The sequence below is a fragment of the Stenotrophomonas sp. GD03777 genome, from assembly GCF_029842485.1.
In the GTDB taxonomy this organism is placed as follows: Bacteria; Pseudomonadota; Gammaproteobacteria; order Xanthomonadales; family Xanthomonadaceae; genus Stenotrophomonas; species Stenotrophomonas sepilia.
In genome coordinates this window covers 1-92821 of sequence record NZ_JAOCGL010000005.1, presented here as the reverse complement: position 1 = coordinate 92821, position 92821 = coordinate 1, and the positions used below count along the sequence as shown (strand labels likewise).

The window sequence follows — 92821 nt, the reverse complement described above, 5'->3', positions numbered from 1 at the left end:
CCGGCTCGGATCGCGTTCCGGACTGGGCCGCTTGGCCAGCTTGCGCTGCAGTGAGCGCCGGTGCATGCCGAGCAGGCGCGCGGCGGCCGAGACATTGCCGCCGGTTTCGTGCATCGCCTGCTGGATGTGTTCCCACTGCAGGCGGCTGATCGGCGTCATCGCATCGGGCACTTCCATTTCGCCATCGTCGGCCGGGCCGTCGTCCTCTTCACCGAGGGCGCGCAGGATCATCGGCACCGTGGCCGGCTTCGGCAGGTAATCATCCGCGCCCAGCTTGATCGCCTCCACTGCGGTGGCGATGCTGGCATAGCCGGTCACCAGCAGGATGCGCATGTCCGCGCGCAGTGCGCGCAGCGGCTGGATCAGCGCCAGGCCGGAATCGCTGCCCAGCTTCAGGTCGATCAGCGCGAACGCCGGCGGATGCTGGCGGGCCAGTGCCAGGGCACTGGCGGCATCCTGTGCGGTCTGTGTTTCCAGGCCCTTGCGGGCCAGGCTGCGCTGCAGGGTGCGCAGGTACAGCTCGTCGTCGTCGACCAGCAGACCAAGGGTTGAGGCGCTCATGGGGTTTCCTCGCGTGGGGCCAGCGGCAGGCGGAAGCCGACGCGGCTGCCGGCCCCCTGGGCCGGGCGCATCCACATCTCGCCGTCGAGGCGTTCGATGGTGGCATGGGACAGGGCCAGGCCGACGCCCATGCCCTCGCTCTTGCTGCTGCCGAACAGCTTGCCCGGCAGCACGGCGGCACGGGCGTCGAAACCATGGCCGTAGTCGCGTACTTCGCCGATCAGGTCGTCGCCCTCGATGCGCAGGTCCAGGTCCACGCGCGGCCGGCCGGCCTTCTCGCCGGCATCGGCGGCATTGTTGAGCAGGACCATCAACAGATGGCCTACGCCCGGGTCGAGCGGCAGCCGCAGCGGCGCATCGTCATTGCGGTGCAGGTCGATGGTCGGCCGCACCAGGCGCCATTGTTCAAGTACCTGCTGGGCGCTGGAATGGCTGCGGCCCGGCGCGTCGGCCGAGGCTGGTGCGGCCAGCGCCAGCACACGTTCCCGGCACTGCACCAGCAGCTCGCGCAGGGTTTCCATGTCTTCGCGCACTTCAGGCTCTTCGCTGCGCTCGGCGACATCGTCGGCGAGCAGGGTCATGGTCGCCAGCGGTGTGTTCAGCTCATGCGCGACCGAGGCGGCATGGGTGGCCAGGGCGACGATGCCCTCGTTGCGGGCGAAGCGCTCACGCAGCGCCGACAGTTCCAGTTCGCGCTCCCGCAGGGCCAGTGCCAGGCGGGTGGAGAAGGCCAGCACCACTGTGGCGGAAATCAGGAAGTTGGCGACCACGCCCCAGCGATTGAGGTCCTGAGAGCGGAAGTAGCCGTCCGGCAGCGCCTGCCCGAAAATGCCGCTGGCGGCGTAGCCGAGCAGGCAGGCCAGCGCGACCGCCAGTGCCCAGCGCAGGGGCAGGGCGAAGGCGGCCAGCGCGATCAGGATCAGGAACAGTGAGCTGAACGGGTTGGCCATGCCGCCGCTCCAGCCCACCATCCAGGTCAGGATGATCACGTCCACCAGGATATGGCCGAATGCGGTCAGCGGCGCAGTGTCGGCCGCTTCCGGGCGCAGCTGGGTATAGACGTTGAACAGGGCCAGCACCGCCACGCCGGCCCACAACGGCAGCTGCGGCAACGGCAGGCCCAGCACCCAGGTCGCGACCAGGATGGTGGCGGCCTGGCCGCCTACGGCAAGCCAGCGCAGGCTGCACAGGGTACGGAGAAACGGGGCGTCGGGACCGGTCATTCACGCTCATCGTATGCGTTCATGCGTGTACATGCCTGCGACAATCGGCCGCAGCCGTGCCGCAGGCTGAATGCGAGTCACCCCGAATGCGGGAGTGGGCGGTAGAATGCGCCCATGCACGACGCCGTCACCCGCCCGACTCCCCCCTCCGATGCCACCGCCTGGCCCCGTCGCCAGACCCATGCCGTCCAGATCGGCGGGGTCACCGTAGGCGGAGGCAAGCCGGTGGTGGTGCAGTCGATGACCAACACCGATACCTCCGACGTGGCCTCCAGCGTGAAGCAGGTGGCCGAGTTGTGGCGTGCAGGTTCGGAGATGGTGCGGTTGACCGTCAACACCGTGGAAGCCGCTGCGGCCATTCCGCGCATCGTCGACAAGCTGGCGATGATGGGTATCGATGTACCGCTGATCGGTGACTTCCACTACAACGGCCATCAGCTGCTCACTGCCGAACCGGCATGTGCGGAAGCGTTGGCCAAGTACCGCATCAACCCGGGCAATGTCGGCTTCGGCAAGAAGAAGGACCTGCAGTTCGCCCAGTTGATCGAGTTCGCGATCCGCTACAACAAGCCGGTGCGCATCGGTGCCAACTGGGGCTCGCTGGACCAGGCCCTGGCGGCCAGGCTGATGGACGAGAACAACCTGCGCGAGCAGCCCTGGGACGCCGGCCGCGTGCTGCGTGAGGCGCTGATCCGTTCGGCGCTGGATTCGGCCGAGCAGGCCGTGGAACTGGGCCTGCCGCGCGATCGGATCGTGCTGTCGGCCAAGGTCAGTGGCGTGCAGGAACTGATCGCGGTGTACCGCGACCTGGCGCAGCGCTCGGACTTCGCCCTGCACCTGGGCCTGACCGAAGCCGGTATCGGCAGCAAGGGCATCGTCGCCTCGTCGGCAGCGCTGAGCGTGCTGCTGCAGGAAGGCATCGGTGACACTATCCGCATCTCGCTGACCCCGGAACCGGGCCAGTCGCGCACGCAGGAAGTGATCGTCGCCCAGGAACTGCTGCAGACCACCGGCCAGCGCGCCTTCACGCCGCTGGTCACGGCCTGCCCGGGCTGCGGCCGCACCACCTCCGAGTTCTTCCAGGAACTGGCCAAAGTGGTGCAGAACCATGTGCGCGAGAAGATGCCGCTGTGGAAGATCCACCACCCGGGTGCGGAGAACATGACCCTGGCGGTGATGGGCTGCATCGTCAATGGGCCGGGTGAGTCGCGCCATGCCAACATCGGCATCTCCCTGCCGGGCACGGGCGAGACGCCGGCAGCACCGGTATTCGTCGATGGCGAGAAGAAGGTGACCCTGCGTGGCGACAACATCGCCCAGGAGTTCGTCGCCCTGATCGACGATTACGTCGAACACAAATATGTCCGAAGCGCCGGATAAGCCTGCGATCCTCGCCGCTCCGGAGTCGGCCTCCGGTTTCCGCCACTGGATGGCGCGCAACGCCTGGCGCCTGGTCCTGCTGTTCGGTGGCGTACTGCTGCCGTTGGCGGGCTTCGTCGCCCTGGCTGACGAAGTGCACGAATTTGAATCGTTCCATTTCGATGCGCCGCTGCTGTGGCAGATGCATGGCCTGCATTCGCCATGGCTGGACCGCTTCTTCGTGCTCATCTCGAAACTGGGCTACGAGTGGTTCCTGATCCCTGCTGACGTGCTGATCATCGGTGCGCTGCTGGGCTACCGGCGCTGGCGCGAGGCGAGCTTTGTCGCGGTCAGTTTCGTGGGATCGGCGTTGCTGAACATGGGCAGCAAGCACTTCTTCCAGCGCCAGCGCCCCAGCCTGTGGGAGTCGATTGCGCCGGAATCGACGTTCAGCTTCCCCAGCGGGCACGCCATGGGCTCGATGACCCTTGCCGCGACCCTGGTGCTGCTGGCCTGGAATACCCGCTGGCGCTGGCCGGTACTGCTGCTGGCGCCCCCGTTCAGCCTGCTGGTGAGCGTCTCACGGGTCTATCTGGGCGTGCATTATCCCTCGGACATCCTGGCCGGATGGTGTGCCGCGCTGGTTTGGGTGGTAGGGTGCTATCTGGTCATGTTCAGTCGCCGGCATCCTTGGCGACATCGGGATTCGCCGCCAGCGACGGCCAGCGAAGCATCATCACAGGGGGGGGACGTGGATGACCCTTCCGGGGCGTCTACGTAATAGATCAGTTGTTTCGTTGCAGCAGGTTCTGCAAGACAGGGGGCAAGCACAACGCGCGTTACTGTGATGCGCAAGGCAGAACGCCTGGATCGCGTCCCGGACGCGCTTGCAGGGGTATCGGCGCCCTGCCTAGCTTGACCTGCAATGGCCGCATTCGAAGAGGTACGTGAATGACGATTCGAGTCTACCTGGTGGATGACCATGCGCTGGTCCGCACCGGGATGAAGATGATCCTGTCGGGGGAGACCGACATCGAGGTGGTGGGCGAAGCCGAGACGGGTGAAGACGCACTGCGCGACGTCCGCCAGCTGTTGCCGGACGTGGTGCTGTGCGACCTGCACCTGCCCGGTGTGAGTGGCATGGAAGTGACCGAGCGCATCGTCCGCAGCCACCGCAACACCCGCGTGGTGATCGTATCGGTGCTGGAAGACGGGCCGCTGCCGAAGCGCTTGCTGGAGGCGGGGGCCGCGGGCTACATCGGCAAGGGCTGCGATGCACAGGAGCTGCTGCGCGCGGTGCGCGATGTGGCCATGGGCCGTCGCTACCTGGGCACCAGCATCGCGCAGAACCTGGCCCTGTCGACGGTGGAGGGCAATGGATCGCCGTTCGACAGCCTGTCGCCGCGCGAACTGGAAGTAGCCTTGCTGCTGACCCAAGGCCTGCGCCAGGAAGACATCGCGCGGCGCCTGAGCCTGAGTGCGAAGACGGTGAACACGCACAAGGCGCGGTTGTTCGAGAAGATGGGGATCCACGACAACATCGCGCTGGCGCGCATGGCCAGCCAGTACGGGCTGGTGGATCCGGCGCGGCCGTTGTAAGGGTTTCGGCCAACGGCTGAGCCCCTCGCGGTGGTGCGGTTGGATTTCTGGGGTTGGCCCTGCGGAGGGACCGCGCAGGGGACGCCGTGAATCCATCCCTGAAGGCTCGGGCGCGCCATCCATGGCGCTTACGCCCCTGCGCAATCCCTCCGCAGGGCCACCGACAGTTTCCGTGCGCCGCCACCGCGGAATGAAGATTGAAGAGCAGGAGCGGGTCGCGCGCTGTGCGCGCTCGCAACCTGGGGTCGGATCCCTTTCCCGGCGGGAAAGGGCTCTGACCCCGATCTTCATGTCAGTGGCCGCGCACGCGCTTGATGATCTTCGCGGCGTCGGCGGCGCTGGCGCGCACCTTGCCCCATTCGCCGTCGGCAATCCAGTTGCCCGGCACCATCCACGAACCACCGATGCAGACCACGTTCTTCTGCTCGAGGTACTCGGCGGCGGTGTTCTCGGTGATGCCGCCGGTCGGGCACAGCTTGAGGTCGGCAACCGGGCCGGCCAGTCCCTTGATCATCGCCAGCCCGCCCACGGCTGTGGCCGGGAACAGCTTGCACACGCGGAAACCGCGGGCGTAGAGCGACAGCAGCTCGGTCGGCGTCGCCGCACCCGGCACCACCGGCAGCGGCGCAGCGGCAAGTGCATCAGCCAGCGCCGGCGGCGTCCCCGGGGTCACCAGGAAGTCAGCACCCGCATCGATCGACTGCTGCATCTGCTCCACGGTCAGCACCGTACCGGCGCCCACCACCACGTCCGGCAGCTCGCGCTTGAGCATTGCCAGCGCTTCCATCGCCACCGGCGTGCGCAGCGTCAGCTCGATCGCCGGCAGACCACCTTCCAGCAGCGCCGCACTGACCGCTCGCGCCTGGTCCAGCGTATGAATCGTCACCACCGGCAGGATGCCCGCCGCATGCAACAGCTCCGCCGCCTTCACCTGATGTTGTTCGATACCCATGCTTTTGCCCTTGCCTTTGCTCTTCTTGATTCAGTGGCCGCAGCGCAAATGACGCGCCGGGAATTGTCCAAGGGCAGTAGAGCGCCCTGGCCGGGACTGTGAGCGGCATGGATGCCGCGATCGAGCCCCCATGAATGGGTTTACGGCGTGTCCCGGCCAGGGCGCTCTACTGCCCAAGCCGGGAAGCCTGCCGCGGCTTTTCGCGTCAGGCGTCTTTCGCCTCATGCGGCGCCGCCGCCGCTGCGGCATCGTGCCCCAGCTCATACTCCGCGTCGTACTCCCACGGCCCGCCATCGGCCGCCGCCGGCCCGCACGAAATCGAAATCGCGCCCTGGTCGGCCGGGCCCACCACGCGACGGTTGATCGCGAACAGGTTGCGGCCCAGGTCATGCGCGGCCGGCGCGGTGTTCGGCGCCAGCGGACGTGCTGCCCATTCCGCCGCGTCCACCAGCACTTCCAGCGTGCCGGCCTCGCCGTCGAGGCGGATCATGTCGCCCTCGCGGACCTTGGCCAGCGGGCCACCACGCGCCGCTTCCGGCGTCACATGGATGGCCGCCGGGATCTTGCCCGACGCACCGGACAGGCGGCCGTCGGTGACCAGCGCCACGCGCCGGCCCTGGTTCTGCAGCAGGCCCAGCAGCGGTGCCAGCGAATGCAGTTCGGGCATGCCGTTGGCACGCGGGCCCTGGTAGCGCACCACCGCCACGAAGTCCTGCGGCAGCAGGCCACCGGCGTGCAGCTTGTTCAATACCTGCGGTGCATCGACCACCACCGCAGGTGCTTCGATCGTCCGGTACTGCGGTTTCACCGCCGACAGCTTGATCAGCGACTTGCCGAGGTTGCCACGCAGCAGGCGCAGGCCACCCTGGTGCTCGAACGGATTGTCGACGCCACGAACCACTTCGTCATCGGCGCTGTGTTCCAGGCCCGGCAGGTAGACCAGCCGGCCGTCACGCAGTTGCGGCTCGCGCGCATAGTCGGACATGCCGCCACGCGCGACGCTGACCAGATCGCCGTGCATCAGGCCCGCCTTGATCAGCTCGCCGAACACGAAGGCCGGGCCGCCAGCGGCCGCGAAACGGTTCACGTCGGCCTCGCCGTTCGGGTAGACACGGGCCAGCAGCGGAATCAGCTGCGACAGTTCGTCGAAGTCGTCCCAGGTCAGCACGATGCCGGCCGCACGCGCTACCGCGATCCAGTGGATGGTGTGGTTGGTCGAACCGCCAGTGGCCATCAGCGCGATGACCGCGTTGATGATCGCGCGCTCGTCGATGATCCGGCCCAGCGGGCGGAAATCGTCGCCCAGTGCGGTGATGTCCAGCGCGCGTTCGGTTGCCTCGCGGGTCAGGGCGTCGCGCAGCGGCGTGCCCGGATTGACGAACGATGCGCCCGGCAACTGCACGCCCATGGCTTCCAGCAACACCTGGTTGGAGTTGGCCGTGCCGTAGAAGGTGCAGGTGCCCGCACCGTGGTACGACGCGGACTCGGCTTCCAGCAGCTCTTCGCGGGTGGCCTCACCGGCGGCGTAGCGCTCGCGCACTTCGGCCTTCTGCTTGTTCGGGATGCCCGGGGTCATCGGGCCGGCCGGTACGAACACCGCCGGCAGATGGCCGAAGGCCAGCGCACCGATCAGCAGGCCCGGCACGATCTTGTCGCACACGCCGAGGTAGACGGTGGTATCGAACATGTCATGGCTGAGGCCGATGGCCGTGGCCTGGGCAATGACATCGCGCGAGAACAGCGACAGCTCCATGCCACCACGGCCCTGGGTGACACCGTCGCACATCGCAGGGACGCCGCCGGCGACCTGCGCGGTGGCGCCCAGCTCGCGGGCGATGTCGCGGATCTGTTCGGGATAGGTCTCGAACGGCTGGTGGGCCGACAGCATGTCGTTGTAGGCGGTGATGATGCCCAGGTTCGGCGTCACGCCGCCGCGCAGGCGGCTCTTGTCGGTGCCGCCGCAGGCGGCGAACCCGTGGGCGAGGTTGCCGCAACTCAGGCGGCTGCGGAACGGGCCCTCACGCAGGGAGGCATCGATCGCGGCCAGATAGGCGGCGCGCGAGGCGGCGCTGCGGCGGATGACGCGCTCAGTGATGGCTTGCAGTTGAGGATGGAGGCTCATTGGCTACCGGCGTTCATGGTGGCGAGAGGCAAGCGGCGGCACGGCGCCGCCGCCGACATCAATCAGCCCAGTGGACGCGCAGGCGCGCGCCTTCCAGGTTGATCGCATTGAGGATCGGGTACTGCTGGGCGTCGTTGCTGTCCAGCGCCTGGCGCAGTACCTGCAGCTTCTGCTTGCCACGCAGCAGCAGCAGGCGCTGGCGGCACTGGCGCAGGCCGTGCGGGGTCAGCGTGATGCGCAGCGGCCACTGGTTCGCGCCTGGGCAGCCGGTGGCATCCAGCGCGGCATAGGGCAGGGTGCTTTCCAGTGCGCGTGCGAGGTCTTTCGAGCCCGGGAACAGCGAGGCGGTGTGCCCGTCGTTGCCCATGCCCAGCGCTACCAGGCTCGGCGGCTGGCTGTGCTGCGCCTGCAGGTTGGCGGTGTACACGCATTCGGGCAGTGGCTTGCCGATCCGTACCAGCGGATCGAAGTGGGCGCCCTCAGTGCGCTTGAGCAGGTGCTCGCGCACCAGCCAGGCGTTGCTGTCGCGATCCTGCGGCGACAGCCAGCGCTCGTCGGCCAGGCTCACTTCAACCCGGTCCCAGTGCACGTCCAGCTCGGCCAGTGCCTGGTAGACCGGGGCCGGCGTGGTGCCGCCGGACAACAGGATGCGGGCGCGGCCCACGTCATTGATGTCGTGGTTGAGGGTGCGTGCCATCTCAGCGGCCACCGCTTCGATCCAGCCGTCGGCGTCGCCGTGCTGGATGAACTCGATGCGGTCGTCGTGGAAGCTGGGGTTCATGCGGCAACTCCTGGTGCGTCACGTTCGGCGTCGGTGGCATAGGCGGCGGCGCCAAGCAGTCCGGCGTGGGGATGCATCACCGCCAACGAGGGCACGCGCGCCATGATCGAGGAGAAGCGGCCCTTGTGTTCGAAGCGCTGGCGGAAACCGGAGTGCTGCAGCGAATCGAGCATCTTCGGGGTCAGGCCTCCGGTCAGGAACACGCCATCCCAGGCGCCCTGGGTGAGCACCAGGTCACCGGCGATGGCGCCGAACACGGCGCAGAACACGTCCACGGTGCGCATTGCCTGCGGATCACCGTGCAGGGCGCGGGCGGTCACGTCCACCGGCTGCAGTTGGCCCGGGTCGATACCGGCCATCTCGCACACGGCGCGGTGGATGTTGACCAGGCCGGGGCCACAGATCAGGCGCTCGTTGGAGACGCGGCCGAACTGTTCGGACAGGATCTCGAGGATGCGGATCTCTTCCGGAGTTCCCGGCGGGAAACTGACATGGCCGCCTTCGGTTTCCAGCGGATAGCAGCGGCCGTGGCGCATGATCAGGCCGCCCACGCCGAGGCCGGTACCCGGCCCGATCACTGCGTAGTTGCGCGGCTGGCCCGGCTTGCCCGGAACCCAGGCGGCACCGCCGACCTGGACCACGTCCTCGGGCTGCAGCAATGAGATCGCCATCGCCTGTGCGGCAAAGTCGTTGATCAGGTGCAGTTCGTCGAAACCGAGCATCGCTGCGGTGCGGTTGCGCGAGATCACCCACGGATGGTTGGTGATGCGCGCTTCATCGCCATCAACGCGACCGGCCACTGCGAACACGCCGCGGCTTGCGCTGGCGCCGATCTGTTCCAGGTGGTGGCGCGCCGCATCACCCAGCGAAGGGAACTCCGCCACCGCGTATTCGCGGATGCTGTCCTTCCGCAGCGGCGCGTCCTGCGAGGTATCGGCCAGGGCGAAGCGGGCGTTGGTGCCGCCGATGTCGGCCACCAGCACCGGCTGCGAGCTGGCGCTCATGCCGACGCTCCGCTGTCCGGTGCGTCCACGCCCTGCGGCAGGAACTCGCCGGCATTGCTCGGGCCCCATTGGCCGGCGGGGTAGGGCTCCAGCGGCAGCTTGGCGTCCTTCCACGCGTCGGCGACGCTGTCGATCCAGGCCCACGCTGCACGCACTTCGTCGTCGCGCACGAACAGCGTGTGATTGCCATTGAAGGCATCCAGGAACAGGCGCTCGTACGCGATGCGGCGATGCAGGCCGGTTGGCACTGACAGTTCCAGTTCCAGCGGATGCAGTTCCAGCGCGCCCCATTCCGGGCCGGCCAGGCTGCTCATCAGGCCCAGTTCGATGTTTTCCTGCGGCTGCAGCTGGAACACCAGGCGGTTCGGTGCGGCCTGCGCGCGCTGCGGGCGCTCGAACAGCCAATGGGTGACCGGCTTCAGCGTGACCACCACGCGGGTGGTGCGCTCGGGCAGGCGCTTGCCGGTGACCAGATGGAACGGCACGCCGCTCCAGCGCCAGTTGTCGATATGCGCGGTGACACCGGCGAAGGTTTCCACGTCGCTGCCTTCCGGCGGCTGGTAAGCCTGCGCCGGCTGGCCGTTGATGGTGCCAGCGGTGTAGCGGCCGCGGATGCTGTCACGCGCGGCGTGCTTCGCGTCGAGCGGGCGAAGGGCGCGCAGCACCTTGACCTTCTCGTCACGGATGCGGTCGGCTTCCAGCGACGCCGGCGGCTCCATCGCCACCATGCACAGCAGCTGCAGGATGTGGCTCTGCACCATGTCGCGCAGCGCGCCGGAGCGGGCGTAGTAGGCGTCACGGCCGTCCACGCCTTCGCTCTCGGCCACCAGGATGTGCACCGATTCGATGTAGTTGCGGTTCCACACCGCTTCCAGCAGCGTATTGCCGAAGCGCAGCGCGATCAGGTTCTGCACTGCCGCCTTGCCCAGGTAGTGGTCGAGGCGGAACACGCGGTCCTCGTCGATCCACTGGCCGATGGTGCTGATGATTTCCTCGGCGCTCTCGCTGTCGCTGCCGATCGGCTTCTCCAGCATCAGGCGTGCCGGCGCGGCGAGGGCGCCGCCCTTGGCCAGGCCTTCGCAGGTGGAAATGTACAGGCCCGGCGGAATGGCGAGGTAGCTGACGCACTTGCGGTGCACCAGGTCGGAGACCGCAGCGGCAACCGAGTCGACGTCGCGCAGGTCCACCGAACGGTAGTCGATGCGGCGCAGCAGGGCAGCGATGTCGTCCTGCGTGGCCATCGGCATGGCCTGCTGCAGGCGCGGCCGCAGGATGTCATGGAAGGCTTCGGTGTCATGCCCGGACAGGGCCAGTGCGCGGATGCGGAAGTCCTCCGGCAGCAGGCCGTCGCCAAGCAGGCGAAGCAGCGAAGGGAACAGGTAGCGCTGGGCCAGATCACCTGTGGCACCGAACAGGAAGAGGGTGTCGTGCATCGCTCGAGTTTCAGATCCGGGTGACATCGTTGTCAATCGCTTCATGGCTGGGTTCGGGGGACATCCGCGCAACTGCCTGTCCGAGGTTCGTCAGGGGCGATCTCCGGGGTTGCGGAAGACCGTTCCATTCGAAACCACTACCTCGGCGGAACCTTCGTTCAACCGCCGACGCAGATCGGTGCGCACCGATGATCGGATAGTGCCACGTGAAAACGTTTACATGGCAGAATGGGCAACTGTATTCGATTGCAGTGCTCGCCGTCATGCGGCAGGCGCGCAATCATCACTGCCATCGGGAGGGCCGAGGCAGTCCCAAAAGACAGCCCGGCTTCGGGCGGACCGGATAGGTGATATGGCAAAAGTGCAGTTGCAGGGTGTGCGCAAGGTCTATGACAACGGCCAGGTCGCGGTGAAGGACGCCACCTTCGAGGTCGCCGATGGCGAGCTGATGGTGCTGGTCGGTCCGTCCGGCTGTGGCAAGTCGACCCTGTTGCGGATGGTGGCGGGCCTGGAAGAGATCAGCGGTGGCACGCTGACCATTGGTGATCGCGTGGTCAACGACGTGGCGCCGAAGGATCGCGACATCGCCATGGTGTTCCAGAGCTACGCGTTGTATCCGCACATGACCGTGGCCGAGAACCTGGCCTTCGGCCTGAAGCTGCGCGGGCATGACAAGGCAACCATCGACAAGCGCATCGCCGAAGCCGCGCAGACGCTGGGCCTGACCGAGATGATGGACAAGCTGCCCAAGGCGATGTCCGGTGGCCAGCGTCAGCGCGTGGCACTGGGCCGGGCGCTGGTGCGCGAGCCGGCGGTGTTCCTGCTCGACGAGCCGCTGTCCAACCTCGACGCCAAGCTGCGCCACAGCGTGCGCACCGAGATCGCGCAGCTGCACCGCAAGCTGGGCACCACCATGATCTACGTGACGCACGACCAGGTTGAAGCGATGACCCTGGGCCAGCGCATCGTGGTGCTGAAGGACGGCATCATCCAGCAGATCGATACGCCGATGGCGCTCTACGACCGCCCGGCCAACCTGTTCGTGGCCGGTTTCCTCGGCAGCCCGGCGATGAACGTGCTGCGTGGCACGCTGCAGGGCGATGCCGGCGGCGTGAGCGTGGTCGACGGCGAATGGCGTGCACCGCTGGGCCAGGCGACGATCGATCCGGCGTGGCTGCAGAAGCCGATCGCGGTGGGCGTGCGCCCGGAGCACCTGCAGCCGGCGGCTGCCGATGATGCGCATGCATTCACCGCGCGCATCGAAGGCATCGAACCGGTCGGCAACGAGATCTTCGTCAACATGAGCAGTGGCCAGCACGCGCTGACCATGCGCGTGGCACCACAGTCGCTGCCAGCAGTGGGCGAGCAGATCCGCGTGGCGATTCACCCGCAGGGCCTGCACTTCTTCAACGCAGAGAGCGGCGAGCGCCTGTAGCCGGTAGTGCTGGCCGCTGGCCGGCAACCTCGACCCTGCATGGTTGCCGGCCAACGGCCGGCACTACCATTCCTGCACCCACCCGTGCAGGTCCCCGCCCGCTTCAGCGGGCCAGGCCATCCAGCAGCGGCACGCGCTGCGCAATGGCATCACCCACCTGCAGCTCGGCGTCGCCAGCCTCCAGCGGCAGCACCGCCAGCGCCAGGTCACCGGCTACGCTGGCGATCGTGCCCAGCGTCGCGCCGTCCTGCAGCACGCCATCGCCGGCCTGTGCCGGTGCCGCAGTATGCAGCAGCTGCACCGCGCGCTTGGCCTTGCCGAGGAAGTGGGTGCGGGCGACGATTTCCTGGCCCGGGTAGCAGCCTTTCTTCACGCTGTAGCCATTCAGGCGGTCCAGGCCCAGCTGCTGCGGGGTCCACACTTCGCGCTGGCTTTCGTCCAAGCGCGGCAATCCGTAGCGCAGGTCGGCCTGGCGCCAGGCGAGGGCGAAGGCGGCCTCATCGGTTTCGCTGCCGGATGCAACGGCAGCCGCCGCCCCGATGCGCAGGGTGCGCGGCAGGGCGTCGCTGCCCAGGTCCAGCTCCCAGCCGTCACCTGCAGCAAGCGCGATCGCGGCGCCGCTGGCAGCCTCGGGCGCAGTGAACGCACCGGCCACGGCCAGATCGCTGCGCACCTGTACCTGCACCTTGCGACGGAACACGAAGCGCTGCAGTTGCGACGCAATCTCATCGGCATCGCCGTCGGCCAGCACCAGCATCACGTGATCGTCGGCCAGCCGGAGCAGCTGGAACACTGCCAGGGTGCGGCCCTTGGCAGTCAGCCAGGCGCTCCACTGCCAGTGCAGCAGGGGCAGGGCGGTGACATCGCTGCTGAATTGGGCGTGGGCGAAGGCGGCCGCATCCGGGCCCTGCAGGCTCAGCAGCTGGTGGCCGGGCAGGCGCGGATATCCGACGAAAGCAGGGGGCAGGTTGTCAGGCACGTGAACGAGGTCTAAAATTTGTGCGTTGCGAGACCGAACATGATAGGCCAAACAACCCCCACTCCCGACGACGAATCTGAAGCCCCGCTGGTCCCTGCGGCACCCGTGCCCGTGGAACAGGAAAAAGCAGAGGAATTCGGCGGCCGCGGCGGACTTGATCCGGTGCGGTATGGCGATTGGGAGAAAAACGGACGCTGCATCGATTTCTGATCAGCATTGAGCCAACGCGGCCGCGTGCCGCCCAGCCGAGACAACGAGCCCAGCGAATGGCGACCAGACAACGCCCACTTTCCCCGCACCTTCAGGTGTATCGCTGGCAGATTCAGATGGCCACCTCGATCCTGCATCGAGCCACTGGCATCTTTCTGTCTGTTGGTGCCCTCATCATCGCTGCCGGCCTGCTGGCCCTGATGATGGGGCCCGAGTCCTGGAACTGCTTCACCGGCCATGCCGGGGCCTGGTATGGCCGCGTGTTCCTGTTCGCGTGGACATGGTCGTTCGCCTATCACCTGTGCAATGGCATCCGTCATGTAGTGCAGGACTTCGCCATCGGCTTCAGCATCCCTGCCTTCATCCGCAGCAGCTGGCTGTCGGTCATCGGCAGCCTGGTGATCACCCTGCTGGTGTGGGCCTATGTGATGTTCGGAGGTGCCGCGTGAGCAAGTTCCGTACCCCGCTGAAGAACGTGCGCGGCCTGGGCTCGGCCAAGACCGGCACCGAGCATTTCGTGCACCAGCGCCTGACCGCCGCCGCGCTGGTGGTGCTGGGCATCTGGTTCCTGGTCTTCGTACTGGGCCTGCTGGGCTCGGATTACGCGACCGCCGCCGCCGCCGTGGCCAAGCCGTGGAATGCAGTGCCGCTGATCGGCCTGCTGATCGCCATGTTCTGGCACGCGCAGCTCGGCATGCAGGTCGTGCTGGAAGACTACATCCACGAATCGCTGCTGGCCCTGGTGCTGCAGACCGCGGTGAAGTTCGTCGCCGTGCTCGGCATGATCGTCAGTGTGTTTGCGGTGGGCCGCATCGCCCTCGGCGTTGCCTGAGCCCAGGCACCTACACAGGAATCCAGATTAGATGTCCGCTTACAAGATCACCGAACACAAGTACGACATGGTCGTGGTCGGCGCCGGCGGTGCCGGCCTGCGCGCCACGTTCGGCCTGGCCGCCAAGGGCCTGCAGACCGTGTGCCTGACCAAGGTCTTCCCGACCCGTTCGCACACCGTCGCCGCCCAGGGCGGTATTTCGGCCGCACTCGGCAACATGGGCGAGGACGACTGGCGCTACCACTTCTTCGACACCATCAAGGGTTCGGACTGGCTGGGTGACCAGGACGCCATCGAGTACATGTGCCGTGAGGCCATCCCGGCCATCATCGAACTCGAACACTACGGTGTGCCGTTCTCGCGCACCGCCGAAGGCAAGATCTACCAGCGTCCGTTCGGTGGCATGACCACCAAGTACGGCGAAGGCCCGGCGGCGCAGCGTACCTGCGCGGCGGCCGACCGTACCGGCCACGCGATGCTGCACACCCTGTACCAGCAGTCGCTGAAGCACGATGCGCGCTTCATGATCGAGTACTTCGCGCTCGACCTGATCTTCGACGACGAAGGCGCCTGCCGCGGCGTGCTGGCCCTGGACATGTCCGATGGCACGCTGCACCTGTTCCGCGCCCAGGGCGTGGTGCTGGCCACCGGCGGCTACGGCCGTGCCTACTTCAGCGCTACCTCGGCGCACACCTGCACCGGCGACGGTGGCGGCCTGGCCATGCGTGCCGGCATCGCCATGCAGGACATGGAGTTCGTGCAGTTCCACCCGACCGGCATCTACGGCGCCGGCTGCCTGATCACCGAGGGTGTCCGCGGTGAAGGCGGCATCCTGCGCAACAGCAGCGGCGAGCGCTTCATGGAGCGCTATGCACCGCACTACAAGGACCTGGCCTCGCGCGACGTGGTCAGCCGTTCGATGACCATCGAGATCCGCGAAGGCCGCGGCGTCGGCGAGCACAAGGATCACATCCTGCTCGACCTGACCCACCTCGGCCCGGGCGTGATCGACGAGAAGCTGCCGGGCATCGCCGAGAGCGCCCGCATCTTCGCAGGCGTCGACGTGCACAAGCAGCCGATCCCGGTCATTCCGACCGTGCACTACAACATGGGCGGCATCCCGACCAACTACCACGGTGAAGTGGTGCAGAAGGTCGGCGACAACGACAACGCCGTGGTGCCGGGGCTGTACGCCATCGGCGAAGCGGCCTGCGTGTCCGTGCACGGCGCCAACCGCCTGGGCTCGAACTCGCTGCTCGACCTGGTGGTGTTCGGCCGTGCGGTGGCCAACCGCTGCGCCGAGACCATCAAGCCGGGCGCCGCGCACAAGCCGCTGCCGGCCGATGCCTGCGACAAGGCGCTGGGCCTGCTGGACAAGCTGCGCCACGCCAACGGCGATACCCCGACCTCGGTCATCCGCGACCGCATGCAGCGCACCATGCAGGCCGACGCGGCCGTCTTCCGCACCAGCCAGACGCTGAAGGAAGGCTGCGAGAAGATGGACAAGATCTTCGACTCGTTCCAGGACGTGAAGGTCTCCGACCGTTCGCTGGTCTGGAACTCGGACCTGATCGAGACCTACGAGCTGAACAACCTGCTGCTCAACGCGGTGGCGACGATCAACTCGGCCGAACAGCGCAAGGAAAGCCGTGGTGCGCATGCGCACGAGGACTATCCGGACCGCGACGACGTCAACTGGCAGAAGCACACCCTGGTCAGCGTCGACGAGAAGGGCAAGTGCAGCTTCGACTACCGTCCGGTGCACATGTACACGTTGACCGACGACGTGTCCGTGGTGCCGCCGAAGCCGCGCGTGTACTGATCCGACCCCGCCTACCATGCAATCCGCGCCCACGGGCGCGGGCCGCCTGAGCCAACGAGAGCAGCCATGGCCGAGTTTTCACTCCCCAAGAATTCCAAGATCACGAAGGGCAAGCACTTCCCCGTCAAGAACGGCGGCAAGAATGTGCGCACCTTCAAGATCTACCGCTGGAGTCCGGACGACGACAGCAACCCGCGCACCGATACCTATGAAGTCGATCTGGACGCCTGTGGCCCGATGGTCCTGGACGCCCTGATCAAGATCAAGAACGAGATCGACCCGACCCTGACCTTCCGCCGCTCCTGCCGCGAAGGCATCTGTGGTTCGTGCGCGATGAACATCGACGGCACCAACACCCTGGCCTGCACCCGAGCCATCTCGGACTGCGGCAAGAAGGAAGTGCCGATCTACCCGCTGCCGCACATGAACGTGGTCAAGGATCTGGTTCCGGACCTGACCCACTTCTACGCGCAGTACGCCTCGATCAAGCCGTGGATCCGCACCCAGACCCCGGCACCGCCGGACCGTGAGCGCCTGCAGTCGCCGGAAGACCGCAAGAAGCTCGACGGCCTGTATGAGTGCATCCTGTGCGCCTGCTGCTCGACCAGCTGCCCGAGCTACTGGTGGAACGGCGAGCGTTACCTGGGCCCGGCGATCCTGCTGCAGGCCTATCGCTGGATCATCGACTCGCGCGATGAGGACACCGGCGCGCGCCTGGACGATCTGGAAGATCCGTTCAAGCTGTACCGCTGCCACACCATCATGAACTGTGCCCGGACCTGCCCGAAGGGCCTGAACCCGGCGCTGGCAATCGCCGAGATCAAGAAGCTGATGATGGAGCGCCGCGCCTGATACAGGCCTGGCAGTACCCGGTGGAGCCACGCCACGCGAGGCTGCACCACCCAGTAGAGCCACGCCATGCGTGGCTTTGCTGTATCTGGAGAAGCACGATGGAAGACGATGTCCTGCTGAAGAAGCTGCGCTGGCGCTGCCGCCGCGGCATGCGAGAACTGGACCAGCTGTTTGGCCGCTACCTGGACCACGAATGGCGCACTGCGCCGACCGAAGAGCGCGAGGTTTTCCTGTTCCTGCTCGACTGCGAGGACGATAAGTTGTGGCGCTGGTTCATGGGCTATGAGGCCTGCCCGCATGCGCACGCGATCCCCCTCATGCAGAAGATCCTCGCCCTCAAGCCTTGAGTGGCGCCCCTCGCGGCTGCAGGCCGCCGCCCAGGTCGTGGTGCTGCTGGCCGCCCCCTGGTTGCTGCGTGCCTCCGATCTGCCTGCGCGGCTGCTGATGCCCGCGCTGCTGCTGGCCTGGGGCGTCGGGTTGGCCGAACTGGCCTGGCGCCAGCGCCGGCCGCGCGTGCAGGTGCTTCTGCCTCCGCTTCCCGGGCCACTGCAGGTGGCGGGGCGGGACGTCGATACGCCAAGGCTGGTGGTGCGTGGCCCATGGCTGTTGTTGCTGTGGTGTGAGGATCGGCGCCGCCGGCGCCTGCTGTTCTGGCCGGATGTGCTCGATTCCGGGCAGCGACGTGAACTGCGACTGGCCGTGGCCGCACGCAGCGTTTCCCGTCGGCCCCGGTCGATGGCACCATAAGCTGAATTGACCGGCGTGCCTGCATGTTCAAACCCATTCCCGTGGCCATTGGCCTGCGCTACCTGCGCGCCAAGCGCCGCAACGGCTTCATCTCCTTCATCTCGATGGCATCGATCCTGGGCATCGCGCTTGGCGTTACGGTGCTGATCACCACTCTGGCGGTGATGAGCGGTTTCCAGAAGGAAATCCGCAGTCGCCTGCTGCAGATGACCGCACACACCACCATCAGCCGTGACGGTGAACCGATGCCGGACTGGATGCGCGTGGTCGATGTCGCCCGCAAGGATCCGCGCGTGGCGGGTGCCGCGCCGTACATCGAGATCCAGTCGATGATCAGCGGCCCGCGCGTGCAGGGTGCGATCATCCAGGGCATCGATCCGGCCCTGGAGCCGAACGTCTCGGTGATCGACAGGAAGGTCACCAAGGGCAGCTATGACAGCCTCAAGCCGGGCAGCTTCAACCTGCTGCTGGGCAAGGAGCTGGCGATCTGGCTGGGCGTGGACGTTGGCGACCAGGTGCTGGTGACTTTTGCCGAAGTGCAGGGTACGCCTGCCGGTGCAGTGCCACGGATGAAGCGCTTCACCGTCAGCGGCATCTTCGAGGCCGGGTACAACGAGGTCGATCGCGGCGTCGGCTTCGCCAACATGCAGGACCTGGAGCGTGTTCTGCGTAGCGACGGCGCCACCGGCGTGCGGCTGAAGCTGCACGACATGGACCGTTCGCTGGAAGTGGGCGTGGACCTGGCGCAGAGCCTCGGTGGCGCCTATCGCGTGAGTGACTGGACGCAGCAGAACGCCAATCTCTACCACTCGCTGCGCATGGAGAAGGTGGTGATGGGCATCCTGCTGTCGCTGATCATCGCCATGGGGGCCTTCAACCTGGTGTCCTCGCAGGTGATGCTGGTGACCGACAAGCAGGCCGACATTGCCATCCTGCGCACCCTGGGCCTGACCCCGGGCGGGGTGATGCAGGTGTTCATGGTGCAGGGCTCGTTGATCGGCATCTTCGGCACGCTGGCCGGCCTGATCGGTGGCATCACCCTGACCCTCAACCTGGAACGCATCCTCGGCGCCATCGAGAGCGTGTTCAACGTCAAGCTGCTGCCGGAGGATGTGTACTACATCACCGGCCTGCCGACCGACATGCAGACCGGCGACGTGGTGGCGATCACAGTGGTCGCGCTGCTGATGAGCTTCCTGGCCACCCTGTATCCCGCCTGGCGGGCAGCACGCACCCAGCCGGCGGAGGCCCTGCGTTATGAATAAGGTCGTCAACCGCGGCGATGAAGTGATCCGCGCCGAAGCGCTGGGCAAGACCTATGCCGAAGGGCGCATGCAGACGCCGGTGTTCGATGGGCTGGACCTGACCGTGACTGCTGGCGAGACGGTGGCGATCATCGGTGCCTCCGGTGCCGGCAAGAGCACGCTGCTGCACCTGCTGGGCGGCCTGGACATTCCGACTGCCGGCGAAGTGTATGTGACCGGCCAGCGCATGTCGGCGCTGTCGGATACCGCGCGCGGTCTGCTGCGCAACCAGGCGCTGGGCTTCGTCTACCAGTTTCATCACCTGCTGCCGGAATTCACCGCGCTGGAAAACGTGATGATGCCGGTGCTGCTGGCCGGCACCGCCGTGGCCGAGGCGAGCAGCCGGGCGACCACGCTGCTGGAAGCGGTCGGCCTCGGCCATCGCCTGGACCACAAGCCGGGCGAGCTGTCCGGCGGCGAACGCCAACGTGCCGCAGTGGCGCGTGCGCTGGTCAACCATCCCGCCTGCGTGCTCGGCGACGAGCCGACCGGCAACCTGGATGACCGCACCGCCGGCACCGTGTTCGAGCTGATGCTGGAACTCAACCGCGCGCGCCATACCAGCCTGGTGCTGGTGACCCACGACCGCAGCCTGGCGCGGCGCCTGGACCGGGTGCTGGAGCTGCGCGAAGGGCGCCTGCACGCGCTGGCCCACGCCGACGTCTGAGCGCTGGGACCGCTTTGGTAGAGGCCGGCCTTGGTCGGCTGCTCCTGCAGGGCAAGCGCCAACCAAGGTTGGCGTCTACCGTGGTCCGGCCAGTAGCCGCCGACCGGCGGCTGAATGGGGCACGAGCCGTCGCGCCGGCGTTGCCAGCCCAGGCGCATGATGGCGACAGTTCCCCGAGGAGATCGCCATGAAGACCCCGATCCTGATGGCCGGAATCTGCCTGGCACTGGCCGCCTGTGCGACGACCGGCCGGCTCAGCAGTACCGAAAGACTGGATCTGTACCGTGCCCACGCCGGCGCGCCGCAGAACGACATGCAGTTCTTTGGCAGCCTCAATGGCTGGACCGAGCTGGGCGACAGTGCGCTGGCGGTGTGGACCCGTCCCAGCGAAGCCTATCTGCTGGAGTTGAATGGTCCCTGCCAGGACCTGCCGTATGCGACCGCCATCGGTCTGACCAGCAGCATGGGCCGTGTGTCGTCGCGCTTTGACAAAGTGCTGGTGCGCGACCCCACCGGCGGCCCGCGCCTGCCGTGCTTCATCAACAGCATCCGCAAGCTGGATGTGAAGGCGCTGCGCGCGTCCGAGCAGAAGCTGCGCCAGGCGCAGGTGCAGGAGCGCGAGGAAAACGCGAAATAGCGCGGTAGTGCCGGCCGCTGGCCGGCATCGCGCAGATGCCAGATTGCCGGCCATCGGCCTGCACGACCTGCCTGTCAGGCTTCCGGGGTGAAGCCGGCCGGCTTTTCCGCGTCCTTCTCGAACAGGAACTTGACCAGTTCGCCTTCAAGGAACGCACGATGTTCCGGCGTGCGCGGCGACAGCCGGTTCTCGTTGATCAGCATGGTCTGGTGGGCCAGCCACGCGGCCCAGGCCTGCTTGCCGATGTTGTTGAAGATGCGCTGGCCCAGCTCGCCGGGGTAGGGCACGAAGTCCAGGCCCTCGGCATCGCGTTGTTCGTACTGGCAGAAGACGGTTCGGGGCATGGCATTCACTCGTGGTTACGGGGTTTGCTGGAATTTCGTTTCGGCGTCTTGATCGTGGCGCCGTCGAGCAGTTTGCGGATCGGTGCCGGCAGGCCCAATGCGGGTAGCTCGTCGTTGGCGACCCAGCGCAGCGTGGGTTCTTCCACCCGCAGGCCGCGCACCTTCCGTGACAATACCTGCAGGTGCAGCCTGTAGTGGCTGAAGGTGTGCTGCAGCACCGGCAGTTCCTCTGCATCTTCCAGCGAGCCGTCGACATGTGCGTCGAACCAGTCCTGCAGGTCGCTGCCGGCCTCGGCCTGCGGCAGCGTCCACAGCTGCGCCCAGATGCCGGTGTCCGGCCGCTTCTGCAGCAGCACGCGTTGCTGGGCGTCGCGCAGCAGCAGGGCGACCGCTTCGCGTTCGGGCAGGGTCTTGCTGGGCTTGGGCGTGGGCAGTTCAGCGGTGCGGCCTTCGCGCCGCGCCACGCACGCGTCCTGCAGCGGGCAGATCACGCAGGCCGGCTTGGCCCGGCTGCATACCGTCGCGCCCAGATCCATCTGCGCCTGGGTGTAATCGGCCATGCGCCCGGCCGGCACCTGCGCGACGTGCGCCTGGGCAATCGCCCACAGTTGTTTCTCGATGGCCGGCAGGCCGGGAAAGCCGTCGATGCCGTGGTAGCGGCTGAGCACGCGCTTGACGTTGCCGTCGAGAATCGCGAACCGATCGTTCCATGTCTGGCTGAGGATCGCACCGGCGGTGCTGCGGCCGATGCCGGGCAGGGCATGCAATGCATCGAAATCGCGCGGCAGGTCGCCGTCGTGCAGTTCCACGCAGCGCTTTGCGGCGGCATGCAGGTTGCGTGCGCGGGCGTAGTAGCCGAGCCCGGCCCACTGCGCCATCACCGCGTCATTGCTGGCGGCGGCGAGCTCGGGCAGGGTTGGGAAGTGCTGCAGGAACCGCTGGAAGTACGGGATGACCGTGGCCACCTGGGTCTGCTGCAGCATGATCTCCGACAACCAGACCCGATAGGGGCTGCGCGGGTGCTGCCAGGGCAGGTCATGGCGACCGTGGTCGTCGAACCAGTGCAGCAGGCGGGCGACGAAGTCGTCTTCCTTGGCAGTGTCGGCGCTGGCGTGCGGCTGGCGGGGCATGAGTGTTCCGGAAGGAGGCAGCCACCCATGGGGTGGCTCTACCAGATCGCAGTAGAGCCACGCCATGCGTGGCTGCACGGTGTATCAGGCGCCCAATGCTTCGGGCAGCAGGGCGTCGACGAAGGCTTCCGGGTCGAATACACGCAGGTCTTCCGGGCGCTCGCCAATGCCGGCGAAGCGGATCGGAATGCCGAACTCGCGGGCCAGTGCGAACACCACGCCGCCCTTGGCGGTGCCGTCCAGCTTGGTCACCACCAGGCCGGTCACGTTCACTGCGGCATTGAACTGGCGCAGCTGCGACAGCGCGTTCTGGCCGGTGGTGCCGTCGATCACCATCAGCACTTCGTGCGGGGCGGTGGGGTCGATCTTGCCGAGCACGCGGCGGATCTTGCCCAGCTCGTTCATCAGCCCGGACTGGGTGTGCAGGCGGCCGGCGGTATCGGCGATCAGCACCGAGGTGCCGCGGGCCTTGCCGGCCTGCAGCGCGTCGAATGCCACCGAAGCGGCATCGGCGTTCTGCCCCTGCGCAACCACGGCCACGCCGTTGCGCTCGCCCCAGGCCTGCAGCTGGGCCACGGCGGCGGCGCGGAAGGTATCGCCGGCAGCCAGCATCAGGCTGTGGCCGTCATCCTTGAAGCGCTTGGCCAGCTTGCCGATGGTGGTGGTCTTGCCGACGCCGTTGACGCCGACGGTGAGCACTACGAAGGGCTTGGCATTGCGGTCGATCACCAGCGGCTTGGCCACCGGCTGCAGGATCGCGATCAGTTCGGCGCGCAGCGCGGCCAGCAGCGCATTGGCGTCGGCGAACTCGCGCGACTTCATGCGCTTGCGCAGGCCCTCGACCAGATCGGTGGTGGCGCCCACGCCGACGTCGGCGGTGATCAGGGCGGTTTCCAGCTCGTCCAGCAGATCGTCGTCGAGCTTGGGGTTGCGCGAGAACAGGCCGCCGAAGCTGCGCGCGATGACGCTGTTGCGCAGGCGCTCGCGCCAGCCGGGCTTGCCGGCGGGCGCCGGAGGGGCATCCACCAGCGCAGGCAGGTCGGTGGCCGGGGCGGTGGGTTCCTCGACCGGAATGACCGGAGCCAGAGGAGCCAGCACAGCGGCCGCAGCGAGCGCTTCAGCCTGGACGTCCTCGGGCGCGGTGGCCGGCTGCGCAGCTGGCACGGCAGGCACTTCGGCGACCGGGGCCGATTCCGGTGCAGGTGCGGGTGCATTGGCTTCGACCACCGCGGCGGTGGGTGCGTCTTCGGCCGGGGCGGCCGACGGGAACGCCGCCGCCAGCTCTTCAGCCGAGTAGTGCTGGGTCTTGGACGCCTCCGTGGTGGGGGCATCCTGGGGCTTCTTGCGGCGGAAAAAACTGAGCATTGGCAAAAGGCGCTGAAATCAGAGGGATATGCTACCACTCGGGCCTGTCGGGCCGATGTGGACTCAAGGTCGCGGCCGGCCGGCCGTTAACCGGTCCGGAGGGTTGCGCGGAGCGGCCCGGAGACCGCCATGAACAACGTGATGGGAATCGCCCTCGGCGGGATGCGTGCGGCCCAGCAGGGCGTGCAGGTGGCAGCGCACAACGTGGCCAATCTGGCCACCCCCGATGCGCAGCGCCTGCAGTTGCAGCGCGGTGCCACTGGACAGGGTGGGGTGCAGGCCTCGGTGACTGCCGCCGGCGCTGATGTCGGTGCACCGCTGGGAGATCTGCTGGCGGCGAAAGCCGAGGTGGTGGCCTTCGCCGCCAATGCCTCGGTGATCCGCCGCCAGGACCCGTTGCTGGGTTCGCTGCTGGATCGGGAAGCCTGAGCCCCCTCGGCAGGCGCGAACCGCCGCCCCTGGTGGGTGCCAACCCTGGTTGGCATGCTTACCCCCCCTGGCAGGTGCCAACCTTGGTTGGCACGCTTTTGGGGCGCCAACCAAGGTTGGCCTCTACCAAGGCACCGCTGGGCCATGCCCGGCGACCACCGCCTCGATCAGGCCGACAGCTCCAGCAGCAGCTTGTTCAGGCGCGCCACATAGGCACCCGGATCCTTCAGGCTGTCACCGGCGGCCAGCGCGGCCTGGTCGAACAGCACCCGACCGAGGTCGTCGAAGCGCGCGCCATCGGCTTCGGCGTCGAGCTTGGCGATCAGCGGATGGCCCGGGTTGATCTCCAGCACCGGCTTGCTGTCCGGCACCTTCTGCCCGCTGGCTTCCAGGATCTGGCGCATCTGCAGGCCCAGGTCCTGCTCGCCGATGGCCAGCACCGCCGGCGAATCGGTCAGGCGGTGCGACACGCGCACCTCGACCACTTCGTCACCCAGGACCGTCTTGAGCCGCTCGACCAGGCCCTGCTTGTCCTTTGCTGCCGCTTCCTGTGCCTGCTTGTCCGCATCGGTTTCCAGTGCGCCCAGGTCGAGATCGCCACGGGCGATGTCGACGAAGCCCTTGCCGTCGAAATCGGTCAGGTAGCCCATCAGCCACTCGTCGATGCGGTCGGTCAGCAGCAGCACTTCCACGCCCTTCTTGCGGAACACTTCCAGGTGCGGACTGTTGCGCACCTGGCTGTAGCTCTCGCCGGTGAGGTAGTAGATCTTGTCCTGGCCTTCGGTCATGCGGCCGATGTAATCGGCCAGCGACACGCTCTGCGCATCGCCGTCGCCACGGGTGGAGGCGAAGCGCAGCAGGCCGGCCACCTTCTCGCGGTTGTTGTAGTCCTCGGCCGGGCCTTCCTTCAGCACCTGGCCGAACTCCTTCCAGAACGTGGCGTACTGCTCGGGCTTGTCGGTGGCCAGCTTCTCCAGCATGTCCAGCGAACGCTTGGTCAGCGCCGATTTCATCGAATCGATGACCGGGCCGGACTGCAGGATCTCGCGCGAGACGTTCAGCGACAGGTCGTTGGAATCGACCACGCCCTTGATGAAGCGCAGGTACAGCGGCAGGAACTGCTCGGCCTGGTCCATCACGAACACGCGCTGCACGTACAGTTTCAGGCCCTTGGGCGCATCGCGGTGGTACAGGTCGAACGGCGCGCGGCCGGGCACGTACAGCAGCGAGGTGTACTCCAGCTTGCCCTCGACCTTGTTGTGGCTCCACGCCAGCGGGTCGCTATGGTCGTGCGCTACGTGCTTGTAGAACTCGGTGTACTCGGCGTCGCTGATCTCGGTGCGCGGGCGGGTCCACAGCGCGCTGGCGCGGTTGACGGTCTCCCACTCGACGGTGGCGCCTTCTTCGCCACCTTCCTTCGGCATCTGGATCGGCAAACCGATGTGGTCCGAGTACTTCTTGAGGATGCTGCGCAGGCGCCAGCCATCGGCGAAGTCGTGCTCGCCGTCCTTCAGGTGCAGCACGATGCGGGTACCGCGCTCGGCCTTGTCGACGGTGGCCACTTCGAAATCGCCTTCCCCACGCGAGCTCCAGCGCACGCCTTCGGCTGCAGCCAGGCCGGCGCGGCGCGAGGTCACTTCCACTTCGTCAGCGACGATGAAAGCGCTGTAGAAGCCGACGCCGAACTGGCCGATCAGCTGCGAATCCTTCTTCTGGTCGCCGGACAGCTGCCGCAGGAAGTCGCCGGTGCCGGACTTGGCGATGGTGCCGAGGTGGGCGATGGCTTCGGCGCGGCTCATGCCAATGCCGTTGTCTTCGATGGTGATGGTGTGGGCGGCGGCGTCGAAGCTGACGCGCACGCGCAGCTCGCTGTCGCCTTCCAGCAGCGCCGGTTGGGTCAGGGCCTCGAAGCGTAGCTTGTCGGCGGCGTCGGCAGCGTTGGAGACCAGCTCGCGCAGGAAGATTTCCTTGTTGGAGTACAGCGAGTGGATCATCAGCTGCAGCAGTTGCTTGACTTCGGTCTGGAAGCCAAGGGTTTCGGTCTGGGTGGTCTCGGTCATCGATAGGGCTCCATGTGCAATGCCGCGCCAGCGCGTGCGGCCTCGCCAAGGGGTAGGGGTGATTGTCCCGAAATCAAGGGGTTGTTCGGCCGGGCTGCGCCCGGCACCCGCAGAGGCCAGAGCAACAGCCGAAGCAACAGCGGGCTATCCGTGGGATGGCGGGGCGGTGTCGGATTGCGGGGACACCGCGCAATCCGACACCGCCACGCCTTCGATAGTTGGCCGGCGGCCAGTAGATCCACGCCATGCGTGGATGGAATCTCTCAGATATCGAAATCCAAACCAGGGTCAGATCCGTTTTCCGCAGGAAAACGGATCTGACCCCGCCTGTATGTCGAGCATCGGATCGCGTCTGGGGTAGAGCCCCCTGAGTCAGGGGGCGGCCGCGAAGCGGCGGGGGTATGGAAGCTGGTAAGTGGGGCCCGCGTTTCGCGCAGCGAAGCGTGGGAGCGACAGCGCGCATGCGTTGGCGCGTCCCCGGCCGCGGCCCGGCCGAACTACAATCCCACTCATGCTGAAATTCTTGAATACCTCCCGCCGGGGACGCCAATGAGCGGCCGTGGGGGCAACGACGGCCAGGTCCGCATCATCGGCGGTCGCTGGCGCAATACCCGCTTGCCGGTGCCGACCCTGCCGGGGCTTCGGCCCAGCAGCGACCGTGTGCGCGAGACCCTGTTCAACTGGCTGATGCCCAAGCTGGGCGGGGCCCGCGTCCTGGACCTGTTCGCAGGCAGCGGCGCATTGGGGCTGGAAGCCGTCTCGCGCGGTGCCGCCCACGCCACCCTGGTCGAGCGCGATGCGCAGCTGGGACGCAACCTGACCGCCGCCGTGGCCAAGCTGCAGGCCAGCGACCAGATCAGCGTCGTGCAGGCAGATGCCCTGCGCTGGCTGCAGGGTGCGCAGGCGCAGCAGGCCGATCTGGTGTTCATCGACCCGCCATTCGCCGATGGCCTGTGGCAGGACGTGCTGGCCCAGCTGCCGCGGCACCTGGCAGCCGATGCCTGGCTGTACCTGGAATCGCCGGCCGGCCACGTGCCGGTGCTGCCGCAGGGCTGGCTGCTGCACCGCGAGGGCGGCACCCGTGAGGTGCGTTTTGCCCTGTACCGCCGTGCCACTGCTACACTTTGACCTCATCTGAACATCTGCTACCGCCCATGACCGTGGCCAACCGCCGCATTGCCGTCTATCCCGGCACGTTCGACCCGATCACCAACGGTCACATCGACCTTGTGAGCCGGGCCGCGCCGCTGTTCGAAAAGGTCGTGGTCGGCGTGGCGCAGAGCCCGTCGAAGGGCCCGGCGCTGCCGCTGGAACAGCGCGTGCAGCTGGCGCGTGGCGCCCTGGCCCACCATGGCAATGTCGAAGTCATCGGCTTCGATACCCTGCTGGCCCATTTCGTACGTTCGGTCCAGGGCGGGGTGCTGCTGCGCGGCCTGCGCGCGGTGTCCGACTTCGAGTACGAGTTCCAGATGGCCAGCATGAACCGCCACCTGATCCCCGAGGTCGAGACCCTGTTCCTGACCCCGGCCGAGCAGCACAGCTTCATTTCGTCCTCGCTGGTCCGCGAGATCGCGCGCCTGGGCGGCGACGTGTCCGGTTTCGTGCCGGCCGCGGTGCTCGAAGCCCTGCGCAAGGTCCGCGAAGCGAAGGCGGCACAGTCGTAAGCCCGCCGTACCTGCACCCCATTACGTACAACACCACGCACCATTCCGGGAGGAAATCCATGAACACCACCATGCGCGCGATGCTGATCGCTTCGTTGGCCCTGGCCTTCACCGCCTGCAAGAAGGAAGAGGCCGCTCCGGTCGACGAGGCCAAGCAGGCCCTGGTCGCTCCGTCCAAGGACGACGATGCCGGCTGGAAGAAGTACCTGCAGGAAGTGGCGATCCAGAACATGGGCAACATCACCAACAGCCCGTTCCTGTATTACCTCTCCCCGGAATCGGACCCGGACTTCCAGGCCAAGTACGAGCGCCAGACCGAGAGCGCGACCCAGGCCGTGGCCCGTGGCGTGCAGCCGGGCAACATGCTGGCCTTTGGTTCGTCGGCCTCGGGCAAGATGGCTGACATGATCCAGGCCGTGTTCAAGGACGTGTCGCCGGATTCGATGAAGGGCGTGCGCGTCGTCTTCATCGGCCAGTCGGCCGACAACGCCCGCGTGCAGGCTGCGATCCAGCCGACCGGTGCCGAGTACATTTTCGTCGAAGCCAAGTAATACCGAGCCATGGCGGCCATGCTCCGGCATGGCCCGGGCGGCGTCCTGCCAGGGCGCCGCTGATGACCTGACCGGCCCGCGCGCCCGCGCTGGCCGGTCCTTTGTCCCAAGGCGCGGGCGAGGAGTATCGCCATGTCGCTGAAAATCAACGAGCTCTGCGTCAACTGCGACGTCTGCGAGCCGGCCTGCCCGAACCAGGCCATTGCGATGGGTGAAACCATCTACGTGATCGACCCTGCGCGCTGCACCGAATGCGTGGGTCATTTCGACGAGCCACAGTGCGTGGTCGTCTGCCCGGTCGAGTGCATCGACCCGGATCCGGAGATCGTGGAAACGGAAGACCAGCTGCTGGCCAAGCTGCGCCAGCTGCAGCACGATCACCCCGAACTCTATGCGGAGCCCCCATCCGAATGAAGACGCTGATCGTCCGCCCCCTGTTGCTGCTCGGCCTGCTGCTGAGCCCGATGGCCTGGGCCGACAGCCCGGCCCGTGCCGAGCGCCCCGACGGCGCAGCCATTGCCAGCGGCCACGCGCTGGCCACCCAGGCCGGTATCGATATCCTGGCGCAGGGCGGCAACGCCTTCGACGCTGCGGTGGCGGTCTCGTCCACGCTGGCGGTGGTCGAGCCGATCAGTTCCGGACTCGGCGGCGGCGGCTTCTTCCTTCTGCACGACGCGGCCACCGGCAAGGACGTGATGCTGGATGCACGCGAGACCGCACCGGCGGCGGCCACGCCGCAGGCCTTCCTCGACAAGCAGGGCAACCTGGACCGCGACCGCTCGGTCAACGGTGCGTGGTCGGCGGGTATTCCCGGCCTGCCTGCGGCGCTGGTCGAACTGTCGGCCAAGCACGGCAAGCTGCCGCTGTCTGCATCGCTGCAGCCGGCGATCCGCATCGCGCGCGAAGGCTTCCCGGTGTACGACCGCATGGCCAAGGGCTATGCGTCGCGCCGTGAAGTGATGGAGCGCTATCCCGGCACGCGTGAAGTCTATCTGCGCAACGGCAAGCCGATCGCCAGCGGTGACCTGTTCAGGCAGCCGGAGCTGGCGCAGACGCTGGAGCGCCTGGCCGCAGGTGGCTTCGATGGCTTCTACAAGGGCCAGACCGGAAAGCTGCTGCTGGCCGGCGTCAAGCAGGCCGGCGGCAAGTGGACCGCTGAAGAGCTGGCCGGCTACCGCGTGAAGCAGCGCGAGCCGATCGTGTTCAACTACAACGGCTGGAAGATCACCACCGCGCCGCCGCCGTCGTCGGGTGGCATCGCGCTGGCCAGCATGCTGCAGATCCTGGAAGGCTGGGACATCAGGAAGATGGACCCGGCGCACCGCACCCACCTGGTGGTGGAGTCGATGCGCCGTGCCTACCGCGACCGTACGTTCTTCCTCGGCGATCCGGACTTCGTGCAGATCCCGCAGAAGGTGCTGACCAGCAAGGACTACGCACAGGGCCTGCGCGCGACCATCCATCCGGAGAAGGCCACGCCCAGCGACCTGCTGTCGGGCAATCCGACGCCGCTGGAAGACGACGAGACCACGCACTTCTCGATCATCGACCGCGACGGCAACCGCGTCGGCGCCACCCAGACCGTCAACCTGCTGTACGGCTCGGGGCTCATTCCCAAGGGCACCGGCGTGCTGCTGAACAACGAGATGGACGATTTCGCGCTGAAGCCGGGTACGCCCAATGCCTTCGGCGTGATGGGCTACGAGGCCAATGCGCCGAAGCCGGGCAAGCGCATGCTCAGCTCGATGACGCCGACCTTCATGGAAAACAGCGACAAGGTGATCGTGCTGGGCACGCCGGGTGGCAGCCGCATCATCACCATGGTGCTGCTGGGCATCCTCGGCTACGACGCCGGCCTGGACGCGCAGCAGGTTGCCGCGCTGCCGCGCTACCACCACCAGTGGCTGCCGGATCTGATCGAAGCCGAGGACGATGCGTTCGACGCGGCGACGGTGAAGCAGCTGCAGGCGATGGGCCACAGGATCGACCTGCCGGGCAATGTCGCCGCCGGCGGTCGCGGTTCCAGCCACGTGTGGGGCAACCTGCAGACCGTGGAATGGGACCGCAAGGCGAACAAGCTGTTCGGCGGCAGCGACCCGCGCAATCCGGTGGGCAGTGCCCAGGTCGTGCCGGCCCACTGATGTGGCGGTGCCGGCCACTGGCCGGCAATCTGGCAGATCACCAGGACCCCGCCAACCGGCGGGGTTTCCTGTTTCCTTTCTAGCGATTATTTAACAGTCCGGCGCCGATAATCGACGCATGAAACTCTGGTCTATTCGTGGAAACTCGCAGCGCCTGGACGGTGGCGCGATGTTCGGCAACGCGCCGCGTGCGTTGTGGGAAAAATGGGCGGCTCCGGACGAGCTCAATCGCATCGAGCTGGCCTGCCGTGCGCTGCTTGCCAGTCCGCTGGAAGGCAAGACAGTACTGTTTGAAACCGGTATCGGTGCGTTCTTCGACCCGCGCATGCGCGAGCGTTATGGCGTGCAGGAAAGCCAGCACGTGCTGATCGATTCACTGCGCGAAGCGGGTTTCGAGCACGAGGACATCGACGTGGTGGTGCTCAGCCACCTGCACTTCGATCATGCCGGTGGCCTGCTTGCCGCATGGAGCGAAGGGCGTGAGCCCGAACTGCTGTTCCCCAACGCAACCTATGTGGTTGGTGCGCAGCATTGGCAGCGCGCCGTGCGGCCACACCCGCGCGATCGGGCCAGTTTCATTCCTGAGCTGCCCGGCCTGCTGCAGGCCAGTGGCCGCCTGGAAGTAGTGGAGGGGGAGTACTCGAAGGCGCTCGGCCGCAGCGTGCGCTTCAGCTACAGCGATGGGCATACGCCGGGGCTGATGCTGGCCGAGATCGTTGGCCACGCGCATGCCGGTGAAGATGCGCATGGTGGCGTGGTGTTCTGTGCCGACCTCATCCCAGGTCGTTCATGGGTGCACGTGCCGATCACCATGGGCTATGACCGCAATGCCGAATTGCTGATCGACGAGAAACGGCAGTTCCTTGAAGACAAGCTGGCGCGCAACGTGCGGCTGTTCTTCACCCACGACCCGCAGGTGGCGCTGGCGCAGCTGGGCCGTGATGACAAGGGACGTTTCGTGACCCTGCACGAACAGGGCGAGCTGAAGGCGCGCGCCCTAGGTTAATGGCAGAGCCGAGCGTGGGCTCGGCTCCACATCACTCGTCGTTACGACGCCTTCAGGCAGCTGCTCATGAAGGTCTTGCGCGCATCGCCGGCCAGCTTCTTCGCGCCTGCGTCAGCGTTGCATTTGCGCATGCGTTCCTGCTGCGTATTGACCGGCTTGGTTTCGGCGGCATGACCGCTGAGGCAGGAGCTCTGCGCGGTCTTGTAGGCATCCCCCTTCAAGCCCTTGTTCTTGGCCGAGCATTCGGCCATGCGCTGCTGCTGCGGGGTGGTGGCATTGGCAGTCAGGGGCAGGCCGACCAGCAGGACAGCGGCCAGCAGGAAAGAGGCTTTCATCGGGAGCTCCAAGCGGTGGCGGGTGCGCGGAGCATTCGCTTCCGACCGGTAAGGCCACGTGAAGAATCACGCGTCGGCCACACCCGCGTCCACGGGCGTTCACGTGACGCGGCGAAGCGGGCCGGCGAACGGTTGTCGGGTCAGAGCCCTCTCCTGCGGAGAGGGATCCGACCACGGTTCGCCGGATCAGCCGACGCGGGTGCCGAAGATGCGGTCACCCGCGTCGCCCAGTCCGGGCAGGATGTAGCCCTTGTCGTTGAGCTGGGCATCGATGGCCGCAGTGTAGATTTCCACGTCCGGATGCACGGCCTTCACTGCTTCGATGCCTTCGGGCGCGGCCACCAGGAAGATGCCCTTGATGCGACGGGCGCCGGCGCGCTTGAGCATGTCGATGGTGGCGATCAGCGTGCCGCCGGTGGCCAGCATCGGGTCGAGGATCAGTGCGTCGCGCTCTTCCAGGCGGCCGGTCAGGCGCTCGAAGTAGGGTACCGGCTGCAGGGTTTCTTCATCGCGCTGCAGGCCGACCACGCTGACACGGGCGGCCGGAATCAGCGACAGCACGCCGCTGAGCATGCCCAGGCCGGCACGCAGGATCGGCACCACGGTGATCTTGGCGCCGGCAATGCGCTGCACCGTCACCGGGCCGGCCCAGCCGGCCAAGGTGTGCGGCTCGGTATCCAGGTCGGCGGTGGCCTCGTAGGCCAGCAGCGTACCCAGCTCGTTGGCCAGTTCGCGGAAATCCTTGGTGCTGAGCGCAGCGTTGCGCATCAGGCCGATCTTGTGCTGCACCAGCGGGTGGCGCACTTCGACGATCTTCATGGTCGGGAAGGGGAATAGGGAGAGAGGCCGCCATTTTGCCGGATTGGCGGGGCGAAGCCCAAACCGGGCCCGGGGCCGCTGTACATGAAATGTGCAGAGGCATGTCACGGCCATGCAACCTTGCGGACATACCGTGCAGACCCATTCTTAACAGGAATGGGGATTCCAGTGCATATCAAGACTCCGTTGGCCGTTGCCATCACCCTGACCCTGGCGATGGGGGCTGCCGCCCCGCTGCAGGCCGCCGGGCAGCAGGCGGTAGCCGCCACCGGCGCCGTGGCGGCCGACGCGGTCGACCTGGACCGTATCGAGGTGCGCGCCCAGCTCGAATCGCAGGTCCGCGCGGTCGACCTCAAGCGCGGCAGCGACGCCATCGAAGACGCGGTGTCCTCCGATGCCCTGGGCCAGTACCCGGACAAGAACGTGGCCGAGTCGCTGCAGCGCCTGCCGGGCATCAGCGTGACCCGTGACCAGGGCGAGGGCCGTTTCGTGGTCATCCGTGGCCTGGACGCCAATCTCAACAGCGTCAGCGTGGATGGCATCGCCGTGGGCACGCCGGAGGATTCCAGCCGTGCCGCGCCGCTGGACGTGATCCCGTCCGATTCCACCGAACGCCTGCGCGTGGTGAAGTCGCCGACCCCGGACATGCCCGGTGATGCCATCGGCGGTGCCGTGCTGGTGGAATCGGCCTCGGCCTTCGACCGCGACGGTCGCAGCCTGCGTGGCAAGATCGAGGGCAGCCACCAGCAGCTGTCCGGCGAGACCAGCCCGAAGGCGGCCTTCAACTACAGCGAAGTGTTCAACGACACCTTCGGCGTGGCGCTGGGCGTGAACTACCAGAAGCGCCGGTTCGAGTCGGACAACACCGAAGTGGAGTACGACGGCGAGGACGATGCCGCCCCCGGTGACGTGACCGCGATCAACCTGCAGCACCGCAAGTACGAGATCGAGCGCAAGCGCATCGGCGCCAACCTCAACCTCGACTGGCGGCCGGACGAAGACAGCAGGTACTACCTGCGCACGCTGTACAGCCAGTTCGACGATGCGGAGACCCGCCAGCGCGTGATCTTCAACTTCGACGACGCGAAGATGGTCAAGACCGGCACCGACCAGTACCGCCTGGATGGCATGCCGAAGGACTCGATCGACAAGCGCATGCGCTACCGCACCAAGAAGGAAAACACCTTCGCGGCCAGCCTGGGCGGCGAGAACAAGTTGACCAACGCCGTGGTTGATTACCGGATCGGCTACACCCGTACCGAAGAGCGCGTGAACGACGAGATGGAGGCGCGTTTCAAGCTCAACGGCAGGGCGTTCAACGGCAGCCTGGACCAGAGCAGCCGGCTGCCCAGCTACAGCTTCGACAACCCGCAGTGGCTGGACAACAGCAACTACGCGTTCGACCGCTTCGTGCTATCGCCCAAGCAAGTGAGCGACAAGGAGCACAGCGCGCAGGTCAACGTGCGCTTCGACGGCGACAGCAGCAGCATCAAGTTCGGTCTGCTGGGCCGCTGGCGCGACCGCGACGTGAATGTGGATGAGCGCGAACTACGCGTCGGCCCGAAGGTGGCGCTGGCGGGCTGGACCACCTCCTCGCCCGAACATCGCCACGGCAACTTCGGCGACGGCATGGATTCGGCGGCGATGCGTGCCTTCTGGGCGGCCAATGGCAGCCAGTACAGCGCTCGCCCGCAGGACGTCGGCGGCAATGCGATGACGTCGCTGGAAGAGGATTACGTGGCCAGCGAAGACATCTTCGCCAGCTACGCCATGGGTACCTGGGACGTGGGCGCGCTGCGCCTCATCGGCGGCGTGCGCGTGGAGAACACCCGCTTCAAGGCGATTGGCAACCAGGTGGACGTGGCCGCCAACGGCCGCAGCTTCACCGTCACCCCGCGCGTGGCCAACAGCAGCTACACCAACGTGCTGCCGGGCCTGCACCTGCGCTATGACGCGGCTGATGACTGGGTGCTGCGCGCCTCGGCCAACAAGACCGTATCGCGCCCGTCCTTCGGCGACGTCTCGCCGCGCGCGGGTTACAGCCGTGGTGACGAGGAAGTGCGCCTGGGTAACCCGGAACTGGATCCGTACGAGTCGAAGAACATCGACCTGTCGGTGGAGAAGTACATCGGCAGCAGCGGCATCGTTTCGCTGGGCCTGTTCCACAAGTCGATCGATGGCTACATCGTCGAAACCGTGCGCACCAATGATCCGGCCTACGGTGGATTCGATGTGACGCAGCCGATCAATGGTCGCAAGGCCACCGTGCGTGGTGCGGAGTTCAACTGGCAGCAGCAGCTGGCCTTCCTGCCGGACGGCCTGGATGGCCTGCTGGTCGGCGCCAGTGGCACCTGGCTGGATACGAAGTTCGATGCCGGCATCAAGGACCGTGCGGGCGAGGACTTCACCCTGCCGCGCGCTTCCAAGCATGTCTACAGCGCACACATCGGCTATGAAAAGTACGGTGTAAGCACGCGCCTGGCGGCCGTGTACCGCAGCGAGTACCTGGACAGCATCGGCAAGGGGCGCGCATTCGACATCTACGTGGCACCCAACACCCAGCTCGATTTCTCGCTTGACTACAAGTTCACCCCGCGCGTGAGCGTGTACTTCGAGGCGCAGAACCTGCTGGACAAGCCGTTGGAGCTGTACCAGGGCACCCGTTCGCGCACCCTGCAGCTGGAAGAGTACGGCCGCACCTATGCGCTGGGCCTGAAGGTGGCGCTGTGATGGGGCGTGGCGTCACTGTCCTGGCCGCCGCGCTGGCGGCTACGCTGGTCGCCGGCTGCAAGCCGGCCACCGGCAACGATCCGGTTGCGGGAGCGGCCTCGCCGGCCGCCAGTGGCGAGCGCAAGGTAGCCACCATCGCCGAAGCGTTCCTGTCACCGATGACCCCGGCCGACAACATCGACTCGCCGGCGGCCTGGCGCGCGCCGGACGGCGTACTGTGGCTGATCGCCACTGCCAAGGCCACCGACAAGCTGGTGGTCTACGACGGCAGCACCGGCCAGCACCTGCGTGACGTCGGCAGCAGCGGCACCGCACCGGGGCAGTTCGACCGCCCAAACGGCATCGCGGTGACCGACGACCTGCTGTGGATCGTGGAGCGCGACAATCACCGCGTGCAGGTACTGCGCCTGCCGGACTTCGCGCCGCTGGCGACGTTCGCGGCGGACGACCTGCGCAAGCCTTACGGGCTGTGGGTCGACCGCCGTGCCGATGGCTACAGCGTCTACGTCACCGACTCCTGGGACAACGGCGAGGATGCACAGGGGCGCGACATCCTGCCGCCGCTGGCCGAGCTGGACAAGCGCGTGCGCCAGTATCACGTGACCCGCAATGGTGAGAAGGTCGACGCGAAGCTGGTGGCCAGCATCGGCGATACCACCGAGACTGGTGCGCTGCGCGTGGTCGAGTCGATCTGGGGCGATCCCGAGAACGACCGCCTGCTGATCGCCGAAGAGGACGAGAGCTACGCCAGCGAGTTCAAGGTCTACACCCTCGCGGGCCGCTTCACCGGCACCACCTTCGGCCGCGACGTGTTCAAGGCACAGGCCGAAGGCGTGGCCCTGCGCACCTGCGGCAAGGATGGCTGGTGGATCACCACCGAACAGGGCAAGCAGCGCAGCGTGTTCCATCTGTTCGACCGGCACACGCTGAAGCCGGTCGGCGCGTTCCAGGGCAATACCGTGGCCAACACCGATGGCATCTGGATGATGCAGCAAGCCAGCACGCGCTTCCCGCACGGTGCGCTTTATGCCGTGCATGACGACCAGGGCGTGGTAGCGTTCGACTGGGAGAGCATCGCCAAGCAACTGGCGTTGCCGCTGGAGTGTGGCGCATGAGCCGGCAGCGCGTGATGCGCACGTTGGCCCTGGGTCTGCTGCTGACGCTGCCGTCGCTGTCGTTCGCGGCGGCCGAACCGAATACCCAGGTGCCGGCAGGTAGCCGCCACTACGCAGCGACGACGGTGCCGGACCGCATCGTCGCCTCGCCGGTGGCCGATTCCAGCCATGGGTTCGCAGTGGCCTGGCGCACCGATGGCAGCGTGCAGGCGCCGCTGCTGGAGATCGCAATGGCCGCAGATTCGCCGGCCATCGAAGGCATCCGCCAGGTTCGTGCGACGACCCGCGCGCTGCAGACCGAGAACGGCCTGTCGCACCACCATCGTGCAGATATCGATGGCCTGCAGCCGGATACCCAGTACGTCTACCGTGTGCAGGGCAACGGCAGTTGGAGTGCATGGAACCAGCTGCGCACGCTGGCTGCCGCCGACCAGCCGCTGACCCTGCTGTACTTCGGCGATACCCAGAACAAGAACGTCAGCCATGTCAGCCGCGTGGTGCGTGCCGCGCAGAAGGCCGCACCGCAGGCACGCATGAGCCTGTTTGCCGGCGACCTGGTCAGCGGCGGCGACAACATGGATGACAGCGAGTGGGGCGAATGGTTTGCCGCCGTCGGCTGGCTGGCGCAGGAAATGCTGGTGGCGCCGGCCATAGGCAATCACGAGTACTTCGAGGAATTCGAGGACACCCCGCAGGAGCGCCGGGTGCTGGGCCGCCACTGGCCGGTCACGTTCGCGTTGCCGGGCAATGGTGCCAGCGCTGCGCAGCAGAGCAGCTACTGGTTCGATGCGCAGGGCGTGCGCGTGGCGGTGGTCGATGGCACTTCGGCACTCGACCTTGGCACCGCCAAGGCACAGGCGCAATGGCTGGACAAGGTGCTGACCGGCAATCCGCAGCCGTGGACCATCGTGTTGCTGCACCAGCCGTTCTACTCGCCGCGCGAAGGGCGCGAGAACGCCGCGCTGCGTGAGGTGCTGTTGCCGGTGGTACGCCGCCACAACGTCGATCTGGTGCTGCAGGGCCACGACCACACCTATGGCCGCCGTGGCGAGGGGCAGGCCGCAACGCCGCAGTACGTGGTAACCGTGGCGGGGCCGAAGCAGTACCGTCTCTCCGACGAGGCACGAAAGACGATGGATCCGGTGGCCGAAGACACCCAGTTGTTCCAGGTGTTGAACATCGACCCGCAGCGCCTGCGCTATGAAGCACGCACCGTGACCGGCCGTCTCTACGATGCCTTCGAACTGCGCCGCGATGCCAAGGGGGGGAAACAGCGCATGGAGCTGACCGAAGGCCGCATCGCACCGCGCGACTGCCCGCGTGCGCAGACCGCCAAGGGTCGCGCCGATCGCTGCTGGGAATGAGGAGATCCAGATGAAAACCGTACGCCGTCTTGTCCCCATGGCTGCCATCGGCGGGGCCCTGCTCCTGCTCGCGACAGCGGTGACCGCTGCCGATACCGTGCTGCATCCGTTCCTGGTGGCCCAACCAAGGGAAGCCCCGCGGGAGGTGAATCTGGCGGTGGAGATTCCCGCCGGCAGCGTGACCAAGTACGAGATCAAGGAAGACGGCCTGGTGCATGTGGACCGCTTCCAGTCGATGCCGGTCGCCTATCCGGCCAACTACGGTTCGATGCCGCGCACGTTGGCTGGCGACAACGATCCGCTGGACGCGCTGGTGCTGACCCGTGAACCCCTGCATCCGGGCGTGATCGTACGCTTCCGGCCGATCGGCTACCTGAAGATGATCGACGGCGGCGAGCACGACGAGAAGATCATCGGCGTGCCGACCGACAAGGTTGACCCGACCTACGCCAACATCCGCGACCTGGCCGATCTGCCGGAGATCGAAAGAGAGCGCATCGAAGCGTTCTTCCGGGTCTACAAGGACCTGCCGGCCGGGCGCAACCCGGTGCAGCTCAACGGTTGGGGCAACGCCGCCGAGGCGCGGGCGCTGATCAGCGAAGCGATGAAGCGCTTCGAAAGGTAGATCCGCGCCATGCGTGGATTCAGTCCAGCAACGTCTCGATGAACGATTCGGCCTGCAGGCGGTCGCCCAGTACCCGGGCCACCACCTGTACGGCTGCGTCCTGGTGTTCAGGGCGGATGCCGCCATCGTCATCGTCGTTGTAGAGGTCATCGCCGGCGTCGAGGTACACCGTGCCTGCTGCAGCCAGAGCTGCCATCAGGGTCGGCACGTCGGCAGTCATTTCGACGGCATCCAGCAGGCCGGCACCGTGATGGCTGAACAGCACACGGCCGTCGTCCAGATCGAGGATGAGCGGATCAGCGCTGCGATCGGCAATCACCAGCCAGTTCGAGGGCCAGTCGTTGATCCGTTCGCCGCTGATGCCATGCCATCGATAGCCGGCCTGATGGCTCCACAGGCGTTGCAGCGGCGGTATCCAGACATCAAGGCCGGGAACGGTGATGCCGGCGGTGCCTACCCGGGCATTGATCACTTCGCCCAGCGGCCCGACCTGCGCGTAGAAGCGTGCCAGTACCGGGGGCAGCGGGAACGGGCCCTGCCAGTCGCTCTCGTGCTGGGCATGCAGCAGCCCGAAGCGGGCGAATGAGGCGTGAAGATCATCCATGTCAGAGTCCATCGGGCAGCGGCCGTGCAGCCTAGCAGACGGCGTCTGCGCGCATCGCCTTCACCACCGCTGGCTATCATGTGCGCCTTCCACAACGAAGGCGGTGCATGTGTCGGTAGCGTTGGTATGGTTCCGCCGTGATCTGCGGCTGCAGGACAATCCGGCCCTGCAGGCCGCGCTGGACGCCTGTCACCATGTGGTGCCGGTGTACATCCACGCGCCGCACGAGGAAGGCGAATGGGCGCCCGGCGCGGCGTCCGATGCCTGGCGTCATCGCTCACTGGCCGCACTGGATGCCGACCTGCGCACGCGCGGCTCGTCGCTGGTGCTGCGCAGTGGTGACAGCCTGCCGGCCCTGCAGTTGCTGATCGAGCAGACCGGCGCCGAGGCGGTGTACTGGAACCGCAAGTACGAGCCGGCCACCCAGCCTCGCGACGCTACCATCAAGCGCACGCTGCGCGAGCAGGGCGTCGACGCGCAGAGCTGCAATGGCAGCCTGTTGTTCGAGCCCTGGGACATCGCCACCCAGCAGGGACAGCCGTACAAGGTGTTCACGCCGTACTGGCGCAACGTGCTCAGTCATTGGCGCCTGCCGGCACTGCAGGCCGCACCGGAGGCACTGACGCCGCACGCGGTCGGCAGCCTCGCACTTGATGATCTCCAGCTTGCACCGACGCTGGATTGGGATACCGGCTTCTGGGAGTACTGGCAGCCGGGTGAAGCCGGTGCGCTGGAGGCGCTGTCGGTGTTCGAGGACGGCGCCTTGCGCGGTTACCGCGAGCAGCGAGACCTGCCCGACCGCGTGGGCACCTCGCGGATGTCGCCGCACCTGCATTTCGGTGAGATCGCACCGTGGCGCATCGCGCATGCGCTGGAAAGACTGCGCAGTGCCGGCACCGATGCCGACATCGACGGCTATCTGCGGCAACTGGGCTGGCGTGATTTCGCCTACCACCTGTTGCATCACTTTCCGAAGACGCCCACGGACAACCTCAATCCGCGTTTCGACCGCTTCGCCTGGGCGGCACCGACTGCAGCGCAACTGCACGACTGGCAGCGCGGCAACACCGGCGTGCCGATCGTTGATGCCGGACTGCGCGAGCTGTGGCACACCGGCTACATGCATAACCGGGTGCGGATGATCGTGGCCAGCTACCTGTGCAAGCACCTTCGCGCGCACTGGCTGCATGGCGCGCGCTGGTTCTGGGACACCCTCGTCGATGCCGACCTGGCCAACAACACGATGGGCTGGCAATGGGTGGCCGGGACCGGCGCCGATGCCGCGCCGTACTTCCGGGTGTTCAACCCGGTCACCCAGGCCGAGAAGTTCGATCCGCAGGCCCGCTACATCAGCCGCTGGGTGCCCGAGCTGGCGGCACTGCCGGTGAAGGCGCGGTTTGCGCCGTGGCAGCATCCCCTGCTCCTGGCAGCACACGCGCCTGACTATCCACGCACGCCCATGGTGGACCTGGCTGAGGGCCGCGACGCTGCGCTGGCGGCATACCGCCAGTCGGGGGCGGGGTAAAGGGTGACCCGAGCGATCCGGTCAGTTAGCTGAACGCGGCCCTGTCGGCGCACCGGATCATCATCCCGACATCGCATTCGGCTGTTTATCCTCTCTGCGCCCGCAAGCCGCCGGCCGACCGGAAACCAAGGAGAACCTCATGATCCGCAACACCACCCGCAACGTCGCACTGGCCCTGATGAGTGCGGCCGTCCTGTCGGCCTGCGCCACCGGCGGCTCCTATGTGCAGAGTGACCAGTACGGCAACCCGACCGAACAGCAGAACCGGACCGGCCGCAACGCGCTGATCGGTACGGCCATCGGCGTGGCGGCCGGCCTGCTGACCGGCGACAGTGCTACCGAGCGGCGCCAGCACGCGCTGATCGGTGCCGGTATCGGCGCACTCAGCGGTGCCGCCGTCGGCCAGTACCAGGATCGCCAGGAACGTGCACTGCGCGAGCGCACCGCCAACACCGGCATCGATGTGCAGCGCCAGGGCGACAACATCATGCTGAACCTGCCGGACGGCATCACCTTCGACTTCGGCAAGGCGACCCTGAAGCCGCAGTTCTATGGCTCGCTCAACGGCGTGGCCGGTACGCTGCGTGAGTACAACCAGACCATGATCGAGGTGGTTGGCCACACCGACAGCATCGGCAGCGACGCAGTCAACAATCGCCTGTCGAAGGAACGCGCCGACTCGGTCGCGCAGTACCTGATCGGCCAGGGCGTGCAGAGCGTGCGTATCGAAACGCTGGGCGCCGGCAAGGCGTACCCGATTGCCGACAACAGCACCGATGCCGGCCGCGCCAAGAACCGCCGCGTCGAAATTCGCGTGATTCCGCTCAAGCAATAACGCGTAGCGTTACTGCTTGAGCCGGTCCGGCCATCGGCCGGAGCGAAAATGCCGCCCTTGCAGGCGGCATTTTTGTGGGTGCCGAGCGTTGCTCGGCACACCGACAGCGCATGTAGAGTCGAGCCGGGCTCGACTCCCTCTGTAAACCATGCCGACCAAGGTCGGCATCTACCAGGAGATGGGTAGGCGCTCTTGTTGCAGGTTACGCCGCCGAAGCGGCCACCTTCTCCAGGATCCGCTTGCCACTGCTTTCCAGCGCGGCATCTTCCTGTGCCTTCTGCTGCTGTGCCAGCTTCGCGCCGGGGCACTGCGCCAGCATGTAGTTGGCATCGAAGTTGAGCTTCTCGACCAGGAAGTCGACAAACGCACGCACCTTCGGCGAGACCAGGCGGCCGCCGGCGAACACGGCATTGAAGTCCACTTCCGGGCCGGTCCAGCCGGCCAGCACGCGGCGCACCATGCCCGATTCGACGAACGGCTTGGCCATCACATCACCGGTCAGCAGCAGGCCTTCGCCACAGACCAATGCACCATTCAACGCAGACATGTCGTTGGCGGTCATCAGCGGGGTGACCGGGAAATCGCGCAGCTCGCCGCCGTTCTCGCCCAGCTGCCAGGTGAAGCGCGGCGAATTGCCGGTGTGGTACGGCTTGCGCATCGCCAGGATGCGATGGAACTGCAGCTCTTCCGGATGCAGCGGTTCGCCATAGCGCTCAATGTAGGCCGGGCTGGCGAACACCTGCGTGCGCAGGCTGCCCAGCTTGCGCGCGACCAGATTGGAATCGGGCAGGGCACCCACGCGCAGCGCCAGGTCCGCTTCACCGGCGATCAGGTCCAGCTTCTCGTTGCCCATGTGCATGTCCAGGCGGATCTCTGGATACTGCGCATGGAACTGGCCCAGCAGTGGCGCAATCCAGGTGATGCCGATCGAGTAGGGCACAGTGAAGCGCAGCCAGCCGCGCGGGCCGGACTGCAGCTGGCTCACCGCGCTTTCGGCCTCTTCAAGCTCGCGTGCGATGCGCTGGCAATGTTCGTGGTAGATCGAACCGGCTTCGGTCAGGCCGAGGCGGCGCGTGGTCCGGTGCAGCAGGCGCGCGCCCAGGCGCGTTTCCAGCTCCTGCACTTTGCGGCTGACCGTGGTCTTGGGCAGGCCGAGCGATTTGGCAGCGGCAATGAAGCTGCCTTGCTCGACCACTTTGACGAAGATCAGCGTCTCGTTGAGATCGTGGGACATGGTCGGGGATCCTGGACGTCGGGGATGGGACAATCGTGACAGAACGATTGGACCGGGAGCGGGATGATTATTCCCCTTAATCAGGACTAATCAAGTAAAGGTTTGAGGTCTATCGTGGCGCCATTCGTTAATTGGAGCCCGTCCGCCATGAGCCTGCGCAACATTCTTGCCCGACTCCGGAACGCCGGCCAGAACACCCTGGACCTGGCGATGACCGTCGAAGCCCGTCCGAGTTCCTTGGTACACAAGGACTTTCGTGAGTTTACCGCGCCCATGCGTCAGCAGCGTGGCGGTGCCATCCGCCTGGTCCCGCACAAGGGCGACCGCCTGCGTCGAATTGGGACTATCCCGGATTTGGGAGGAAATGTCCCGTGAATGGGATACTGACGCCCGAAGTCCTGGTCCTTGGCGGTACCGGTGCCGTCGGCCAGGGCGTGGTCGGCGCGTTGCTGGAAGCCGGCAGCCCGGTGCTGGTGGTTGGCCGCGATCCGGGCCGGCTGGCCGCGCTGCACGAGCAGTTCGCGGATGAGCCCGGACTGGAGACGCTGCTGGGCTCGCTCAGCGACGACGGCTCGGCGCGCGCGTTGGCCGAGCGCATCGCGCAGCGCCCGCGTCCGCTGGCGGCGGTGATCGCGGCAATGGGTGGCCCCTACCGTCGCGGCCGGGTGATCGACCGCAACGGCGATGAGCTGCTGGGCGCGATGCAGGCCGACCTGATGCCGCACGTGCACGCCGTGCGCCACCTGCTGCCGCTGTTGCAGGACAACGTGCATGCGCGCCGCTACGTGATGATCGGCAGCCCGGCCAACGCCAAGCCCTGGGCGGGCTACGGCGAGACCTCGATCACCACCGCCGCACTGCGCATGTACGCGCAGGTGGTGCACCAGGAAGCGCAGGCGCTGGGCGTGCGCGCGCAGATGCTGGAAGTCTGCAGCCCGGTGTGTACCCCGGCCAACGCGGCCAATGCCTGCATCGAGTGGCCCAGCTCGCTGCTGGTCGGTCGTCGTGTGGTCTCCCTGCTTGATGGGTGCCGCGACAACCGCGCCATCGTCCGCTGCGACAGCAGCGATGCCGAATTGCCGCGTGGCCTGCTGCACCTGGAAGTTCCTCCGCTGTGGCGCGACACCGCAGGCATCGCTTGACCTCGACCATGGTTGAGGTCGCAGTATTCGCCGCCGATTTTTGCAACACGTTCCCATATCGCTGTACCACCCCTCCGTACGGATGCATGCCATGACTTCCCCCAATACCACCCCACATCGTTTCGGACATCGCATTGCGATGGCCGGCGTGTCGATCCTCGCCGCGGCCGTGCTTGCAGCCTGCAGCGGCGGCCATGCCGAAGAAGCCGGTGCACCGCCGCCGCCGCAGGTCAGCGCCGCGCCGGTACTGGTCAAGCAGGTCAGCCAGTGGGACGAGTTCAGTGGCCGCGTCGAAGCGGTGCAGAGCGTTGAACTGCGTCCGCGCGTGTCCGGTTACATCGACAAGGTCAACTACGTCGAAGGCCAGGAAGTGAAGAAGGGCGAAGTGCTCTTCACCATCGACGCGCGCAGTTACCAGGCCGAGTACGATCGGGCGGCCGCCGAACTGGCCCGCGCCCGTACCCAGGCCACGCTGGCCCGCAGCGAGTCCGAGCGCGCCAAGCGGCTGTCCGAGCAGCAGGCGATCTCCACCGAGACCGCCGAGCAGCGCCGTGCGGCTGCCGACCAGTCCGGCGCCGCCGTGCAGGCCGCGCAGGCAGCATTGGATGCAGCCCGCCTCAATCTTGAGTTCACCAAGGTACGGGCACCGATCGACGGCCGTGCCGGCCGCGCGATGGTCACCGCCGGCAACCTGGTCACCGCCGGCGACAGCGCCAGCGTGCTGACCACGCTGGTCTCGCTGGACACGGTGTTCGTCTACTTCGATGCTGACGAAAGCACCTTCCTGCGCTACGCCCAGATGGCACGCAAGGGCGAGCGCCCGAGCGAGCGTGACAGCGCGCTGCCGGTGAAGGTCGGCCTGTCCGGTGAAGAAGGCTACCCGCACACCGGCAAGGTCGACTTCCTCGACAACCAGGTGGCCCGCAGTACCGGGACCATCCGCGTCCGTGCGCTGCTGGACAACGCCGATCGCCAGTTCACGCCGGGCCTGTTCGCCCGCGTGCAGCTGCTTGGCAGCGGCCAGTTCCAGGCGCTGCTGATCGATGACAAGGCCGTGCTGACCGACCAGGACCGCAAGTATGTGTACGTTGTCGACAAGGATGGCAAGGCCCAGCGCCGCGACATCCAGCTTGGCCGCACCGCTGAAGGCCTGCGTATCGTCGAGCACGGCCTGGCGGCAGGAGACAAGGTGATCATCGACGGCGTGCAGAAGGTCTTCATGCCGGGCATGCCGGTGCAGGCCAAGGCCGTGGCAATGCAGCCGCAGGCCGTGCCGGCACCGGGCCGCGATGCCACCGCCGCACTGAACAACTGATCCGCCGTCTCCTGATCCGCGTCCCCGCTTAGCTGCCGGCGCCAGCGGCAGCCTTCCCTGCCTTCGTCGTATCGGCGAGGGGCAGGGTGGCTGTTGCCCGCCGAATGCCTTTCCCAGGAATTCCTCCATGGACTTTTCCCGTTTCTTCATCGACAGGCCGATCTTCGCGGCGGTGCTGTCGATCGTGATCTTCGCCGCAGGCCTGATCACGATTCCAATCCTGCCGATCAGCGAGTACCCCGAAGTGGTGCCGCCGTCGGTGGTCGTGCGCACGGTCTATCCGGGCGCCAACCCCAAGGTCATTGCCGAGACCGTCGCCACACCGCTCGAAGAGGCCATCAACGGCGTCGAAGGCATGATGTACCTGAAGTCGGTGGCCGGCTCGGACGGCGTGCTGCAGATGACCGTCACCTTCCGCCCGGGCACGGACCCGGACGCAGCGGCGGTGAAGGTGCAGAACCGCGTGGCGCAGGCGCAGGCGCGCCTGCCCGAGGACGTGCGCCGGCAGGGCGTGACCACCCAGAAGCAGTCGCCGACCTTCCTGATGGTGGTGCACCTGACCTCCCCGCAAGGCAAGTACGACACCCTGTACCTGCGCAACTACGCCCGCCTGCACGTCAAGGATGCACTGGCGCGCATTCCGGGCGTCGGTGATGCGCAGATCTTCGGTGGTGGCGACTACGCCATGCGCGCCTGGCTGGATCCGGACAAGGTGGCTTCGCGCGGCCTGACCGCCAGCGACGTGGTGCGCGCCATGCGCGAGCAGAACGTGCAGGTGTCAGCCGGCCAGCTCGGCGCCGAACCGCTGCCGGACAGCAAGTTCCTGACCCTGATCAATGCCCAGGGCCGACTGAAGACCGAAAAGGAATTTGGCGACATCGTGCTCAAGAGCGGCACCGATGGCGAGATCGTGCGCCTGTCCGACGTGGCCCGCCTGGAGCTGGGTGCGGGCGACTACACCCTGCGCTCGCAGCTGGACGGCAAGAACGCGGTCGGTATCGGCATCTTCCAGTCGCCAGGTGCGAACGCGCTGGAAATCCGTGACCAGGTCATCTCGACGATGGACGAGATGCAGAAGACCATGCCGGCCGACGTGAAGTACGAAGCCGTGTATGACACCACCATCTTCGTGCGTGACTCGATCAAGGCCGTGGTCTCCACGCTGCTGGAAGCGATCGCGCTGGTGGTGCTGGTGGTGATCCTGTTCCTGCAGACCTGGCGTGCCTCGATCATCCCGTTGATCGCGGTGCCGGTGTCGGTGGTGGGTACCTTCGCCGCGCTGTACCTGCTGGGCTTCTCGATCAATACGCTGAGCCTGTTCGGCCTGGTGCTGGCGATCGGCATCGTGGTCGACGACGCGATCGTGGTGGTGGAGAACGTCGAGCGCAACATCGAGGAAGGCCTGTCGCCCACCGCCGCGGCCCACCAGGCCATGCGCGAAGTGTCCGGCCCGATCGTGGCGATCGCGTTGGTGCTGTGTGCCGTGTTCGTGCCGATGGCGTTCCTGTCCGGTGTCACCGGCCAGTTCTACAAGCAGTTCGCGGTCACCATCGCCATCTCCACGGTGATCTCGGCGATCAACTCACTGACCCTGTCGCCGGCCCTGGCCGCGCGCCTGCTGAAGGCCCACGGCGCACCGAAGGATGGCCCGAGCCGCCTGATCGACCGCCTGTTCGGGTGGGTATTCCGCCCGTTCAACCGCTTCTTCAAGTCCAGCTCGGAGAAGTACGAGCGTGGCGTGGCCCGCATCCTCGGCCGACGTGGCGCGGTGTTCGTGGTCTACGCGATCCTGCTGGTCGGTACCGGCGTGATCTTCAAGCTGGTGCCGCCGGGCTTCATCCCGACCCAGGACAAGCTGTACCTGATCGCCGGCGTGAAGCTGCCGGAAGGTTCGTCGATCGCGCGTACCGATGAAATGCTGCGCAAGGTGGCCAAGATCGCCCAGGAAACCGATGGCGTGGCCCACACCATCTCGTTCCCGGGCCTGAACGCGCTGCAGTTCACCAATACGCCCAATACCGGTGTGGCGTTCATTCCGCTCAAGCCCTTCGCCGAGCGTCATGGCCGTACCGCTGCGCAGATCAATGCCGAGATCAACCAGAAGATCGCCGGCCTGCAGGAAGGCTTCGCCTTCGCGATGATGCCGCCGCCGATCCTCGGCCTGGGCAACGGCAACGGCTACCAGATGTTCATCGAGGACCGCGGCAACCTGGGCTACGGCGCGCTGCAGAATGCGGTGCAGGCGATGCAGGGCACCGTGGCGCAGACGCCGGGCATGGCCTTCCCGATTTCCAGCTACCAGGCCAACGTGCCGCAGCTGGATGCCGAGGTCGACCGCGTCAAGGCCAAGGCACAGGGCGTGCAGCTCACCGAACTGTTCGACACCCTGCAGACCTACCTGGGTTCGGCCTACGTCAACGACTTCAACCAGTTCGGTCGTACCTGGCAGGTGATCGCCCAGGCAGACGGTCCGTTCCGCGAGACGGTCGAGGACATCGGCAAGCTGCGTACCCGCAACGACCGCGGCGAGATGGTGCCGATCGGTTCGATGGTCACCATCAAGCAGACCTTCGGCCCGGACCCGGTGCTGCGCTTCAATGGCTACCCGGCAGCGGACCTGGCCGGTGAAGCCGACCCGCGCCTGCTGTCCTCGGCCGAGGCGATGACCAAGCTGACCGAGATCGCCGGCAAGGTGCTGCCGGTGGGCATGACCACCGAATGGACCGACCTGAGCTACCAGCAGGCGACCCAGGGCAAAGCCGCCTTCATCGTGTTCCCGGTGGCGATCATGCTGGCCTTCCTGGTGCTGGCCGCGCTGTACGAGAGCTGGTCGCTGCCGCTGGCGGTGATCCTGATCGTGCCGATGACCCTACTGTCCGCGCTGTTCGGCGTGTGGTTGACCGGTGGTGACAACAACGTGTTCGTGCAGGTCGGCCTGGTGGTGCTGATGGGCCTGGCGTGCAAGAACGCGATCCTGATCGTCGAATTCGCCAGAGAGCTGGAGATGGGCGGCAAGGGCATCGTTGAAGCGGCATTGGAAGCCTGCCGCCTGCGTCTGCGCCCGATCGTGATGACCTCCATCGCGTTCATCGCCGGCACCGTGCCGCTGGTGTTGTCGCACGGTGCAGGCGCCGAGGTGCGCTCGGTGACCGGTATCACCGTGTTCGCCGGCATGCTGGGCGTGACCCTGTTCGGCCTGTTCCTCACCCCGGTGTTCTACGTGGCCCTGCGCAAGTTCGTCACCCGCAACGGTGGTGGACAGCTGGTGCAGCACGGCGAGCCGACCATCCACCACTGATATGGAACCCCGTCGCCGCCGGTCATTGGCCGGTGGCGGCTTTCCCCTCACAAGGCATGCATCCATGAACACCCATCAGAACAAGATCGCGCTGGTCACCGGCGCCACCCGTGGCATCGGCCTGGAAACTGTGCGCCAGCTGGCCCAGGCTGGCGTGCACACGCTGCTGGCCGGTCGCAAGCGTGAGACCGCCGTGGAGCTGGCACTGAAGCTGCAGGCTGAAGGCCTGCCGGTCGAAGCCCTGCAACTGGACGTGACCGACGCGGCCAGCATCGCCGAAGCGGTCGAGCAGGTGCGCCAGCGCCATGGTCGTCTCGACATCCTGGTCAACAACGCCGGCATCATGATCGAGAACCCGGCGCAGGCACCGTCGGAACAGTCACTCGATACCTGGAAGCGCACTTTCGACACCAACGTGTATGCGCTGGTGGCGGTCACCCAGGCCTTCCTGCCGCTGGTCAAGCAGGCCAAGTCCGGGCGCATCGTCAACGTATCGAGCATGCTCGGCTCGCAGACCCTGCACGCCGACCCGGCGTCGGGCATCTACGATTTCAAGATCCCGGCCTACAATGCCTCCAAGGCGGCGGTGAACAGCTGGACCTTGAGTCTGGCCTACGAACTGCGCAATACCCCGATCAAGGTCAACACCGTGCATCCGGGTTACGTGAAGACCGACATGAACGGCGGCAACGGCGAAATCGAAATCAGCGAAGGCGCACGTTCCAGCGTGGAAATGGCGTTGATCGGTGAATCCGGCGCCAGCGGCAGCTTCACCTACCTGGGCGAGGTGCTGCCATGGTGATCCGCACGTTGGCGATGGCCGTCTCCAGCCTGGTGCTGGCAGGCTGTGTCAGCGTCGGCCCCAACTACAAGGCGCCGATGCAGGAGCCGGTGGTCCTCCAGAGCGCACAGCAGCCGGTGTTCAGTACCGCTTCGCCGGTCGCCAGCTGGTGGGCGCAGTTCGATGATCCGGTGCTGGAACAGCTGGTGCACGGCGCACTGTCGGACAACCTGGACCTTCGCGTGGCCGTGGCCCGCGTCAGCCAGGCCCGCGCGGTGTTCGTGGAAAGCCGCCTCGACCAGGCTCCGCACGTCACCGCTGGCGGCAGCTACGACCGCCGCAAGCAACCCGATCCGCAGCTGGGTGGGCAGCGGGTGTTCAGTGAAAGCTACCAGCTCGGCTTCGACGCCGGCTGGGAGCTGGATCTGTTCGGCCGCAAGCGCCGTGCTGCTGAAGCCGCACGCGCCGACCTCGGTGCCGAGCAGGCCAACCTGGCCGATGCGCAGGTCCTGATCGCCGCTGAAGTGGCACGCAACTACTTCGAGCTGCGTGGTACGCAGAAGCGCATCGCGGTGGCCCAGCACACGCTGGAAAACCTGCGCGATACGCAGAAGCTGACCGAGGCGCGCTGGCAGCTGGGCGCAGGCAGCGAGCTGGATGTGCAGAGCAGCCGTGCCCGCCTGAAGGCGATCGAGGCTGACATCCCGTTGCTGGAAGTGGCCGAGGCGCAGTCGCGCAACCGGCTGGCCGTGCTGCTCGGCCAGCGCCCGGAAGTGCTGACTGACATGCTCGCGCCGCACGACGTACCGGCCTTCGCCAAGGCACTGCCGCTGGGCGATACCCGCGAACTGCTGCGCCAGCGTGCCGACGTGCGCGTGGCCGAGCGTCGCCTGGCGGCTGCGACCGCACGCGTGGGCGTGGCCACGGCGGACCTGTTCCCGCGGTTGTCGCTGTCCGGCTTCGTCGGGTTCCTCGGTGGCGATGCCAGCGGCCTGGTCAATGGCAACAACAAGGCCTGGTCGCTGACCCCATCGCTGACCTGGGCGGCATTCGACTTCGGCACCGTGCGTGCACGCCTGCGCGCCAGCAAGGCTGAAGCCGAAGGCGTGGCCGCGCAGTATGAGCAGGCGGTACTGCTGGCCCTGGAAGACACCGAGAACGCGCTGACCCGCTATTCCAAGCAGCAGGCACGGTTGGCGATCGTGGTCGAGCAGGCGCAGGCGGCACGGCGTGCCGAATCGCTGGCGCAGATCCGTTATCGCGAGGGCTCGGAGGACTTCCTGACCCTGCTGGATGCGCAGCGCACGCAGCTGGCAGCCGATGATGCGTTGGCGGCGGCCGAGTCCGAGGTCAACGTCAGCGTGGTGGGCGTGTACAAGGCGCTGGGCGGCTGGGGGCAATCACCGCAGCAACCGAGCGTGGCGCAGGTGCCCTGACGCCGGGGGGACGGAGGCCGTGGCTTCCGTCCCCTTGCTCTTTCAGGGCCACTGATTGGCCGGCACCTCGCGCTCGCGCATGCGCACGATGCAGAAGCGATGGCCGGTCGGTGCTTCCATCACCCACCAGCGCTTGACGAAGCCTATCCGTCGCGCGCCGAGCTTCTCCAGGCGGTCGGCCTCGGCATCGATGTCGTCGCTCTCGATGTCCAGATGCACCCGTGACGGGTGATCGACCCGCTGGACTTCAACGTCCAGGCCCGCCGGTGCGCCCAGCAGGTCGGCATACTCGGCGCCCCCTTCGGCACGCGCCGCCTGTGCCTGCAGACCGAGCGCGGCGGCCCAGAAACGGGCGCCTTCGTCGGCGGGAAGGTCCTGGCAGTCGATGATGAATCCTGCCAGCCGGCTCTGGTGTGCCATGTGCTGCTCCGCAGTTCGAGGGGTACGCGGCAGGGTAGCGCGGTGCATTCCGCGTACGTCTTCACCTTCGTGACGTTTCTGACTCTGCCGGATTGCGGGCTCGCCGTGTAACTAGTGGGTCAGGCACTCGGGAGGACAGGCAATGGCGGACGGAAGGCGGGATACCCAACGGATGTTGTTCGGCGATCCGGGTCCACCGGGTGCGGGTCTGTCAGTGGCGGTCGTGGTGCTGCTGGTGCTGGCGACGATGGCCGCAGCGGTCGGTTTCCTGCGCCTGCAGGATTCGATGCTGGGGCTGGGCCTGATCGGCGTCGCCGTGTTCCTGGCGATAGGGGCCCGCATCTGCCAGGCGCGCGATCAGCATCAGGCCCTGTATCGCCTGCTGTCGCGGCAGCCGCCGCTGTAGCTGCGGCTGCCGTGCGGGGTCAGTGCTTCGGCCAGTCCAGTTCGACCACCAGCGGGAAATGATCCGATGGCAGCACGCCATCGATGCGGCGGTCATCGGTCAGGAAGCTGCGCGCGCGGAAACCGCGCACCAGCACCCAGTCCAGCTGCGCGGTGGCCTTGCCAGTGAAATCGTGGAAGGTCAGTCGCGGGCCCTGCGGTGTCTTCACCTGGGCACGGGTGTCGTGCAGTACGCGGGTGAATGCCTTGTAGGTGTCGCCGCCGGGTTCGCTGTTGAAGTCACCGGTCAGCACCACCGGCAGGTCGGCCGCCAGGCCGGCCACGCGCCTGCCGATCAGCTCGGCACCCTTCACCCGGCGTGGTTCGTCCTCGTCGCGGTAGGGCAGGTGGGTATCCATGAAATAGAAGCGGCGGCCGTCATCGATGCGGCGGAACAGCGCCCAGGTGACCATGCGTGGATACAGGTTGCCCCAGGTGATGCTGCCGGGCACATCGGGCGTATCAGACAGCCAGAAGTTGCCTGATTCCTCGATCGCCAGCACCTTGCTGTCGTAGAACACGCCCATGTGCTCGTCGCCGCTGCCGCCGCGGCGGCCCTCGCCGAACCAGCGGTATCCGGGCAGGTGCTGGGCAAGGTAATCGGCCTGCTCCTGCACCAGCTCCTGGGTACCGATCACCGCTGGGTGCGCGTCGAGGATGACCTTCACCATCGCATCGCGACGGTCGGGCCAGCGCTTGCCGGGTTCGGTATCGGCCGGGGTGCGCACATTGAACGACATCACCTTCAACGGCGCAGGGGCTGCGGCCCAGGCGCTGGTCAGAGGCAGGGCAAGCGCCAGCAGCGCAGACAGCGCGGGGCGACGGAAACGCGACAACATCGTGGAATCCCTCCATTCCATGAAAACGGTTTCACAGAGCATGCCACGAATGCGAGGGCAGCGTTATGCAGGGATGGGTGGCTCGCGGATGCCGGGCGGGCGATGAACGCCCCGCCCGGTGGACCGCGCACCGGCGATCACGGGTCGTAGCTCATCCCGTCGCCTGCCTTCTGCAATCGCGCAGATGCACAGGGCGTATGCCGCACGCTGATCAGGCAGCAGGAAGTGCCTCCATCCTGATCAATCTTCAATCTCGCCACGGCGGCCTGCCGCGCGCACTGCCTGCGCGGTGGTGGCCACGCCCAGTCGTTGCCGCGCTCGCCGCAGGTGGTTCTCAACCGTGCGCGCAGACAGCCCCAGCGTGGCCGCTATCTCTGCCTGGCGCCGTCCAGCGGCGACCCAGCGCAGCACCTCGCGTTCGCGTGCGCTCAGCGCGCCCGCGCGGGTGTCGACCGGTGCTTCGGCAAGCCGCCGCGCCGCACGGAAGGCGGAGGTGCCGACCATGTCCAGCAGCACACGCGCGCTGGCGGACGCATCAATCGAGGTGCCGGCGAAGCTGACCGCGCCTTCCAGACCGGTCGGGCCGAACACTGGAACCTGCAGCCCATGCAGGCCATCGCCGCGCGGCTGCTTCACCACCACATAGCGTTCGCCGCGCACGCCCTGGCGCTTGCTCCAGAAGAACGGCGCAGTGCTGTCCAGTACATGGCGGTTGACCGGGCAGGCGTGCAGGTAGCGGGCGAGCCCGGTGGCGCTGCCGTCGTCGAACCAGTCACCTTCGATCCAGTACACGCGCTGTGCGCCGCGCTCCAGCCCGGTTCCGGTGGCAAACACCAACAGGCGGTCGTAGCCCAAGGGTGAGGCGGCGGCGCGCAGCACGCCGCCCACCGCCGGCAATGACCGCGCCTGTTCCAGTTCCAGCAGCGCGGGCACCAGCGCAGGCATTGGCTCAGCGCCCCGCCAGCGCATCGAGCAGCGTACGCGCGGCCAGCTTGCCCAACGCGTTGCCGGCCAGCGGACTGTCGCCGGTCAGCAGCAGGCGATCCTGCAGCACGCTGCCATCGATGCCCTCATTGACGATCTGCACCCCCTGCTGGGCCAGCCGTTCACCGAAGAACCAACGCAGCTGCCCGGGCATGTAGCCGATCCCCGGTGTCTGCCGGTCCATTGCGTCGGGGAAGGCACAGATGCGGTAGCCACGGAACAGCGAGGCACCCTCGGCGTCGTCGACGCCCGCCGCCAGCAGCGCCGCCGGGCCATGGCAGAGGGTGATGATGTGGCGCTGCTCGGCCATGGCCCATTGCAGCGCGGCCTTCACCGCCGCGCTCTCCGGCAGGCCGATCAATGCGCCGTGCCCACCGGGAATGAAGACGGCGGCGTAGTCCGAATCGGCGCCCAGGCCGGCCACCACCTGATCCAGCTGCAACGGCTGGCGGAAGCGTTCCTGGTAGCGTTCGTACAGGGCGCCGATCTCGCTGTCCTCGTGTGGGAAGGCCCACCATTCGAACTTGACGGCGTTGCCGGACAGCGTCGCCACGTCGATGTCGAAGCCGGCCTTGTCCAGGTGGTACATCGGCAGCAGGGTTTCCACCGGATGGTTACCGGTGGAGAACAGGTGGCCATTGGCGGTCGGCAGATAGCGCTCGTCGGCGGCGATCATCAGCACCTTCCAGCGGCCATCGCGGCGCGCATCCGGATAGTCGGCGCCGGACAGGTCGCTCTTGGGCGAGGTGAACTGCGACAGCGAATACGGCGACGGGAAGAAGGCATCGCGCTCGGCCGGATCGGGGCTGGGCTGGCGGCTGGGCTCTTGCGTGTTCATGCAGACCTCCGTTGGGGGAAAGTGAGCCCAGCATAGGAGGCTGCGTGCGCAGGCGCGATGAGGGATTCCCCTCAATCGGCCGCAACCCGGATGCTGCAGCGCGCCACCCGGCCGGTTGGACAGTGGGATTATGTCGTGTTATCTAGCCAGTGCCGGGATAATCCCGGCATAACCACACAGCAAGCAAAGGAATGAAAATGAAAAGATTCGCCCGAGCATTGCGCGTCACTCTGAATATTCATCCGAACGAAAAGAGCAGCGTGTGGAATACCTGGCCGCTGTGGGTCGAATTCTGATCCTGCCAGCCAAACCCGCGATTGAGCGGTAGCAAGACGAAGGGACTCGTCTTTCGAGTCCCTTCCTGCCGGAGACGCACTGCATGCAAGGGATGTCGAATGAAGGCAGCGCCATTGCTGCCGAGCGCCTGGCTGCGCGCGTGGAGCGCGAAGGGCCTGTGCTGAAGCTGGAAACCGGTGGAATCGGGGTGTTCTGCCCGGAGCTTGCCGGCAAGGTCGACAAGGAAAATTCCGAGCAGCTGTACGTCGTCGAGTCGCTGGCCGACCTGTTCCGCCGTCACGAGCGCGTGCGCTGGACCGAAGTGCGCAGCCTGATCGCCACCCGTAGTGCTGAGCTCACCGGAGCACAGACCCTGGAGGCACTGCAGTCGCGCATGAGGCAAGCTCTGGATGGGGTGTGCGGCCATGCGCTGGATGCCACGCCGGCGGTGTGGAAAGTGATGGCCCATCCCTTGATCCCGCTGGTGATCGACGGGCTCGATGCCCGCGGCACCGCAGCCATCGAACGCGCCCTGCATCTGCGCTACACCACCCAGGTCGAGCAGGTCATCCATCGGCGCCACCTGCTGCGCAACTTCCTCATCGGCCGTGCCGAATCACGGGCGATTGCCGCGGAACTCAAGCACCGTGTCCGCAGCGGACGTTCGGCGCTGGATTACGCGCAGTCATTGCTGAGCCTGCGAGAGCGCATCGGCCTGGACAAGGTCACCTACCTGGTCACCGTGCAGCTGATCGCCATTTCCGGCGTGCCCGGCATGATGGCCGCCTGCCTGCTGCTGGCGATGCAGATGCATCCACACTGGCGCCAGCGCATCGAGGAGGAATTCGCGCCGCTCTCGGAGGCGGAGATCCACGCGCTGCCGATGGCCAGGATTCCCTGCACGATGCGCTTCCTGAAGGAAGTGATGCGGCTGTACTCCACGCCCTTCAACAACCGCCGGGTGGCTGCCTGCGATCTGCAGGTGGAAGGGCAGGCCATCGCCGAAGGTACGGTCTTCGAGCTGAGCTCGTTCATCCAGCACCGCTCGGCGAAGTACTGGGATGACCCGCTGCAGTTCGATCCCGATCGCTGGTTGCCCGAACGGCGCAAGCGTACCGCCGGCATCTATGTGCCTTATGGCTTCCCCACGCGTTCCTGCGTGGGATCGGCGGTCGGCAATGCACAGCTGGTATTGCTGTGCGCGCTGCTGGCACGCGAGTTCCGCTTCACCCCCAGCGCCGACTATCGGCCCGAGGTGCGCATGGAGGGCTTTGCGATTCCGGCGGCGCTGCATGGCACGTTCTCGCGGCGTACGGCCGGTGCCTGATCTGTCGGGACGGCGGCTTACTTTCCCATTCGCCCGTGTGCCTGCATGTCCTCATGCAGGATCCGCCGCAGCTCGACGATGGCCGGCGTAGCTTCCTGCACGCTGTGTCCGGACACGATCACCTTCTCCGAATCCGCGTGCGGCAGGTGCGAACTCCAGTAGGGCACCAGCCCGTCATCGGTCTTCTCAAGTGGGCCATCGGCCTTGGCGCGGGCGATGATCGAGTGGTAGTGCACCTTCGGTGACATCGGCAGGTCAGCCACGGCGCGGACGAACGGGTCGTCCTTGTCCAGGTTCTGGATGCTGTTCATCTGGTAGCCGTGCTTGCCGTCATTGCGGTCGATCTGGCCGTCGTTGGCGATGGTGGCGACGTCTTCCAGCACGGTCAGTGGCAACCGCACCAGTCGGCCGATCCACCGGCCGAGGCGGGTGCCCGCCACGTCGGTACCGCGATGCGGCGTGGCGATGAACACCACGCGGGACACTTCCGGTTCTGGCAGGAAGGTCAGCACCGGTGCGCCTTTGGTGCGCAGCAGTTCGCGCTGGGCGGGCGTCATCTGCGCGGTGGCCAGCAGGGTGTCGACCAGGTGGTCGCCGGAGGAGGAGATCATCAACCGTGCGATCACCCCGCCCATGCTGTGCCCCACCAGCACCATGTCATGCGAGGCCTGCGCCTTGCCGCTGGGGTCGAAGTGCTTGAACGCTTCAGCCAGCGTGTGGCGCATCGCATCGTGGCTCATCGCGATGGGCATGTTGGTCGGGTAATAGAACTGCCAGACCTGGAACTCCCGGCGGATCTCGTCGTCGCGCAGCAGTTCGTTGGCCACGTTGACCCAGGCTTCCGGACTGCTGGCCAGGCCATGGATCATCAGCAGCACGCGACGGTTCGGGTCGTAGGGCTGCATCATGTACAGGTGCGGCGTGTCGATGCCGCCCTTGCCACCGAACAGCGTGCGCAACGACTGTCGGCTGAAGTTGGAGCGGGCCAGCCACAGCGCATAGCCGGCAGTGAAGTTGGCCGCCAGTGGCACCTGCTGGCCGTGCAGGGTCACTTCCGAAACCTGGTAGGGATCGTGGATCTCCAGCTCCGGCTCGTCATCGTGCAGCACCTCCCACAGGTTGTTCCCCGAGAAGCGCAGCAGCACCGTCATCGATGGCGAGGGCATCTCGCTCCAGCTCTGCGTGGCCGAAGTGCTGGCCTGCGTTGCCTGCGCCGCTGCCCGAAGCGTGGTGGCCGTGCTGCCGGCCGGGTCATCCATCACCGCCACCAGCTCGGCACCGAAGCCATCGCGGCGATGCACGCTGCGCAGCGTACCGGTGAACGACAGCGAGGCGGCGGGTACCAGCTCGCTGGGGGTACGCTGGTCCAGCGCCGATGCTTGGTCTGAAGGGGCCAGCACGAAGGTCCAGCGGCCCAGCTGGAAATGGCTGGCCTGGCCGTGCACGCGCCCGGTGGCATACGCGTTGTACAGCTGCACCGAGGCTTCCTGCACCGCCAGGTTGTAGTAGTCGCGCACCTGGGTCTGGCGGTCTTCGAAACCACGCTGGTTGGCGGTGCGCTCGGTGAAGAACAGATAGGCATAGGCCTGGCGCGCGACCTGCATCCACGCATCGAGGCGTGGCTGGAAGTCGGCATCCAGCTCGGTGACTGCGGTCTTGGCGCGGCCGGATGCCGAGTACTCGCGCTTTGGCGCCGGCAGGGTCATCGCATACTGCAGCCACAACTCGGCCAGGCTGGAGCGCTTGTCTTCCTCGCGCACCACGATGCTGCTTTCCATGGCCTCGATGCAGGGCAGGCCGGGCTTGGCACAGACGCCCTCATCGAGCCCGGCCACGCGCAGGGTCTCAATGGTCGCCGCGCTGAGCTTGCCGGAGGTCAGGATGTCACCGCGCTTGAGCGCGATGTACTGGCCGGGCGTGACCGAGGCAACCTGCACCGACGGCCCGAACTGGCGCAGCGTCGCGCAGCCGCCCAGGGTGAGCAGCACGGTGATGATGAGGGTCGTGCGGCCGATGAAGCCCAAGCCCGTGGTAGCCATGCGATCCTCCTGCGCGGTGGCGCCACTCTAGCGGTGGGCCCGTCAAAGCGGAATAGACCGGACGGTCGGTTTGGGCCTGGCCGCCTTGGGTGATTCAGCCATTCCCGTGTGACACTGCGGCCAATGGAAAGGACACGGTGATCGCGATGGTCTGGCTGGAAACCCGTATTCCCCCGCCCGTGGTAATGCTGCTGTTCGCCGCTATGGGCTTTGCAGCACGCTGGCTGTGGCCGGGTTTGCACCTTCGGGTGCCGGTGCCGGTTCTGCTGGCAGGGGTGACGGTGACGCTGGGTGTCGTGCTCAACTTGCTGCCCAAGATCTCTTTCCGACGCGCCGGTACCACCGTCAATCCTCTGCGACCTTCGGCGTCGAGCGCGCTGGTTACCAGCGGAATCTATCGCCGCACCCGAAACCCGATGTATCTCGGCCAGGCGCTGGTCCTGTTTGGTGCCATGGTGTACCTGCAGAACCTGATCGCGCTGCTGGTGGTGCCGCTGTTCCTGGCGTACATCACTTGGCTGCAGATCCTGCCGGAGGAGCGGGCACTGATGGTCCGCTTTCCCGAGGCGTACGCGCAGTACCGTCATCGCGTGCCACGCTGGCTGTAGCGTCGGCTACGCCATCAGCGGCTGATCTGGCACTTCACCGCAGCCGAATAGCCCTCGTAGTCGTCACCCGCGATCACGTGCAGGGTGTGGCGCTTGTCGATGCGCTTCACGTAGGAAGGTTCCTCGGTATTGGCATGCTCGTTGACCTCGGTCACCGACCAGGCCCTGGCCAGGCGCTTGGGATCGACGCCGTTCAAGTACACGAAGAGGCCTTTCTCGCCTTCGGCCACATTCACATCGGCACTGCTGACCGTGCCGCCAAACAGCGCGACCGGCTTGTCCTCCGGCTCGAACGTGCCGCCCGGCTTCTTGGCCAGGCCGGCCGCCTGCAGCGCATCGATGGCGTCGGCCGCACTGAAATCCGAGCCTGCCTTGCAGGCCAGCAGCGCCTCCAGCGTGGCGATGCCGGGCGGCGCGATGGCCGGGGCTGCGGCGTGCGTGGCTGGGGCTGCGGCGAGCGCGGTGAGGAGCAGGGACATCGCGAGGGGGGCTTTCATGGCAGATCCTTCTGGCGGTCGCGGATGGAGGGACTGCTGTGTTGGAGGTGTCATCCCGATTATGCGCCACACCTCCTGCGCGACGTGCAGGCACAAAAAAGCCGGAACCCCAGTTGACGGGAGATCCGGCTTCTTGCGGCCTCGACAGGCCTTACAGATGGTGGAGGTGGGCGGAATTGAACCGCCGTCCGAAGGCACTCCATCCCCAGCACTACATGCTTAGCTCACCGTTGGATCTCGTCCCCGAACAGCACGGTGCGCAAAGCGCATCCGGGAACCAGCCTGTTGTGTTCTAGTGCCGGACTGACAGGCAGCCGTCCAGCGCGATTCCATGATAGTGACTCTACACCGCGAGCATGGACACAAGCGGTTTCGAGGCTTAGGCCTTAAGCGGCCAGAGCGTAGTTGTCGTCGTTGGCAACTAGAGTTTTGCAGCTGGATTTACGAGGAAAGCTACCCCCTCGGCATGCGCCAGGCGACTTCACAACCCCCGTCGAAACCAATGCACCCCCGGTTTCTTCAAGTTCTGCAAGGTACAAGGCCTGTTTCGTGTCGCCACGGTCAGTGCCTGCCCAACAGTGGCAATGCTACGGCAAAACAGCTGAACAGTCACCTTCGCAATCCACAACAAGTTGTAGAGCCTCCGTCATCGCGGATTGGTAACGTCATTGGCACGAATTTGCGACACACTGAAGACGACCATCCGAGCCAGGACAGACACGGAGACTGTGGGTGACCGAGGCAAGCCAACAACGCAGCCTGCGACAGCTGGTCGGACCCGTCGGGGCCGACTACCAGCGACGGGCATTGCCCCCTGGCTGGGTCTGGGCCGTGCTGGGCGCGCTGCTGGCGGCCACCTGCCTGACCGAACTGCCGGCCACAGCGGCCGCAGCACTGGTCGCCAGTGCGGTGGTGGTGCACTGGTCGCAGCGCGGTCGCATCCATTGGCTGGGCTGGCGCCTGCCGGGCCTGGCGGTGTTGGCGGCCCTGCTGTGGGGGCCGGAAGTGCTGTCGCAGTGGTTCGAGCACGGGCTGGCCGTGGTCCTGATGTCGCTGGCCAGCCTCAGCATCGGCGTGCATGTGTGGCAGTCGCGGCAGATGGCGCAGCAGCTCCAGGGCGCGGCCGATTCGATGGATGACGCCCAGTTGCTGGCCCTGCTGCCGGCCGACGCAGCCCAGCTGGCGCAGCGGTGGCGCGCCGGCGATGACCGGCATGCGCCCGAACTGGCGGTGGTGATGCATCTGGCCGTGATGCACGCCGCGCTGGCACCGCGCATGCGCGGGCAGGGCGTGCTGGCGGGGTGACCGGCAGGCAACTCCAGCGCCGACACGACTACGACCCCGACAACGTCTTGCGCAGGTAGATCCGCTCGTGACCGGGTGGGCAGTCGGGCAGTCGCCCATACACGGTGTAGCCCTGCCGCAGGTAGAAGGCTTCGGCCTGCCAGTCGAAGGTATCCAGCATCACGCTGCGGGCGCCATGGCGGTGCGCAACGGCTTCTGCTTCCGCCAGCAGGCGCTGGCCGATGCCTCGCCCGCGCAGTTCCGGGTCCACCCACAGCACATGCACCTGCAGCCAGCCGGCACAGACGTCGGCCAGCACGCCGCCGCGCAGCGTGCCGTGCTCGTCATGCCAGGCCAGGCGGACTGGGGTCTCATCGAACGCATCGCCGCCGTGGGCCTGGTTGAAGGCCAGCAGGCGCGCGCACAACGTGCGCGTTTCATCGGCGCTGGCAGTCGCCATGGCGCCCATGGGAGTGATCATGCGTCGCGGTTGCCGCGACGCATCACGCGCTGCTTCTCGATCGCCCAGTCGCGGTCCTTGGCGGCATCGCGCTTGTCGTGGGTCTGCTTGCCCTTGGCCAGCGCGACTTCGAGCTTGATCTTGTTCTTGCTCCAGTACATCGCAGTGGGCACGATCGTGTAGCCATCGCGCTCGACCTTGCCGATCAGCTTGTCGATCTCGTTCCGGTGCAGCAGCAGCTTGCGCTCGCGCCGGTCATTGGCCACCACGTGGGTGGAGGCCTGGATCAACGGGGTGATCTGTGCACCGATCAGGTAGATCTCGCCGCGCTTCACATAGGCGTAGGCATCGATGATGTTGCCACGGCCTGCGCGGATCGACTTGACCTCCCAGCCCTGCAGGGCGAGGCCGGCCTCGAAGCGCTCTTCGATGTGGTATTCGTGGCGGGCACGCTTGTTCAACGCGATGGTTTTGTTGGCCGTCGCGCTCTTTGCTTTATCCTTGCCGCTGTTCTTGCTCATTTCCGTATTGTCTCCGATTCGGGCCCGCCCGGTCGATTGCCGAAACGTCCTGTATTCATGCCTACTATCCGCCGCAGCGCCCTGGTCGAACATTCGGCCGCGCGCATGTTCGACCTGGTCAACGACGTCCAGGCCTATCCGCGCCGTTTCCGCTGGTGCTCTGCTGCCCAGATCGTTGAGGAGGGCGAGGACCGCCTGGTGGCGCGACTGGACCTGGGCCTGGGCTCGTTCAGCACATGGTTCCAGACCGAGAACACCCTGCAGCGCCCGCACAGCATTGATATGCAGCTGCGCGATGGCCCGTTCAAGCAGCTGCACGGCCGCTGGGAATTCCATGCGCTGGCCGAGGATGCCTGCAAGGTCACCCTGACCCTGGAGTTCGAACCCAGCTCGCGCCTGCTCGGTCCGGCGCTGGCGATCGGCTTCCAAGGGCTGGCCGATCGCATGGTCAACGATTTCGTCCGCGTCGCCGACGAGGGCTGAGCGATGATCGAGGTCGAGGTGGTGCTGGCCTGGCCGCAGCGGGTGCTGTCGCGCCGCTTGCAGCTGGAAGAAGGTGCGACCGTGGCCGACGCCATTGCCGCCGCCGCGCTGGAAGGCAGTGCCGATTGCCCCGCCGTCGCCGTTCATGGTGTGCTGGCTCGCCCGCAGCAGGCACTGCTGGAAGGTGATCGCATCGAGTTGCTGCGCCCGTTGCTGGCCGACCCCAAGGACAACCGCCGGCGTCGCGCACTCGGCGGTTGATTCCGGCAGCCGTACCTGCGGACGGGCAGGGGGCTCAGCGGCCCTTCTTCTTCTTGTCCTTCGGCAGGTTGCGGCCGAACTGGCGCACGGTCTGCTGGGCCAGGGCCTTGTCGTTGCCCGGGAAGTAATCGCCTTCCCAGCGGGTCACGGTGTCATTCTCGAAGAACACCACGAAGTTCTTCACTTCGGTACGACCCAGGCGGTTCACGCGCTGGCTGGAGGTGTAGTCCCAACGCTGGGCGTGGAACGGGTCGGGAATGGACGGGGTGCCCAGCAGCGCGGTGACCTGCTGCTTGCTCTGCCCGACCTGCAGCTTGGCCACGGCATCTTCCCGGATCAGGTTGCCCTGATAGATGGGTTGCTTGTAGATGATGCCGCACCCGGTGGTGGACAGGGCGACGGCGGCGACCAACAGGAGATTGCGCATCGGGACTGGCGGTTGGGGAAATCAAACCGATGATACACTCCCGGCGTGCCACCGCGACCCAATCCGAGGCAGCTGGCGCTAAATCGCCAATGAACGGAGACCTATGGAAACCCACGACCTGCGTAAAGTCGGCCTGAAGGTGACCCATCCGCGGATGCGGATCCTGGCGCTGCTCGAGCAGCGCAATGCCCAGCACCACATGACCGCCGAAGACATCTACCGCCAGCTGCTGGAGCACGGCGACGAGATCGGCCTGGCCACGGTGTACCGGGTGCTGACCCAGTTCGAGGCCGCCGGCCTCGTGCTCAAGCACAATTTCGAGGGCGGCCAGGCGGTCTACGAACTGGACCGTGGCGGCCACCACGACCACATGGTCGACGTGGACAGTGGCAAGATCATCGAGTTCGAAAGCCACGAGATCGAGGAACTGCAGCGCAAGATCGCCGCAGACCATGGCTACGAGCTGGAAGAGCACTCGCTGGTGCTGTACGTGCGCAAGAAGCGCAAGTAATCCGTTCCGGCCAGCTGGATGCGACGAAACCCCGGGCCTGCCCGGGGTTTTTCGTTGATGGGTCAGAGCCCTTTCCGTTCAGGTAAGGGATCCGACCCCTTGCGGCCCAGCAGGATCTCCAGGTCCACCGCCTCAGCCATGGCCCGGTTGCCGGCATCACCCGGGTGGAGGTGGTCGCCGGAGTCGTAGGCCACGGCCATCCGTGAGGGATCGGCCGGGTCGCGCAGCGCCGCGTCCAGGTCGATCACCGCGTCGAACGGGCTGTCCGTGCGCAGCCAGGCATTGAGCTGGCGGCGCAGGGTGTCCTTGTCCGGTTGGTAGTAGTCGTCCAGCGGCGTGCCGGGCAGGGCGCCAGCGAACGGTGGCAAGGTAGCGCCCACGATCCGCACACCTCGGCGGCGGGCCTGTTCTGCCAGCGCGCGATACCCCGCCTGCAGCTCGCTCAGCGTGGGTCGGGCCTGGTTGCGGGCGAATGCGGTACCTGGCCAGCTGATGTCATTGATGCCGATCAGCACGATCACACTGGATACCGCAGGCTGGTCCAGCGCGTCGCGCCGGAAGCGGACCAGGGCGGATTCACCCATGCCGTCGCGCAGCAGCCGCCCCCCGGAAATGCCGGCGTTCACCACGGCTATGCCCCGCGCTGCCAGGAGCGCGGCCAGATGATCGGTCCAGCGCTGGTCCTGGTCGAGGCTGGCGGTGGCACCGTCGGTGATCGAATCCCCGATCACCACCACGCTGCGCGCGTCGGTGTCGGCCTCGACGTCAATTCCGGTCAGCAGCAGGCGGGCGGTGGTGCTGCTGGCTGCGCTCAGGGCCTGGGCCCGGCTCTGGTCGCCAGGGGCGATCCAGCTGGTCTGGCGGCCTTCCCAATGGAACGTCTGAACGGTTGCCGGCCCCGGCACAAAGACGCTGACCTGCAATGCCTGGCGGTCATCCGTGGCCAGCGGGAGCGGATCGCTCAGCTGTTCCTGACCGGGCCCGATCAACACCCCGGGCTGGCCGCCGAAGCTGAGCGGTTGCGGGATGGCGCCCGCGCGTGCGGCCACGCTGGCCGCCCCGATCCGCAGCGGCCGGGTGCCGTAGGCATTGCTCAGCCGCACCCGCAGCCGCGGGCCGCCCAGGCTGACACGCACCGTCTGGCGGAAGGTCTGGTCCTGCAGCGTGGCCGGGACCAGGGTCGGGAACAGGAAATCCGCGTTCCAGACCGGCTGCGGGCTGGCCTGCCAGCTGGCGACCCAGTGCGGGGCGGATGCGGCACTGGCGGCGCCGGACACGGCGAGCAGGGCGGTGGTGGTGAGCTGGCTCAAGCGGTTCATCGGGCAGTCCCGAGTGGAGGGACCGCCATGGTGATTCCGTGCTTATCTGTGAACTAGACTGCGCACGGACAATCATCTGTGAACTGGATTCATCGCCATGGCGCGACCCGACATCAACCGATCCGGCGAACTGGAAGTGTTCGTGCGGGTGATCGAGACCGGTGGCTTTTCCGCTGCGGCCCGCACGCTGGACATGACGCCGTCGGCGGTCAGCAAGCTGGTGGCGCGGCTGGAGCAACGGCTGGGCACGCGCCTGCTGCAACGCTCCACCCGCCAGCTGCAGCTGACCCCGGAAGGCTGCGCGTTCTACGAGCGTGGCCTGCGCGTGCTGGCCGACCTGGACGAGGCCGAGCGTTGTGCCAGCGCCCATGCCGAGCCGCGCGGGCGGCTACGGGTCAACTCCAACGTGCCGTTTGGCCGCCATTTCCTGTTGCCGCTGCTGCCGGCGTTTCTTGAGCGTAACCCGCAGGTGGGCGTGGACCTGACCCTCAACGACGAGGTGATCGACCTGCTGGAGCAGCGCACCGATGTGGCAGTGCGGGCCGGGCCCCTGAAGAGCTCCAGTCTGGTGGCGCGACGGCTGGGCGCGACGCGGATGATGATCGTGGCTGCACCGGCCTACGCGCAGCGGCACGGGCTGCCACGCACTGCCGAGGAGCTGCAGTCGCACAACCGGCTGGACATAGGCCATGCCCGTGCGATGCAGGGGTGGCCGTTGCTGCAGGAGGGGCGCGAGCGGATGCTGCTGCCCAGTGGCAATGCCCGCGCCAGCAACGGCGATGCGCTGCGCCAGCTGGTGCTGGGCGGGCTGGGCATGGCGCGGCTGGCGGCATTCCAGGTGCAGGAGGACATTGCTGCCGGGCGCTTGCTGCCGGTGCTGGAAGAGGCCAATCCCGGTGACCTGGAAGAGGTGCACGCGGTGTTCCTCGGGCAGGGCGGTTACCTGCCGCTGCGGGTGCGCGCGTTCCTCGATTTCCTGGTGGAGAACGTGGATCTGGCGCGGCCGTTGGGGTGATACGGGTAGTGCCGGCCGCTGGCCGGCAACCTCACGATCATCGTCCACCGGTGTTGGGTTGCCGGCCAGCGGCCGGCACTACCGTGCGGGTGGGTTGTAGATCCACGCCATGCGTGGATAGCCGTGAACAGGCCTCAGGCCTGCAGCAGCTTGCGGGCGGCGGCGCGCGCTTCCTTGCTCACTTCCACGCCGCCGAGCATGCGCGCCAGCTCTTCTTCGCGCGCCTTGTTGTCCAGCTTTTCCACTGCGCTCTGGGTCATGCCTTCCACCGGGGCCTTGCTGACCCGGTAATGGGCGTGGCCCTTGGAGGCGACCTGCGGTAGGTGGGTCACGCACAGTACCTGGCGCTTCTCGCCGAGCGCGCGCAGCTTCTGGCCGACGATGTCAGCCACCGCGCCGCCGATGCCGGAGTCGACCTCGTCAAACACCATGGTCGGCACCGCATCCAGGTCCAGCGCGGCCACTTCGATGGCCAGCGAAATACGTGACAGTTCACCGCCCGAGGCCACCTTGCGCAGGGCGCGCGGCGGTTGACCGGCGTTGGCCGCCACCAGGAACTCGACGCGCTCGGCACCCTGCGGGTCGGGCTTGCCGCTGTCCTGTGGCTCCAGTTCGATCAGGAACTGGCCGCCGCCCATGCCGAGCTCGGCGATGATGCCGGTGGTGGTGGCCGACAGTTCGGCAGCAGCGCTGCGGCGGCTGGCGGTCAGCACTTCAGCCTGTACGCGCCAGGCGGCGGCGGCCTTGTCGATCTCGCCGGCCAGGCGCTGCAGGCGCTCGTCGGCGCCACGCAGCTGCTCCACTTCGGCATGCATGCGCTCGCGCTGCGCGCCCAGTTCGTCCATCGGCACGCGGTGCTTGCGGGCCAGGTCGTGCAGGCGGCCGAGGCGGCGCTCGTTCTCCTCGAACTGTTCCGGGTCGGCATCCAGATCGTCGTGCACGCGATCAAGCAGCGACAGGGCTTCGTGCAGCTGGATCGAGGCGTTCTCGATCAGGCCGTCCACTTCGCCCAGGCGCGGGTCGTGCTCGATCAGGCGCGACAGCTCGTGGCGCACCTGCTGCAGCAGGTCCAGCGCAGAGCTGCCGTCATCGCCGTTGAGCTGGTTGCTGGCTGCCTGGCAGGCGCTCAGCAGGGCGCTGGCGTGGGCCTGGCGACGGTGGCTGGCGCCAAGCGCGGCAATCGATTCCGGCTCAAGGTCCTCGCGGTCCAGTTCGCGCAGCTGGTGCTCCAGGAAGCCGATCCGGTCACTGACGTCGCCCTGTTGCGACAACGCCAGCGATTCATCGACCAGTGCCTGCCAGGCCGCGGCGGCGTGGCGCACCTGGCGGCGCTCGTTCTCGTTGCCGGCATAGGCATCCAGCAGGGCCAGCTGCGACGGGCGCGCCAGCAGCGCCTGTTGTTCATGCTGGCCGTGGATCTCCACCAGCAGCGAGGCCAGGTCGCCCAGCTGTGCCAGTGTCACCGGGCGGCCATTGATCCAGGCTCGCGAGCCGCCGTCGGCGCGGATCACGCGGCGCAGCTGGCATTGGTCCTCGTCGTCCAGCTCGTTGTCGGCCAGCCACTGGCGGGCGGCCTGCAGCTGCTCCAGCGCGAACTCGGCGGAAAGCTCGGCGCGTGCGGCACCATGGCGGACCACGCCGCTGTCAGCGCGCAGGCCGGACAGGAAGCCCAGTGCGTCGACCATCAGCGACTTGCCGGCGCCAGTCTCGCCTGAAACCACGGTCATGCCTGGCCCGAACTCCAGTTCGGTGGCGCGGACGACGGCGAAATCCTTGATCGAAAGATGTCTGAGCATGGGTAAGGGGGTGTCAGCAGCCGCGCAACGCTAGCACGCGGGCGCGGGAGGTCCAATGACTTGCCAAGGCGATGCGCCGCCATTATCTAGTGTCCGTGTCTCACAGGTTGATTCCATGCACGGTTCTCCCGACCAGCTTGCCCCGCGTGCGCGCCACCTGCTGCGCACGCTGATCGCGCGATACATTCAGGACGGCGAGCCGGTCGGCTCGCAGACGCTGGCGCGCGTGGCCGGCCTGGAGGTCAGCCCGGCCACCATCCGCAACATCCTGGGCGACCTCGAGGATCTGGGCCTGCTGGCCTCGCCACATACCTCGGCCGGCCGCGTCCCGACCGCGCATGGCTACCGGGTGTTCGTTGACAGCCTGCTGCAGATGCAGCCGCCGGGCGAGGGCGAGCTGGCCCGGTTGCGCCAGGAACTGGCCGGTGGCGGCAGCACCCAGGCCCTGCTCGGCAGCGCCTCGGAGCTGCTGTCGGCGATGAGCCACTTCGTCGGCGTGGTCAGCGCACCGCGGCGCGAGCAGTTCGCCTTCCGCCAGATCGATTTCGTGGCGCTGGATGGGCGCCGGGTGCTGGCGATCCTGGTATTTGCCGACAACGAGGTGCAGAACCGGGTGATCGAGACCCGGCAGGAGTTTGCGCCAGGCCAGCTGGAGCAGGTCGCCAACTACCTCAATGCGCATTTCGCCGGCCTGCCGATGGCCGAGATCCGTACCCGACTGCTGCTGGAGCTGCGCGACGCCCGGTCCGAACTGGAGCAGTTGCTGGCCCACAGCATCGAACTGGCCGAGCAGGCCCTGCAGCCGGCGGCCGACGACATGCTGGTGGCCGGGCAGACCCGCTTGATGGGCGTGCAGGACCTGTCCGACCTGGAGCGCCTGCGCGAACTGTTCGAGCTGTTCTCCAGCAAGCGCGAGATCCTGCAGCTGCTGGAGCGGACCATCCAGGCGCCGGGGGTGCGCATCTTCATCGGCGAAGAGACCGGAATGATGCCGCTGCAGGGCGTCTCGCTGGTCACTGCCCCGTACACCGCCAATGGCCAGGTGCTGGGCGTGCTGGGCGTGATCGGTCCCAAGCGGATGGCCTACGACCGGGTGATCCCGCTGGTCCAGGCCACCGCCGATGTGCTTGGCGCGGCCTTTTCACCGGCCGGACGCACGCCGGGAACATCCGACGCTTGAAACGCAGCATCCCGCCCACACTAGGGTGGGTGGAGGCGGAGAGTGACCGCCAGGGACCCAGACATGAACCACGAACATCCAGATATCGAATCCCAGCAGAGTGCCGCCGATGCGGCTGCCACCGCCGGCGTCAACGACGAAGTCGAGCGCCTGCGCGCCGAAGTCGAGCAGGTCAAGGCCGATGCGCTGCGTGAGCGCGCCGACCTGGAAAACCAGCGCAAGCGTGTTGCCCGTGACATCGAGCAGGCCCGCAAGTTCGCCAACGAGAAGCTGCTGGGCGAGCTGCTGCCGGTGTTCGACAGCCTGGATGCCGGCCTGAAGGCCGCCGGCGACGACCCGCACCCGCTGCGCGAAGGCTTGGAGCTGACCTACAAGCAGCTGCTGAAGGTCGCCGCCGACAACGGCCTGGCGCTGCTGGATCCGATCGGCCAGCCGTTCAACCCGGAACACCACCAGGCCATCAGCCAAGTGCCGACCCCGGGCGCTGCCCCGGGCAGCGTGGTGACCGTGTTCCAGAAGGGCTACCTGCTCAACGAGCGTCTGCTGCGGCCGGCGCTGGTGGTGGTGGCCGCCGACTGATCCGGCAGGGCCGGGCGGCGGACAGACCCGTCACCCGACCCGACGCTGAACGCGCCGGATCGTCGGAAACACAGCGTTCGGGAGGTGGCTTGAATGTTCCACGGGCCTCCCCCACATCGTATTCATCCACCGGCCGAACGGCCGGACTGACCCCAACAAGCATCCTCAGGAGTCTCCCCCATGGGCAAGATCATTGGTATCGACCTCGGCACCACCAACTCGTGCGTGGCGATCATGGACGGCGGCAAGGCCCGCGTCATCGAGAATTCGGAAGGCGATCGCACCACCCCGTCGATCGTCGCCTACACCAAGGACGGCGAAGTCCTGGTCGGTGCCTCGGCCAAGCGCCAGGCCGTGACCAACCCGAAGAACACCTTCTATGCGGTGAAGCGCCTGATCGGCCGCAAGTTCACCGATGGCGAGGTGCAGAAGGACATCGCCCACGTCCCGTACAGCATCCTGGCCCATGACAATGGCGATGCCTGGGTCGCCACCAGCGACGGCAAGAAGATGGCCCCGCAGGAAATCTCGGCCAAGGTGCTGGAGAAGATGAAGAAGACCGCCGAGGACTTCCTCGGTGAGAAGGTCACCGAAGCGGTCATTACCGTGCCGGCCTACTTCAACGACAGCCAGCGCCAGGCGACCAAGGACGCCGGGCGCATCGCCGGCCTGGACGTCAAGCGCATCATCAACGAGCCGACCGCGGCTGCGCTGGCCTACGGCCTGGACAAGGGCGACAACAAGGATCGCAAGATCGTGGTGTACGACCTGGGCGGCGGCACCTTCGACGTCTCGGTGATCGAGATCGCCAATGTCGACGGCGAGAAGCAGTTCGAAGTGCTGGCCACCAACGGCGACACCTTCCTGGGTGGCGAAGACTTCGACAACCGCGTCATCGAATACCTGGTTGAAGAATTCAACAAGGACCAGGGCATCGACCTGCGCAAGGATCCGCTGGCCCTGCAGCGCCTGAAGGATGCTGCCGAGCGCGCCAAGATCGAGCTGTCCAGCGCCCAGCAGACCGAAGTGAACCTGCCGTACGTCACCGCTGACGCGTCGGGTCCGAAGCACCTGAACATCAAGCTGACCCGCGCCAAGCTGGAAGCACTGGTGGACGACCTGATCAAGAAGTCGATCGAGCCGTGCCGCGTCGCCCTGAACGATGCCGGCCTGCGTTCGAGCGACATCAGCGAAGTGATCCTGGTCGGCGGCCAGACCCGCATGCCGAAGGTGCAGCAGGCGGTGACCGAGTTCTTCGGCAAGGAACCGCGCAAGGACGTCAACCCGGACGAAGCCGTGGCACTGGGTGCGGCGATCCAGGGCGGCGTGCTGGGCGGCGACGTCAAGGACGTGCTGCTGCTGGACGTGACCCCGCTGTCGCTGGGTATCGAAACCATGGGTGGCGTGTTCACCAAGATCATCGAGAAGAACACCACCATCCCGACCAAGGCCTCGCAGGTGTTCTCCACCGCCGAGGACAACCAGTCGGCCGTGACCGTGCACGTGCTGCAGGGTGAGCGCGAACAGGCCCGCTTCAACAAGTCGCTGGCCAAGTTCGACCTGTCCGGCATCGAGCCGGCCCCGCGCGGCCTGCCGCAGGTGGAAGTGTCCTTCGACATCGACGCCAACGGCATCCTGCACGTGTCGGCCAAGGACAAGAAGACCAACAAGGAACAGAAGGTCGAGATCAAGGCCGGTTCGGGCCTGTCCGAGGAGGAGATCGCGCGCATGGTCGCCGACGCGGAAGCCAACCGCGAAGAAGACAAGAAGTTCCAGGAACTGGTGCAGGCCCGCAACCAGGCCGACGCCCTGATCCACGGCACCCGCAGCGCCATCACCGAGCACGGCAGCAAGGTCGGCGGCGATGTCATCGGCAAGGTCGAGGCGGCGCTGGCTGACCTGGAAACCGCGATGAAGGGCGACGACAAGGCACAGATCGAAGCCAAGTCGAAGGCACTGGAAGAAGCTGGCCAGTCGCTGTTCGCCGCTGCTTCGGCCGACCAGGGCGGTGCCCCGGGTGCCGACGCCGGCAATGCCGGCAAGGCGCAGGACGACGTGGTCGACGCTGAGTTCACCGAAGTCAAGGACGACAAGAAGTCCTGATCCGGACCGACGCGGGACGCTGGCCACCAGCGTCCCGTTGTCGCATCAGGGTCCTGACCGCCTACCGGCGTGTCGGGGCGCCCGACGCAAGAGCGGACCTGGTTCCGCTCTTCCGCTTTGACGAATCCCGACGTTCCGGAACCCGATTCACGATATGAGCAAGCGCGATTACTACGAAGTGCTGGGCGTTGCCCGCACCGCCACCGACGAAGAGCTGAAGAAGGCCTACCGTCGCTGCGCGATGAAGTTCCACCCGGACCGCAACCCGGGCGATACGGCGGCCGAAGCCTCCTTCAAGGAGTGCAAGGAAGCCTACGAAGTACTGTCCGACGGCAACAAGCGCCGCATGTACGACAGCCACGGCCACGCCGCGTTCGAGCATGGCATGGGTGGTGGTGGTCCGGGCGGCCCGGACATGAACGATATCTTCGGCGATATCTTCGGCAACATTTTTGGCGGTGGCGGCGGTGGTCCGCGCCAGGCCCGTCGCGGCGCCGACATCGGCTACGTGATGGAACTGGACCTGGAAGAGGCCGTGCGCGGCGTCGAGCGCCGGATCGAGATCCCGACCCTGGCCGAATGCGGCGACTGCGATGGCAGTGGCTCCGAAGACGGCAAGGTCGAGACCTGCAACGTGTGCCATGGCCGTGGTCAGGTGCGCATCCAGCGCGGCATCTTCGCCATGCAGCAGGCCTGCCACAACTGCGGCGGCCGTGGCCAGATCATCGCCAAGCCCTGCAAGACCTGCCACGGCAACGGCCGTGTCGAGGAAGACAAGGTGCTGTCGGTGAAGGTGCCGGCCGGCGTCGACACCGGCGATCGCATCCGCCTGCAGGGCGAGGGCGAGGCCGGCCCGGCCGGCACGCCGCCGGGTGATCTGTACGTGGAAGTGCGCGTGCGCGAGCATGCCATCTTCCAGCGCGATGGCGATGATCTGCACTGCGAAGTGCCGATCCGCATCTCGCAGGCGGCGCTTGGCGACACCGTGCGCGTGGCCACCCTCGGCGGCGAAGCGGAGATCCGTATCCCGGCCGAGACCCAGACCGGCAAGCTGTTCCGCCTGCGCGGCAAGGGCGTGCGTTCGGTGCGCAGCCGCAGCGAAGGCGACCTGTACTGCCGCGTGGTGGTGGAGACGCCGGTGAACCTCACCAACGAGCAGCGCAAGCTGCTGGAACAGTTCGAAGCCACCTTCGTCGGCGAGGAAGCGCGCAAGCATTCGCCGAAATCGGCCACTTTCATCGACGGCGTGAAGGGCTTCTGGGACCGGATGACGTCCTGAGTTTTTCAACGGAAGCGTTGAGCGGAAGCGCCGGGCCATGCCCGGCGTTCTCGTTTGCGATCTGCGATGGTTTCCGCCGGGCATGCGCCGCGATGGTGGATCCACGCCATGCGTGGACGGCGTTACCGGAAAAACGCCGCAGGTGTCTGCCCCAGCTGGCGCTTGAACATGCTGGTGAACGCGCTGGGGCTGTCGTAGCCCGTCGCCAGCGCGACATCGATGACCTTGTCACCGACCGCCAGCCGTTCCATCGCGGCCAGCAGCCGTGCCTGCTGCCGCCACTGGCCGAAGGTCATGCCCAGCTCGGTGGCGAAGCGCCGCTGGATGGTTTTCACGTCCACCTCCAGCGCCTGTGCCCAGTCCTGCAGTGTGGCGTCGTCGCCGGGGTGCTTCTGCAGGTGTTGGCAGATCCGCAGCAGGCGCGGGTCGCTTGGCGCAGGCAGGTGCAGAGGCAGCACGTCCATGCGATGCAGTTCGTCCAGCAGAAGGCGCACCACGCGGCCATCGCGGCTGTCCTCGATGTGCTCGCCCTTGACCAGCGTGGCGGCCTGCAGCAGCTCGCGCAGCAGGGGCGACACCTGCACCGCGAACGGCTCGGTCGGCAGGTGCGGGGCAAACGGCGGGTCGATGTACAGGCTGCGCATGTGCACGGCGGCGATGCAGTCCACCGCGTGCACCATGCCGGCCGGCATCCAGATCGCGCGGTTCGATGGCACCACCCAGCGCCCGACTTCCGACCGCACCACCATCAGGCCGGAGATGGCGTAGACCAGCTGGTGGCGCTGATGCTTGTGACCAGGGATGTGGGTACCTACGGGGTACTGGGTGACCCGATAGGTGACCGGGCGATGCAGTGGAACCTCCCGCCAGGGCGCGGCCGGATCGACGTCACTGGCTATGTCCTTTTTGCGATAGGGCATGACCTGAACGCGGCAGAAGGGAGGGAAGGGCAACCGTAGCATGCGGGGCTCGCCCCCAACCTGACTGCGTCCATGTCCACCCTGGCTTCTCCCGCAACGACCTCACGCCCGGCGGCCCCCGGCGTGCTGGCCGCCATTTCCACCTCGCACGTCGTCAACGACATGATGCAGTCGCTGATCCTGGCCATCTATCCGGTGATCAAGGGTGGCTTCAATCTCAGCTTCACCCAGATCGGCCTGATCACGTTGACCTATCAGCTCACTGCGTCGATCTTCCAGCCGTTGATCGGTGTAGCCACCGACCGCCGCCCGGCACCGTATTCGCTACCGATCGGCATGGCCTCGACCTTGTGCGGCATGCTGCTGCTCGGCTTCGCGCCGAACTACGCGATGGTGCTGCTGGCAGCGGCAATGGTCGGCATCGGCTCGGCGATCTTCCATCCGGAGGCCTCGCGCATCGCGCGGCTCGCCTCGGGCGGCCGTCATGGCTTCGCACAGTCGGTGTTCCAGGTGGGGGGCAATTTCGGTACCGCGTTGGGCCCGCTGATTGCGGCGGCAGTGATCGTGCCGTACGGCCAGCATGCCGCGTCGTGGTTCGCAGGCGCGGCCCTGATCGGCATCGCATTGCTGACCTATGTTGGCCGCTGGTACGCGTTGCATCTGGGCACGCCGCGCCCGGCCAGTACCGCCTCGATGGCGCCGCGCCATCCACCACGCACGGTGGCCAAGGTGCTGGCGATCCTGCTGGTGCTGATCTTCAGCAAGTACTTCTACATGGCCAGCATCGGCAGCTACTTCACCTTCTACCTGATCCACCATTTCGGCATTCCGGTGGCGCAGGCGCAGCTGCACCTGTTCGCGTTCCTGGTGGCGTCCGCCGCTGGCGGCTTCCTCGGCGGCCCGTTGGGTGACCGGATCGGCCGCAAGCCGATCATCTGGACCTCGATCCTCGGCGTGGCGCCGTTCGCGCTGATGCTGCCGCATGCCGACCTGTTGTGGACGACGGTGCTGGCGGTGCTGATCGGCTTCGTGCTGTCTTCGGCGTTCTCGGCGATCGTGGTCTATGCGCAGGAGATGATGCCGCACCGCATCGGCATGGTGTCCGGCCTGTTCTTCGGTTTCGCGTTCGGTATGGGCGGGCTGGGTGCCGCCGTGCTCGGCCTGCTGGCGGACAGAACCAGCATCGAGTACGTCTACCAGCTGACCGCGTTCCTGCCGTTGCTGGGCATCGTGGCGGCGTGGCTGCCGCCGTCGCGGCCTGCTGCTCGCTGAGGGGGTTGGGTTGCAGGGCTTGCAGCCCTGCACCCGCAGAGGCAACGGCAACAGCCGAAGCGCGCTATCCGTGGATTGGCGGGGTGGGTCCGGTTGCGGGGGACGCCGTGAATACGTCCCTGCAGGCTCGGTCGCGCCATCCATGGCGCTCACGCCGCCGCAACCGGACCCATCCCGCCTTCGACAGTTTCCTGCGATTTGTCGGAACGGTGTACTGCTCTGGTAGGTGTCGACCTTGGTCGACACGGTAGACCCATGCCATGCGTGGATGAATTCATTCGATATCTGACAGATGTGTCGACCAAGGTCGACACCCACCAACAGCCGCAGTTACCAACAGCCGCGTGAACCTGTCGAAGGCGGGGCGGTGTCGGAGTGCGGGGTGTCAGCCGCATGGATGCGGCTGCCAAGCCTACACGGACGTACTCGCGGCGTCCCCGCATTCCGACACCGCCCCGCTACCCCACGGATAGCTCGCTTTTGCCGTTGCCGTTACTTGCAGCTTCGGCAGGTGCAGGGCTGCAAGCCCTGCCGAAAACCCCCTTGGGCGTAGAATGCGACCATGAGCGAATCCCTTGATAACCACCTGGTCCACGGCCGCCGCCAGCGGCCGGATGGCCCGTCGCCGATCGATGTCATCTCGGTCCAGTCGCAACTTGTCTACGGCCACGCCGGCAACAGTGCCGCCGTACCGCCGATGCGCGCGCTGGGCGTGCGCGTGGCGGATGTCCCGACCGTGCTGCTGAGCAATGCGCCTTTCTACGACACCACGCGTGGCCGCGTGCTGCCCGCTGACTGGTTCGCCGACCTGTTGCTGGGCACCCACGAGCGCGGCCTGCCGCAGCGGGCGAAAATGCTCGTCTCCGGCTATTTCGGCAGCACCGCCAACGGGGCCGCCTTCGCAGACTGGCTGGACGACATCCTGCCGGCCTGCCCGCAGCTGCGCTATTGCCTGGACCCGGTGATTGGCGACACGCACACCGGCCCCTACGTGGAACCCGGGCTGGAAGCGATCTTCGCCGAGCGCCTGTTGCCGCATGCCTGGCTGGTGACGCCGAACGCTTTCGAACTGAATCGCCTGACCGGCATGCCGGCGCTGGCCGAGGCCGATGCCATCGCCGCCGCGCGCACGCTGCTGGATCGCGGCCCGCATTGGGTGATCGCGCACAGCGTGGGCGGCAGCCCGGGTGAACTGGTGACCCTGGCCGTCGGCCGCGAGGAAACCTGGCGCTGGACCTCGCCGCTGCTGCCGGTGGACGTGGCGGGTACCGGTGATGTGCTGATGTCGCTGGTGGTGTCGTTCCTGCTGCGCGGCGAATCGATGCAGCAGGCGATTTCGCGTGCGATTGCCGGCACCCATGCGGCGCTGGAGGCGACCCTGGACAACGGCTTCGAGGAATTCGACGTGGTCGCCGCCGCGCCGGCGGCGCTGGCCGAAGGCACGCGCTTCCGCGCCGAACGCGTTGCATGAGCGGCCTGGACCCACGCACGCCGCGCACGGTCGGCATCGTCGGCAGCGCTGGCGCCTACGGGCGCTGGCTGACCCGCTTCTTCCAGCAGCACCTGCAGTTGCAGGTGATCGGCCACGATCCGGCCGACCCAGGTTCGCACACGCCGGAACACCTGCTGGCGCAGGCCGATGTGCTGGTGTTCTCGGCACCGATCCGGCACACCCCGGCGTTGATCGCCGAGTACGTGCGGCAATCGGCGGGCCGCGAGCAGGGCAGGCTGTGGCTGGATGTGACCTCGGTAAAGGAGGCGCCGGTGCAGGCGATGCTGGCGTCGCGGGCCGAAGTGGTCGGCCTGCACCCGATGACCGCGCCGCCGAAGGCGCCGACCCTGAAGGGCAGAGTGATGGTGGTCTGCGAAGCGCGGCTGCAGCTTTGGCAGGCGTGGGTCGATACGCTGTGCGCCGCGCTGCAGGCCGAGTGCGTGCGGGCCACGCCGCAGCACCACGACCAGATGATGGCGCTGGTGCAGGCGATGGTGCATGCCACCCATCTGGCCCAGGCCGGCGTGTTGCGCCAGTACCAGCCGCAGCTGGGCGATCTGGCTGCGATGATGCCGTACCGTTCGGCATCGTTCGAGCTGGATACGGCGATCATTTCGCGCATCCTGTCGCTCAACCCGGCGATCTACGAAGACATCCAGTTCGGCAACCCGTACGTGGCGCCGATGCTGGAGCGGCTGGTGGGCCAGCTGCAGGCATTGCAGGCGCAGGTCGTGCAGGGTGACGACGGTGCACGTGGTGCATTTCGCGAGCAACTGCTGTCGGCCAATCGCACTGCCTTCGGCGAGCAGGCGCTGGCGGACGGCAACTACACGTTCGAACGCGTGGGCTATCTGCTGGCTGACCTGACCGAGCGCAACGCGCTGTCAGTACACCTGCCGGAAGATCGGCCCGGCTCGCTGCGCGAGCTGCTGAACGTGTTCGAGCAGCATCGCATCAGCCTGGCCTCGATCCATTCCTCACGTACGCCTGGTGGCGAAGTGCACTTCCGCATCGGGTTCATTGCCGGCAGTGATCCGGCAGCGATCACCCGGGCGGCCGCGGAAGTGGACGCCAGCGGCATCGGGCGGGTGCTCGGCTGACCACATTCATCCACAGGCGGTGTGGATGGATCCTGAGCAAACGTGTGGATAACCTCGCTCAGCCCTTGCTGGCAAAGGCTGTCAAGATGCCTGGCGAAAAATTGGCCACGCTTTTTTGTAGGGTTGAACCATGCTCGGGTGCTTTTGGCCAAAAGCGTGTCGACCAAGGTCGATACCTGCCAGAGCGGAGGATGGAGATCCGGTAGCGCGAGCGCGGAGCAGCACGAATGCGGTAGCGCCGGGCCATGCCCGGCGAACCTCAAATCGTCAACCGCAGTTCACCACCACTGGTGGTGAACTCACGCCCATTGCGCACCAGCTGGCGCCCGTCATCCAGCTCATAGCGCGGCGTGGCTTCGGAGTGGTGCCCGCTGCCGTTCGCCTCGGGCTTGAATTCGATGATGATGTGGCTTTCGCCATTACTGTCCACGGCGGGGAACTGACGGAACGACATCGCGTACCTCCTTCAGCGGATGCTGCGGGTGCGGGGCCAGCTTGGTCTTGCCGATGTTAGCCGGCCGTCATCAATCGATGAACTGCAGTCGTGCCAGTTCAGCGTACAGTCCGCCTTCGGCCAGCAGCTGCGCATGGGTACCTTCGGCGACGATGCGGCCCTGGTCCATCACCACGATGCGGTCGGCCTTGAGCACGGTGGCCAGGCGGTGGGCGATGACCAGCGTGGTGCGACCGGCCATCAGCCGCTCAAGTGCCTGCTGCACGCCATGCTCGCTCTGCGCATCCAGTGCGCTGGTGGCCTCATCGAGCAGCAGGATCGGCGCATCCTTCAGCAACGCGCGGGCGATCGCCACGCGCTGCTGCTGGCCACCGGACAGGCGTGCGCCGCGCTCGCCCAGTTCACTGTCGTAGCCTTGCGGCAATGCCCGCAGGAAGCCATCGGCCTCTGCTGCACGTGCGGCGCCCTCGACCTCGGCGTCGCTGGCCTGCAGCCTGCCGTAGCGGATGTTGTCGCGTGCACTGGCTGCGAACAGCGTCGGCTGCTGCGGTACCAGTGCCAGCTGCGCGCGCAGCTCGGCCGGATCGACCTGGCGCACGTCGATGCCATCCACGCAGATGCGGCCGCTGGCCGGATCGTGGAAGCGCAGCAGCATCGACAGCACCGTGCTCTTGCCTGCGCCCGACGGGCCGACCAGGGCCACGGTCTCACCCGGGCGGACATGCAGGTTGAAGTGGTCCAGCGCGGCCTGGTCCGGGCGCTGCGGGTAGTGGAACACCACGTCGTCGAACTGGATTTCGCCGCGTAGCGGTTGCGGCAGTGCGTGCGGCTGCGCCGGCGCACGGATCTCGATGTCTTCCTGCAGCAGCTCGCCGATACGGCCCATGCCACCGGCCGCACGCTGCAGCTCGTTCCACACTTCGGCCAGGGCGCCCACCGAGCCGCCGCCGATCAGCGCGTACAACACGAACTGGCCCAGCGTGCCGGCACTGAGGCGGCCGTCGATGACATCGTGCGCGCCCAGCCACAGCACGCCAACGATGGCGCCAAACACCAACAGGATGGCACTGGCGGTAACCAGCGATTGCGCACCGATGCGCCGGCGTGCGGCACCGATGGCATCGCCCAGCGCCTTGTCAAAGCGCCCGCGCTCATAGGGCTCGCGCGCATGCGCCTGCACCGTGCGCACGGCGCCCAGCGTCTCGCTGGCCAGGCTGTTGGCATCGGCGATGCGGTCCTGGCTGCTGCGCGCAACCGTACGCAGCTTGCGCGCGCCGACGATGATCGGCAGCACCGCCAGCGGGATGCCGAGCAGTGACCACGCGGCCAGCCGCGGGCTGGTGACGAACAGCATCGCCAGGCTGCCGACCACGGTGACGCTGCTGCGCAGGGCGACCGACATGGTCGAGCCGACCACGCTGCGCAGCAGTTCGCTGTCGGCGGTCAGGCGCGAGACCAGTTCGCCGCTGCGGCTGCGGTCGTGGAAACCGGCGCCGAGCTGGATCAGGTGTGCATACAGGCGGCTGCGCAGGTCGGCGACGACCTTCTCGCCCAGCAGCGACACGAAGAAGAACCGTGCGGCCGTCGCCAGTGCCAGCACCACCGCCACCAGCATCAGCAGGGCGAAGGCACGGTTGATCTGGCCACCGCTGGTGAAGCCGTGGTCGATCATCTGCTTCACGGCGGGGGGCAGGCTCAGCGTGGCGGCCGAAGAGACCGCCAGGGCCAGCAGCCAGGCGGTGAACAACCCGCTGTGGCGGCGCACGAACGGCCACAACGTCCGCAGGCTGCCAAGGCGGCGCAGCGGCGGGGTCGAGGCAGGGGCGTCGTCCTTGTCAGTCATCCTGGTTGTCGTCTTGTATGCGGATACGGTCACGGGTGGCGTCGCGCAGGCGGATTTTCAATGCATCGACCTGATCGGCCGGCAATTCGGCCCGCAGGCACACGCCGTTGGCATCGAACTGTTCATCGAGCTTCCCGGCGCCGAAGGCGGGCAGGGTGGCGTGCAGGATGCCCAGGTCCTCGAAGCCGGCCAGCAGCTGCAGCCGGGCCATCGCTACCAGGGGCAGGCGGGGGGCGGTGCGCAGGCACTCGGCGGCAGCGCCACCGTAGGCGCGCACCAGTCCACCGGCGCCCAGCTTGATGCCGCCGAACCAGCGCGTTACCACCACCATCACACGGTCGAAACCCTGGCCATCGATTGCCGCCAGGATCGGTCGTCCGGCCGTTCCAGCGGGCTCGCCATCATCGCTGGAGCGGTAGTCCTGGCCGTACCGGTAGGCCCAGCAGTTGTGGGTCGCGTCGGCTGCTGCAACCTGCTGCAGGATCGCCATGGCCGCTGCGGCGCTGTCGATTGGCGCAGCATGGGCGATGAAACGACTGTGTTTGACTTCCAGCGTGTGGCTGACAGGCTGGGCGAGGGTATCGAGCATTCCCGTCATTCTACGGGGTCGCCGGAGGTCACGTTCTGCTTCAGTCGTCCAGCAACGGGCGCAGGTCGCGCGGCAGGCGGGCTTCCGGATACTGCTGCACGTAGCGCTCCAGGCTGGCGCGGGCCAGATCGCGCTGGCCGTCGTCGCGTCGCGCGCGGATCTTCTGCAGCCACTGCCGGCGCGGCAGTCGCGCGTCGGCGTCCACCTCGGCCTGCACGGCATCCGCGCTCAGGCCCGCGTCGCTGCCGCGGCGCATGATGCCCGGTGCGGAACGGCTGGGCGCCTCACGCTTCATCGAGGTGATCTCCACCCGATCCAGCGCCTGCGTCCGCTCGGCCTCGGCGGCATTGGTTGCCGGTGCCGCGGCCGTGCGTGCGTTCATTGCCCCGGACGCTGCTGGCGCGAATGCCGGTGCGGGTGCGGGTGCCGAGTAGGCGGCCGGTGCAGGTGGCGCTGGCGGTGCTGCAGCCGGAGCGGGCGGGAGCGCCGCAAAGGAGGTGTCGGCGGGCGCATCCGCGGCCATGGACCGTGCAGCCTGGGCCGGCGCTTCAGCGGTCTTGGCCGGCGCAGGCTTGTGCGCACGCGCGATGGCCGGTGCCGGGGCAGCGGAAACAGGGGCGGACTCGGGTGCTGCCGGAGCAGAGGCTGGTTCCGCAACCGCCACTGCGCTGTCGGCTGAACCACTTCCAGCGGCCTGATCGGCAGCCGCGACGTCTTCTGCCGCAGCCGGTGCTGCGGCAACAGCAGTCTCGCCCGCCGGAACCGGTGGCGGTTCAGGACGCAGCTGCCAGGCGATGCCGATGGCGAACACCATCGAAGCGGCGATGCCGAACACCGCTGGCCAACGCGGGCCTGTGCGCTGCTTGCGCGGCGCCTCGGGAGAGGCAGCAACATCGGTACCCGGAGCGTCAACCGCGGCACGCGCCGCGGCCAGGATGGCGGCGTCCAGTGCGGCCGGTGGTGCCTGCTCGGCGCGACGGCCGAGCAGCCGGGCCAGCTCGCGTTCTTCCGGCGTCAGCGGTTCGTCTCGGTTCATGCGTTCAATCCCGCACGCAGCTTGTCCATCGCATAGCGCAGCCGCGATTTCACGGTTTCCCGGCCTACGCCGGTGATCTGGCCGATCTCCTCCAGGCTCAGTTCCTGATCCAGCCGCAGTTGCAGCACTTCGCGCTGCTCGGGCGGCAATTGCTCCATCGCCAGCTGGATGCGGCGACGTTGTTCGAATTCGGAAAGTTCGGCTTCCGGGGTCTGCCCGTCCTCGATCGCGGCCAGGCGCAGATCGGCGTCGGCCGGCGCTGCAGGGCGATGGCGGGCGGCGCGCCAATGGTCGTTCAGGCGGTTGTGGGCGATGCGGAACAGCCAGGTGCTGAACGCTGCTTCGGGCTGCCACCCGGCACGGGCGCTGATCACCCGCTGCCAGACGTCCTGGAAGATCTCCTCGGCCAGCGCGTTGTCGCGCAGTTGGCGCAGCAGGAAACCGAACAGTCGCTTGCGATGGCGCGCATACAGGCTTTCGAACGCGTGCAGGTCGCCGCCGGCCCAGGCCAGCATCAAGGCTTCATCGGTTGGCAGTGCGCTGGCTTCCACGGCGTACAGGGTAAGGCCTGCAGGCGATGGCGCATAGCCGGTGGCAGGGGCGGGCAGGGCGAGGGTCATGGCTCGGAAGGGGCTGCGGACGGCAGGAAAAACGTACGGGCGCACGATTCGGGGTTTACGGGCTTCCATTGCCCCCCGGGTGGCGCGCTATGCTCGTCGGCTCAGGGGAGGCGACGCATCGACGGCGCCAAGAGATTGTCATTTGTCCACGCATGCTGAACCGGCGGAAGAGCCACCACACGAGGCCGTGCTGAGCACGGCGCTGGTGCGCGCGTTGCATGCGCTTTTGCCGGAAACGGCCTTGGTCCGCGTCGGCTGGGACGACCCGCAGCTCGGGCGTGGTCAGGGCGGGTGGCCGGCCGACGGGGCGGCAGGCGCGTTCACTGCGCCGGGCATCGGCGACGGCTCCCATGGCTGGGAACATGACGGTGCACGCCTGCAGTTGTCGGTGGAAGGCGCTGTGCCTTCCGCGGCGTGGTGGGGGCTGGCCCGTCAGGCCATGGAACTGGCACTGCAGCGTGGCCGCCAGGCCGGGCAGATCAAGGCGCTGGAAGAAGCTGAACGGTTGCAGCAGGCGCTGTTCCAGATCGCCGATCTGGCCGGCGCCGATCTGGAAATGTCGGAGATGCTGCGTCACGTGCACGGCGTGCTCGGCACGCTGATGTATGCCGAGAACTGCTACATCGTTGAATACGATGATGTGCGTGACCAGATCCGCTTCCTGTACTTCGCCGACCAGGTCGACGATTTCGTCGCCGACCCGACGCAGAGCCATGACGCCGCCGAGATGCCGCGCAGCTTGACCGTCGCGCTGCTGCGCCATGGCAAGCCGCTCAGCGGACCCTCGCGCGAACTGCTGGCGCGCGTGGTCGAGCAGGAGCACGACCCGCAGCGTGGCCCCGAAAGCCTGGACTGGCTGGGTGTGCCGATGCTGCGCGATGGCCGGGTATGCGGCGCGATCGTGGTGCAGAGCTATGAGCTGGCGGCCCGTTATGGCGAGGCCGAGCGGGCGTTGCTGGGCTTTGTCGCGCAGCACGTGCAGACTGCGATGGATCGGCGCCAGGCGCAGGTCCGGCTGGAGCAACAGGTGGAGCGGCGTACGCTGGAACTGCAGCGCGCCAACCACAGCCTGCAGGATGAAGTGGCGGAGCGCCGGCGCGCCGAGCAACTGCAGACCGCGCTGTACAACATTGCCGAAATGGCGATGTCGGCCGACAGCCTGGCCCAGTTCTACGGGCAGGTGCATGGCGTGGTCGGGCGCCTGCTCGATGCGCGCAACTTCTATATCGCGCTGGTGAACGGAAGCGGCAACGGCCTGGACTTCGTCTATTCGGTGGACGAGCACAATGCCAGCCGTGCACCTCGTCCGTTCAGTCGCGGCCTGACCGAATACGTGGTGCGCAACCGGCGGCCCCTACTGGCCTCACGCGCCCAGATCGATGCGCTGCTGGCCAGTGGCGAGGTGCGTGAATCCGGCGCGCGCTCGCATTGCTGGCTGGGCGTGCCGCTGCTGCGCGATGACGAGGTGGTCGGTGCGATCGTGGTGCAGAGTTACAGCGAGAACAGTACGTTCAGCGTGCACGATCAGCGGCTGTTGACGTTCGTTGCGCAGAACATCGGAACCGGGTTGGCGCGCCAGCGCGACCAGCAACGGCTGCGTTTGGCGCATGCCGAACTGGAAAAGCGCGTGGAGGAACGCACGCGTGAGCTGGCCGAGGTCAACGAGAAGTTGCTCGGCCAGATCGGCGAGCGCCTGCGGGCCGAGCAACGCCTGACCCATCAGGCCATGCACGATGCGCTGACCGGCCTGCCCAACCGCCTGCACCTGCTCGATCGCCTGCAGGATGCGCTGGCGCTGGCCAAGCGCGAGGGCGGGCCGGTGTTCGCCGTGCTGTTCCTCGACCTGGATCGCTTCAAGCTGGTCAACGACAGCATCGGCCACGCCGCGGGTGACCGCATGCTGGTGGAGGTGGCCAAGCGCATCGTATCGATGGCCGGTGCCGATGATGTAGTGGCACGGCTGGGCGGTGATGAATTCGCGGTACTGCTGCAATGCCCGCAGGGCCTGGCACAGGCACTGGATTTCGGCCAGCGCCTGCTGCTGGCACTGCAGGAGTCGATGTGGATCGCCGGCCGCGAACTGTTCCCGTCCGGCAGCCTGGGCATCGCGCTGTGGAATCCGCGCTACCGTACCGGCGAGGAGCTGCTGCGTGATGCGGACGCGGCGATGTACCGGGCCAAGGCGCAGGGCCATGACCGCTGCGCGATCTTCGACGAGGACATGCGTGAACAGGCCATGCGCAGCCTCGACCTGGAAGCCGATCTGCGCCGCGCGATCAACAACCGTGATTTCGTTCCGTTCTTCCAGCCGATCGTGCGCCTGTCCGATGGCGAAGTGGTGGGACATGAGGCATTGCTCCGCTGGCAGCACGAGCGTCGTGGCCTGCTGTTGCCCGGCGCGTTCCTGGAGCTGGGAGAGGAAAGCGGCCTGATCGAACAGGTCGACTGGCTGATCTACGAGCAGGTCATCGCGCGCCTGGCCGAAGGTGGGCAGAGCTATGTCTCGGTGAACGTTTCGCCGCGCCATTTCCGCTCGGCCGAGTTCAGCGACCGCCTGTTCGGCCTGCTCGACGCGTGTGGCGCCGATCCGCGCCGGCTGCGGCTGGAGATTACCGAGGTCGCGCTGCTGGACGATGCGCCGCACACGCTGCGCATCCTGCAGGGCCTGCGCGAGCGTGGCATCCAGGTGCAGCTGGACGACTTTGGTACCGGCTTCTCTGCGCTGTCCTACCTGCACCGATTCCCGATCAGTACATTGAAGATCGACCAGAGTTTCATCGCCGGCCTGCACGGGCCGGAAGTGCAGAGCACGCGCGCGCTGGTCGAAGGCGTGCTGTCACTGGCCCGCACCCTGGGCATCGAAACCATTGGCGAAGGCATCGAGACCGAGGCGCAGCGGCAGACACTGCGCGAACTCGGTTGCGACTATGGCCAGGGATACCTGCTGGGCCGTCCCGCACCGTGGGCACGGACGCTGGCGTGAGCCACCGCGACGGTTCGCTTCAGCGCAGAGCCGAGCGACGTTTCTCGTCGATCCACTTCGAGGCCTGGGCCGGCTGGTAGTTCTGCATCCACACCAGCATTTCCTCGATGTCCGAGCCGTACCAGAGGTCCTGGCGCTGGTCCGGATGCAGGAAACGCTCTTCCACCATGCGGTCGATCATGCCGATCAGCGGCGCGTAGAAACCTTCCACATCGAGGAACGCGCACGGCTTGTTGCCGATGCCCAGCTGGCGCCAGGTCAGCATCTCGAAGATCTCTTCCATGGTGCCGAAGCCACCGGGCAGGGCAACGAAGCCATCGGCGAGGTCGAACATGCGCGACTTGCGCTCATGCATCGAGCCGACGATCTCCAGTTCGGTCAGGCCGCGGTGGGCCACTTCCCAGTCGGCCAGCTGGCGCGGGATCACGCCGGTCACCTCGCCGCCAGCGGCGAGCACGGCGTTGGCCACGGTGCCCATCAGGCCAACGTTGCCGCCGCCATACACCAGGCGCAGGCCATCGCGGGCGATGCGATCACCCAGGGCAATGGCGCGTTCGGTGTAGGCCGGCTTGCTGCCAGCGTTGGAACCACAGTACACACAGATCGATTTCATGGATCTTCTGTCTCTTGACCGGAAACGAAAACGCCCCGTCACCGACCGCAAGGCGGTCAGAGACGGGGTGCCCTTGGATTATGAGCCCTTCTGTAGAGCCGAGCCATGCTCGGCTGCTCTTCGTTCAGATCGCGGCAAAGGCCAGCCGAGCAAGGGCTATGCCGGTCGTCCTGGCCGGCACCCTTCGGGCCGTCGCCAGCGACGTTGGCAGCGGCTCCTGCCGCTGCCTTTGGCTCTACGCAAGCGGCGGCTTACGCCGCCGCAGCCTGCTCGCGGCGCGGGCCTTCACGCAGGGCGCGGCCGACCATGCCCACCAGCAGGTCCAGCTCCTCGCTGTCCATGCCGAAGTGCGGGGTGAAGCGCAGCGAGTTTTCGCCGCCATGGATCACGTTGATGCCGTGCTGGCGCAGCCATTCCTCGGTGGAGTTGGCGCCGTAGCACTTGAACTGCGGGGCCAGCTCGCAGGAGAACAGCAGCCCGGTGCCCTGCACCTTGGTGATCAGCCCGCCCAGCTCGTTCTTCAGCTGTTCCAGCTTGCGCACGGCCTCGGCACCACGTTCGGCGATGTTGGCGCGTACCTGTGGGGTCAGCTGGGCCAGGGTGGCGCAGGCCACGTCCAGCGCACGCGGATTGCTGGTCATGGTGTTGCCGTAGATGCCCTTGCGGTACAGCTGCGCGGCGTGCTCGGTCACCGCCAGCACCGACAGCGGGTACTGCGCGGCGTTGAGCGCCTTGGAGTAGGTCTCCATGTCCGGCGGGTCAAGCCCTTCGAAGCCCGGGTAGTCGACCACCGACAGCACGCCATGCGCACGCAGGCCGGCCTGGATCGAGTCCAGCAGCAGCAGGCTGCCGTGTGCACGCGTCAGCTCACGGGCAACGGCATAGAACGACGGCGGCACCGAACGGCCCGGGTCACCTTCGCCCATCACCGGTTCGAGGAACACCGCTTCGATGAACCACTGGTTGCGCGCGGCATCCTCGAACACCTTGCGCAGGCCGGCCTCATCGTACGGCGCCACGGTGATCACCGAGTCCTCGCCCCGGTAGCTGGCCAGGTGCTGCATGTAGCTCTTGCGGCTGGAATCCGAATAGAGGGCAGGGCGGTCGGTACGGCCATGGAAGCTGCCCTTGACCACCACGCGCTTGATCGCAGCGCCGGCGTGACGTGCACCCGGATCGGTCTGCAGCTTGGCGTTGACGTCGGCGATGCGCGCGGCCAGGCCGACGGCTTCGGAGCCGGAATTCAGGCACATGAAACGGGCGAACGGGCAGCCGCCACGGCGGTGGCCGATCTCGGCGCGCAGGGCGGTGATGAAGCGCTGCTGCGACAGGCTGGGGGTCATGATGTTGGCCATCACCTGTGGGCGCGCCATGGCTTCCAGCACGGCGTCCGGGGTGTGCCCGAAGCCGAGCATGCCGTAGCCGCCGGCGTCGTACAGCACGGCGCCCTTCAGGGTGACCACCCATGGGCCGCGCGCGGCCAGCGCCACGTAGGGGGTCACCGCGTCATCGGCATAGAAATTGACGAATCCGTCCTGCATCGCGTCGATCTGTGCCTGTTCGTCCTGCGCCAGCAGCGGCCCCAGGTCGGCCTGCACGCGCGCGAATTCCTCGGCGGCGGCGTCCACTGCGGCGATCAGCTGCGGGTGGTTGGCGGACAGGGCGGTCAGGGTGGCATCGTCCAGGCCGGTGGTGAGGCGGGTGCCGGGCTGGTTGCGCAGGGGGGCGAGGCGTTCGATGAAGCTCATTGCAGATCTCCTGAAACAATGGGTCGCACGGGCCATCAAAAGCAAAACGCGCGTCATCACGCGCGCTTGGGGCAGGCTCGTGCAGCGGACTTCCGGTTCGATGCTAGCACTTGTTTTTTTGCGCGATAACCCCGCAGAAACCTGCTGCATAGCAGCATTTTGCGCGACGTTCGCCGCGAAGTGCGCCGGCTCGCAGACGCTGGACGTACAATGCGCGCCATTGTCGACCTGTTGCCGCCCACCGCCTTGAAGAAGTCCGATTTCCATTACGACCTGCCGGCTGAACTGATCGCGCAGGCTCCCCTGGCCGAACGTTCCGCCAGCCGCCTCCTGGTGGTACCGCCGGCGCCCGGTGCCTTCACCGACCTGCAGGTGCGCGACCTGCCGTCGCTGCTGCAGCCGGGCGACCTGCTGGTGTTCAACGACACCCGGGTGATTCCGGCGCGCCTGTTCGGGCAGAAGGCCAGCGGCGGCCGCGTGGAGATCCTGATCGAGCGCCTGCTCGGCGCTCAGCAGGCGCGTGCGCAGGTCGGCGCCAGCAAGTCGCCGAAGGCCGGCAGCCGCATCGCGCTGGATGCCGGTGGCGAAGCCGAGGTGCTGGGCCGCGATGGCGAGTTCTACGTGCTGCAGTTCCATGTGCCGGAGTCGCTGGAGCAGTGGCTGCTGCATGCCGGCCGCCTGCCGTTGCCGCCCTACATCCAGCGCGAACCGGGCGTGGACGACCGCGAGCGCTACCAGACCGTGTTCGCGCGCGAAGTGGGCGCGGTGGCGGCACCGACCGCCGGCCTGCATTTCGACGAACCGCTGCTGGCGGCGCTGAAGGACAAGGGCGTGGAGTTCGGCCACGTCACCCTGCATGTGGGTGCGGGCACCTTCCAGCCGGTGCGCGCCGATGACCTGAAGGACCACGTTATGCACCGCGAGTGGCTGAACGTCGGCGCCGAACTGGTGCAGCAGGTGCGGCGCACGCGCGCCGGCGGCGGCCGGGTGATCGGCGTCGGCACCACCGTGGTGCGCGCGCTGGAAAGCGCGATGCGCGATGGCGAGCTGCTGCCGTTCGCCGGCGAGACCCAGATCTTCATCACCCCGGGCTACCGCATCCGCAGCGTCGACGCGATGGTGACCAATTTCCACCTGCCGGAAAGCACGCTGCTGATGATGATCTCGGCGTTTGCAGGCAAGGACCGCGTGTTCGAGGCCTACCGGCACGCGATCGAGCAACGCTACCGCTTCTTCAGCTACGGCGACGCAATGCTGCTGTTCCCGCAGGCGGAGTAGGGGCTGACCTCTGCTTGCTTGTGGTGGGTGCGCACCGTTGGTGCGCACTTGCAGGTGCCTGGAGACCAGGAAAGCCACGCATGGCGTGGCTCTACTGCCGTGCCGTTCAGGCCTGAATGGGCGGTCGAGCCGGTTTTGGGAGACAATGAGCAACTATTTGCCCGAATGACCGCTCCATGTCCCGACTGCAGTTCCAGCTCCAGACCCGCGATGGCCGTGCCCGCCGTGGCCGCCTGACCTTCCCGCGTGGCACGGTGGAAACGCCGGCCTTCATGCCGGTGGGGACCTATGGCTCGGTCAAGGGCATCCTGCCGGACCAGGTGCGGGCGCTGGGCGCCGAGATCATCCTCGGCAACACCTTCCACCTGTACCTGCGCCCCGGCCTGGACATCATCGCCGACCACGGCGGGCTGCACGGCTTCTGCCGCTGGGATGGCCCGATCCTGACCGACTCCGGTGGTTTCCAGGTGTTCTCGCTGGCCCATCGACGCAAGATCACCGAGCAGGGCGTGACCTTTGCCTCGCCCACCGACGGCGCCCGGGTGTTCCTCGGTCCCGAGGAGAGCATGAAGATCCAGAAGGTGCTCGATTCGGACATCGTGATGATCTTCGACGAGTGCACCCCGTACCCGGCCACCGAAGACGTTGCCCGCCGTTCCATGGAGCTGAGCCTGCGCTGGGCCCAGCGCAGCCGCAACGCGCATGACGAGCTGGGCAACGACGCGGCCTTGTTCGGCATCGTCCAGGGGGGCGTGCACACCGACCTGCGCAGCCGCTCGGCCGACGCCCTGCAGGCGATCGGCTTCGACGGCTACGCCATCGGCGGCCTGGCCGTGGGCGAGCCGGAGCACGAGCGCAACGCCATGCTCGACCACCTGGATCCGGAGCTGCCGGGCGACCGCCCGCGTTACCTGATGGGCGTGGGCCGGCCGGAGGACCTGGTCGAGGGCGTGGCACGCGGCGTGGACATGTTCGACTGCGTGATGCCGACCCGTAATGCGCGCAACGGCCACTATTTCACCTCGTTCGGCACCGTTCGCATCCGCAATTCCCAGTACGCGCGGGACATGGACCCGATCGAGCCGGGCTGCGGCTGCGTGGCCTGCACCGGCGGTTACACCCGGTCCTACCTGCGCCACCTGGACCGCTGCAACGAGATGCTGGCGCCGATGCTGGGCACCCTGCACAACCTTTTCTATTACGAAAAGCTCATGGCCGACATCCGTGCCGCGATCGAGGCGGGAACCTTCCTGGCCTTCCGCGAGTCCTTCTACGCGGCACGCGGAGCGGTGGCCCCGCCGCTGTAACCCCGGCGCCCCCCTGCCGAACGGCCCAAGGACGAACGCCCGGGGCCGTGGCATACTTCAAGGCTGACCCAGATCCGCGGTCGACACCCCCGCCCCTCAAGGGACGGGAGCGCCGCCCAACCAAAGGACCAACGATGAACCTGCTTGCTTTCCTGATTCCCGCCGCCCACGCCCAGGCCGCCGGCGGCCAACCGCAGGGCATGGGCCTGACCACGCTGCTGTTCCCGATCATCCTGATCGCCATCATGTACTTCCTGATGATCCGCCCGCAGATGAAGCGGCAGAAGGAGCACAAGGCCATGCTGGAGAAGATCAAGCGCGGCGATGAAGTGCTGACCAACGGCGGCATCGCCGGCAAGGTCACCGACATCGGCGACCACTTCATCACCGTCGAAGTGGCCGACAACGTGCGCATCCGCGTGCAGAAGGGCGCTGTCGGCAGCGTGCTGCCGACCGGCACCCTGGATTCGGCCAAGTAAGCCACTCCCTTTCCGAAGCACAACCGCGGCGCCGGGGATGGCGCCGCGCGGGACCCAAGCAATGCTCGAATTTCCACGCTGGAAGTACGTCGTCATCCTGATCGTACTGGCGCTCAGCGCGCTGTACGCGCTGCCCAACATCTACCAGAAGGACCCGGCCATCCAGATCACCGCCAACCGTGGCGGGCAGATCGACGATGCGCTGCGCGACCGTGTGCTGGCTGACCTGAAAAAGGCCGGCATCGCCACCATCGGTGCCGAAAAGGAAGGGGAAAGCCTGATCGTCCGCCTGCCGGACCTGAAGTCGCAGTCCTCTGCCAGCGACGCCCTGCGTGACACCGTCGGCGAGAAGTACACCGTGGCGCTGAACCTGGCTTCGACCGTGCCGGACTGGCTGGCCAACCTCGGCGGTCGCCCGATGGTGCTGGGCCTGGACCTGCAGGGCGGCGTGCATTTCGTGCTGCAGGTCGACCAGAAGGCTGCCCTCGACAAGCGCCTGGATGCCTATACCGAAGACGTGCGCAGCACCCTGCGTGACGCGCGTATCGCCTACCAGTCGGTGGAACGCCGCGCCGACAACAGCATCGTGGCCAACCTGAGCCCATCCGCCGGCGATGACGCCGCGCAGCGCGCCCGCGCCGCGCTGGTCAAGGCGCAGCCGACCCTCGGCTATGACGTCAGCGGCAACCGCATCACGGTCACCGTGCCGGAGACCGAGATCACGCAGATCGCCAACGGCGCCATCGAGCAGAACATCAACACCCTGCGCAACCGCGTGAACCAGCTCGGCGTGGCCGAGCCGATCATCCAGCGCCAGGGTGCCGACCGCGTGGTCGTGCAGCTGCCGGGCGTGCAGGACACCGCCGAAGCCAAGCGCATGATCGGTGCCACCGCCACCCTGGAATACCGTGCGGTGGTTGAAGGCAATGCGCAGGACGCCATCAACTCCGGCCGCATTCCGCCGGAAGCGAAGGTCTACCAGCAGCGCGACGGCCGTGGCCCGATCCTGCTGAACAAGCGCGTGATCGTCACCGGTGACCAGATGGTTGGTGCGCAGGCGGTGACCGATTCGAACAGCGGCTCGCCGGCGGTCAGCGTGACGCTGAACAACGTCGGTGGCCAGCGCATGTTCGACTTCACCAGCGCCAACGTGAACAAGCCGATGGCGGTGGTCTACACCGAGCGCGTGCCGACCGTGACCGTCGTCGACGGCCAGGAAGTGCGTGGCTTCAAGGTCAACGAGGAAGTGATCTCGGTGGCCAACATCAACGGCGTGTTCGGCAAGAACTTCCAGACCACCGGCCTGCAGAAGAAGGAAGCCGAAGACCTGGCCAAGCTGCTGAAGTCGGGTTCGCTGGCTGCGCCGATGGACTTCGTCGAGGAGCGCGTGGTCGGCCCGAGCCTCGGCGCCGAGAACGTCAAGAACGGCATGCGCGCGGTGGTGTTCGCGTTCCTGTTCACCCTGGTGTTCTTCAGCGTGTACTACCGCATGTTCGGTGTGATCACCTCGGCAGCGATGCTGTTCAACCTGCTGATCGTAGTGGCGGTGATGTCGCTGTTCGGTGCCACCATGACCCTGCCGGGCTTTGCCGGCCTGGCGTTGTCGGTCGGCCTGTCGGTGGACGCCAACGTGCTGATCAACGAGCGTATCCGTGAAGAGCTGCGAGCCGGTGTGCCGGGCAAGACGGCGATCGTGACCGGTTACGAGCGTGCCTCGGGCACCATCCTCGACGCCAACCTGACCGGCCTGATCGTCGGCGTGGCGCTGTTTGCATTCGGTACCGGTCCGCTGAAGGGCTTCGCGCTGACCATGATCATCGGTATTTTCGCCTCCATGTTCACCGCGATCACCGTGTCGCGTGCGCTGGCGACGCTGATCTACGGCCGTCGCAAGAAGCTCCAGAACGTGGCCATCTGACGGGACGACACGCACAATGAAACTGTTTCCGCTGCACATCCTCCCGAACGACACCAAGATCGACTTCATGCGCTGGCGCCATGTCGCCATGGCAGTCACCATCGTGGTGTTCCTGGCCTCGGTCGCCATCATCGGCATCAAGGGCTTCAACTACGCGCTGGACTTCACCGGCGGCACCCTGATCGAAGCCCGCTTCGACAAGGCGGTGGATGTTGAGCAGGTCCGCACCAAGCTCGAGCAGAGTGGCTTCGAAGGCGCCCAGGTGCAGAGCGTGGGTGGCAACACCGACCTGCTGATCCGCCTGGCCCCGCACGGCGAGCATGCTCCGGGTACCGGCGACGCCGCCCACGAGGACAAGGCCACGGCCGCTGCCGTGGTGAAGGCGTTGTCCACTGCCGACAATCAGGCCACCGTGCTCCGCAACGAGTTCGTGGGCCCGCAGATCGGCAAGGACCTGGCGATGAATGGCCTGTATGCCACCATCTTCATGCTGGCCGGCTTCCTGATCTACATCGCAGTGCGCTTCGAGTGGAAGTTCGCGGTCACCGCCAGCATCGTGGCGATGTTCGACCTGATCGTGACGGTCGCTTACGTGTCCCTGCTGGGCCGTGAGTTCGACCTGACCGTGCTGGCCGGCCTGCTGTCGGTGATGGGCTTTGCGATCAACGACATCATCGTGGTCTTCGACCGCGTCCGTGAGAACTTCCGCAGCCTGCGCGTGGATTCGATGGAAGTGCTGAACCGTTCGATCAACCAGACGCTGTCGCGTACGGTGATCACTGCGGTGATGTTCTTCCTGTCCGCGCTTGCCCTGTACCTGTACGGCGGCAGCTCGATGGAAGGCCTGGCCGAGACGCATATGATCGGTGCGGTGATCGTGGTGCTGTCCTCGATCCTGGTGGCAGTGCCGATGCTGACGATCGGTTTCCTGCGCGTCAGCAAGCAGGACCTGCTGCCGAAGGCGAAGGACGTTGAGGCCCTGGCCCGTCGCCCGTAACCGTTCGCGCTGCACGCAACCCACAGAGAACCCCGCGCAAGCGGGGTTTTTTGTGTTGCAGGGCTTGCAGCCCTGCACCCACGGTAGTGCCGGCCGCTGGCCGGCAACAGCAACAGCAACAGCAACAGCAACAGCAACAGCAACAGCAAGAGCGTGCCTTCCGTGGGTGGGCGGGGCGGTGTCGGAGTGCGGGGACGCCGCAAGTACGTCCGTGTAGGCTTGGCAGCCGCATCCATGCGGCTGACACCCCGCACTCCGACACCGACCCACCTTCGACGGGTTCACGCGGCTGTCGGTAGGTGTCGACCTGGGTCG

The 92821-nt window shown here is 66.8% G+C and carries 89 protein-coding genes and 1 other RNA gene; 54 read left to right on the top strand and 36 right to left on the bottom strand.

The features are described 5' to 3' along the window. Window positions 1-561: response regulator transcription factor (locus N5E02_RS02855; protein WP_005409063.1), on the bottom strand; the 561-nt coding region annotated here is incomplete at its 3' end. Further along, window positions 558-1784 carry an ATP-binding protein gene (locus tag N5E02_RS02850; protein ID WP_005416121.1) on the bottom strand — a complete coding sequence of 409 codons (1227 nt, stop codon included), beginning with the start codon at window positions 1782-1784 and terminating at the stop codon, window positions 558-560. The genes N5E02_RS02850 and N5E02_RS02855, both read right to left, overlap by 4 nt. Before the next feature lie 114 nt (window positions 1785-1898). Here N5E02_RS02850 and ispG point away from each other — a divergent pair, with 114 nt between their 5' ends. From ispG to N5E02_RS02835, 3 genes are all read left to right on the top strand, one after another. After that, complete coding sequence (ispG, locus tag N5E02_RS02845; protein ID WP_049423521.1) at window positions 1899-3164, top strand: flavodoxin-dependent (E)-4-hydroxy-3-methylbut-2-enyl-diphosphate synthase; 1266 nt, start codon at window positions 1899-1901, stop codon at window positions 3162-3164. Continuing rightward, a complete protein-coding gene (locus tag N5E02_RS02840; protein ID WP_279945806.1) occupies window positions 3145-3924 on the top strand; it encodes a phosphatase PAP2 family protein in 780 nt (259 codons plus the stop codon). Before ispG ends, N5E02_RS02840 begins: the two co-directional genes overlap by 20 nt. 170 nt (window positions 3925-4094) lie before the next feature. After that, complete coding sequence (locus tag N5E02_RS02835) at window positions 4095-4742, top strand: response regulator (RefSeq protein ID WP_005416124.1); 648 nt, start codon at window positions 4095-4097, stop codon at window positions 4740-4742. 292 nt (window positions 4743-5034) lie between these two features. Here N5E02_RS02835 and eda read toward each other — a convergent pair whose 3' ends face one another. The 5 genes from eda to zwf all read right to left on the bottom strand — a co-directional run bounded on the left by eda (window position 5035) and on the right by zwf (window position 11034). Next, on the bottom strand, window positions 5035-5694 hold the full coding sequence (eda, locus tag N5E02_RS02830; protein WP_065185209.1) for a bifunctional 4-hydroxy-2-oxoglutarate aldolase/2-dehydro-3-deoxy-phosphogluconate aldolase: 660 nt from the start codon (window positions 5692-5694) through the stop codon (window positions 5035-5037). Window positions 5695-5899: 205 nt separating this feature from the next. Next, a complete protein-coding gene (gene edd, locus N5E02_RS02825; protein WP_005416126.1) occupies window positions 5900-7816 on the bottom strand; it encodes a phosphogluconate dehydratase in 1917 nt (638 codons plus the stop codon). Window positions 7817-7874: 58 nt separating this feature from the next. Continuing rightward, window positions 7875-8597, bottom strand: a complete 723-nt coding sequence (gene pgl / locus N5E02_RS02820) for a 6-phosphogluconolactonase (protein WP_065185208.1) — start codon at window positions 8595-8597, stop codon at window positions 7875-7877. Next, the gene (gene glk, locus N5E02_RS02815) at window positions 8594-9601 is read right to left on the bottom strand and encodes a glucokinase (protein WP_005416128.1); all 1008 of its coding nucleotides are present in this window, start codon (window positions 9599-9601) and stop codon (window positions 8594-8596) included. Before glk ends, pgl begins: the two co-directional genes overlap by 4 nt. After that, entirely contained in the window at window positions 9598-11034 is a 1437-nt protein-coding gene (gene zwf, locus N5E02_RS02810; RefSeq protein WP_005416129.1) for a glucose-6-phosphate dehydrogenase, read from the bottom strand. Before zwf ends, glk begins: the two co-directional genes overlap by 4 nt. A gap of 352 nt (window positions 11035-11386) precedes the next feature. Between zwf and ugpC the strand changes: the two genes are divergently transcribed. Further along, window positions 11387-12469 (top strand): sn-glycerol-3-phosphate ABC transporter ATP-binding protein UgpC, encoded by a 1083-nt coding sequence (gene ugpC, locus N5E02_RS02805; RefSeq protein ID WP_065179413.1) that lies wholly within the window; start codon window positions 11387-11389, stop codon window positions 12467-12469. Window positions 12470-12572: 103 nt separating this feature from the next. Here ugpC and N5E02_RS02800 read toward each other — a convergent pair whose 3' ends face one another. Next, window positions 12573-13448, bottom strand: coding sequence for a folate-binding protein YgfZ (locus N5E02_RS02800; protein WP_065179414.1), 876 nt, complete (start codon window positions 13446-13448; stop codon window positions 12573-12575). 39 nt (window positions 13449-13487) lie between these two features. On the opposite strand from N5E02_RS02800, the gene N5E02_RS02795 reads away from it, so the two are divergent. From N5E02_RS02795 to N5E02_RS02750, 10 genes are all read left to right on the top strand, one after another. Further along, complete coding sequence (locus N5E02_RS02795; RefSeq protein ID WP_005409075.1) at window positions 13488-13658, top strand: DUF1674 domain-containing protein; 171 nt, start codon at window positions 13488-13490, stop codon at window positions 13656-13658. Between the two features lie 56 nt (window positions 13659-13714). Continuing rightward, complete coding sequence (sdhC, locus tag N5E02_RS02790) at window positions 13715-14107, top strand: succinate dehydrogenase, cytochrome b556 subunit (RefSeq protein WP_005416132.1); 393 nt, start codon at window positions 13715-13717, stop codon at window positions 14105-14107. Further along, window positions 14104-14490 carry a succinate dehydrogenase, hydrophobic membrane anchor protein gene (gene sdhD / locus N5E02_RS02785; RefSeq protein WP_005409077.1) on the top strand — a complete coding sequence of 129 codons (387 nt, stop codon included), beginning with the start codon at window positions 14104-14106 and terminating at the stop codon, window positions 14488-14490. The genes sdhC and sdhD overlap by 4 nt, the downstream gene beginning before the upstream one ends. Before the next feature lie 31 nt (window positions 14491-14521). Continuing rightward, the gene (gene sdhA / locus N5E02_RS02780) at window positions 14522-16312 is read left to right on the top strand and encodes a succinate dehydrogenase flavoprotein subunit (RefSeq protein WP_014036803.1); all 1791 of its coding nucleotides are present in this window, start codon (window positions 14522-14524) and stop codon (window positions 16310-16312) included. A 66-nt stretch (window positions 16313-16378) separates the two neighbouring features. Then, window positions 16379-17164: a succinate dehydrogenase iron-sulfur subunit gene (locus N5E02_RS02775; RefSeq protein WP_005409079.1), complete on the top strand. Its 786-nt coding sequence runs from the start codon at window positions 16379-16381 to the stop codon at window positions 17162-17164. Between the two features lie 98 nt (window positions 17165-17262). Further along, window positions 17263-17511 (top strand): succinate dehydrogenase assembly factor 2, encoded by a 249-nt coding sequence (locus N5E02_RS02770; protein ID WP_005416134.1) that lies wholly within the window; start codon window positions 17263-17265, stop codon window positions 17509-17511. Continuing rightward, window positions 17462-17911 (top strand): hypothetical protein, encoded by a 450-nt coding sequence (locus N5E02_RS02765; RefSeq protein ID WP_065185207.1) that lies wholly within the window; start codon window positions 17462-17464, stop codon window positions 17909-17911. Before N5E02_RS02770 ends, N5E02_RS02765 begins: the two co-directional genes overlap by 50 nt. A gap of 23 nt (window positions 17912-17934) precedes the next feature. Further along, on the top strand, window positions 17935-19176 hold the full coding sequence (locus N5E02_RS02760; protein WP_005416136.1) for a lipoprotein-releasing ABC transporter permease subunit: 1242 nt from the start codon (window positions 17935-17937) through the stop codon (window positions 19174-19176). After that, window positions 19169-19882 (top strand): lipoprotein-releasing ABC transporter ATP-binding protein LolD, encoded by a 714-nt coding sequence (lolD, locus tag N5E02_RS02755; RefSeq protein ID WP_032954095.1) that lies wholly within the window; start codon window positions 19169-19171, stop codon window positions 19880-19882. The genes N5E02_RS02760 and lolD overlap by 8 nt, the downstream gene beginning before the upstream one ends. Before the next feature lie 187 nt (window positions 19883-20069). After that, the gene (locus N5E02_RS02750; protein WP_065185206.1) at window positions 20070-20519 is read left to right on the top strand and encodes a DUF6491 family protein; all 450 of its coding nucleotides are present in this window, start codon (window positions 20070-20072) and stop codon (window positions 20517-20519) included. 74 nt (window positions 20520-20593) lie between these two features. On the opposite strand, the gene N5E02_RS02745 is transcribed toward N5E02_RS02750, so the two are convergent. From N5E02_RS02745 to ftsY, 3 genes are all read right to left on the bottom strand, one after another. Next, window positions 20594-20863, bottom strand: a complete 270-nt coding sequence (locus tag N5E02_RS02745) for an oxidative damage protection protein (protein ID WP_014036808.1) — start codon at window positions 20861-20863, stop codon at window positions 20594-20596. 5 nt (window positions 20864-20868) lie between these two features. Then, entirely contained in the window at window positions 20869-21993 is a 1125-nt protein-coding gene (gene mutY / locus N5E02_RS02740) for an A/G-specific adenine glycosylase (protein ID WP_065179418.1), read from the bottom strand. 84 nt (window positions 21994-22077) lie between these two features. Next, window positions 22078-23358, bottom strand: coding sequence for a signal recognition particle-docking protein FtsY (gene ftsY / locus N5E02_RS02735; RefSeq protein WP_005416141.1), 1281 nt, complete (start codon window positions 23356-23358; stop codon window positions 22078-22080). Window positions 23359-23487: 129 nt separating this feature from the next. Between ftsY and N5E02_RS02730 the strand changes: the two genes are divergently transcribed. After that, on the top strand, window positions 23488-23787 hold the full coding sequence (locus tag N5E02_RS02730; protein WP_065185205.1) for a hypothetical protein: 300 nt from the start codon (window positions 23488-23490) through the stop codon (window positions 23785-23787). Window positions 23788-23954: 167 nt separating this feature from the next. Here N5E02_RS02730 and htpG read toward each other — a convergent pair whose 3' ends face one another. Then, a complete protein-coding gene (gene htpG / locus N5E02_RS02725; protein WP_279945803.1) occupies window positions 23955-25847 on the bottom strand; it encodes a molecular chaperone HtpG in 1893 nt (630 codons plus the stop codon). A 549-nt stretch (window positions 25848-26396) separates the two neighbouring features. Between htpG and rsmD the strand changes: the two genes are divergently transcribed. From rsmD to N5E02_RS02695, 6 genes are all read left to right on the top strand, one after another. Continuing rightward, on the top strand, window positions 26397-26975 hold the full coding sequence (gene rsmD, locus N5E02_RS02720; protein ID WP_005416144.1) for a 16S rRNA (guanine(966)-N(2))-methyltransferase RsmD: 579 nt from the start codon (window positions 26397-26399) through the stop codon (window positions 26973-26975). Window positions 26976-27001: 26 nt separating this feature from the next. Then, window positions 27002-27511, top strand: a complete 510-nt coding sequence (gene coaD, locus N5E02_RS02715; protein ID WP_005416145.1) for a pantetheine-phosphate adenylyltransferase — start codon at window positions 27002-27004, stop codon at window positions 27509-27511. Window positions 27512-27570: 59 nt separating this feature from the next. Next, entirely contained in the window at window positions 27571-28062 is a 492-nt protein-coding gene (locus N5E02_RS02710; RefSeq protein ID WP_004153167.1) for a hypothetical protein, read from the top strand. A 132-nt stretch (window positions 28063-28194) separates the two neighbouring features. Further along, window positions 28195-28476: a YfhL family 4Fe-4S dicluster ferredoxin gene (locus N5E02_RS02705; protein WP_004153175.1), complete on the top strand. Its 282-nt coding sequence runs from the start codon at window positions 28195-28197 to the stop codon at window positions 28474-28476. Further along, the gene (gene ggt / locus N5E02_RS02700) at window positions 28473-30203 is read left to right on the top strand and encodes a gamma-glutamyltransferase (protein WP_065195834.1); all 1731 of its coding nucleotides are present in this window, start codon (window positions 28473-28475) and stop codon (window positions 30201-30203) included. The genes N5E02_RS02705 and ggt overlap by 4 nt, the downstream gene beginning before the upstream one ends. A 118-nt stretch (window positions 30204-30321) precedes the next feature. After that, a complete protein-coding gene (locus N5E02_RS02695; RefSeq protein ID WP_005416147.1) occupies window positions 30322-31209 on the top strand; it encodes an MBL fold metallo-hydrolase in 888 nt (295 codons plus the stop codon). A 41-nt stretch (window positions 31210-31250) separates the two neighbouring features. Here N5E02_RS02695 and N5E02_RS02690 read toward each other — a convergent pair whose 3' ends face one another. Together N5E02_RS02690 and upp are read right to left on the bottom strand one after the other, a co-directional pair. Next, window positions 31251-31544, bottom strand: coding sequence for a PsiF family protein (locus N5E02_RS02690; protein WP_065179494.1), 294 nt, complete (start codon window positions 31542-31544; stop codon window positions 31251-31253). Window positions 31545-31730: 186 nt separating this feature from the next. Continuing rightward, window positions 31731-32363 carry a uracil phosphoribosyltransferase gene (gene upp / locus N5E02_RS02685; protein ID WP_005416149.1) on the bottom strand — a complete coding sequence of 211 codons (633 nt, stop codon included), beginning with the start codon at window positions 32361-32363 and terminating at the stop codon, window positions 31731-31733. Window positions 32364-32531: 168 nt separating this feature from the next. Between upp and N5E02_RS02680 the strand changes: the two genes are divergently transcribed. Genes N5E02_RS02680 through N5E02_RS02665 form a run of 4 tightly spaced genes read left to right on the top strand, consistent with a single transcriptional unit; the run spans window position 32532 to window position 38197 of the window. Continuing rightward, window positions 32532-35093 (top strand): TonB-dependent receptor, encoded by a 2562-nt coding sequence (locus N5E02_RS02680; RefSeq protein ID WP_279945802.1) that lies wholly within the window; start codon window positions 32532-32534, stop codon window positions 35091-35093. Beyond that, on the top strand, window positions 35093-36208 hold the full coding sequence (locus tag N5E02_RS02675) for a phytase (protein WP_279945800.1): 1116 nt from the start codon (window positions 35093-35095) through the stop codon (window positions 36206-36208). The genes N5E02_RS02680 and N5E02_RS02675 overlap by 1 nt, the downstream gene beginning before the upstream one ends. Window positions 36209-36222: 14 nt before the next feature. Continuing rightward, window positions 36223-37572 (top strand): metallophosphoesterase family protein, encoded by a 1350-nt coding sequence (locus N5E02_RS02670; protein ID WP_279945807.1) that lies wholly within the window; start codon window positions 36223-36225, stop codon window positions 37570-37572. 10 nt (window positions 37573-37582) lie between these two features. After that, complete coding sequence (locus N5E02_RS02665; RefSeq protein WP_065179491.1) at window positions 37583-38197, top strand: inorganic diphosphatase; 615 nt, start codon at window positions 37583-37585, stop codon at window positions 38195-38197. Window positions 38198-38216: 19 nt separating this feature from the next. On the opposite strand, the gene N5E02_RS02660 is transcribed toward N5E02_RS02665, so the two are convergent. After that, window positions 38217-38801: a hypothetical protein gene (locus N5E02_RS02660; RefSeq protein WP_065179490.1), complete on the bottom strand. Its 585-nt coding sequence runs from the start codon at window positions 38799-38801 to the stop codon at window positions 38217-38219. A 109-nt stretch (window positions 38802-38910) separates the two neighbouring features. On the opposite strand from N5E02_RS02660, the gene N5E02_RS02655 reads away from it, so the two are divergent. Continuing rightward, window positions 38911-40326, top strand: a complete 1416-nt coding sequence (locus tag N5E02_RS02655) for a deoxyribodipyrimidine photo-lyase (RefSeq protein WP_065185201.1) — start codon at window positions 38911-38913, stop codon at window positions 40324-40326. Between the two features lie 139 nt (window positions 40327-40465). Beyond that, complete coding sequence (locus N5E02_RS02650) at window positions 40466-41161, top strand: OmpA family lipoprotein (protein WP_005416156.1); 696 nt, start codon at window positions 40466-40468, stop codon at window positions 41159-41161. Between the two features lie 202 nt (window positions 41162-41363). Here the strand turns inward: N5E02_RS02650 and N5E02_RS02645 are convergent, their stop codons facing one another. Next, window positions 41364-42395: a LysR family transcriptional regulator gene (locus tag N5E02_RS02645; protein ID WP_005416157.1), complete on the bottom strand. Its 1032-nt coding sequence runs from the start codon at window positions 42393-42395 to the stop codon at window positions 41364-41366. 147 nt (window positions 42396-42542) lie between these two features. On the opposite strand from N5E02_RS02645, the gene N5E02_RS02640 reads away from it, so the two are divergent. The 6 genes from N5E02_RS02640 to N5E02_RS02615 all read left to right on the top strand — a co-directional run bounded on the left by N5E02_RS02640 (window position 42543) and on the right by N5E02_RS02615 (window position 50367). Continuing rightward, window positions 42543-42770: a hypothetical protein gene (locus N5E02_RS02640; protein WP_049414419.1), complete on the top strand. Its 228-nt coding sequence runs from the start codon at window positions 42543-42545 to the stop codon at window positions 42768-42770. After that, window positions 42767-43537 (top strand): SDR family NAD(P)-dependent oxidoreductase, encoded by a 771-nt coding sequence (locus N5E02_RS02635; protein ID WP_053499154.1) that lies wholly within the window; start codon window positions 42767-42769, stop codon window positions 43535-43537. Before N5E02_RS02640 ends, N5E02_RS02635 begins: the two co-directional genes overlap by 4 nt. Window positions 43538-43628: 91 nt before the next feature. Then, a complete protein-coding gene (locus N5E02_RS02630; protein WP_032954097.1) occupies window positions 43629-44852 on the top strand; it encodes an efflux RND transporter periplasmic adaptor subunit in 1224 nt (407 codons plus the stop codon). 127 nt (window positions 44853-44979) lie between these two features. Further along, on the top strand, window positions 44980-48150 hold the full coding sequence (locus N5E02_RS02625) for a multidrug efflux RND transporter permease subunit (protein ID WP_005409111.1): 3171 nt from the start codon (window positions 44980-44982) through the stop codon (window positions 48148-48150). Between the two features lie 64 nt (window positions 48151-48214). Then, complete coding sequence (locus N5E02_RS02620) at window positions 48215-48952, top strand: SDR family oxidoreductase (RefSeq protein WP_005416162.1); 738 nt, start codon at window positions 48215-48217, stop codon at window positions 48950-48952. Then, the gene (locus tag N5E02_RS02615; RefSeq protein WP_065185200.1) at window positions 48946-50367 is read left to right on the top strand and encodes an efflux transporter outer membrane subunit; all 1422 of its coding nucleotides are present in this window, start codon (window positions 48946-48948) and stop codon (window positions 50365-50367) included. Before N5E02_RS02620 ends, N5E02_RS02615 begins: the two co-directional genes overlap by 7 nt. 42 nt (window positions 50368-50409) lie before the next feature. On the opposite strand, the gene N5E02_RS02610 is transcribed toward N5E02_RS02615, so the two are convergent. Next, window positions 50410-50787 carry a VOC family protein gene (locus N5E02_RS02610; RefSeq protein WP_005416164.1) on the bottom strand — a complete coding sequence of 126 codons (378 nt, stop codon included), beginning with the start codon at window positions 50785-50787 and terminating at the stop codon, window positions 50410-50412. Window positions 50788-50929: 142 nt separating this feature from the next. On the opposite strand from N5E02_RS02610, the gene N5E02_RS02605 reads away from it, so the two are divergent. Then, window positions 50930-51193: a hypothetical protein gene (locus tag N5E02_RS02605; protein WP_049414598.1), complete on the top strand. Its 264-nt coding sequence runs from the start codon at window positions 50930-50932 to the stop codon at window positions 51191-51193. A gap of 19 nt (window positions 51194-51212) precedes the next feature. Here the strand turns inward: N5E02_RS02605 and N5E02_RS02600 are convergent, their stop codons facing one another. The 3 genes from N5E02_RS02600 to hchA all read right to left on the bottom strand — a co-directional run bounded on the left by N5E02_RS02600 (window position 51213) and on the right by hchA (window position 53892). Next, complete coding sequence (locus N5E02_RS02600; protein ID WP_005416166.1) at window positions 51213-52070, bottom strand: endonuclease/exonuclease/phosphatase family protein; 858 nt, start codon at window positions 52068-52070, stop codon at window positions 51213-51215. A 240-nt stretch (window positions 52071-52310) separates the two neighbouring features. Next, entirely contained in the window at window positions 52311-53015 is a 705-nt protein-coding gene (locus tag N5E02_RS02595) for a PA1136 family autoinducer-binding transcriptional regulator (protein ID WP_262090848.1), read from the bottom strand. A 4-nt stretch (window positions 53016-53019) separates the two neighbouring features. Continuing rightward, entirely contained in the window at window positions 53020-53892 is an 873-nt protein-coding gene (gene hchA, locus N5E02_RS02590; protein WP_053499139.1) for a glyoxalase III HchA, read from the bottom strand. A 379-nt stretch (window positions 53893-54271) separates the two neighbouring features. On the opposite strand from hchA, the gene N5E02_RS02585 reads away from it, so the two are divergent. Then, on the top strand, window positions 54272-55495 hold the full coding sequence (locus tag N5E02_RS02585; protein ID WP_231109031.1) for a cytochrome P450: 1224 nt from the start codon (window positions 54272-54274) through the stop codon (window positions 55493-55495). A 17-nt stretch (window positions 55496-55512) separates the two neighbouring features. Here N5E02_RS02585 and N5E02_RS02580 read toward each other — a convergent pair whose 3' ends face one another. Continuing rightward, on the bottom strand, window positions 55513-57534 hold the full coding sequence (locus N5E02_RS02580) for an alpha/beta fold hydrolase (protein WP_279945797.1): 2022 nt from the start codon (window positions 57532-57534) through the stop codon (window positions 55513-55515). A 146-nt stretch (window positions 57535-57680) separates the two neighbouring features. Here N5E02_RS02580 and N5E02_RS02575 point away from each other — a divergent pair, with 146 nt between their 5' ends. After that, a complete protein-coding gene (locus N5E02_RS02575; protein WP_065179498.1) occupies window positions 57681-58142 on the top strand; it encodes an isoprenylcysteine carboxylmethyltransferase family protein in 462 nt (153 codons plus the stop codon). A gap of 14 nt (window positions 58143-58156) precedes the next feature. Here N5E02_RS02575 and N5E02_RS02570 read toward each other — a convergent pair whose 3' ends face one another. Together N5E02_RS02570 and ssrA are read right to left on the bottom strand one after the other, a co-directional pair. Next, window positions 58157-58639: a hypothetical protein gene (locus tag N5E02_RS02570; RefSeq protein WP_065179480.1), complete on the bottom strand. Its 483-nt coding sequence runs from the start codon at window positions 58637-58639 to the stop codon at window positions 58157-58159. A 158-nt stretch (window positions 58640-58797) separates the two neighbouring features. Then, window positions 58798-59151: a transfer-messenger RNA gene (ssrA, locus tag N5E02_RS02565) on the bottom strand. 220 nt (window positions 59152-59371) lie between these two features. On the opposite strand from ssrA, the gene N5E02_RS02560 reads away from it, so the two are divergent. Continuing rightward, window positions 59372-59944: a hypothetical protein gene (locus N5E02_RS02560; protein ID WP_065179671.1), complete on the top strand. Its 573-nt coding sequence runs from the start codon at window positions 59372-59374 to the stop codon at window positions 59942-59944. Between the two features lie 28 nt (window positions 59945-59972). On the opposite strand, the gene N5E02_RS02555 is transcribed toward N5E02_RS02560, so the two are convergent. Both N5E02_RS02555 and smpB read right to left on the bottom strand, forming a co-directional pair. Beyond that, entirely contained in the window at window positions 59973-60404 is a 432-nt protein-coding gene (locus N5E02_RS02555; protein ID WP_065179670.1) for a GNAT family N-acetyltransferase, read from the bottom strand. Continuing rightward, on the bottom strand, window positions 60401-60904 hold the full coding sequence (gene smpB / locus N5E02_RS02550) for an SsrA-binding protein SmpB (protein ID WP_005416174.1): 504 nt from the start codon (window positions 60902-60904) through the stop codon (window positions 60401-60403). The genes N5E02_RS02555 and smpB overlap by 4 nt, the downstream gene beginning before the upstream one ends. A 57-nt stretch (window positions 60905-60961) precedes the next feature. Here smpB and N5E02_RS02545 point away from each other — a divergent pair, with 57 nt between their 5' ends. Further along, window positions 60962-61387, top strand: a complete 426-nt coding sequence (locus N5E02_RS02545) for a type II toxin-antitoxin system RatA family toxin (protein ID WP_005416175.1) — start codon at window positions 60962-60964, stop codon at window positions 61385-61387. 3 nt (window positions 61388-61390) lie between these two features. Further along, the gene (locus N5E02_RS02540; protein ID WP_005416176.1) at window positions 61391-61648 is read left to right on the top strand and encodes an RnfH family protein; all 258 of its coding nucleotides are present in this window, start codon (window positions 61391-61393) and stop codon (window positions 61646-61648) included. A 34-nt stretch (window positions 61649-61682) separates the two neighbouring features. Here the strand turns inward: N5E02_RS02540 and bamE are convergent, their stop codons facing one another. Continuing rightward, on the bottom strand, window positions 61683-62075 hold the full coding sequence (gene bamE, locus N5E02_RS02535; protein WP_005409234.1) for an outer membrane protein assembly factor BamE: 393 nt from the start codon (window positions 62073-62075) through the stop codon (window positions 61683-61685). Window positions 62076-62178: 103 nt separating this feature from the next. Here bamE and fur point away from each other — a divergent pair, with 103 nt between their 5' ends. After that, window positions 62179-62586, top strand: a complete 408-nt coding sequence (gene fur, locus N5E02_RS02530; protein ID WP_005409235.1) for a ferric iron uptake transcriptional regulator — start codon at window positions 62179-62181, stop codon at window positions 62584-62586. A gap of 62 nt (window positions 62587-62648) precedes the next feature. Here the strand turns inward: fur and N5E02_RS02525 are convergent, their stop codons facing one another. Then, window positions 62649-63905, bottom strand: coding sequence for an SGNH/GDSL hydrolase family protein (locus N5E02_RS02525; protein ID WP_065185195.1), 1257 nt, complete (start codon window positions 63903-63905; stop codon window positions 62649-62651). Between the two features lie 97 nt (window positions 63906-64002). Between N5E02_RS02525 and N5E02_RS02520 the strand changes: the two genes are divergently transcribed. Further along, complete coding sequence (locus N5E02_RS02520) at window positions 64003-64920, top strand: LysR family transcriptional regulator (protein ID WP_065185194.1); 918 nt, start codon at window positions 64003-64005, stop codon at window positions 64918-64920. A gap of 134 nt (window positions 64921-65054) precedes the next feature. Here N5E02_RS02520 and recN read toward each other — a convergent pair whose 3' ends face one another. After that, window positions 65055-66716, bottom strand: a complete 1662-nt coding sequence (gene recN / locus N5E02_RS02515; protein WP_065185193.1) for a DNA repair protein RecN — start codon at window positions 66714-66716, stop codon at window positions 65055-65057. A gap of 115 nt (window positions 66717-66831) precedes the next feature. Here recN and hrcA point away from each other — a divergent pair, with 115 nt between their 5' ends. The 4 genes from hrcA (at window position 66832) to dnaJ (ending at window position 71857) form a co-directional block, all read left to right on the top strand. Beyond that, complete coding sequence (gene hrcA / locus N5E02_RS02510) at window positions 66832-67896, top strand: heat-inducible transcriptional repressor HrcA (protein WP_005416180.1); 1065 nt, start codon at window positions 66832-66834, stop codon at window positions 67894-67896. Window positions 67897-67959: 63 nt separating this feature from the next. Then, window positions 67960-68475 (top strand): nucleotide exchange factor GrpE, encoded by a 516-nt coding sequence (gene grpE, locus N5E02_RS02505; protein WP_005416181.1) that lies wholly within the window; start codon window positions 67960-67962, stop codon window positions 68473-68475. A gap of 180 nt (window positions 68476-68655) precedes the next feature. After that, window positions 68656-70578: a molecular chaperone DnaK gene (dnaK, locus tag N5E02_RS02500; RefSeq protein WP_005416183.1), complete on the top strand. Its 1923-nt coding sequence runs from the start codon at window positions 68656-68658 to the stop codon at window positions 70576-70578. Window positions 70579-70732: 154 nt separating this feature from the next. Beyond that, window positions 70733-71857 (top strand): molecular chaperone DnaJ, encoded by a 1125-nt coding sequence (gene dnaJ / locus N5E02_RS02495; RefSeq protein ID WP_065179664.1) that lies wholly within the window; start codon window positions 70733-70735, stop codon window positions 71855-71857. A 122-nt stretch (window positions 71858-71979) separates the two neighbouring features. Here dnaJ and N5E02_RS02490 read toward each other — a convergent pair whose 3' ends face one another. Then, entirely contained in the window at window positions 71980-72777 is a 798-nt protein-coding gene (locus tag N5E02_RS02490; protein ID WP_065179663.1) for a helix-turn-helix transcriptional regulator, read from the bottom strand. A gap of 72 nt (window positions 72778-72849) precedes the next feature. Between N5E02_RS02490 and N5E02_RS02485 the strand changes: the two genes are divergently transcribed. The 3 genes from N5E02_RS02485 to N5E02_RS02475 all read left to right on the top strand — a co-directional run bounded on the left by N5E02_RS02485 (window position 72850) and on the right by N5E02_RS02475 (window position 76641). Beyond that, the gene (locus N5E02_RS02485; RefSeq protein ID WP_049416912.1) at window positions 72850-74049 is read left to right on the top strand and encodes an MFS transporter; all 1200 of its coding nucleotides are present in this window, start codon (window positions 72850-72852) and stop codon (window positions 74047-74049) included. Between the two features lie 562 nt (window positions 74050-74611). Further along, the gene (gene pdxY / locus N5E02_RS02480) at window positions 74612-75520 is read left to right on the top strand and encodes a pyridoxal kinase (RefSeq protein ID WP_279945796.1); all 909 of its coding nucleotides are present in this window, start codon (window positions 74612-74614) and stop codon (window positions 75518-75520) included. After that, window positions 75517-76641: a prephenate dehydrogenase gene (locus N5E02_RS02475; RefSeq protein ID WP_065185190.1), complete on the top strand. Its 1125-nt coding sequence runs from the start codon at window positions 75517-75519 to the stop codon at window positions 76639-76641. The genes pdxY and N5E02_RS02475 overlap by 4 nt, the downstream gene beginning before the upstream one ends. A 259-nt stretch (window positions 76642-76900) precedes the next feature. On the opposite strand, the gene N5E02_RS02470 is transcribed toward N5E02_RS02475, so the two are convergent. The 5 genes from N5E02_RS02470 to N5E02_RS02450 all read right to left on the bottom strand — a co-directional run bounded on the left by N5E02_RS02470 (window position 76901) and on the right by N5E02_RS02450 (window position 81078). Then, window positions 76901-77095, bottom strand: coding sequence for a hypothetical protein (locus N5E02_RS02470; RefSeq protein WP_005416191.1), 195 nt, complete (start codon window positions 77093-77095; stop codon window positions 76901-76903). A 70-nt stretch (window positions 77096-77165) separates the two neighbouring features. Next, complete coding sequence (locus tag N5E02_RS02465; RefSeq protein ID WP_005416192.1) at window positions 77166-78938, bottom strand: ABC transporter transmembrane domain-containing protein; 1773 nt, start codon at window positions 78936-78938, stop codon at window positions 77166-77168. Continuing rightward, window positions 78931-79527, bottom strand: coding sequence for a YigZ family protein (locus tag N5E02_RS02460; protein ID WP_005416193.1), 597 nt, complete (start codon window positions 79525-79527; stop codon window positions 78931-78933). The genes N5E02_RS02465 and N5E02_RS02460 overlap by 8 nt, the downstream gene beginning before the upstream one ends. A 40-nt stretch (window positions 79528-79567) precedes the next feature. Next, a complete protein-coding gene (locus N5E02_RS02455) occupies window positions 79568-80563 on the bottom strand; it encodes a hypothetical protein (protein WP_279945795.1) in 996 nt (331 codons plus the stop codon). Beyond that, window positions 80560-81078, bottom strand: coding sequence for an RNA polymerase sigma factor (locus N5E02_RS02450; protein ID WP_229298559.1), 519 nt, complete (start codon window positions 81076-81078; stop codon window positions 80560-80562). Before N5E02_RS02450 ends, N5E02_RS02455 begins: the two co-directional genes overlap by 4 nt. Before the next feature lie 247 nt (window positions 81079-81325). On the opposite strand from N5E02_RS02450, the gene N5E02_RS02445 reads away from it, so the two are divergent. Then, window positions 81326-84166 carry an EAL domain-containing protein gene (locus N5E02_RS02445; protein WP_279945794.1) on the top strand — a complete coding sequence of 947 codons (2841 nt, stop codon included), beginning with the start codon at window positions 81326-81328 and terminating at the stop codon, window positions 84164-84166. 19 nt (window positions 84167-84185) lie between these two features. Here the strand turns inward: N5E02_RS02445 and N5E02_RS02440 are convergent, their stop codons facing one another. Next, the gene (locus N5E02_RS02440) at window positions 84186-84779 is read right to left on the bottom strand and encodes a TIGR00730 family Rossman fold protein (RefSeq protein WP_005416197.1); all 594 of its coding nucleotides are present in this window, start codon (window positions 84777-84779) and stop codon (window positions 84186-84188) included. A 251-nt stretch (window positions 84780-85030) separates the two neighbouring features. Then, window positions 85031-86527, bottom strand: a complete 1497-nt coding sequence (locus N5E02_RS02435) for an aminotransferase class III-fold pyridoxal phosphate-dependent enzyme (RefSeq protein ID WP_072168296.1) — start codon at window positions 86525-86527, stop codon at window positions 85031-85033. A gap of 210 nt (window positions 86528-86737) precedes the next feature. Between N5E02_RS02435 and queA the strand changes: the two genes are divergently transcribed. The 5 genes from queA (at window position 86738) to secF (ending at window position 92506) form a co-directional block, all read left to right on the top strand. After that, entirely contained in the window at window positions 86738-87805 is a 1068-nt protein-coding gene (gene queA, locus N5E02_RS02430; RefSeq protein ID WP_279945793.1) for a tRNA preQ1(34) S-adenosylmethionine ribosyltransferase-isomerase QueA, read from the top strand. A 176-nt stretch (window positions 87806-87981) separates the two neighbouring features. Further along, a complete protein-coding gene (tgt, locus tag N5E02_RS02425) occupies window positions 87982-89112 on the top strand; it encodes a tRNA guanosine(34) transglycosylase Tgt (protein WP_014646826.1) in 1131 nt (376 codons plus the stop codon). A gap of 134 nt (window positions 89113-89246) precedes the next feature. Beyond that, window positions 89247-89591 carry a preprotein translocase subunit YajC gene (gene yajC / locus N5E02_RS02420; RefSeq protein ID WP_005416201.1) on the top strand — a complete coding sequence of 115 codons (345 nt, stop codon included), beginning with the start codon at window positions 89247-89249 and terminating at the stop codon, window positions 89589-89591. A gap of 61 nt (window positions 89592-89652) precedes the next feature. Further along, window positions 89653-91509: a protein translocase subunit SecD gene (secD, locus tag N5E02_RS02415; RefSeq protein ID WP_279945792.1), complete on the top strand. Its 1857-nt coding sequence runs from the start codon at window positions 89653-89655 to the stop codon at window positions 91507-91509. A gap of 16 nt (window positions 91510-91525) precedes the next feature. Continuing rightward, on the top strand, window positions 91526-92506 hold the full coding sequence (gene secF / locus N5E02_RS02410) for a protein translocase subunit SecF (RefSeq protein WP_065185182.1): 981 nt from the start codon (window positions 91526-91528) through the stop codon (window positions 92504-92506). Window positions 92507-92821 lie beyond the last annotated feature (315 nt).

Coding starts and splice junctions, on each gene's coding strand:
- pgl (WP_065185208.1), bottom strand. CDS start 8,597: ATGAACCCCAGCTTCCACGACGACCGCATCGAGTTCATCCAGCACGGC.
- rsmD (WP_005416144.1), top strand. CDS start 26,397: ATGAGCGGCCGTGGGGGCAACGACGGCCAGGTCCGCATCATCGGCGGT.
- N5E02_RS02760 (WP_005416136.1), top strand. CDS start 17,935: ATGTTCAAACCCATTCCCGTGGCCATTGGCCTGCGCTACCTGCGCGCC.
- hchA (WP_053499139.1), bottom strand. CDS start 53,892: ATGAACACGCAAGAGCCCAGCCGCCAGCCCAGCCCCGATCCGGCCGAG.
- N5E02_RS02705 (WP_004153175.1), top strand. CDS start 28,195: ATGTCGCTGAAAATCAACGAGCTCTGCGTCAACTGCGACGTCTGCGAG.
- edd (WP_005416126.1), bottom strand. CDS start 7,816: ATGAGCCTCCATCCTCAACTGCAAGCCATCACTGAGCGCGTCATCCGC.
- N5E02_RS02710 (WP_004153167.1), top strand. CDS start 27,571: ATGAACACCACCATGCGCGCGATGCTGATCGCTTCGTTGGCCCTGGCC.
- N5E02_RS02690 (WP_065179494.1), bottom strand. CDS start 31,544: ATGAAAGCCTCTTTCCTGCTGGCCGCTGTCCTGCTGGTCGGCCTGCCC.
- smpB (WP_005416174.1), bottom strand. CDS start 60,904: ATGAGCAAGAACAGCGGCAAGGATAAAGCAAAGAGCGCGACGGCCAAC.
- dnaJ (WP_065179664.1), top strand. CDS start 70,733: ATGAGCAAGCGCGATTACTACGAAGTGCTGGGCGTTGCCCGCACCGCC.
- N5E02_RS02640 (WP_049414419.1), top strand. CDS start 42,543: ATGAGCCTGCGCAACATTCTTGCCCGACTCCGGAACGCCGGCCAGAAC.
- N5E02_RS02835 (WP_005416124.1), top strand. CDS start 4,095: ATGACGATTCGAGTCTACCTGGTGGATGACCATGCGCTGGTCCGCACC.
- zwf (WP_005416129.1), bottom strand. CDS start 11,034: ATGCACGACACCCTCTTCCTGTTCGGTGCCACAGGTGATCTGGCCCAG.
- mutY (WP_065179418.1), bottom strand. CDS start 21,993: ATGCCCCGCCAGCCGCACGCCAGCGCCGACACTGCCAAGGAAGACGAC.
- ggt (WP_065195834.1), top strand. CDS start 28,473: ATGAAGACGCTGATCGTCCGCCCCCTGTTGCTGCTCGGCCTGCTGCTG.
- N5E02_RS02650 (WP_005416156.1), top strand. CDS start 40,466: ATGATCCGCAACACCACCCGCAACGTCGCACTGGCCCTGATGAGTGCG.
- htpG (WP_279945803.1), bottom strand. CDS start 25,847: ATGACCGAGACCACCCAGACCGAAACCCTTGGCTTCCAGACCGAAGTC.
- N5E02_RS02765 (WP_065185207.1), top strand. CDS start 17,462: ATGCGCACGCGATCCCCCTCATGCAGAAGATCCTCGCCCTCAAGCCTT.
- N5E02_RS02840 (WP_279945806.1), top strand. CDS start 3,145: ATGTCCGAAGCGCCGGATAAGCCTGCGATCCTCGCCGCTCCGGAGTCG.
- secD (WP_279945792.1), top strand. CDS start 89,653: ATGCTCGAATTTCCACGCTGGAAGTACGTCGTCATCCTGATCGTACTG.
- yajC (WP_005416201.1), top strand. CDS start 89,247: ATGAACCTGCTTGCTTTCCTGATTCCCGCCGCCCACGCCCAGGCCGCC.
- upp (WP_005416149.1), bottom strand. CDS start 32,363: ATGAAGATCGTCGAAGTGCGCCACCCGCTGGTGCAGCACAAGATCGGC.
- N5E02_RS02525 (WP_065185195.1), bottom strand. CDS start 63,905: ATGAACCGCTTGAGCCAGCTCACCACCACCGCCCTGCTCGCCGTGTCC.
- N5E02_RS02770 (WP_005416134.1), top strand. CDS start 17,263: ATGGAAGACGATGTCCTGCTGAAGAAGCTGCGCTGGCGCTGCCGCCGC.
- N5E02_RS02440 (WP_005416197.1), bottom strand. CDS start 84,779: ATGAAATCGATCTGTGTGTACTGTGGTTCCAACGCTGGCAGCAAGCCG.
- ftsY (WP_005416141.1), bottom strand. CDS start 23,358: ATGCTCAGTTTTTTCCGCCGCAAGAAGCCCCAGGATGCCCCCACCACG.
- N5E02_RS02585 (WP_231109031.1), top strand. CDS start 54,272: ATGCAAGGGATGTCGAATGAAGGCAGCGCCATTGCTGCCGAGCGCCTG.
- N5E02_RS02545 (WP_005416175.1), top strand. CDS start 60,962: ATGCCTACTATCCGCCGCAGCGCCCTGGTCGAACATTCGGCCGCGCGC.
- N5E02_RS02850 (WP_005416121.1), bottom strand. CDS start 1,784: ATGACCGGTCCCGACGCCCCGTTTCTCCGTACCCTGTGCAGCCTGCGC.
- grpE (WP_005416181.1), top strand. CDS start 67,960: ATGAACCACGAACATCCAGATATCGAATCCCAGCAGAGTGCCGCCGAT.
- N5E02_RS02750 (WP_065185206.1), top strand. CDS start 20,070: ATGAAGACCCCGATCCTGATGGCCGGAATCTGCCTGGCACTGGCCGCC.
- N5E02_RS02660 (WP_065179490.1), bottom strand. CDS start 38,801: ATGGATGATCTTCACGCCTCATTCGCCCGCTTCGGGCTGCTGCATGCC.
- N5E02_RS02675 (WP_279945800.1), top strand. CDS start 35,093: ATGGGGCGTGGCGTCACTGTCCTGGCCGCCGCGCTGGCGGCTACGCTG.
- N5E02_RS02605 (WP_049414598.1), top strand. CDS start 50,930: ATGGCGGACGGAAGGCGGGATACCCAACGGATGTTGTTCGGCGATCCG.
- N5E02_RS02580 (WP_279945797.1), bottom strand. CDS start 57,534: ATGGCTACCACGGGCTTGGGCTTCATCGGCCGCACGACCCTCATCATC.
- N5E02_RS02595 (WP_262090848.1), bottom strand. CDS start 53,015: ATGCCTGCGCTGGTGCCCGCGCTGCTGGAACTGGAACAGGCGCGGTCA.
- N5E02_RS02610 (WP_005416164.1), bottom strand. CDS start 50,787: ATGGCACACCAGAGCCGGCTGGCAGGATTCATCATCGACTGCCAGGAC.
- N5E02_RS02465 (WP_005416192.1), bottom strand. CDS start 78,938: ATGACTGACAAGGACGACGCCCCTGCCTCGACCCCGCCGCTGCGCCGC.
- N5E02_RS02570 (WP_065179480.1), bottom strand. CDS start 58,639: ATGAAAGCCCCCCTCGCGATGTCCCTGCTCCTCACCGCGCTCGCCGCA.
- N5E02_RS02620 (WP_005416162.1), top strand. CDS start 48,215: ATGAACACCCATCAGAACAAGATCGCGCTGGTCACCGGCGCCACCCGT.
- dnaK (WP_005416183.1), top strand. CDS start 68,656: ATGGGCAAGATCATTGGTATCGACCTCGGCACCACCAACTCGTGCGTG.
- N5E02_RS02665 (WP_065179491.1), top strand. CDS start 37,583: ATGAAAACCGTACGCCGTCTTGTCCCCATGGCTGCCATCGGCGGGGCC.
- N5E02_RS02575 (WP_065179498.1), top strand. CDS start 57,681: ATGGTCTGGCTGGAAACCCGTATTCCCCCGCCCGTGGTAATGCTGCTG.
- N5E02_RS02455 (WP_279945795.1), bottom strand. CDS start 80,563: ATGAACCGAGACGAACCGCTGACGCCGGAAGAACGCGAGCTGGCCCGG.
- N5E02_RS02540 (WP_005416176.1), top strand. CDS start 61,391: ATGATCGAGGTCGAGGTGGTGCTGGCCTGGCCGCAGCGGGTGCTGTCG.
- N5E02_RS02600 (WP_005416166.1), bottom strand. CDS start 52,070: ATGTTGTCGCGTTTCCGTCGCCCCGCGCTGTCTGCGCTGCTGGCGCTT.
- N5E02_RS02520 (WP_065185194.1), top strand. CDS start 64,003: ATGGCGCGACCCGACATCAACCGATCCGGCGAACTGGAAGTGTTCGTG.
- hrcA (WP_005416180.1), top strand. CDS start 66,832: ATGCACGGTTCTCCCGACCAGCTTGCCCCGCGTGCGCGCCACCTGCTG.
- ispG (WP_049423521.1), top strand. CDS start 1,899: ATGCACGACGCCGTCACCCGCCCGACTCCCCCCTCCGATGCCACCGCC.
- N5E02_RS02435 (WP_072168296.1), bottom strand. CDS start 86,527: ATGAGCTTCATCGAACGCCTCGCCCCCCTGCGCAACCAGCCCGGCACC.
- ugpC (WP_065179413.1), top strand. CDS start 11,387: ATGGCAAAAGTGCAGTTGCAGGGTGTGCGCAAGGTCTATGACAACGGC.
- lolD (WP_032954095.1), top strand. CDS start 19,169: ATGAATAAGGTCGTCAACCGCGGCGATGAAGTGATCCGCGCCGAAGCG.
- bamE (WP_005409234.1), bottom strand. CDS start 62,075: ATGCGCAATCTCCTGTTGGTCGCCGCCGTCGCCCTGTCCACCACCGGG.
- N5E02_RS02555 (WP_065179670.1), bottom strand. CDS start 60,404: ATGATCACTCCCATGGGCGCCATGGCGACTGCCAGCGCCGATGAAACG.
- N5E02_RS02460 (WP_005416193.1), bottom strand. CDS start 79,527: ATGCTCGATACCCTCGCCCAGCCTGTCAGCCACACGCTGGAAGTCAAA.
- N5E02_RS02775 (WP_005409079.1), top strand. CDS start 16,379: ATGGCCGAGTTTTCACTCCCCAAGAATTCCAAGATCACGAAGGGCAAG.
- N5E02_RS02615 (WP_065185200.1), top strand. CDS start 48,946: ATGGTGATCCGCACGTTGGCGATGGCCGTCTCCAGCCTGGTGCTGGCA.
- N5E02_RS02670 (WP_279945807.1), top strand. CDS start 36,223: ATGCGCACGTTGGCCCTGGGTCTGCTGCTGACGCTGCCGTCGCTGTCG.
- queA (WP_279945793.1), top strand. CDS start 86,738: ATGCGCGCCATTGTCGACCTGTTGCCGCCCACCGCCTTGAAGAAGTCC.
- eda (WP_065185209.1), bottom strand. CDS start 5,694: ATGGGTATCGAACAACATCAGGTGAAGGCGGCGGAGCTGTTGCATGCG.
- N5E02_RS02795 (WP_005409075.1), top strand. CDS start 13,488: ATGATAGGCCAAACAACCCCCACTCCCGACGACGAATCTGAAGCCCCG.
- N5E02_RS02645 (WP_005416157.1), bottom strand. CDS start 42,395: ATGTCCCACGATCTCAACGAGACGCTGATCTTCGTCAAAGTGGTCGAG.
- glk (WP_005416128.1), bottom strand. CDS start 9,601: ATGAGCGCCAGCTCGCAGCCGGTGCTGGTGGCCGACATCGGCGGCACC.
- pdxY (WP_279945796.1), top strand. CDS start 74,612: ATGAGCGAATCCCTTGATAACCACCTGGTCCACGGCCGCCGCCAGCGG.
- recN (WP_065185193.1), bottom strand. CDS start 66,716: ATGCTCAGACATCTTTCGATCAAGGATTTCGCCGTCGTCCGCGCCACC.
- N5E02_RS02485 (WP_049416912.1), top strand. CDS start 72,850: ATGTCCACCCTGGCTTCTCCCGCAACGACCTCACGCCCGGCGGCCCCC.
- coaD (WP_005416145.1), top strand. CDS start 27,002: ATGACCGTGGCCAACCGCCGCATTGCCGTCTATCCCGGCACGTTCGAC.
- fur (WP_005409235.1), top strand. CDS start 62,179: ATGGAAACCCACGACCTGCGTAAAGTCGGCCTGAAGGTGACCCATCCG.
- sdhC (WP_005416132.1), top strand. CDS start 13,715: ATGGCGACCAGACAACGCCCACTTTCCCCGCACCTTCAGGTGTATCGC.
- sdhA (WP_014036803.1), top strand. CDS start 14,522: ATGTCCGCTTACAAGATCACCGAACACAAGTACGACATGGTCGTGGTC.
- N5E02_RS02625 (WP_005409111.1), top strand. CDS start 44,980: ATGGACTTTTCCCGTTTCTTCATCGACAGGCCGATCTTCGCGGCGGTG.
- N5E02_RS02730 (WP_065185205.1), top strand. CDS start 23,488: ATGAACAACGTGATGGGAATCGCCCTCGGCGGGATGCGTGCGGCCCAG.
- N5E02_RS02450 (WP_229298559.1), bottom strand. CDS start 81,078: ATGCTGGCCTGGGCCGGCGGCGACCTGCACGCGTTCGAAAGCCTGTAT.
- N5E02_RS02490 (WP_065179663.1), bottom strand. CDS start 72,777: ATGCCCTATCGCAAAAAGGACATAGCCAGTGACGTCGATCCGGCCGCG.
- N5E02_RS02695 (WP_005416147.1), top strand. CDS start 30,322: ATGAAACTCTGGTCTATTCGTGGAAACTCGCAGCGCCTGGACGGTGGC.
- N5E02_RS02630 (WP_032954097.1), top strand. CDS start 43,629: ATGACTTCCCCCAATACCACCCCACATCGTTTCGGACATCGCATTGCG.
- N5E02_RS02475 (WP_065185190.1), top strand. CDS start 75,517: ATGAGCGGCCTGGACCCACGCACGCCGCGCACGGTCGGCATCGTCGGC.
- N5E02_RS02470 (WP_005416191.1), bottom strand. CDS start 77,095: ATGTCGTTCCGTCAGTTCCCCGCCGTGGACAGTAATGGCGAAAGCCAC.
- tgt (WP_014646826.1), top strand. CDS start 87,982: ATGTCCCGACTGCAGTTCCAGCTCCAGACCCGCGATGGCCGTGCCCGC.
- N5E02_RS02745 (WP_014036808.1), bottom strand. CDS start 20,863: ATGCCCCGAACCGTCTTCTGCCAGTACGAACAACGCGATGCCGAGGGC.
- secF (WP_065185182.1), top strand. CDS start 91,526: ATGAAACTGTTTCCGCTGCACATCCTCCCGAACGACACCAAGATCGAC.